Raw genomic sequence first — 112,946 nt, forward strand, 5'->3', positions numbered from 1 at the left:
GCCGTTACCGTCATTGCATCACCGCCGAAGCCGCTATCTTCTCCGAGCATCGCGCTCGCATATCCCGTCATGGTTCTGGAGAAGTCACCTCGCTTGCAATCAATCAGGGCGAGAGACCCTTGACTCTTCGCACGCGCGATGGAACTCGCCATGACCTCCATGCCGCCGGGGCCGAGACGCTCGAAGAAGCCGCACTGTGGTTTCACGACCGAGATGCGATCACTCGCTGCATCGAACACCGTTTCGCAGAACCAGCGCATTCCCTCCACCGTGTCGTTGAGCCCCCAGTGCCGGATGAGGTCCTCGGAAGGATCGAGTCCGAGAGAAAGGGGGGAGCGCTCCTGGGACAGTTCAACAAATCGTTCCGCAAAGCTTCGTGGAGATGGCCGCTGTCCTGTTTCCGAACCTCCTTGGAATATTGCTGACGGTCTCACTCGGTCCTCACTAGAACAGGAGATTTGGAAGGAATGTCGACAACCATGGGACATAGCTGACTAGCACAAGCACCAGCAGGTTGACGGCGATGAACGGCATGATTCCTGCAACGACCTGTTCGACCGGACGTCCGAGGGTCGCTGAGGTTACAGCCAGGTCCAGTCCAACCGGCGGCGTTATCATCCCGGTGCAGACATTCAGCGTTACGATCATACCAAAATGGATCGGGTCGATTCCAAGAGCGGTTGAAACGGGAAACAGCGTCGGCAGGAAGATGACCATGATCGAGTTCGGATCGAGAAACATGCCGCAGACCAGAAACAGGATGTTCACGCAAAGCATGAACACCACCCAGTTGACGTCGTTGTCCTGGATCAGCGCGAGCAATGTGCGGTCGAACCCTGCAAGTGTGATGAAATAGGCGAGAAGCGCACCCATCGCGAGCAGGATGAAGATCACGCCGGTCGAGACAGCGCTGTCACGCGCGATCGAGAAGACCTTGCGCAGGGACAGCGAGCGGAAGATGAAGACTTCCACAATAACCGCGTAGACTGCTGAAACAGCCGCAGCCTCGGTCGCGGTGAAGATGCCGCTGAAGATTCCGACGAGGATGATGGCTTGCATCAGAAGTGCCCACAACGCGTCGACGAAGGCAGACCACTTGCCGCGCCAGCCAACGCGCTCGACGCCGGGGATACCCTTGCGCCAGGCGGTATACGCGACCAGCGCCATGAAGCCGAGGCCGAGAACGACGCCGATCATCATGCCGGCCGCGAACAGCGAGGCAATGGAGGTGCCGGTCAGCCAGCTGTAGACGACGAAGGTGATGGAGGGCGGGATAAGCAGCGCACATTCGGCGCTGGATGCGATGAGCCCCAGGCTGAAGCGCTCGCTGAAGCCGGAACGCCTCAGTTCGGGGTAGGCGACGCGCCCCATCGCCGCCACGGTGGCGGGAGCCGAGCCGGCTGCGGCGCCGAATACCATGCAGGTAACGACCGTGGAATGGCCGAGCCCGCCCTGGCGATGGCCGACGAGGGCCCGGAACAGGCCGGCAAGCTGCCCTGCCATGCGGCCTCGCGCCATCAAGTCGGCGGCGAAGATGAAGAAGGGAATCGCCAGGAGCGTGACGACCTCAACGCCGCCAACCAGCCGCTGCCCGATAATGAGATCGGGCATCATCGGGTACATCAGGAACTTTGTCAGGACCGCCGGAATACCGAGAACCAGGAAGATCTCGGCGGCTAGCGCGAGAAGGATCGCCGCAAGAAAAAAAAGCAAGACAACCATGGAATCGCTACAGGTGATGCATGGGATCGATCTCGCGCGCGAAGCGGTCCGACCATCCGAACAGTTCGACCAGATATTGCGCCGCCATCAGCAGGAACCCGACGGGCATAACCCAGTAAAGCCAAGCTACCGAGAAGCCGAGGGTCGGGCTTGCCTGACCACTACGCGCTACGAAGAGCGTGATCTCCCAGCCCACCTTGACCATGTAAATGCTGAAGACCAGGCCGAGCAGGTTGATGAGTGTCTTGACACCACGCTGGGCGGGAGGCGGCATCCGGTCGAGGAGCATGCGCATGCCGATGTGGCGGCCGCCCTCGAGCGCCAAGCCGATCGCCAGGAAGACGATCCAGACCAGCCCGAACAAGGAGATCTCGTCAATCCACGCCAGCCGCGGCGCGAGTGAAGGCATGATCTCGCGCACCAAGACGTTGCCCGCGTAGCCGAAGGTCGTGGCCAACATAAGCAGGCCGAGCAGGACACCCTGCACGGCCTGCACGCGCCTGAGGGCGGCGACAACGCGCGCGCCCATCATCCAGCGAACTTCTTGTACTCGGCGTCGTAAATCTTGAGGACTTCCTCGCCTTCCGCACCGGCGAGCGCAATATAGGCATCGCGGGCCTTCGGCGCGGCTGCATCGCGTAGCTTGTCACGCTCGGCCTCGTTGGCGACGCGCACATTGACACCAGCCGCCTTGATGGCCTCAAGCGCGGTGCTGGCCGACTCTTCCTTCATCTTCTCGACCTCGGGACGAACCTCGTTGAAAGCCTTGGCGATGACGTCCTTATGGCCATCCGGTAGCGCCTGCCACCAGGTCGGGTTGAACAGCACGAAATCTTCCATCGCACCATGCTCGGTGACCACGAGGTTCTTCTGGACCTCATGGAACTTCATGGTGGTGATGGTATCGAGCGGGTTTTCCTGGCCGTCCACCAAACCGGTCTGTAGCGAGGTGTAGAGCTCGCCGAAATTGATGGCGACGGCGGTGGCGCCCAAGGCGGCGAACTGATCGATAAGGATCTTGGAGTCCATGACCCGGAACTTCTGGCCCGCCAGTTCGACCAGATTGTCGAGTGACTTGTTCGATGTCAGGCTCTTGCGGCCGTTGGGCCATTGGGTGAGCGCGTGCAGTCCGCGCTTCTCGAAGCTCTTGAGCAGCGCCTGGCCGAACGGGCCTTCGCGCAGTTTCTGCGACATTTCGCGATCGGTTGGCAGGAGGTAGGGAACGTCGAGGACCGACACGACCGGATTGAAACCGCCGAGGAAGGCGGCCGGCTGGACGGTGCATTCGATGGCGCCGAACTGTGTGCCCTCAATCATCTGGCGCGCATTGCCGAGCTGAGACTGCGGGTAGAGTGTGAACTCGACCTCGCCACCTGTGCGCTCCTTCACCAGCGCCCCGACTTTCTCCAGACCCTTGTGGCGCGGTTGCGCCGGCGATTCGAGATGCGCGACCTTGACCGGATACCTCGCAGTCTGGCCGAAGGCGACCTTCGGCATGATAGCCACAGCGGCCGCCAGCGTCCCCGACTGCAGGATTGTCCTTCTAGATACCATTGTGTTCACCCTCTTTATGATTGTCTAATTTTTGAGAAATGATCCATATATTGAGGACCCTGTCAACGCCCGTTCGGAAGGTAGCTGACGATCCGATCAGTCGGCCGGCACGAGTTCCGCGAGCCCGATTCTGTTCATCAGTTCCAATAGCTCTCCAGCTTCGCCGGGCTTGAGTTGGGTGGCTTCGCGAACGTAGCCGGTGAGACTGTACACAGCCTGGTTTGCGGTGGACAAATCCAGCGGTTCTCCATCGTACAGGTCGGCGAAGCGGCCGGCCAGGTCAGCCAACAGTCTCAGAAGACCTGCATGCTGGCCATCCTGGGATCGAAGCGCGAGAGATCTATGCTGGAACTCGTAGAAGGTGGCAACGCCGCCTTTCTGCATCTCCAACCATTGCAACAGATCCGAAAATTTCTGCTGCGACCGGATTTCGCATTCAACGTCCGCGGCTCGTTCGGTGTTCATTTTGCAATCCCTTCCAGTTGCGGATCGTCACTCACTGACTTCTCCAATGGACCAGGCCAGCCATTCACCGCCACGAAACTTCGCGACTTCACTCCTACCGACCTGTAGAGAGCGATCGCTGAGGTCGCGCCGTCGGTGCAGCGTGATCGTATCGTGGTTGACCGGCAGGCCGTAAAAGCTTGGCCCGTTGCAGGACGCGAAGGATTCCAGTCTGCAAAGGGAGTCCTCTTCATCGAAGACCTGTGCATAGGTCTGGAGAGCGGTGGGCCCGCAGAAAATGCCGGCCGAACAGCACTCTGCCTGCTTGGCCTCCCGCAGGTGCGGCGCCGAATCCGTGCCAAGGAAGAAGCAAGGTTCGCCGGAAACCGCGGCGCGCCTCAGTGCCTGGCGATGGTGCTCGCGCTTGGCGACTGGCAGGCAGTAAAAATTGGGTCGCAGGCCGCCTTGAAAGAGCGACGTGCGGTTCAGCACCAGGTGGTGGGGCGTTATTGTCGCCGCCATACGGGTCGCATTCTCACGGACAATGGCCACGCCTTCCACCGTCGTGACGTGCTCGAGGACAATCTTGAGACCCTGATGTCGCTTGATGAGTCGCTGCAGGCTGTTCTCGATGAAGAAGCTCTCGCGGTCGAAGATGTCGACCGCCGGGTCTGTCGCCTCGCCATGGATGAGAACGGGCATTCCGATCCTCTCCATCCGCTCCAGCACCGGTCCGATCCGGGCGAGGTCCGTCACCCCATGACTGGAATTCGTGGTTGCGCCAACCGGGTAAAGCTTGCACGCCACCCAGACGCCCTCTTGGAACCCGGTTTCCACCTCGTCGGCGGACGTCTCTTCCGTCAGATAGCAGGTCATCAATGGCGTGAAGTCCGACCCTTCCGGTCGCGCGGCCAGGATGCGGTCACGGTATGCCCGAGCGGCTGCCACGGTCGTGATCGGCGGAGTCAGATTTGGCATGACGACGGCGCGGGCGAACTGCGACGTCGTGAAGGGCAGGACCGCCTTCATCATGTCGCCATCGCGCAGATGGACGTGCCAATCATCCGGACGTCTGATCGTCAGGGTCGTAACGGCGCTGGCTCCAAGCTGACCAAACATCTTTTCAGTGTTCATTGCATCGCCGCCTCTCGGATCGCGGCGTGCATCACATCGATCCCGGCAATCAGGTCGGGCAGGTCCATCGCTTCGCGCGGATTATGAGAGCCGTTCTGGTTGCGCACGAAGATCATGGCGCTTGGAACGCCTGCATTCGCGAATACCGCGGCGTCGTGGCCCGCGCCGCTGGCAATCGCCTCCGAGGGCAAGTGCAGGCTGGCTGCCGACGCTGTCAATCGCTCAACCCACTCCTTATCCATCGCCGCGCCGGCGGCCTCCACCTTTTCGTCGAAACGGAAGGTGACTCCGCGCTCTTTCGAGACGGCGGCACATTCGGACAGGAAGAGTTCGTAGGCCGCATCGAGTGTGGCCTTGCTCTGGCTGCGCACCTCAAAGGCGAAACGGACAAGTTCGGGTATGCGGGCGATGGCATTCACTTTCGCATCCGTCGCGACGATGCCCGACGTGAGGACCAGGTCGTGTCCACGCTCGAGCAGCGTTCGCCAGTGCGCATCGAGATGCGTGATCAGTTCGCACATCCCGAACACCGCGTCGTGGCGCAGCCATCTTGGCACGGCGCCGGAATGACCTGCCTGGCCGATGCATTCGACGGCGCGATGCCTGATGTTCCCACGAATGCCCGTGACGATGCCGATCGGGAGGTTGCGCGCGGCGAGCACCGGCCCCTGCTCGATATGGAGTTCGACCCAGGCAGCGACTGATTTCGGGTCAAGCAAGACTTCGTGCGCCGCAATCCGGTCGACGTCGATCCCGACGCCGCGCATGCAGTCGCGCAACTGACGACCGTCATTCTCGGCCTTGGTGTCCAGGTCGGATGGCGTCAGCTTTCCAAAGAGACAACTTGACCCGAGATAGGGCTTGCCGAACCGGGCGCTCTCCTCGCCCCGTAGCGCATAGAGCTTGATGGTTCGGCGCAATGGCGCGTTCACCGCTTTCAGCCTGCGCATGACGGTGAGCGCCGCGATCACGCCGGCGGCCCCGTCGAAATTGCCGCCCTGCGGCACCGAATCGACATGTGAGCCGCAGGCGATGAAGGGCAGATGGTCTTCCAAACCGGGAAGCGTGGCAACGAGGTTGGCAGCAACGTCGCGCTCGGTGTGAAGACCAATGCGCTGGGCCTCCGCCTCGATCATGTCGAGGGCTTGGGATTCCTTTTCGGTATAGGCGAGACGACTGATACCGACGCCATCGAATGCCGCCCGCCTGAGCGCGTCGAAAAGGCCCGCCACCTCATCGCGCTCGGTTGGCCTGCAGTCGGGATCGCGAACCGCCGCTGCAATCATTGCGCGGGCTCCATCCATGCCATGTCGGGCTCGTCGCTCTCTTCCACAAGCAGAGCTCCGGATAGATCGCTGATCCTCGCTATGTCTCTGTGCATGCAGAATTGCTCGAGTCCCTCGATCACGCGAAGCATCGCGTCCGGCTGGATGAAGGTCGCGGTGCCAATCTGCACGGCACTCGCCCCGGCCAGCATGAATTCCACCGCGTCCTCCGCGTTGGAAATACCGCCGCAGCCGATGATCGGGATGTTTGCCACTCGCGCACACTGGTAGACTTGCCGAAGGATGATCGGCTTCACCGCAGGCCCCGAAAGACCGCCCATGATATTGCCAAGGCATGGCCTGAACGTCTCCAAGTCAACGGCCATAGCGAGGATGGTGTTGGCGACGACGAGGGCATCGGCGCCGGCGTCTTCGGCGGCGCGTGCCACCGAAGCGATGTCTCCGGTGTTGGGGGTGAGTTTCGCCCAAACCGGCAACGTCGTCGCCTGACGCAGGGCCGCAGTCACACGTGCGGCCGAGTCGGGACTCATCGCGAAGGCCTTTCCGTCCTCCTCGATATTGGGACAGGATATGTTGGCCTCAATCGCCGCGACGCCCGGCACCGAAACCGCCTCTGCCAGCGAAGCGAAACCCTCCACCGTCGGTGCCGAGATGCTGACCACGAGAGGCGTCGAATGGCGCGCATAGAGGGGGAGTGTTTGCTCGACGAAGTGATCCAATCCCTTGGATGGGATGCCGATCGAATTGATCATGCCATCCGGCTGCTCGACCACACGCGGCAGCGGGTTGCCGGCGCGGACCTCGCGCGTGATGGTCTTGGTGACCAGCGCCCCCAACCTGTCGAAATCGATCACCCGGTCGAGGCCTTCGGCGAAGGTGCCGGACGCGGGCATGACGGGGTTTCGGAGGCGCAACGAACCAACATTGACGGAAAGGTCGACGCTCATGGCATCGCCTCCGCGAGGTCAAAGACGGGACCATCCCAGCAGACGCGCCGGCTCAGGATCTCGCCCTCGACGTTGAAGTCGCGTACACAGCAATAGCAAAGGCCGATCCCGCAAGCCATTTGCTGCTCCAGTGCAACCTGACCAGGAATCCCGAACTCGGCCGCAAGGCGCTGCTGGACACGCATCAGCCGCGACGAGCCGCAAGTGAAGAAGGCGTCACAGGCTTGTCGGGAGATGAGCCCGCGCAGAATCTTCTCGACATTGGCGGGACCGCTGGTCGCCTCCATGTCCGTAACACCGATGACGTCCGCTCCATAGTTGTGGAACAGATCGACCGAAACCAGGAGATCCGGGCGGCGCGCACTCAGAACTGCCGTCACGTGGATACCCACATCAGCGGCAGCGCGGGCCAGCGGAGCAAGCGTGGCAAGGCCTGCGCCGCGCCCCACGACGACGATGTGGCGCCATTGCGGATCGAGGGTGAAGCCTACGCCGAGAGGGCCGAAGACATCTATCGAATCCCCGACGTCGAGCGTCTCCAGCCCGCGTGTCCCAGCTCCTGCAATCTTGTACAGAAACTCGATCCGACAGGGAGCCGTAGTTGTCGCGTATATGCTCATGGGGCGGCGCAGGAACGGCTTTTCGCCCGGCGGTTGCGGACAGAGCAGTTGGAAGAACTGCCCCGGCTGCGCGCCGGCGGCGAGCGGTCCGCACGACAGGGCGAGGTGCCGATAATCGCCCGCGATCGCCTGGTTTGCGACGACTGTCGCGATCTCAGACGCAGCCTTCGGCTGCCATTGCTTGACAGTTCCCGTTTCGACTTGCTGTCCCGACCTTTGGAGCATCCTGGAGCCACCGCGAAAAAGGCGAAACTGACATAGCCAAATCTCATTTGCAATATGTAGTCTCTTTTTTTAGACAATTTTACGTATCACATCATTTCTGATATCGTTCCTCACAGTGGAGATTTGTCGCAATTCATGAAATCACCGTTGACGGACGGCCGCATCGCAGACAGAAGAGGCCGTTTGCACCCGACAAGCGCCCACCTCTGACAACACCGTGCCGGTGAATGCCGACGCACAGCCGTGGAGAACGACCGATGCCAAGCCTCTACACGCCCGTCGACAAGGAGACGATCGCCAGGGAAGCCGCCAAGATGCTGCTCGAAATCAAGGCGGTCCATTTCTACGACGAGAAGCCGTTTTTCTTCACTTCGGGTTGGGCGAGCCCGGTCTATATCGATTGCCGGAAGATCATTTCGTACCCGCGGTTGAGGTCGTCGCTGATTGACTTCGCCGCGGCAACCATCGTCCGCGACATCGGCTACGAATCAATCGACTGTGTGGCAGGCGGCGAGACCGCTGGCATTCCCTTCGCGGCTTGGATTTCCGATCGTCTGATGCTGCCGATGCAGTATGTGCGAAAGAAGGCCAAGGGTTTCGGCCGCAACGCACAGATCGAGGGCGAGATCGCCTCGGGCGCCCGGACGCTGCTCGTCGAGGATCTGGCCACGGACGGGCGCAGCAAGGTCAACTTCTGCCAAGCGTTGCGTAATGCTGGCGCCCACGTCGACCATTGCTTCGTGCTGTTCTACTACGACATTTTCCCCAAGAGCCGAGAGTTGATGGAGGAACTGGGCGTTCATCTCCACTACCTCACCACCTGGTGGTACGTGCTAGAAGTTGCGAAATCGAGCGGCCATTTCGAACCAAAGGTCTTGGCTGAGGTGGAGCGATTCCTGAACGAGCCGGCGAAATGGTCCGCCGCGCATGGCGGCATCTCGGAATTTGGCAAGGAAGGCTAAAAGCGACGCGTCGCCTATCGCTCACTCGGCAGTCGCGCGTTTCTTGGGTGCGGGCGCTATCGCTGACCGTGCCAGCACTTTATGCAGGAGTTCGGCCGCGTCCTTACCTTTGCGCGCGCGTTGCCAGAGATCGTCGACAAGTGTCTCATACAGGCGCACCGGCTCGACGTCGGCCGTCATCATCGCCACGCCGGAGCGGATATTGGGCAGGTCGCCGCCCAGCCGGAACGGGCTGACGCCGAGATAGGTTTTCTCGGCGGTTCGGAAGAGCTGAAAAGCCGTGTTGGGCAGCACCTCCTCGATAAGGCCGATCTGAATTCCCATCGGCTCACTTTCGATCAGGGTTATCAGGTGCTCGACCTCGTCGCGCGCCGCCTTGCGCCGCTCCGCCAATTCGGCGCCGGACAAATCGAACCGGCCGACGATGCCGAGCTTCAGCCAGCGCTCGATCTCCAGCAGGTTTACAAAGTTGACCACGCTGAGGCGCCGCTGCTGACTCGACTGTTTGCGTTCGTCGAGGATGGAGATGATCGTGTCGATATCGCGCTCGGCGGCCTTGCCGCTGAGATGCGACGGCAGGGATTCAAGCAAGGTGCGTTTCAGGTAACTGGAGAACGCGTCGGATGTGAGCAGGTAGGACAAGGGCGGAAAATGCGCCACAACCTGATCCGCGTCGGCTTCAACCTGGCGCATGCGCTCGAAATAGCTGATCGGATTGGCGTAATACTCAACCCCCGCCCCGAGCAGCGAGGCCACCGTGGTGTTCAGCACGCCGGCCAGCCGCTCCAGCGTTTCAATCTTGACGACCCCTCCGGTCTCGATCCGGTACACGGCCGCGCGCGAAATACCCAAATCGTCAGCGATCGCGTCGGCTGTGAGACCCCTTCCCATCCGGTAGGCCTTCAGCCGTCGGCCGATTTCCTCGAACTGGCTCGCCATCACACCTCCCAAATCGCCATTGTCTCATTATTTAGACGGAGTTAGCGCAAATCGGGGCAGGTTGCAAAGTTTCCTCTCAGCTTCACTCAAGCGCGAGACGTTCACGGGCGGCCGCACTTTCATGCCACCGCAGCATCCTCCTCTCCGCATAGTCGACGGCCAGGAACAGAGCGTAACCCAGCAGCGACAGGAGGATAACGCTGACCAGCACCAAACCGATGTCGGCTGTCTCTTGTCCGAGGCTCAGGAGGTAGCCGAGGCCAGCTCGCGCGCCCATCAGTTCGCCGATCACCGCCGCAGTAACTGCCAAGGTAACCCCGACTTTCATGCCGGTGAACAGCAGTGGCAATGCCTGTGGCAGCTCGATGCGCCACAAGCGACTCCATCCGTTCATGCGCAGGATCTTTGCCAGTGCCAGCAAATTGGGGTCGATCGAACGCAGGGCGCTGATCATATTGGACAGCACGGGAAAGAAGACGACGATTGCGACCAGTACCACCTTCGGCGTCGCCCCCAGCCCGAGCCAGAGCAGGAGAAGTGGGGCGATGGCAATCTTCGGCGCCGTCTGCATGAAGATGATGAGCGGGTCCAGGACTATTTCGAGCAGCGGAAGACGAACGAACAGCACCGCCATGACGATGCCGATCGCGGCTCCGATGACAAAGCCGGCCACGATCTCGATCAGCGTGACTGGTACGTGACCGAACAGCCCGGCTTGTGTAGCCAGGAACCAGAATTTGGAGGCAAGCGCAGGCGGCGACGGCACAAGGTATTCGGGCACACCGAACAGCGCCACGGCAAGCCACCATGCCGCAATAAAGACCAGAAGCGAAACAGCCGTGCGCAAAGTGATCATCTCCGGGCGCTCCGGCCTCTGGCCGGAGCGCCATTGGCTTCAGAGCCCGGACGGCTTCTCGACTACGAGGTCGGCAGCGGGAAACTCTTCGGGGATTGCCTTGTATTCGGCGGCCATGTCGATCGTCTTCTGCCACGCGGCGATATTGCCGTAGCCGAAGCCGCTTTTCTGCGTGTCCTCGCTCTGCCACAGCGTCTTGATGAAGACCTCCTTGATGATCTCAGTCACGACCTTCTCCTGCGGCGCGAAAGTCGGCGCGTAATCGGCGATCGCCATCTGGACGTCCTTCTGGACGTCGCCCTCGACGATATGCTTCAGCGCCTTGTCGAGCGCGGCGATGAAGCCTTTCACCTGCTGCGGATTGGAGGCGAGATAGCTTTCCGACGTGACGAGCACATTGCCGTGGCTCGGCAGGAAATCGTCCGAAGCAATCATGCCGACATCCACGCCTTCGGCCTTCAGCGCGTAGTAGCGCAGCATCGAGAAGACGATGGCGTCGACTTGGTCCGACTTCAACGCGTCCAGAATCGCGCCGGTGCCGACGATCTCGACCTTGACGTCGTCGATGGACTTGCCGGCCTGGCTCAACATGACCTGGAGCTGGATGTAGTTCGGGCTGCCGTAGCTGGTGACAGCCACCGTCTTGCCCACCAGATCGGCGGGCGACTTGATGCCGCCCGAATTCTTGAACAGCACCGCGCCGATGCCGCGCTGATAGGTCGAATGGACGACCTTCACTGGAATGCCGTTGGCACGAGCCGAGATGACTGCGTCGCCATTGGGAAAGCCGAACTGGACATTGCCGGCCGCGACGTTGTTCAGGATGTCCGCTGCGTTTGCGTAGAGAAACTCGACCTCCAGTCCCTGTTCCTTGAAGTAGCCTTCCTTCTGGGCGACGTAGAGCGGCAGGTAGTAAGGCACCGCCGCGCCGTCGATCTGTATGGTCACCTTGTCATCCGCCTTGGCGACGATGGCGCCAGCGACAAGCGCCAGCATCAGGAGCGGAATGGTCAGCGCGGCCTTGAGTCTTGCATGAATTCTCATGGCATTCTCCTCTGTCGATTTGTTTATTGATCGGATGTCTTGACCACGGCCGCAGCGGCTTGCGCGCCGGCGCGTAGGAGGTTGCGTTGCGTTGGTTCGTAGTCTTCGAGCCAGCCGTCGCTTCGCCTGTGAGCGTGAACGGCCAGGATCGCGCCCGCACGCACGCCGCATGCGCATGCCACTGCAAAGATCACCTCGGCCTCCATTTCGACGGCGTCGGCACCTGCTGTCGCGAAGCTGTCGAGCAACGCCGGGTTTCCCCGACCGGATGCGGTTGTCGGGCGGCCCTGCGCGCGATAGTAGCCATCGGCGGTAAGGCATCGGCCGCGGCGGCCCTTCAGCCCGAGAGACCGACATGTGTCCATCAAGCATTCGCTGACGGAGGAATCGGCGTGGACCGGCCGGGTCCTGTCCGGCTCATAGACGGCGGCGACGCCGCTGTTGCGGACTGCCTCATCGGCGATGAGGAAATCCCCGAGCGATAGGTCGTCGGCCAGCGCCCCACAGCCACCAGTTCGGATCAAGATCGTCGCTCCCATGGCGGCGAGTTCGACCGTTGCGATTTCGGCGGAAGCCCCGCCGATACCGGTCGAGCACACTCCGATGAGCACGTCGCCGAAATAGCCGCAGCCCAGCCGAAACTCCCGGTTCTGGCCGACGATGGCGAAGTCGCGGAGCACCGACGCGGCAAAATCGACACGACGGGGATCGCCCGGCAGCAGGAACGCTTTCGGCATCAAGGCTGGGCGCGGCAGGTGGGGCGGGACGCCGCTGCGCCATGGCCACTCCGCAGATCTGTCGGTCATCGCCATGACAGCAGCCATTTCTCCAGGCCGGCCAGAGCCTGGTAGATCAGGATACCCAGCAACGAGGTGATCAGCACCATCGCGAAGAGCATCGGCGTCTTGTATGTGGTGCCGGCGAAGACCATGAGATAGCCGAGTCCCTGGCCACCTGAGAGCCATTCAGCCAGAATGGCGCCGATCGTGGCCTGCACCGCGCCGACCTTGAGGCCAGCGAAGATCTCCGGCACGGCGGAGGGCAGCTCGATGCGCACGAGGCGGTCACGCCTCGTCAGGTGCAGGACTTCCGCCAGGAAGCCGAAATTTGCGGGGACCGAGCGCAGGCCGAGGATGGTGCCGGCCATCACGGGGAAGAAGACCAGGGACACGACCAGCACGATCTGCGACGTTAGTCCGAGCCCGAACCAGAGAATGAACAGAGGCGCCAGCGCGATCTTGGGTGCCGTCTGAAAGAAGAAGAGATAGGGGCCGATGATCCTTTCGACGCGTGGACTCTTGCCCAGCATGAAACCGAGCGCGAAGCCCAGTCCCGATCCGATTGCGAATCCAGCCAGGATGATACCCAGCGTGTGCGCCAGATGCGGCCAGATCGCGCCGTCGCGAAATAGTGCCACGAAGGCCGATCCAACCTCCGCTGGAGGTGGAAGCACGAAACGCGGTATCTTGAAGAGGCGCACATAGGCCCACCACACGGCGACCAGCATGAGCGGCGTCGCAATCATGAAAACCGCGCGGAGGGAACGATTGTTCATTTCAGTTCACGCCGCAGCACGGACAGCCAGCGATGAAAGTCGGGGGAGTCCTTGACGGATTCGTTCCTGGCTCCGCCGAAATCGAGCGTATGCAGCGCACTGATCCGGCCCGGGCGCGGCGACATGACGGCGACGCGGTCCGAAAGATACACGGCCTCGTCGATCGAGTGTGTCACGAAAATGATTGTCGCGGCAGTTTCCGTTTTTATGCGGAGCAGTTCGTCGTTCATCCTATCACGGGTGAGGAGGTCAAGGGCGCCGAATGGCTCATCCATGAGGACGAGCCGCGGATGATAGACCAGAGCGCGCGCGATCGACGCCCTCTGGCGCATGCCGCCCGACAGTTCTTTGGGCAGTGCCTTGCCGAAATCCTTTAACCCGACAAGGGCGAGCATTGAGGCCGCCCGCTCGTTCGCCTCCGACTTGGCGATGCTGAACACGTCGAGAGGGAAACGTACGTTATCTTGAATACTGAGCCACGGCAGCAGCACGGGCTCCTGGAATACAAAGCCGATGTCAGTTCCCCGGGAAGGCGCGCCGTCCCGCCAGCGGATCTGCCCACCAGACGGCTTCTCCAGCCCGGCCAGCAGCCGCAGCAGCGTCGACTTTCCGCAACCCGAGGGGCCGATAAGGCTGATAAGTTCGCCTCGGCGGACGTCCAACGTCACTGGAGAGAGAGCTTCGACCTCAGAGCCCTCTCTCGTTCGGTAGATTTTTGTCAGCGCTTCCACGCCGACGAGGACCGGGGATTCGGACGCCTGTTGCAATTTTTTTGACTACCGAGCTTCTTGTCTCAGGAATGAGACAAGAAGCTCGCAGGGATTTGAGCCAGAGTCAAACAGAAAGCAGCGGGCCCCGGATAGCCCCGGCGGTTGCGGATTCGCTAGTCTCCATCGGCAAGATAGCCGCCCACAAGTGGTCGCGAGCTTGACTGAGCGAAGCCTGTCAATCCTCTGGCGTGTGGGCGGCCTAACGCGAGTCCTCGCCCCGTTGTCCGCACAGGACAAGACGCTGGCGGTTCTGTACAGCGTGCCCGGTCCCTTGGACGTTCGGAGCCTTCTTGCATCCGTCGAGTACAGCAACCCGTCCCGCTATCGATCAACCATCCTCAAGGCCGCTCACCGCGCCCACCTCCTGCACTTAAACACCAAGGCCGACACCGCGCAGTTATCGCCGCCCGGTTCGCGCTACGTTGAGGAAAGGGTGACCCTCGAAGTTTGAACGGGTCCCATCGGCACCCCAAGAGGGAAGGTCAGCCGCGCTCCCTTGCAAGATGACCTCTCAGATTATTGACCCCTGGGAAGCGGCAGTATTGGATGGAAGGAGCAATCATGTCTTGCCTCCACCCCGACGGCTTTGACGGAGACAAGCGTCGCGCCCGAAGATACAGTATCGGCTGAAGCCGCTTCAGGTCTTGTCGTGGAGAAGCACGTGCCGAACGCTGGAACTCTGCCCAATTCCACGAAGCGGAGAGCGGACTTTCCGCGGAACTCCCTGCCTTGCTGTTTTGATCCAATGCAGGCCTCCAAGGCACGATTCTCCGTGAAGGCCGTCATTGGTCCGGCAACGCGCCCTGTCGACCTGATAGTCCCGTAGCCACGCGCGCGATACTATTCTTTGCCTTTTTCCGAGGGCTTCCGGGCGATCCATGAGGACAGCGGTTCCGGCAAACCAGTGCTCTCTTTCGCCGGAGGGCGCGCGAAACTGCCAGCATTCGCGCCCAGCGGGCGAAGCCGATGGAGGGCGAGCGCCTGCAGAGCCGCCGCCTGAATTGGGTCCAGCAACACGGCGGGAACCTCATCCATGATGTCGCTGGCAAGTCCCGCGATCGGGGCGCCAGCAAGGATGACAACATCGGCGCGGGTGGCGGCGCGACGGCATGTTTCTGCCAGCGGTCGCCTCAGATCCTGCGCCACGTCGGAGATGGAGCCGAAATCGGCGTCCGGGGTGAAGGTTCCCGCGAAGCGGCGTTCAATGCCAGTCCGTGTCACCTGTTCCTCATACCAAGGCGCGAGCCGGGGAGAAAACGTGACGAAGGCGAAGCGCTGACCGAGCGCCAGCGCGGCAAGCATTGCGGCCTCCGACATGCCCGTGACCGGCAGGTCGAACAGTTCCCGCGCCGCTCCGAGGCCGGGGTCGCCGAAGGCGCCGATCACGGCCGCGTCGAAACTGCCGATCCGCTCTGCGAGCATCGACAGGACCGCAGCACCGGCGATCTCGGCCTCCGCGCGCGACGAGATATAGGCGAACCCTTCGCGCGCAGTGACGGGCAGCAAGTCCACGTCCGGCGGCAGCACGGACCTGGCCGAGGCGGCAAGCCTGTCGGTCAGCGCCTGCGTCGTGTTCGGGTTGAGAAGCAGGAGCCGCATCAGTAACCGAGCCTTTCCGGCAGCCATGTCACGATTCCCGGGAAAATCATGCACAGCAGCAGCACCGCATACATCGTGGCGATGAAAGGCCAGCTTTCGCGGACAAGCTCGCCCATCCTGACGCCCGTAACACCACAGACGACGAAGAGCACCACGCCCACAGGCGGAGTCAGCATCCCGATCACCAGGTTCAGTACGAAGAGAAAGCCGAAATGCAACGGATCGATCCCGTATTGTAACGCAATCGGGTGAAAGAGCGGCACGAGCATGATGTAGGCGGCGTTCGACTCCAGGAACATGCCGACCACCAGCAACATGAGCGCGATCAGGCAAAGAAACAGGAATGGGCTGTCCGTAATTCCCTGCATCAAGGCTGCAAGTTTCATCGGCAGGAGATCGATGGTGAACAGGAAGGTCACGGTGGAGGCAAACGCGATCATCGCGCCGACGAGCGCAGACGTTTTCGCAGCACTCAGGAGCACTTCAGGAAGGTCTGCGAACTTGAGTTTGCGCGTGACGAAAAACCCGAGGAAGAGGGCGTAGCCGACGCCGACCGCCGCGCCCTCGGTGGGCGTGAACACCCCGGCGATGATACCGCCGATGACGAAGACCGGCATCAGGAAGACGATGAAGCTGCGCTGCGTCTCGCGCAGAATGTTCGACAGCGTGATAGGTTGACCGGCCAGCGGATAGTTCCGTCGCCACGCGATGAGCCAGCACAGAAGCATGAAGGCGGCGAAAAGGACTAACCCCGGAACCACACCGGACATGAACATGCCGCCGACCGAAACGCTTGACCCTGCCATGAAGGCATAAACGATCATCGCCCCGGAAGGCGGGATGATCGGCCCGAGATTTGCCGCTGCCGCGACGATCCCGGTCGAAAAGCCGAGACCGTATTGCTTTTTCAGGGATGGAACGAGGGTGGACGCCAGCGCCGATGCATCCGCCACGGCAGCGCCCGAAACGGAGGCGAGCCCGGCTCCGGAAATGATCGTGACCTGCGCCAGCCCGCCGCGCACCCGTCCGATGAAGGCGTTCGAGAAATCGATGAGCCGGTCCATGATCCCGCCCTTGAGCATCAGTTCACCCGCGATCATGAAGAGTGGGATCGACATGAGCGGGAAGGAATTGACCGCGTTCATCAGCCGGGGCGGCAGTACCAGCAGATCGAAACCCGCCAGCCACAGCCCCGCCAGCGCCGCGACGCCGAGCGAAAAGGCGAGCGGCATGCCGAGGAACGCGAGCAACAGGAAAGTGGCGATGACGAAGAGGCTCATATGCGAGGTTCCGCCGGGAAAAGGGCGAGATGGGCGAGATGCAGCGCCGCATGCAGCGCGCCAAGGATCACGGGAAAGAAAAAGACGCTCGAGGTCATGTCGATTGCGCCGAGCCGCTCTGACCATGTCGCCAGCGCCACGACGATCGACGTCCAGAAAACGACCGCCATCATCACCGCTGCGAGAGCGCACATCAGCCGGGCAACGAAGCGGCGAAGACCATCAGGGAAGCGCGCCACCAACAGTTCGATCCCGACATGCGTGCCGTCGCGGATTCCAAGCGGAATGGCGAGGAAGATGGTCCAGACGAAGGCGATGCGGCTGGCCTCGTCGGCCCAGTCGAAGGAACCGTTGAAGACATAGCGCATGACCACCTGCGCGGAGACCACGACCACCATCGCCGCAGCGCCAAGGATAACGAGGAGACGCGCGCCGGTGTCGGCGCGCGCAAGCAGTCCGGTCAGGGGACGGTAGAGCGCCATCTGATCACATGCCGAGCCGGGCGATCTCATCCTTGAGTAGCTTCACCAACTCCGGGTCGAGACGGGATTTGGTGTCCGCTGCAACATCCGCAGTCTTTTCGCGCAGCGCGGCGGCCAGTTCGGGCGAGACCTCGGTATAGGTCATGCCCTTCCCGGTCAGCTGCGCGAGGCCGGCCGCGTCCTGTTCCGCTGCCAGTTCCCGCTGGTAGGCCACGGCGGTCGCCATCGCTTCCTTCACCATGGCCTGGCTGTTGGCGTCCAGAGCATCGAACCACTTCTTGTTGGCGACGACGGAGATGAAATCGAAGAAATGCCCGGTGTTCGAGACATGCTTCTGAACTTCAGCGTAGCCAGCGACATTGATGATGGCGAAAGGGTTCTCCTGGCCATCGATAACGCCCTGTTCAAGGGCGGAATAGAGCTCCTTGACGTCCATCGCGACCGGGCTGGCACCAAGCGCGCGGAAGGTGGCGAGATGCGTCTCGTTCGGCTGAAGGCGGATCTTGAGACCTTCGATGTCCTCGATCTTCTCGATCGGGCGGACATTGTTGGTGAGCTGGCGGAAGCCGAGCTCCATGTAGCCCATCGGGGTCATTCCTTCATCGGCCATTTTCGCGTCAAGCGCGGCGCCAACCGGCCCGTCGACGATAGCGAAGGCCTGTTCTCTGTTTTCGAACTGAAACGGCAGGCCGACGATTTCCAGCTCGGGCACGGTGCGGGTCAGATAGGCAGTGCCTACCCACATCAGTTCGATCGTGCCGATCTTGACGGCCTGGACATTCTCTGCTGCCCCGCCCAGTTGCTGCGCGGGAAAGATGTTCACGTCGATCTCCCCGTTCGACAGGCGTTCCAGCTCCTCCTCGAATTTCACCATGGCGAGGGAAGATGAATGTTCGGTCGCGAAATTGCCGGCGACGCGGATGGTGTCCTTCGCTTCGGCCATGACGGCCGTAAGGGCAATGGCGGTTGAGGCGACAAGAGGCAGCAGAATTCTCATGGCAGTTTACTCCTAGGTTGCGGCGGCGAGATTCTTGGGCGTCTGCGCGCCCATCCCGAAAGCGCGGGCGGCACGGGATCGGATTACCGAGGCGATCTCGGCCAGTGTGGTGATGTGCTCTTCAAGCGGCGTAGCGGCGAGGCGGCGCTCGAAGGTGGCGAAAAGCGAGCGCAGGTTCTCCACGCGGTGCAGTGCAATAATGAACGGATGGCTGAAGCGGGCCCGGTAGGTAGCGTTCAGACGGGTCAACCGCGAGGCTTCGGCGGCCGACAGAGCCAGCAGGCCAAGGCGTCCCTGTTCGCCGGTCGAAGCCTCAGTCATCCGCCCTTCTGCCGCCTCCTTTCCTGCCAGTTCAGGATGGGCATTGAACAGCGCGACCCGTTGACCGGGTTCGGCGCGGAGGATCGTTTCGACCAGAGCCCTGGCCAGCGCCTCGTCACAGGCAAAAGGGCGCTGATCCACAGTTGCCGCAGCGACCCAGGGCGAACATTCTACCAGTGGCTCGATCATCGCGAGCGCGGCGGTGCGGGGTGCGGTGTTGAGGATGTCGAGCGTGGACGTCATCGGGTAGCTGGCCGTCTCCATCTATGCCTGATTGACGCTAGCCGCATTGCTGCATTGCATTCCATGACATTATCGACAACTGTGCATTCTACTTTTTGGAATGATCGCTCATGTCGCTACATATTGTCCCGCGCGGTTTGCAATATATCGAGGCGGTTGCCGAGCACGGCTCGATCCAGGCCGCTTCGCGCGCTACCGGCATCGCCGCCTCGGCCATCGACCGGCAGATCAAGCTCTTGGAGGACCGGCTGGGTGTGCGGCTCTTCGACCGTATGGCGACCGGCATGTCCCTTTCGCCCGTGGGCGAGATGTTCATCGTGCTGGCGCGCCGCTGGAAAGCGGACGAGAACCGCATCTGGTCGGACGTCAAGCAGATGCAAGGCGTCGATCTTGGCCATGTCCGGCTCGTCACGATGGACAGCCTGGTGAACGGTGTCCTCCCGCGCTTTTTGCACCACATCGCCGAGGTCTATCCGAAAGTCCGCATCGATGTGGAGATCGCCACGCCAGATGACGCGGTTTCCACGCTTGACGCAGGTGATGCGGATGTCGCGCTGACATTCAACCTGCGCGTGCCGCGGGACGTTCACGTCATCTGGAGCGCGGAACTGCCATTGCACTGTGTTGTTGCACCGGGCCACCCGCTGGCGGAGCACCGGCAGATCAGCCTGGCGAAAGTACGCGATCATGCCATCGTGGTGCAGAGCCCGGCGCTTGCGATCCGTCGTATCCTGGAGGCCCGGCACGGCTGGATGTTTTCTGAAAACCGTCCGCCTGTGGTCACCAATTCCCTGCAACTGTTGAAGCAACTCGTGGTGTCGGGCAGCCACGTCGCCCTAACCTCCGAACTCGACACTGCGCAGGAACTGCTCGAAGGCCGGCTCGTAGCCATCCCGGTGACCGGCCAGAACATTCTTCTGCAAAACATCGCTCTTGCCATAGACTCCCGCCGCGCCCTGCCGCGCATCGCGATCACGGTGGCTGAACTGCTGGCCGCCGACACCCAAAAAATGCTGGAAGAAGTCAGAGCGATTTTGCCCGAAGCGCGTTCATGAGAGCACACAGATTCTTGACTTGCCGAGCGGGTTTCGGGTTCTCGGAGAACTATGGACGGCCAGATCTCTGCTGATTGCCCATTTGACTTCACAATATAGGCCTGAGCGTCCAGGGCAGTGGAATCTGGTTTTGCGGAAGGGACTTTGAAGGGGCGCAGAGCGGCTCTGCGTCCCAAAATGCGACGTCCAATCAAAGAGCGGAGCCTCCCTCGAAGCGGACGTCAGCATCCTCCTGCTCGACCCCCGGCTGATTCCCGTGATGTCAGACGACCTGTCGGGGACAGGCATGAGCTTCTCATCGCGTTGAACCAGTCCATCGATCATCGCGTAGGGCTGCAAACACCGGTCTCACAAGCTACCATTGCGCAGGAGCAAACGCGTCCCGAGGATTGGCTCAGATGTCATTCGTCGATTCTCTCGCAGCGAGACTGTTGTCGGCGACATTGATGTTCGATCGGGCGTCGTTGCTGGCGCTCGAGGCTTTGGCTGCCGACTCCGACCGCCGGGTCCTGAGACGCGGCGAAATTCTGGTTCGCGAAGGCGATGCATCGGACAGGTTTTTCATCGTGCTGTCCGGTCGATTCACGGTACACACAGGAGGCTCGACCGGCTCGGTCGCCGAGATCGCACAGGGTGAACTGGTCGGTGAAGTCGGTTTCTTCGCAGGACTGCCCCGCACGGCCACCGTCCTTGCAGCGCGCGATTCAATCGTCCTCGAAATCAGTCGCGATCATTTCGAGAAGGCGGCCGAGACCCTGCCGAGCCTGAGAGCGGCGGTCACGACATTTCTTGCGCGCCGGTTTGCCACCCTTCCGAGTTCGCTGCCCATCAAGAAACCTGCCAGAATCCGAACACTTGCGGTCATTGCAGCCGGTGGGAGTCGCATCTCACCGCTGTTCATCCGGCGCCTGCAGCAAGCATTCGACCTGACCACCTGCGCTCGCTTCGTTTCCCGGCTCGACATCCACGCCCGGTTCGCCGGTCTTCCGTTCGACGACCAGGCGATCCTCAACTGGTTGAACGAACTGGAGGCGGAAGCCGATTTCATCATCTATGTCGCCGATGAAGACCCAAGTGAATGGACCCGAGTCTGCATTCGCCAGGCGGATAGCGTCCTCTTGCTTGCCGACGCGTCCTGCTCGCCCCGCCCGAACCCGTCCGAGGAGCTGGCTGTATCGGTCCATCCACCATCCGCCGGGCGGCTGGTCCTGATTCACGAACATCGCACGGCAGCGGTCTCCGGTACCTCCGCATGGCTCGATGAGCGTCCCCATATTGGCCACCATCATCATGTTGCGCTTGACGACGGGTCTGATTTCCAGCGCCTGGTTCGATTTGTTTCCGGCAAGGCACGGGGCTTCGTCGCGGCCGGGGGTGGGGCCCTCGGCAGCGCCCATCTGGGCGTCTACAAGGCCTTCGTCGAGGCGGGTGCTCGCTTCGAATATCTCGGCGGGACGAGCTCCGGAGCGGCGATGATGGCGGGCTTCGCAAAAGGGCTCGATGCCGAGCAGATTGATCGAGGCACGCACAACATATTCATCAAGAGCCGAGCGTTTCGCCGTCTTACCTTGCCGCATTTCGCGCTTCTGGATCACAAAGCGTTCGATCGGGCCCTTCGCGAAGAATATGGTGAGGTTCTGATCGAGGATCTTTGGCTGCCGTTCTTTGCGCTTTCGACCAATCTGAGCTGCCGTGAGCCCCATATCCACCGTCGTGGAAAGCTCTGGCATGCCGTTCGGGCGTCCGGCTCGATCCCGGGTGTCCTACCCCCGTTCTTCACCGCTGACGGCGATATGCTGGTTGACGGCGCCATCATGAACAATCTGCCGCTGGAGCAGATGAGGGAGCTCAAGACCGGACCCAATGTCATCGCGAACCTGCGGGCGAGTGCACCGCAAAAATACGACATAGACTATGACCGCATCCCCGGAGCTTCCGAACTGGCGGTCGGCTTGCTGAACCCTTTGCGTCGTGCCCGCATGCCTCAAGTCCCCAGCATGCTTCAGGTCATCGCCGCCAGCATGCTGGTACACCGGCCGCACGACATCGCCGTCGGCGAAGAGGATGTCGTGGTCTGTCCGCAACTTTCCAGCACGATCGGCTTCATGGACTGGAGCCGGCATTCCGAGTTGTTTTCGGACAGCTACCACGGCACGGCCCGATGGATCGAGGAACGCCTGCGCCAGAACGACCCACGGCTCCGGGCGGTGCTCGACGCCGGGCGCGCTTAGCGCACTCGCCTTTGGCCGGAAACTCCTTCTATCACCGTGACTGGCATCTGCGTCGGTACGATCCGGGTCAGCCTGGAACCGGTCGATTCACGAAGGCCCCGGAATTCGGCTTTCCCGCGCCGGCGGCCGTCAGTGCAGACACGTTGATATCGTTGGCGGTGGAGTCGCGGCTCTCGTCCGGCTGGTCGATGCGCGGTGGACACCTTCGATGATCGACTGCCTGGCCTCGGCGCCGTCGGACGACGGCAGATCCTCAAAATTGCATCGGCACGGTCGTCGATCCAGTCGTGGATAGCGTGCTTCAGGAGGCAGGCATCCGCGCGGACGGGCACTGCCTATTTCGGCAGGCCGGCCTTGGCAAGGCCCTCGACGAAGTGGTCCCAGTCGGAGGGGTTCTTGTAGGGCAGAACGCGCGCCTTTTGTTCCAGCGAGTATCCAGGGTTGACGGCCAGCACTTCCTCCCACAGCTTTCGGGCCTCCTCGATGCGGCCGAGATGACCATAGGCCGAGGCGAGCAAGGTGCGCGAAAGATCGGTGTTCGGCTGCCTCCGTATGCGCTCACGCAGATAACGCGCCGCCGTCTCGTAGTCGCGCTTCATGAAATAGGCGTGGCCGAGGAAATGCAGCCACATGTCCGGATAGCGCGGATCGAGCCGCACGGCCCTTTCCAGGTTCTCGACGGCGGCGTCGTGATCATGCATGTAGACCAGAATATTGCCGCGCGTAGCCAGCAGTTCCGCGTCGTTGGGCGCCAGCATCGTTGCCCGGTTTATCTCCTTGCAACAGGCCTCCATATCGCGCTTCCAGAGCAGCGCCACCGCAAGCGCCCGGCGGGCGAGCGGATCGTTCGCGTCGAGCTCGACAGCCCGGCGGGCCATCTGGAGGGCGCAGTCGATCGAGGCGTCGGGGCTGTCCGACCAGCCATTGGTGTAGGCCATGATATTGGAGAAGGCGAGACCGACGTGGGCGGAGACGAACCTCGGGTCGATCTCGCGCGCGCGCTCGAACATCGCCATTGCCCTCTCCATGTGCACCCGGTCGAGATTGTTCATGATCGTCTCCCGACCACGCAGCACCAGGTCGTAAGCCTCGACATTGGCGGAGGGCGTGCTGCCAAGCCGGTCCTTTTCCTTGAGGTCGAGACGCACCTTCAGCTCGCCGACGATGCTCATGGTGATCTCGTCCTGTATAGCGAAGATGTCCTCCAGCACGCGATCGTAGCGTTCGGCCCAGACGTGGGCGCCGGTGCGCCCGTCGATGAGCTGGGCGGTGACGCGTACCCTGTTGCCGGCCTTGCGCACGCTTCCTTCCAGCACGTGGCGCACGCCGAGCTCGCGCGCTGCCTGTTTCACGTCGACGGCGCGGCCTTTGTAAGTGAATGAGGAGTTGCGTGCGATCACCATCAGTGAAGAGATCTTTGAAAGATCCGTGATGATGTCCTCGGTGATGCCGTCGGAGAAGTAGTCCTGATCGGCGTCTCCACTCATGTTGTCGAAGGGCAGAACGGCGATCGACGGGGCTTCGGCGATTACCTGCCGTGCCGGCCGGACGGCGACTTCCGCTTCGCCACCGGTGACAGGCTCGCCGAAACGGACGCTGAAGGTTCTCACCGGCTCGGCCAGGTTCTTTACCTCGCGCAGGCCGCCATCCTCGAAGTCGAGGTCGAGCTTGTCTTTCACCTGGTCGTAGACGGTCGCCGAGATGCAGATGCCGCCCGGCTGGGCAATGCCTTCAATGCGCGCCGCGACATTCACCCCGTCGCCGAAGAGGTCGTCGCCCTCGACCACCACGTCGCCGACATTGATGCCTATGCGAAGGTACATACGCTCGCCGTCCGGGCCGCCGCCATTCGCGGCGATCTCGCGCTGTACATCGACGGCGTACTGTACCGCGTCCACGGCCGAGTGGAACTCGGCGAGAAAACCGTCCCCGGTCGACTTCACGAGCCGGCCGCCGAACTCGGGCAGGCGAGGGTTGATGATGTCGCGCTGCAGATGCGTCAGCCGCGCCAAGGTCGCGGCTTCATCAGCGCGCATCATGCGGCTGTAGCCGACAATGTCGGCCATCAGAATGGCCGCTAGCCTCCGCTGCAGGCGAAGCTGGTTCACGCGTTCGGCCCCTTCCTCGTATGATTCCTTTCGATACCTGGCGACCGGCATAGGCGATATCCTCAGGCCGGTCGAATGGTTTCGCCCGGTTCATATGGCGGTGCCACAGCTACGGAACAAGAGCCCCAGGCGCCGAACCGGACCAGTTTTCGCCTGCCACCGGCAGGCGCAGGCGGCAGCATGCTGACCTTCAGCCGGCGTTCCCGATCGGAAAACCTCGGAACGGCTTGACCTCCTTCAGCACGAAGGTCGTCTGCATTTCCTTGATGCGCGGCAGCCGTCGGACGACCTTCATCGCGAAATCCGCATAGGTGTCGAGGTCGCGTGAGACGACCTGCAAGAGGAAGTCGGCGTCGCCCGCGATGCTGTAGCAGGCGACGACTTCGTCGAGACCCATGACATCGCGCGCGAACGCCTCTGCTTCCGTCTCGCTGTGGCTGTCGATCTTCACCCTGATGAAGGCCAGGACGCCGAGGCCGATCTTCCTGCGGTCGAGAACGGCCATGTAACTGTGGATGACACCGCTTTCCTCGAACTGCCGGACGCGCCGCCAGCAAGGGGACGTCGAAAGCCCCACCTCGCCGGCGAGCGCCTGGTTGGTCAGACGGCCGTCCCGTTGAAGCGCGGTCAGAATGCGGATATCGGCGGGCTCCAGCGAAATCGGCATGTTCTACCTCACGATCATTGCTTCTCGGAAACCTCTACCGCGCCAGCCGTCTCATGGGGAGATAAAGGTATGATTGTCCCCATGATCGGATGTAGTTTCCCCGGAAACATTCGGGGTCAGCTGGAACACCATGCTTCAAGACATCCGCCTCGCCGTCGTCGTCAATCCCGACCTTCCGCTTGGTATCCTGTCCAACACGGTAGCGGCGATTTCGGTAGGCATCGGCGCCGCGCTACCGGTGCTCGGAGCTTGCCGGCTGACCGACAAAAGGCAGAACACGATCGACATCAGCTCGAATCGGCCCGTCCCGATCCTCCAGGCCGATCCGGCCACCATCAGGACGCTGATGCTGAAGGCGCTCGCGTGGCCAGAGGAGCGGGCGGTCGTTCCGTTCCCGTCTTTCGCAAGATCGCTCCATGACTACGCCGACTACGAGGCGACCTTTCCTGGACGGAACCTCGAAGAAGAGGCGATCGACGGGCTCGGCATTGCCGGCCCGGCCAAATGGGTGAAATCGCTCACCGGCTCTCTGAAACTGCTGAGATAGCCCCTCGGCTGCCGCGCCGGTCGGACACCGGCGATCCAGCTGGCGAAGGTCACGATCTGTCTCACGAATGAAGGCCCCCCCGGTTTCCCGGCGCCCGGAGCGGGCGGCACCCGATGATCGTCAAGGCGCCGGGCGCACCGGGATTGCTCGCCTGGATCGAACGCGTCGCGGTCGCTTGAGCTCGAGGCCGGACGGCGGCGCACCACTGCGATGTGCCGTCCATCCGTCCCGGCGGCCGCAGCGGTCGGTCCAGCCAGTGCCGCCGTAGCCGCCTGTCTCGCGGGCCGCAACAATGCGACTCAGCATCCCGAGATGCGCCTGTGCACCCCGTCCAGGCTTTCCGCAAATGCATCGAACAGGTTCCGGGCCGTGAGTTCGCGCAGGACCTGCTCGTTGATGCCCCCGCGCGTCGCATATTCTCCCGCCAGGTCCATGAAGCCCGCATGCGGTGTGGTTTCGGGGGCGTGCGCCAAAGCTTTGAAAAGGCTGGCCACATAATCCCGCGCCTTGGAGTCCGCCACGCCGTGGCCCTCCAGCCATCCGTGGATTGTGTCGAGAAATTTGAAGTAGCTGGCAAATGTCGCGGTGGCGACGGCGAGGGCGTCGAACTCGCCCGCGTCCTCGACCTCGATCACCTTACCCAGCCTGCCGAACAGTTTCGCTGCGGCCGGGTCCGGCGGAAAAACGATCGTCGGTCCCTGCCTGTGCGCCACCATGGGCATGGGAAGCGCCTTCGTCACATGCTCCGCGGGAGCGATCAGGGCCGCGACGTCCTCGCGGGAGAGCGTGGCGATCAGGCTGACGACGTGATGGCCGCGACGGAACCGCAACTCCCGGAGCACCGCATGCGCGATCTGGGGCCGGACAGCGAGCATGACGGTATCGCAATCGTCGAGGACCGCCTGGTTGTCGGTTGCGACGCGCACGTCAGGATAGCGGGACGCCAGGCCGGCGGCGATTTCTTCGTTGCGAGGCGACAGGAGAATTGTGACGGAATTGTCCGCGACGGATTTTAGGCCTGCGACGATCGCGGATGTCAGCGCGCCTGTACCGATGAAGCCGAGTTTCATTGGGCGTCCTTTGCCGTTGGTTTCCGCGCGATCGCCTGAACGACCGCGTGGTCGGCGGAAAGGTCAGGCGGTACGGTCAGGCATATTCGCCCGCAGCCATTGAAACCAGCCTTTTCGTCTTCCACACTTTTGCGACGCCAGGCCGAGCGAAATCAGGCCTCCGTTGATGCCGGACCGGCTTGCGTCGGCGAGGCGTGGTTGTTCGCGCTCGCGGCAAGCCGGGTCTCAGCCGATCTCGGAGCGGATGCGATAGGCGCAGCGACGCGCGCCGTGGATGATGTGCTCCGTCCGTTCAATGGCGCAATCGGGCCCCAGCATTTCGCGGAAGATGGCCGACCGGCAGAAACCCCTGGCAGACGCTGGCCGCCGCGCAGATCGGACGGTGATTTTCGATCAGCAGCCAGCCTTCGCCGTCCTCGGCTCGCGATACTCCGCCATATAGCCTTCGCGCGTCCTGATATCGGCGAGCTTCGCGAGCTGTTGCCTGGCATTCTCACCTGCGGTGCCGAGCGCGCTTCGCACTTCAAATGCTGGCCGCCCTCGCCGCCGCGAACAGGCGCTTGCGTCGAAAGCCGATCGGCTCTTCGTCACCCGGATCTCGACGGCCCTCACTGGACGGCCGCCTTCATCAGGGTCTCGAGCCAATCCGCGAAAAGCTGAAGCCGGCGTGAAAGGTGCCGGCGATGGGGGTAGAGGAGTGTCATCGGCATCGACGCCGCGCGCCACGCGGGCATGACCTCGACGAGTTCGCCGGCTTCGAGGTGGCGCCTGACGTCATAGGCGGGAATCTGGATCAGGCCGAGGCCCGCCAGGCAGCAGGCGATATAGGCTTCCGCGCTGTTGACGCTGACGCGGGCGCGCATCGGGACCGAGCGCCGGATGCCGCTCTCGAGCCACTCCCACTGCTCGACACGCCCGCTCGCCGGCGAGGCGTAGTTGACTGCCCAATGAGCGTCCAGATCTGTCGGGCGCTCCGGAACGCCATGACGCTCCAGATAGGCCGCGCTGGCGACATTGATCAGCGGCAGTTCGCCGATGGTGCGCGCGATAAGCCCGGAATCGGCAAGCGGCCCCACACGCAGTACGCAATCCACGCTGCCTTCGACGAGATCGACCGGCCGGTCGCCGAGGCCGAGATCGACATCGATTTCCGGATAGCGGTCGAGAAATTGCGACAGGGCGGGAGCGACGATCAGGCGGCCGACGCGCCCCGGCACATCCACCCGCAGCTTGCCCGATGGCCGCGAAGTCGTCTGCCGGAAGAGGCTCTCGGTCTCCTCGACATCCTCGATCAGTCGCTGGCAGCGCTCATAGAAGGCGGCGCCGTCCTGCGTCGGCGAGACCTTGCGGGTCGTGCGGTGGAGGAGTCGTGTCCCGACCTGGCCTTCGAGGTCCTGCACCGCAGCCGACACTGAGGAACGGGGGAGCCCGAGCGTGTCGGCCGCGCGCGTGAAACTCGAGCATTCGATGACGCGGGTGAAGATGCGAAACCGGTCAATACGGTCCAAGACGACCTCCAATTGTTCGTCCAGACTGACAAGTCCTGTCCGACTGGCCAGCTTTATCGTGAAATCCTAGACGGTATCGTTCCTTTATTGAAGCGGCTGCATGGCGCCGCCGCATCACCCGAAAGGAAGCCGAGGCCATGGCCGACCACAGCATCAGGGGCAAGACAGTCATCATCGCCGGCGGCGCGAAGAATCTCGGCGGGCTTATCGCCCGCGACCTCGCGGCACACGGCGCCAAGGCGATCGCGATCCACTACAACAGCCCCGGCGCGAAAGCCGATGCCGAGGCGACCGTGGCCGCGATCAAATCCGCCGGCGCGGAAGGTGTCGCCTTCCAGGCCGACCTCACCACCGCCGACGCCATGGAGAAGCTGTTTGCGGATGCCGTCGCCGCCGTCGGCCGGCCCGACATCGCCATCAACACGGTCGGCAAGGTCCTGAAGAAGCCGATCGTCGACATATCCGAAGCCGAATATGACGAGATGAGCGCGGTGAACGCCAAGGCTGCGTTCTTCTTCCTCAAGCAGGCAGGCAGGCACGTCAGGGACAACGGCAAGATCTGCACGCTGGTGACGTCGCTGCTCGGCGCATTCACGCCCTTCTATTCGTCCTACGCCGGCACCAAGGCACCGGTCGAGCATTTCACCCGCGCCGCCTCCAAGGAATTCGGCGAGCGCGGCATATCGGTGACCGCGATCGGCCCTGGGCCGATGGACACGCCGTTCTTCTATCCGGCCGAAGGCGCCGACGCCGTGGCCTACCACAAGACGGCCGCCGCGCTGTCGAACTTCTCGAAGACCGGTCTCACGGATATCGAGGACATCGTTCCCTATATCCGCTTCATGGTGTCGGAGGGCTGGTGGATGACCGGCCAGACCATCCTGGTCAACGGCGGCTACACGACGAAGTGATATGCCGCGGGCGGCCGGTGACGGCCGGCCGCCACGCGCCGGGAGATCTTCGATGTATCCCGCGAGAAAGACCCGCTACAGCGCCGAAAAGGTCGCGCGAATTCCCTCCGTCCTCGATTTCCGGGCCGATTCCAAAGGCCGCCAGGAACAATGCTTTCGACGCGCTTTTGCACGATTGCTTCCGCGACCTGCGACATTGAACGCTCTGGTCGGTGCAAGCCTCGCTATCAGCCATGACCAGTGAGGGCGGCCATATTCTGCGGGAACCTTATGCCGCCGTCGCAGGCTCAGAAAGAGCAAGCGCCGCAACGAAACGATCGAGGCTCTCCTCGACGAAGGCGGCAACGTCGACCTTCGGATCGAAGCCCCACCACAAGAGGGCTCCCTGCCATACCGAGGCCATCATGAGGCCGACGTCTGACGGGGCGGAAGGGATATCAGCGAAACAGTCGTCGAGCGCCCCGGTGAGGACCGCCTTCCATGCCGCGCCGCGCGCCCGCAGGACCGGATCGCGCAGGTCCTCGCGAAGCACCAGCAGGCCCTCGGCATAGGCCTCGATGCCGCCATAGTTTCCCGACAGTCCGACCAGCAGCCGGACCGCGCCGGCCGGCGTCTTCGGCAGCGCCGTGGCAAGCCGGGCGGTCTCGCCGTCGAGTTTGTCCCAGGCATGCAACAGCGCTGCGCGCTTCAGATCCTCCTTGCTGCCGAAGCGCTGGACCAGCGTGGCGGCGGAAAGGCCGCAGGCCTTGGCCAGGCTGGCGAAGGTGAGCGCTTCAGGCCCGCCGCCATGAATGATCTTCAGCGCGGCCTCCAGGACGTCTCTGTCGGGAAGTGTCTTCGGACGGGGCATCTTGACATCAATTTATAACCGAATAATCATTTATATATCCGATCTGACTGGCGGACGCCAGCCTGTTTGCGAGCTCAACCAGGAGAATTCCGATGACTCTGCAGGGAAAAATCGCTCTCGTCGCGGGTGCTACCCGCGGCGCCGGACGCGGCATCGCGGTCGAGTTGGGTGCTGCCGGCGCCACCGTCTATGTGACCGGTCGCACGACGCGCCACCGGCAATCCGAATATGCCCGGCCCGAGACGATCGAGGAGACGGCCGAACTCGTCTCGGCGGCCGGCGGCAAGGGCATCGCGATCCGTGTCGACCATCTTGTCGTCGAAGAGGTGCGTGAGCTGGTCGCGCGCATCCGCGCCGAGCAGCACCGGCTCGACATCCTCGTCAACGACATCTGGGGCGGCGAGACGCTGTTCGAATGGAACAAGCCGGTCTGGGAACACAATCTGGAGAACGGACTCAGGATGCTGCGGCTCGGTATCGACACGCATCTGATCACCGCGCATCACGCATTGCCGCTGATGATCGAGCGGCCGGGCGGCCTGCTGGTCGAGGTGACCGACGGCACCGCCGCCTACAATGCAGAGCACTACCGCCTCTCGCCTTTCTACGATCTTGCCAAGGTTGCGGTGAACCGCATGGGCTGGGCGCATGCCAAGGACCTCGCCCCGCATGGCGCGACCTCGGTATCGATCACACCCGGCTGGCTCCGTTCGGAGATGATGCTGGGGTATTACGGCGTCGAAGAGAAGAACTGGCGCGATGCCACCGCCAAGGTTCCGCATTTCGTGGTCTCGGAAACGCCGCGCTTCGTCGGACGCGCGGTCGCAGCACTCGCCGCCGATCCGGATCGGGCGCGGTGGAACGGCCAGTCGCTGTCCAGCGGCGGGCTGGCCCAGGTCTACGGCTTCACGGATCTCGACGGGTCGCGGCCCGACGCCTGGCGCTATGTGGTCGAGGTCCAGGATGCGGGCAAGCCGGCGGACGCGACAGGTTACCGATAGGCCGCCGCACCTGACGACATTCAAGGCGGGTCGGCGCTGAATTCCATCGGGCCGCCATTCATCTTGCCGTCGAACAGGACGAGGAAGCGATAGGCAGGTCCCTCATCCTGCAGCGTCAGCAGAACCTCCGCCTTGTCGTCGGGGCCGAGCCCCGGAAGGGCGCCGAGGGCGGTCGGTGCCTCGCCGGGCTTGCCGGTCCAGAACCAGACCGAAGGCGAGGGCGGATCCTCGCAGGTCGGGTTTCTGTCGTCGTCGCTTCGGCCTGCAAGGACGAGAACGCCACCGGAGACCGCGGCGAGATCGCGAATGCCGACGCAATCGCCGAGCGGCAGCGGATCGACGGTCGCTGGCGGCGGCGTGGTTCCGAACAGGTCCGCGGCCGCCACCCGCATCACGAAAGCCTCGCCGTCGATCGAAGGTCCCCGCAGGCCGAGCAGCATGTCGCCATTCAGGAATGCGATCCCCTCGATCGTAACGCCGTTCTCGTCGAGCGGCTTCTCCGCATGGTCGGCGAATTCAGCCTTCAGGGTCTCCCGCAACAGATCGGTTCGCTGGATTTCGGCGGCCGGCGTGTCGTCGTCGAAATGGAATGTCGGGCGCCCGCTGTGCGGATCGACCGGAAACCGCACCAGGAAGAATGCGGAGAGCCGGAGCGCGCCCTGCCGCCCGAGTCCATGGGATCCCACAACATAGAAATGGCCGTTCGGATCCATTGCCGTTGCCGGCACATAGGCCGCGCCCTCGGCATCCAGCTCCTTCATCTCGACGCCGCCGATTGTGCCGGGAAGCAGCCTGATGACCTCGGTCGGCACGATCGTGTCGTGGCCGAGATCGAAGAATTGCGCGTATTTCTTCTCGTCATTTACGGCGAGACAACGCCCTGCGACGCAGGCAGCGCCGCTGATCGACAGGCGTGCGTCGTCATCCTTGGCGAATTCGGGCACCACGGTCCAGCTTTCGCCCGACGGAACAATGTCCGCGCGGGCCGTTCCCATCGGCAACAGGACGACAAGCGCGACCGCAACAAGACGCATCGCAGCCTCCATGGCCTCGGCCTGGCTATCGGACAGGACCCTGTACCTTGCCTGTCTTCAGCTGGCCCCCAGGTCTGCCAATGGACCCGGATCTGTTGCACAACCTTATCTTAACCATGCTTTGAATCCACTATATTTTTCTCTTGGAGTGTGTTTTTTCACTTCACCTTCGAGTTTCAAATATTCTTTGGGCTCCCGCCGAGCACGGGTACCGATCGAAAACCTTTCGACTTAAAGTAATTCATGTTTCAAGGCCGCGAACGCGGCGACACAGGTTGGATACATTGCTCGATCAAAGTTCGCGATCGCGATTCCCCGGCACCCTTCAGAGACAGGCCGCCGCGGAAGACAAGCCGCAAGTCCAGGACGTCCATGCAACGCATCTCCTCCAGCGACCTTCCTCGGCAAAAGAAGCTCGCTTTCATCCATGAGTTCGTCTCGCAGCGGGTTGCCGGCCGGCGGTTCAAACCGCTCGACGACGACTTCCGGATCGATCTTGCGGCGCTGACGCTGCACGGACAGACGGTCGTCGGGGCGGCCCGCTACACGCCGATCGTCGGCATGCGCTCGCATGACCTGCTCTCGGATGGCCGGGAGGGCTATCTCCTGACGATCCACGACGCCACGCACGAGTTCTCCGCCGCCGGGAAGCCGACCATCAAGCCGGAGCCCGGCGATCTCACCCTGGTGAGCGACGCCATCGACTCGGAATTCCGGCTGCCGGCCACCGAGGTGAAGGTGGTCGCCGTCGCATGGCCGGGCCTCGCCAACCGCATCCCCCGCATCGACATGAGCCCTTTTTATCACATCCCACGAGACGCCCCGGGCATGGCCCTTTTCACCGCATATTCGGACCTCCTGCGGCAATATCCGCCGGAGAACGAAGCCCTCGCCCAGGCCGCCAACAACCATCTCAACGAACTGATCGCGCTGGTGCTCGGCGGCTTCGTCAAAGGCGGCACGGACCGCAACGAGCACAGCATTCGCGCCGCGCGGCTGGAACTGGTCAAGAAGGAGATCGAGGCGCGCCTGCGCGATCCCGACCTCAACATCGGCGCAATTGCGCGAAGCCACGGCGTCACACCCCGCTACATCCAACGGCTGTTCGAGGCCGAGGGCGTGACTTACTCGGAATACCTGCTCGAGCGGCGCCTCGAACTGGCGCTTGACCTGCTGCGTCAGGCCGAACCGCGCGACAGCCGGATGTCGGCAATCGCCTATGAGGCGGGTTTCTGCGACCTCTCTCACTTCAACCGCTGCTTCCGCCGACGCTACGGCACGACGCCGTCGGAGATACGCGCCGACGCCATGCGGCGGCGCGGGCTTTGACCCGGCCCGAGATTCGATCCCAATGGACGCGTGACCTTTACCAACCAGGCCCTCGTGACGATCCGGAGTTCTGGGATTGGCTGACCAAGCGCACTCCGGCCAGGCGCTGGCGCGAGGTCCCCGTCGAGCTTCGCCAACGGCCACACGCTTTATGTCGACGGCGGGATCAGCATCTCGCTGTGAGCCACCGTGGCTTCGCGAAAAAGGCGCTCCTGCCGCGCGGCGGAAGCGCCTGATTTAGCCGGCTTGATACCGATCAGATCAAAGGCGATGCATGGTGCTGACGAGTTTCGAGACCAGATAGGGCTCGATCGCCTCGGCGCCGCCTTCCGAGCCGTAGCCGGAATCCTTTATGCCGCCGAACGGCACTTCAGGCAAAGCGAGGCCGTTGTGGTTGATCGTGGTCATGCCGGCCTCGATGCGGCGGCCGAGCTCTTCCGACACGGCGGCCGAGCCGGCGAAGGCGTAGGAGGCGAGGCCGAACGGCAGGCGGTTGGCCTCCTCGATCGCATCCTCCAGCCCGTCGAAGCGGTTGATGATGGCGAGCGGGCCGAACGGCTCCTCGTTCATGACGCGCGCATCGGTCGGGACATTGGTGAGCACGGTCGGCTCGAAGAAATTGCCCTTGTTGCCGATGCGGCGGCCGCCCGTCACCAGCGTCGCACCGCGGTCGACGGCGTCGCCGATGAGGGCCTCGAGCGCCGGGATGCGGCGCTCGTTGGCGAGCGGCCCCATCTGCACGCCCTCTTCCAGGCCGTTGCCGACCTTGATGGCGCGTGCCGCGGAAGTGAAGCCGGAAACGAAGCCGTCGAACGACCCGTTCTGGACGAGGAAGCGGGTCGGAGAAACGCAGACCTGCCCGGCATTGCGGAATTTCGAGGCCGACAGCACCTTCACCGCGGCGCCGAGATCGGCGTCGTCGAAAACGATCGCCGGGGCATGGCCGCCGAGTTCCATGGTCGCGGGCTTCATGTGCCGGCCGGCCAGCGACGCGAGGTGCTTGCCTACCGGGGTGGAGCCGGTGAAGGAGATTTTGCGGATCACCGGATGCGGGACGAGATATTCCGAAATCTCGGCGGGCACGCCGTAGACGAGGTTGATCACACCGGCCGGCACGCCGGCATCGGCGAAGGCGCGGATCAGCTCGGACGGCGAGGCCGGGGTCTCTTCCGGTGCCTTGACGATGATCGAGCAGCCGGCGGCGAGCGCCGCCGAGAGCTTGCGCACCACCTGGTTGATCGGGAAGTTCCAGGGCGTGAAGGCCGCGACCGGGCCGATCGGGCGCTTCACGGCAAGCTGCGTCACGCCGGCGGCGCGCGCCGGGATGAGGCGGCCATAGGTCCTGCGCGCTTCTTCGGCGAACCAATCGATCGTGTCGGCGCCGCCGAGCGTCTCCATCGTCGCTTCGGCGAGCGGCTTGCCCTGTTCGCGCGTCATGGTCCAGGCGATCCGGTCGCGGCGCTCGCGCAGGAGCTCCGCTGCCTTGCGCATGATCTTGGACCGCTCGAAGGCCGACATGGCGCTCCATGTCCGGAAGCCGCGTTCGGCGGCCGCGAGCGCGGCGTCGAGATCGGGTCCGGTCGCATGCGCGACGGTGCCGATGGTCTCGCCGGTCGCCGGGTCGATGACCGGGATCGTCTTGCCTTCGGCACCGGCGCGCCACACGCCGTCGATCAGCAGCTGGGTATCTGGATAGGAGAAGGAGGTCATGTCGTCTCGTTTCCTTGCTTCGTCGATGGACCGCCCGAAGGTCGGGCGGCGGGCTTGAATGCTGGCGCGCCGAGGACGCGCGGCCTCAGAAGAACGCCTGCAATCCCGTCTGGGCGCGGCCGAGGATGAGGGCGTGCACGTCGTGGGTGCCTTCGTAGATGTTGACCGTCTCCAGGTCCTGCGCGTGCCGCATCACGTGGTAGCCGATCTGGATGCCGTTGCCGCCATGCATATCGCGAGCCTGGCGCGCAATGTCCAGCGCCTTGCCGCAATTGTTGCGCTTCACGATCGAGATCATCTCCGGCGCCATCTTGCCCTCGTCCACCAGCCGGCCAACGCGCAACGAGCCCTGGAAGCGGAGCCGGCCAGTTCTTCGGCTCCCCGACATGTTACGGCGGGAAACCCGCTTGCTTCAAATTGCCTCATCAGGGATGACCGGAGACGGCAAGGCGGTCGCGAGGCGTCCAGAATTGCACCTTATCCGGGGCATATCATACGCCTGCAGCGGCCGCTCCCGCCTGTTGTCAGGCTTACGATGCGCGGTCTTGTCGCCTATGCGGCGCGCCGGAGCGGCGAGACTATCCGCCCGCCGCGCGAGAGAAGCCGCAACCGGGGCGCGACATTCCGTCCGGGGCACCCACTCTTGCCGACCGGAGGCCGGGGACATATAATTTGCATACACTCCGATCAATTTCGCAGAATTGGTGAGTTGTATGGAATCGCCGATCAAGCTGACGCCCCTCGGGCTGCGATCATCGCGCGCAAGCGCGTCGACATTTCGCAACTCGGCGGCCAAGATAGGGCACTGTTCACGGCGCGCTCATCCCCAGCGAACGGGCGGCGCATATTCGGTATCGTTCAACAGACGCGCGACAGACCATCGCGCCTGCGAGAGGGGTCCCCGATGTTCGGCCTGACAGCCCTGGAACTGGCCCGGATCCAGTTCGGCTTCACCATCTCCTTTCACATCATATTCCCCGCCATCACGATCGGACTGGCGAGCTATCTCGCGGTGCTGGAAGGCCTGTGGCTCTGGAAGCGCGACCGCGTCTATCGCGACCTCTACCATTTCTGGTCGAAGATCTTCGCCGTGAACTTCGCCATGGGCGTCGTGTCCGGCCTGGTGATGGCCTATCAGTTCGGCACCAACTGGAGTTACTTCTCGGCCTTCGCCGGCAGCGTGACCGGGCCGCTGCTCGCCTATGAGGTCCTGACCGCTTTTTTCCTGGAGGCGGGCTTCCTGGGCGTCATGCTGTTCGGCTGGAACCGGGTCGGGCCGGGCCTGCATTTCTTCTCCACCGTCATGGTGGCGCTCGGCACGCTGATCTCGGCAACCTGGATCCTTGCCTCCAACAGCTGGATGCAGACCCCGCAGGGCTTCGAGATCGTCGACGGCGTGGTCGTGCCCGTGAACTGGATCGAGGTGATCTTCAACCCCTCCTTCCCCTACCGCCTCGCCCACATGACGATTGCGGCCTATCTTTCTACGGCGCTGTTCGTCGGCGCCGCGGGCGCCTGGCATCTGCTGCGCGGCAACGACAACAGGCGCGTGCGCACCATGCTGTCCATGGCGATGTGGATGGTGCTGGTGTCGGCGCCGGTCCAGATCCTGATCGGCGACCAGCACGGCCTCAACACGCTCAAGCATCAGCCGGCCAAGATCGCAGCCCTCGAGGGCCATTGGGAGAACAAGCCGGGGGAGGCGGTTCCGCTCATCCTTTTCGGATGGCCCGACATGGAGGCCGAGGAGACGCGCTATGCGGTGCAAATCCCGCATCTCGGCAGCCTGATCCTCACCCACCGGTGGAACGGCCAGTTCCCGGGCCTCAAGGAGTTCGCACCCGAAGACAGGCCGAACTCGACCGTCGTGTTCTGGAGCTTCCGCATCATGGTCGGGCTGGGCCTGCTCATGCTGTTGCTTGGCGCGCTCGGCCTGTGGCTTCGCTGGCGGGACCGCCTTTTCGACACCAGGCTTTTCCTGCGCTTCGCGACATGGATGGGACCGGCCGGCCTGATCGCCATCCTCGCGGGATGGTACACGACCGAGATCGGCCGCCAGCCCTGGGTCGTCTATGGCGTGATGCGCACGGCCGACGCGGTGTCGAACCATTCCGCGCTGGCGATGAGCGCAACGCTTGTCACCTTCGTCGTGGTCTATCTCATCGTATTCGGCATCGGCACGCGTTACATGCTGAAGCTGGTCGCCAAGGGACCCGAAGATGAGGGTGAGGAGCATGCCGAAGGCGAAGGCTTCGCCGGACGGCCGGCCCGCCCGTTGTCGGCCGCGCATGGCCGGATGGACCCCCTCGCTCCGGCTCACGAAGACAGGAAAGGGCTCTAGCCATGGGCATCGATCTTCCGGTTGTCTGGGCCGTCATCATCGCCTTCGGCCTGATGATGTATGTGGTGATGGACGGGTTCGATCTCGGCATCGGTATCCTGTTCCCCTTCGTGCGCGACCGCGAGCAACGCGACGTGATGGTCAACACCGTCGCACCCGTGTGGGACGGCAACGAGACCTGGCTGGTGCTGGGCGGGGCCGCGCTGATGGCGGCCTTCCCGCTCGCCTATGCGATCATCCTCAGCGCGCTCTATCTGCCGCTGGTGCTGATGTTGCTGGGGTTGATCTGGCGCGGGGTGGCCTTCGAGTTCCGCTTCAAGGCTGACCCGCACCACAGGGCGTTCTGGGACCGGGCCTTCGCCGGCGGGTCCTATGTCGCGACCTTCTTCCAGGGTGTGTCGCTCGGCGCCTTCCTCAACGGTTTCCCGGTCGAGGACGGCGCCTATGCCGGAAGAGCGCTCGACTGGATCACGCCGTTCAGCCTGTTCACCGGGCTCGGCCTCGTCGTCGCCTATGCCCTGCTCGGCTGCACCTGGCTGATCATCAAGACGGAAGGTCCGCTCCACCAGCGCATGGTCGCGCTGGCACGGCCGGTGACGTTCGCTCTCCTGGCCGTCATCGGCATCGTCAGCCTGTGGACGCCCTTTGCCCATCCCGACATCGCGGAACGCTGGTTCAGCTTCCCCAACATCGTCCTCTTCTCGCCGGTGCCGGTGCTGGTCCTGGCCAGCGGCTGGGCGATGCTGCGCGTGCTCGACGCCAATCCACATGTCGCGCCCTTCGTGCTGGCGCTGTTCCTGCTCTTCCTCGGCTATAGCGGGCTCGGCATCAGCCTCTGGCCCAACATCGTCCCGCCCGACATTTCTCTCCGCGAGGCGGCGGCACCGCCGCAAAGCATGGGCTTCGCGCTGGTCGGCGCGCTGTTCATCATCCCCGTGATCCTCGCCTACACCGCCTGGTCCTATTACGTGTTCCGCGGCAAGGTGAAGCCGGGCGAGGGTTATCACTGATGGCGCCGGCCGAGACCTCCTGGCCGAAGCGGATCGGCTGGCTGATCCTGATCTGGACGGCAAGCGTGCTGGCGCTGGGCGCCGTGGCCCTGGTCTTCCGCCTGCTCATGAACCTCGCCGGCCTCACCGTCTGAGGCCACGGCGGACAGGAGGGGCCCGCCCGGTTCAGACCACCATGGACGACAGGCCGGGCGGCTGCGCCAGGAGGTCGGCGACGGCCCTCAGGCTTGCGGCCAGCGCCTGCTGGTCGGGCGCGGCACCAAGCCCCAGCCTGACGGCTTCCGGCGCCGGGCCCGAGACGCAAAAGGCGTCGCTGGTGACCACGCCGATGCCAGCCGAGCGGAGCCGCGAGGCGAAGTCGCCGCGATTCCAGCGGCCAGGCAGCGTCAGCCAGACATGGAACCCCTCGGGATCGGCGCGGACGAGTTCGGCCGGCAGGATGCCGGAAGCGATCTTCTGCCTCTGCCGGGACTCCTTCCGGATGGCGTCGAGCACCGCCAACGCCGTGCCGTCCTCGATCCACTGCGTGGCGACGGCCGCCGTCAGCGGCGAGGCCATGCCGGCCGTAGCGCGGATCGCACCCGCCAGAGGCGCGGTCTTTCCCGGCTCCGGCAGGACCAGATAGGCGACGCGCAGCGCCGGCGACACGGATTTCGCCAGGCCCGCGACATGATAGGCCAGATCGGGAGCGAGCGCTGCCAGGGGCGGCACCGGATCGGCCGGCAGCGCGCCATAGGCGTCGTCCTCGATAATTGCCACCCGATGGCGGCGCGCGATCGCGACGATGCGCTCGCGCCGGCCCAGCGACAGGGTCGACGTCGTCGGGTTGTGCAGTGTCGGATTGCAATAGAGCACCTTGGGCGCCGCCTGGCGGCAAGCCGTCTCGAAGGCTTCAGGAACGAGGCCTTCGTCATCCATCTCGATACCGACGACGCGAATGCGCAGATAATCCGCCACCGCAAGGAAACCGGGATAGGCGAGACCATCGGCACAGACCGTGTCGCCAGGGCCGGCGAGCGACCCGAGCAAGGCGAGCAGCGCGCCCTGCGCACCGGGACAGACGAGCAGCCGCTCCGGAGCGACGGCGCCCAGGCGCGGCGCCAGCCAGGCCGCCCCGGCGGCCTTGTCGAGAACGGAGCCCCCCGCCTCCTGGTAACGCATCAGGAGGCCGAGCCCGTCGCCCGTCTTGAGATCCGCGATATCATCCCACATGCGGGCCGCCAGCACGGCATCGTCGAAGCGCGGCGGCAGGTTCATGCTCATGTCGATGAGCCCGCTCCCCGCAGACGGCTCAGGCCGGGAGGGCCGGCGGGCGCGCACATAGGTTCCCTGGCCGACGCGTCCTTCGACCAGGCCGCGCTTGCGAGCCTCCGCATAGGCGCGACTCACCGTCGTGAAGTCGATGCCCAGCCGGTCGGCGAGCGTCCGCTGCGGCGGCAGCCTCGTTCCCACGGGCAGTCGGCCGGCCGCGATGTCGACCGACAGCGCATCGGCGATCGCGAGGTAGAGCGGCCCTGCCGCCTTGGAGATCGAAGGAGACCAGTCCGCCGCCATATCCGATACCATGCTTTCCATATATATGCATGATGTATGCCTTGTGTGGCAAGGCAAGTGCAAAGGCGGCGGGTTTCTCGGTATCTTCGGCATGATCGAGCAGCGGTCCAAAAAGCGCCAGTCCTGGCGCTGCACGCCACGACTGGCGCGCAACAAGACCGGCGCCACGAGGGCGCCGGCATGGCATGGATCAGGCTGCTGCGGTCTGCCTACGCGGCCAGATGAGTCATATTGGACAGCGCATAGTTGCGGCCGAAACGGTTGGCCAGGAAAACGTCGAGGGCGATGTCCTCCTGCCGGATGAAGCCGCGCGACGGCAGACGGCCTTCCGCTAAAAGATCGAGCACGGCGCAGATGCCGGAAGCCGTGGTGACCTGGATGGCGCTGCGCAGATGGGCGCCGAACTGCCGGCTGTAGACCTTGTTGGCGTAGGTCTCCTGCAGGAGCCGGCCGTTCCTGTGACCGCTGACCGTCACGAAGATCACCACGACGTCCTGCATGGTCGCCGGGACGGCGTTCTCGAGAATGTCCTTCAGCACTTCGCGGCGGTGGCGCAGGCCGAGGTCGTTGAGCAGGGCCTTCATGATCGCCGCATGGCCGGGATAGCGGATGGTGCGGTAGTTCAGCGTGCGCACCTTGCCCTTGAGCGTGTCGGCGAGCGTGCCGAGGCCGCCCGAGGTGTTGAACGCTTCATAGGTGATGCCGTCGAGCGAGAACTCCTCGCGCTCCTCCATCGGCGGCACTTCGACCAGCTCGCCCTCGACGATCGCCTCGCAGGGTTCGCAATATTCGTTGATGACCCCGTCGGTGCTCCAGGTGAGATTGTAGTTGAGCGCATTGGACGGATATTGCGGCAGCGCGCCGACACGCATGCGCACACTCTCCAGCCTGTCGAAACGCTTGGCGAGGTCGTTCGCCACGATCGAGATGAATCCCGGTGCCAGCCCGCATTGCGGGATGAAGGCCGACTGCGCAGTCGCGGCCAGTTCCTTGGCGCGGCGCGTGCTCGCCACATCCTCGGTCAGGTCGAGATAGTGCACGCCGGACCGGGCGGCCGCCTCGGCGATGCTGGTGGTCAAATGGAAGGGTGCCGCACTCAGCACTGCGAACTTGCCCGACAGCACGCCGTCGAGCGCACCGGGCTCGGAGATCTCCGCCTGGTGTGTCGCGACGCCTTCGCCGACTTCAAGCGCATCGAGCTGTGCCTGTGAATTGTCGACCACGGCGACACGATAGTCGCCGCTGCCGGCCAGCATGTCCGAAACGACCGATCCGATCTTGCCCGCGCCAATAACAACGACGTCCTTCATCCGAACCGCTCCCGGAATTCCTGTTCAATATCTGAAGACTACTCCCGGCCCATGACGGATAGGAGTGGCGGTTTGCGCAAAGAGAAGGTAAATTTTGCGCATTTCGACGATCGGATTCGACAGAATGCTGAGTGATGCCGACCAGGCCCTGATCGCTTTGTTGCGCGAGAACGCGCGGATGCCGGCGACCGAACTCGCCAGGAGACTCGGCGTGTCGCGGGCGACGTTGCAGAGCCGGCTCGAAAGGCTTGAACGGCGCGGCGTCATCACCGGCTACGGCGTGAGGCTCTCTTCAGAGCACGAAGCCAATCTGGTGCGCGCCCATGTGCTGGTGACGGTGCTGCCGAAACTGTCGACCTCGGTCGAGGCGGAACTGCGCCGCATCCGCGACGTTCGCACATTGCATTCGGTGAGCGGCAATTTCGACATGATCGTCATCGTCGAGGCCCAGTCGGTCGCCGACCTCGACAAGCTCATCGACCGGATCGGCGCCCTGGATGGCGTGGAGCGGACCCTGTCGTCGGTCATCCTGTCGACCCGGATCGAGCGCTGAGCCGCGCGCCGGCCAACCGACGCCCATGCCGGTCTGGACGGCCGCGATGACCACGTGGAACACACTTTGGCCGATGAAGTCGCACGCTCTGCCACTGTTCGAAGGCTTGCAAAATGCGAGATGGAGGCGAATTCTCTGCCGCCCGCGAAATGAGCATAGGAGAGAGCTATGGCAGTGGAAAAAGTGGCGGTCGTCACGGCAGGCGGCAGCGGCATGGGCGCCGCAGCGGCGAGACGCCTCGCCGCTGATGGCTTCAGGGTCGCGGTCCTGTCGTCCTCCGGCAAGGGTGAGGCGCTGGCGGCGGAACTCGGCGGCTTGGGCGTGACCGGCTCCAACCAGTCGAACGACGACCTGAAGCGGCTCGTCGATGGCGCTTTGCAGCGCTGGGGTCGCATCGACGTCCTCGTCAACAGCGCCGGTCACGGCCCGCGGGCCCAGATCATCGAGATCAGCGACGAGGACTGGCACAAGGGCATGGACACCTATCTGATGAATGTCGTCCGCCCCACGCGACTGGTCACGCCGATCATGCAGAAGCAGAAGGCGGGCGTCATCATCAACATCTCGACCGCCTGGGCTTTCGAGCCGAGCGCGATGTTCCCGACCTCGGCCGTGTTCCGCGCGGGCCTTGCCGCTTACGCCAAGATCTTCGCCGACGCCTATGCGGCAGACAATGTGCGCATGAACAACGTGCTGCCGGGCTGGATCGACAGCCTTCCGGCAACCGAAGAACGCCGCGACAGCGTGCCGATGAAGCGCTACGGCACCAGCGAGGAGATCGCCGCGACCGTCGCTTTTCTCGCATCGGACGGAGCGGGCTACATCACCGGCCAGAACATCCGCGTCGACGGCGGCCTGACCCGGTCGGTCTGATCCTGCCGGGGGCCGGCCTTGCCCGCCCTGAATTGTGGACGCTGACGCCATGGGTCGGCGGGCTCTGGGTCGCGCCGGATGCGCGTCGGCGCGGCGTCGCATCTGCGCTCGTGGCCTATGCCGCCGAAAAGGCGCGGGAACAGCGCGTCCGCGCGGTCCATGCCCTCACCGCCGGAGCGGAAGTTGTCTTCCGGCGGCTCGGCTGGCAACGGATCGCTTGTCGACTGATCGAAGGGCAAGATTATCGCGTGCTTCGGATGGCGCTTTGACCTTTTTGCCTTGAGTTCGTCACGCTGTTGATGGAAACCGGAGGCGAGAGGGCGAGGACGCCCGGGAGAAAGATGATGTCGCCGCATTCTGAACGGCTCGATATCAGGAGCTACAGCGGTGAAGTGCAATCGCATCGGCACGACTACCATCAGGTGGTGCTGCCGCTGAGCGGCGTCATGGACATGGAGATCGACGGCCGCGGCGGTCTCGTCGCGGCCGGGCGCGGCGCCATCATCGCGACCGATGCAACGCATGCCTTCCAGGCGCCGCCCTCGGGACGTTTTGTGGTGGCGGACCTCCCTGACGATGGAAACTCGGCCCTCTGGACTGAGGCCGAGCTTTTCCGACGTACCGCCTTCTTCACCATCACGCAGCCGCTGCAGAGCCTCATCGACTATCTGGCGGCGACGATCGACATCGTTACCCCGGCCGCGCGAAGCCACTGGTGCGGGCTGCTCGTCGAGACGCTGAACGCATCGCAAGCCGAGCCGGCCACCGCCGCAGACATGATTGTCGAACGGGCGATCCGTTTCATGCGGGCGAAGCTGGAGCAACCGATCACCGTCGCCGACATCGCAGCCGCGGCGGGCGCGGGCGAGACGCGGCTTCACGAGTTGTTCCGCCAGAGAACCGGCGATACGCCGCATGGCCGGCTCGCGGAATTGCGGCTCGATGCGGCCTGCCGCCTCCTGACCACGACGTCGCTGCCGATCGCCGAGATCGCCGTAAGGACCGGTCATGCCGACCAGAGCGCGCTCACCAGGAAGCTGCGCATCTCGCGCGGCGTCACGCCCGCCGTGCTGCGGCGCGGTCGCGGAGCCTCTGGATAGACTTCCGGACTTCTCGACTATCCCGTCCCTGCCCGCCTCGGGCAGAGTGGTCTCCTGTTTTACGGGACATCGGGAAGACAAGGAATGGGCGACGGCAGAGGGCGGGCGACGATCATCGGAGGCATCGCGATCCTGCTTTGGGCAGCGCTCGCTCCGCTCACCGTATTCACGACAGGCATACCGCCTTTCGAATTGCTGGCGCTGAGCTTCGCCGTCGCCTTCCTGAGCGGGATCGTCCTGCTCGGATTTCGTGGAAGCCTCGCCGAGCTGCGCCAGCCTGCCGCCCCCTGGATGACCGCCTTCTTTGGTATCTTCGGCTATCACGCGCTCTATTTCTACGCGCTGAAGGCGGCGCCTGCGGCCGAAGCCAGCCTGATCGCCTATCTGTGGCCGCTGCTGATCGTGCTTTTCGCCGCGCTTCTGCCCGGCGAGCGGCTGGCCGCGCGGCACGTCGCTGGAGCATTGCTCGGCCTCGGCGGTACCGCACTGATCATACTCGGACGCGCGCCGTCCGCCACCGCCGACGCCTCGCTGTCGGGTTATGCGGCGGCCCTGATGTGCGCGCTGCTCTGGTCGGCCTATTCCGTGTTCAACCGACGCTTCGGGGCGACGCCGAGCGGCATGATCGTCGGCGTCTGCGGCGCGGTGGCCGTCGCCGGCGGCGCCTGTCATCTCCTGTTCGAGACGACGGTCGCGCCGACATCTGAACAGTGGCTGGCGATCGTCCTGCTCGGCGTCGGGCCGACGGGCCTGGCCTTCCTCGCCTGGGATCATGCGACCAAGCACGGGCACATTTCCCTGCTCGGCGCCCTGTCCTATCTCGCGCCGCTGCTGTCGACCGCCCTGCTGGTCGCGATGGGCAATGCACCGGCTACCGTCCGGCTTCTGGCAGCGGCCTTGCTCATCATCGGCGGAGCGGTGCTGGCGACAGGCATCGGCGGCGGCCGCAGGCGTGCAGCCGCCACTGCCTCCCGAGCCCGCGCCTAAAGCGCGTCGCGATCTTTCAGGTTCGCTTTACGCGCTTTGGGGATTTGTTCTTACGCATGTCTTTGTCCCGAAACCCGTTCCCACATCAGGGAGACATACTCTACTTCCGCGCCTCGCGTGCCAGGCGCATGAACTCCGCCGCGCGGTCAGGATCGACCGGGTTCCAGGTATTGCCGTCGACCTTGAGCGAGGAACCCACGATGCAGCCGTCGGCGACGGAAAAGACGTCGGCGACCGTTGCATGGCGCACGCCGGTGTTGACCAGCACCGGGGTACTTCCGCTCACCTTCTTGACGGCCTCTACCTCGCTCAGCGGCGCGGCTTCACCCGTAATGTTGCCGGAGACGAGGATGGCATCGGGCAGGCTGGAAAAGATCGCGCTGCGGGCGCGTTCCGGCAGGCTGCGACGGTCGATCGAATAGGCGAACTCGGCCGAGATGTTGTTGAACAGAGCAAGGTCTGGGCGCCCGACATGGTTGCGATACCGCATGGTCTCGCCGGCATTCGGCGTCCAGGGCCCCATGTCCGAGGCATAGTTGCCGGTGAGGATCTCGCGGATGAAGGCGGCGCCGGTCGCCGCGGCGAGCGCGACGGACGCCTTGGGGTCCCAGAGCACGTTGACCCCGAACGGCACCGTCATCTCGCTGCGCAGCCGGCCGATGACGAAACCCATGGCGGCGGTCGAAGCGACGTCGACCTTGAGTTCATAGGGCCGGTCGTTCTCGTTGCCGAACATGAGCGCGTCGACACCGGCCGCCTGCAGCGCAACGAGGTCCTTGCGGGCGCGATCGACGATGCCGTCGATGCCGGACGCAGCGTCGTGGAGCGGCGCCCCCGGCAGCGGGTCGAGATGGACCATGGCAATGACCGGCTTGGTGTCGCCGAAGATGCGTTCGAACTTGGTTTGCGTCACGGCTGGCAATGCCTCCCTGAGCTCGGAAAAAGCCTCTGGCGCGGCTTCAGCGCGCCATCGCGTAATATTCGACGTTCGGTTCCATGGCGACGCCGCTGGCCACGCGGTTGGACATGTTGAAGAAGCCGGCGACGAGCACGACGTCCCAGATGTCGCGGTCGGAGAAGCCCGCCCGGCGCAGAGCCTCGCGGTCCTCGTCGCCGATCTCGGCGGGGCGCTCGGTGATCTTCCAGGCGAAGTCCAGCATGGCGCGCTGCCGATCGGTAAGCGTGGCGGCGCGATAGTTGGCGACCAGCGTCTCGGCGAGATGCGGATCGCCGGAATGATAGCGCACGGCCGCCCCATGCGAGACGAGGCAATAGTGGCAGTGGTTCACCGAGGACACCACGACCGCGATCATCTCGCGTTCCAGCTTGGACAGGCCGGACGGCGCCAGCATCAGGTCGTCCACCATACGGACGAAGGCCTCGAGCTTGGCCATGTCGAAGGAATAGGCCTTCAGCACATTGGGAACGAAGCCGAGCTTCTCGTCGCACTTCCTGTAATACTGCGTCATCGCTTCGGAAAGCGGCGCGGGCTCGACGTCGAGCCCGGTGAGCGGACGCTCCGCGGCGGCGGTTTCGGCTTTGTCCTTCGGCATGGCAGGCACCCTCCCAATGTTGCGGCTTCGGCGGCAGCCGCGTGCGGACGCTGGTACACCGGCGCAGTCCGGAGCGCCAGCATTCGAACGGGGATCGGAGCGCGGGACCTATCGCAACGCCCTCAACGCATTGAGGATGACCGCGACATCGATCGCCTCCTGGGCAAGTGCGCCCGCCACCGGCGGCAGGTAGCCGAAGGCGGCGACGACCATCGCGACAACGGAAAGACCGAGGCCGACGAGCACGCTCTGCATGGCGATCCGCCGCGTGCGGTGCGCGGCCCGGACGGCAGCGGTCAGGGTGTCGAGGCGATCGACCAGGAGAACCACGTCGGCGCTTTCGGAGGACGCGGCCGATCCGCGCGCGCCCATCGCAACCCCGACATCCGCGCTCGCCAGGGCCGGCGCATCGTTCACGCCGTCTCCCACCATCATGACCGGCGCCTGCACCCGCTCCTTCTTCACGATATCGACCTTCGTCTGCGGATCGAGCTCGCCAAAGGCGTCGGCGATGCCGAGTTGCCTGCCGATCGCGGTCACCACATCCTGCCGGTCGCCGGAGGCCAGGACCACCCTGGTGACGCCGCTGTCGCGCAATGCATGTAGCATCGAAGCGGCGTCGGGCCGCACCCGGTCGGCCAGCATGACGATCCCGGCGATCTCGCCATCGATCGCAACGGCGACCACCGCCGTGCCCTCGGGCACGCCCTCGCGCAACGCGTAGGGGTCGCTGCGCCGGCTCCTGTCGCGCACGAAGCGGCTACCGCCGACGACGACCGAGTGTCCGTCGACGGTGCCCGACACCCCGGTGCCCGCCACTTCGCTGACCTCGGTCGGCGGCGAAAGGTGCAGGCCGCGTTGATGGGCGCCGACGACCAGCGCGTCGGCAATGACGTGGTTGGACGCCTGGTCGAGCGAAGCGGCGAGCCGCAACACCTCTTCGCCCGCCCAGCCGTCGGCTGTCCTGATGCCGGTGATCTCGGCCCTGCCGAAGGTCAGGGTGCCGGTCTTGTCCAGGATGGCGGTGCGGACCTTGGCGAGCGCTTCGAGCGCGCCACCGCTCTTCATGAGTACGCCGAGCTTGGCCGCCCGCGACATGCCGGAGATGATCGCCACCGGCAGAGCGAGGATGAGCGGGCAAGGAGTGGCCACCACGAGCACCGCGAGCGCCCGAATCCTATCCCCAGTCGCCCACCATGCCGCTCCAGCAATGAGCAGCGTCAACAGCAGGAACCAGATCGCGTAGCGGTCGGCGATCCGAACGCTCGGCGCCTTGCTTTCCTGAGCCTGTCTGACAAGGCGGACGATGTTGGCATAGGTGCTCTCCCCGGCCGGACGGACCGCGACCAGGTCGAACGCGTCGCCGACATTGGTCGAGCCGCTGAGGATCTCGTCGCTCTGCCGCTTTTCGACGGGAATGCTCTCGCCGGTGAGAGCGGACTGGTCTACCAGCGCCTCGCTCGACGCCACCGTCCCGTCGACCGGCACGACCTCGCCATGGCGAACCAGGATGCGGTCACCCTTGGCCAGCTCCTCGATGGCCACCTCGTCGAGCCGGCTGTCGACATAACGCATTGCCGTCCGGGCGACGCGCCCGAGCAAGGCGGTCATCTCGCGGCGGGCGCGGCGTTCCGCATAACTCTCCAGAAGCTGGCCGCCGGCATACATCAGCGCCACGACGTTTCCGGCCAGCGGTTCCCCGAAAGCGAGCGCAGCCGTCATGGAAAGGGCCGCAACCAGATCGAGGCCGACCTCTCCCCGACGCAGGCTGGTAAGGATCTCCACGACGAGCGCCGCGAGCACCGGTAGCGTGCAAGCGGCCCAGATCCAGCCGGCCCAGTCCCCTCGACCTCCGAACCAGACAGAACCGCCCGCTGCCAGGCCGGCGACCGCAATGACGACCAGCAGGCTTCGGATCCTGAAAAGCGGCAGAGCGATCGGCAATGGATGTCCCGCCTGTGCGTGCGGCGACCGTTCGGTCGGCATGTTCCGGTCGGAAATGAAGCACGGGATATGCGTGGGAGGAAAGGGCTTTGGCCGCCGGGCCGCAATCGCGGCAGCGCCGCGCGGCCAAATGGACGCGCGGTGCTGCCTTTTTTCGGATGTTCGGAACGTCCCGGTGGACCAGAGGAAGCGCTCCGGCAGTCGGATCAGGCGTCGCCCTGCATGCGCCCCTTGAAGAAGTCGAGGTGCTTCTGCTGCGCATCGATCATGCGCTCGCGATACTTGCCGTAGATGACGTCGGTGTCGTGCAGCGTCACGCCGGCGATGGTCGGCGAGGCGAAGGTCGGCAGCTCGACGCCGCGCTCGCCGAGCCTGGCGGCGGTGCGGGCGACCAGCTCATGCATCAGCATCATGGCGAGCACGGTCGAGGAGCCGGCGACCGGACGCGTCCAGCCCTCTACGGGCACGATCGCATCCTCGATCGGCGAACGCGTGTCGATGACGATGTCGGCCGCATCGGCCAGCCGCTTGCCGGAGGAATGGGTGGCCGGCTTGTCGAGATTGTGCGTGCTGGTGATGGCCACGACGAACAGGCCGCGCTTCCTGGCGTAAAGTGCGGTATCGATGCCCGAGGCATTGCGGCCGCTGTGGCCGAAAATGACGATGCTGTCACCGGGATTGAGCGGCTGATGGTCGAGGAACTTCTCGGCATATTTCTCGGTGCGCTCGAGCCAGAGCAGTTCGCGGACGCCGCCGGCGCCGAGCACATTGTGCCACATCACGCGCGGATCAGTCAGGGGGTTGAAGCCGACATAGCTGCCGTAGCGGGGGAATGTCTCCTGGCAGGGCAGCACCGAATGGCCCGATCCGTAGAGATGGACGAGGCCTTCGTTTTGAAGCGTGTCGGCGAGCTTCGCGGCCGTCGTCTCGAGCGCGGATTCGTTCTTCTCCGCCGCTTCCTCGGCGAGCTTGACGAGGCGGCTGATATAGAGGGAGGACATGGGGTTTTTCACTTTCCTTGTTGAAGTCAGGGATGCCTTGTTTGAACCAGAGCTGGCCTTGTTGAAGTCAGAGATGGAGCTTCGAGCGGATTTCGTAGCGGTCGCCACGCATCGTGGAGGCGGTGAATTCGAAGGGGCCGATGGCGTCGGAGGTGATGCGCTCGACCATGAAGACCGGGCTTCCCGGCGCGATCTCGAGCAGTTCGGCCTCTTCCGGCCCCACGGCGCCGACCCGAAACACCTCGCGGGCCTCACGCGGAGTGATACCGAAACGATTGCGCAGCGTGTCGTAGAGCGAAGCGGCCGGATCGGCCTTGTCGAGGAAGCCGGCGACGCGCGAGACCGGCATGTAGACGGTCTGGATGCCGATCGGCGCCTTGTTGCCGAGCCGAAGGCGGCGCAGCCTCACGGTAGGCGCGCCGAGCTTGACCTCCAGCGCCCCGGCGACATCGGGTGCGGCGGGAACCTCAGCGAGTTCGAGCACACGCGAGCCGACGACAAGACCGAGATTCGCCATCTCCTGGGTGAAGCTCGTCAGCCCGCGCACGCCGGCGATCACCGTCGAACTACGCACGAAGGTGCCGCGCCCATGCTCCCGTCTGAGCAGCCCCGATTCCTCGATGTTGCGCAAAGCGTGACGGGTGGTTATGCGGCTGACCCCCAGCATCTGGCTGAGCAGTTCCTCATTGGGGATCTGGGTGCCATCCTTCCAGGTCCCATCGGCGATAAGCGACCGCAGGGCCTGCTCGGCCTGATGCCAGAGCGGTTCCGGCCGGTTGCGGTCGGGCTTCGGAAAAACGCCGATCCCGGTCATCGAACCTCCTCCCAGTTCTGTCCCCTGAACGCGGCGATGCCCGCGCCGGCGAGGCTGGCGCCCGCGCCGAACGCTCCCGATGTCAGCGTGATGCCGCGCAGGTGCGGCGGCAACTGGCGGCGCAGCGCCGACAGCACCGGCGCTTCCAGCACATCCAGGGCTGCCGCGACACCGCCGCTGACCAAAATCTTCTGCGGGTCGAGAAGCGCGACAGCGCCGGCAAGGGCGGTGCCGAGCGCGCCCGCAGCGCGGCCAAGCAAGCGGAGCGCTTCGCCGTCGCCGCTCCGCGCCCGCTCGATCAGCGCCGCGCCGTTCTCCAGCCCCGCCTCCGCCGCGAGCCGGTCGAGCGCGCGGCCGGAGGCGTTGCGCTCCAACCAGCCGTCCCTGTCGTCGCCGGGATCCGAAGGGTCCGCCGAGGCCCAGCCGAAGGATGCAGCCCCGCCCCTTGCGCCGCGCAGGATGCGGCGGCCCGACAGCACCGCCGAGCCGATGCCGGTGCCGATCGCCAGCAGGATCGCGTCGCTCAATCCGCTTGCCGCGCCGGCACTCGCTTCGGCCAGCAGCGCGAACTGCGCATCGTTGCCCAGGGCGATCGAGACGTCGGGAAACGCTTCCGAAAGATCGAGGCCGTCGAGATAAGGAAGATTGGGGATCCACACGCAGCGCGTGCCGAGGGCCAGCCCCGGCACGGCGATGCCGAGCCGCTTGATGGAATAGGCGACAAGCAGCCCCTCGACCAGTTCCTGAAAAGCGGCGCGGCGCGCCGGGGCCGGCCAGGACCCGACCGGCCGGATCTCCGCCGGTCGCGCCGCGTCGGCGAGGCCGGCGCGCATATTGGTGCCGCCGAGGTCGATCGCCAGCGCGCGGCTCATCCCTTCACCCCCGAGCCGACGATGCTGTCGACGAAGAAACGCTGCAGGAAGACGAACATGACGAGCGGCGGCAGCACTGCCAGGGTCGCGCCCGCCATCACCAGATTGGTGTTGAGCGCGCCGCGATTGTAGCTCAGGAGGCGGCTCAGGCTGATGACGATCGGGTAGTCGTCGCTGCTGCCCTGGAGAACGGTGAGCGGCCACAGATAGGTGTTCCAGTGGTAGACGAAGGCGAACAGCGTCAGGGCCGCGATCGCCGGCACGATCGCCGGGGCGACGATCGAGAAGACGATGCGCAGTTCCGAGGCGCCGTCGATGCGGGCGGCGTCGATCAGATCGTCGGGGACGCCCGCGATGAACTGGCGCATCAGGAAAATACCGAAGGCATTGGCGAGATTGGGCACGATGACGCCGATCAGGCTGCCGTTCATGCCCAGATAGGTGACGAGGCGGTAGAGCGGGATCAGCGTCACGATCGGCGGCAGGAACATGGTCGCTATCATCACCGCGAAGAGCACGTTGCGCCCGGCAAAGCGATATTTGGCGAAGGCATAGCCGGCCATCAGGCTGGTCACCACGATGCCTGTCGTGGTGACGGTGGCGATAACAGCCGAATTCAGGAAGGACCGCCCGGCATTGATCACGCCGGCGACCTCGCCATAGGCGCCGAAACCGGGCGAGCGGGGCAGCCAGACCGGCGGCGTCTGCATCGTCTCGGCCGGTGTCTTGAGGCTGGAAAGAACCATCCACAGCAGCGGAAAGGCGGCGATGACCGCCAGGAACACGATGAGCGCGAGCAGCAGCGCGTCGGACGGCCGCCGGCGACGGTTTCCATAGGCCCTCATGCGTCGTCTCCCTCGCGGCGGCGGGCGAAGGCAAAGAGCGCCACGATGATGACGACCAGCGCCAGCATCAAGGTCACGGCCATGGCAGAGCCCAACCCACCCTGCGCGCGTTCTATGCCGACCCGGCGGATGTGGTAGGTGAGCACATTGGTCGAGCCCGCCGGGCCGCCCTGGGTTATGAGCGCGACCGGCTCGAAGACCTGGACGGCATTGATGACGGCGATGACCGCGCTGAACAGCAGAGTGCGCCGCAAGAGCGGCAGGGTGATCCGGAAGAACTCCTGCAGCGGCGGCGCGCCGTCGATCTTGGCGGCCTCGTAGATGGACGGCGAAATCTGGGTGAGGCCCGCCACGACGAGCACGGTGAAATAGCCGACCTGCTGCCACACATTGAGAAACACGATCGAGACCAGCGCCGTGTCGGGCGAGGAGAGCCAAGGCTGGGGGCCGAAGCCGAGCCAGCCCAGGATCTGGTTGATCGGGCCCTCGCTCGGCGAATAGAGCTTCGACCAGACCAGCGCGACCGCGATCATCGGGACCATATAGGTCGAGAACAGGATCGCCCTGAGCGTCTCGCCGCCGGCCACGCGCTTCTGATAGACGAGCAGGCCCAGCACCACCGAGAGCGGCAGGATCATCAGCACGGACAGCACCGTATAGATCGCCGTGTTCACCAGCGCCTGCTTGAAGTCGCGGCCGACCGATATCGGGCCGAAGATGTCCTGGTAGTTGCGCAGGCCCACGAAGCGGGCGGTTTCGAACCCGGTCTGCGTCGACCAGTTGTGGAAGGACAGCCAGATGGTCAGCGCCATCGGGATCAGGATGAACACGCCGATCAGCCCCGCTGCCGGCGTGAGCATCACCCAGATGGATTTTTTGCGGAGCGTGGCCATCAGTCGTTTTCCGGGATCAGCGGATGCGGCCGAAGCCGCATCCGCCTCTTCTGTCCGAACGCGTCACTGGGCGGCGCGCTCGAGGATCGAGGCGGCGTCAGCCTGGGCGTTGGCCTGGGCCTCCGCGGCGGTGACCTTGCCGTATTCGAGCGATTCGACGACCTGCTGCAGCGATTCCGAGAATTCCTGGCCGCCGAGCACCACGGGGAAGGCCTGCGCATTGGCAAGCGTCTCGACATAACCCTTCAGGAACTCGCCGCCGAGCTTGGCCTGGTGCGCCTCGACGTCGGAGCCGCGCGACGGCAGGATGCCCATGGACACCAGGATGTCGGCCATGGCCGAGGCGCCGTTCTGGCCGGAATCCTTGCCGTTGAGCCAGGCGAGGAAGTCCCAGGCGGCCTTCTGCTCAGCCTCGCTGGCGCCGGCATTGACCACCGTCATCCAGGTATAGGAGATCGACTTGGCGCTTTCGCCGCTCGGGCCGACCGGGATCGGCGCGGTCGCGATGTCGGAGAACCTGTCCCCCATGCCGGCCTTGAGCGCGCTCTCCCACCAGTTGGCCATAATGATCATGCCGGTCTTGCCCGAGACGAAATTGTCGAGGAAAGGGCCCGTCGTGTTGGCGTCGGCGGTGCCCATGGCCGGATCGGTGTAGCCCTCTTTCACCATCTCCTCATAGAGCGCGAAGGTCTCACCGGCCGCCTTGCTGTCGAGGGCGGGCTTGCCGTCGGCAACAAGCTGTCCGCCGTTGGAGACCAGCAGCGAGGCGAAGGGGTGCACGACGCCCGCCGCCCAGGAGTTGATCAGCCCGAAGCCCTGCTGCGTGACCTGGGTGCCCTCCTTCTTGGTCAGCTTGGCGGCGGCGTCCTTCAACTCGTCCCAGGTCCGGGGCGGCGCGGCGATGCCGGCCTCGGCGAAGAGTGCCTTGTTGTAGTTCAGCGCATAGACGTTGATCTCGTTGGGGATGCCGTAGACCTTGCCGTCGACCGTCGCGGCGGAGGCGACGCCGGCCGGCCAGGCCGACTTCACTTCAGCCGAAACGGCGTCCGGAGCGGGACCGACCAGCTTGTCGCGCACCAGCTCCGGCAGCCAGAGGTCATAGATACTGGCGATGGTCGGGCCGCCGGCGCCGCCCTGCGAACGGATCGTGGTCAGGAGATCGCCGAAGGGCACGGCGCGAACGGTGATGGTGACATCGGGGTTGCTCGACGAATAGCTGCGCGCAGCCTCTTCCAGCCTGGCCACCGTCTCCGGCGCCCAATGAGTGAGATATGACAGGTTGACCGGCTCGGCCAGGGCGGTGCCGGGCAGCATGACCATGGCGGTGAGCGCATATTTCAGTCGCGAGATCTTGTTCATGATTATCCTCCGGAGGAGCAGCCGGTTCGGCGCTCGACTGGAATGGTTATAACAACATAACGTCCTTGGCAAGGACGCGCGGACACCATGGCGACGGACCGCCGCGACAACGCCGTTCGACCGGGTATCGAAAGAGAATGGTCTCGACCGGAGCGCGCGGGTGGTCTGCCTTCAGAGCAGGTCTTCGAACTTGCGCAGTTCGCTGACGAGCAAAGGCAGGCCCTGCGCCTCGAGCGTAGCGAGGTACTCGCCGCCGCTTCTCGGCGGGCTTTTCAACCGCGCACGGCAATTTCGGGCAGCAAGGACAACTGCCGCCGGATCAAGCCCGAACTGCTGATAGAGAAAATCGTCAGGGTGAAGAATTTCCAGCTCGTAGCGTTTTGCAACCTCGGCAGGAAAATCCTTGAGGTTGACGGTGACGATCGCGTCGCTTCCACTGTGTATCGCCGCGGCAAGCACATGCCGATCGTCAGGATCGGGCAACTCCAACACGGGGATCAGCTCTTCGAACCCCTCGACCAGGCTCCCGAGCACACTGTCGTCCATCAGCCGACGCGTACGCATGAGACGATCGCGGCTGAGATCGGGACGAGCCTTCAACAGGTTGCGGATCCATTCGTCGTGGATGATATCGGACCAACGTGCTCGAAACATGCCGCTTCCGGCAAGTTCTAGCAGGAAATCGCGCAGCGGTGCAGGATACAGCACGCACGCGTCGAGAATGACCGTGTAGCCGGCGATCCTAATAGCCCATCCCCATTTCCTGGGCTTCGGCGGCCAAGGCATCGAGAGCCTGACCTCGCGCGGTTTCCTGCTGCCGCTTGAAGGCTTCAAGATCGCTGAACCTTATGCGCCTGTGCGTTCCAACCTTGTGGTAGGGAATCCTGGATTGCTCCAGCAGCTTGACCACATGGGGCCGCGAAACGTTGAGATATTCAGCCGCCTGGCGTGTCGTGAGTTCCGCATGCACCGGGATCAGAGTAACCGCGTTTCCCTGTGACATTTCGGTGAGCAGATGCGTAAGCAATCTTGCCGCCGCGACGGGAAGGGTAAGTTCCTCACCATCGTCGAGGCGGATGCGCAGGCCGTTCTTGCCGCGACGCGACAGGATCCGGCTCGCCTTAGCCGCCAATTCCGCATCGTCGGCCGTGGGCACGATCGTATCGGGGTGTTCGAGCAACATCGTCGTTCTCCCTGTTCCCCCGGCCCGCAACAGGCGGAACCATCAGGCATATGCTCTATATGGGCAATATCGTCTGCAAACGCAATAAACGAAACGGTAGTTGGAACGGCTTCGACCGCCGCCGGCGCTCGCCGACTGCATACTTGTCATGCACGGCTTCGCGATCGCCCCTGAATTCGATAGCGACCAACGGCCACGAAACGGCGAGCCGGACGATCATGTCGGCGATCCACGCCTCGGCCAGGGAAGCATGGTCCCGCTGTCGTGACGGCGACTACGACGCGCCGGCCTTGAAGAAGGCGGACAGTGCGGCGAGCGTCGCTTCGGGCGCCTCTTCGGGAATGAAATGGCCGGCGTCGACCTGCACCTCCTCGGCCTGCGGCGCGAAGGTGCGTTTCCAGACCTGCGGCGGCGTTTCGGCCTTGGCCGCTTCGCCGCGCGTGAGATAGCTGCTCCACAAAAGCAGGGTCGGGCAGGCGACGCTGCGGCCCGCCGCCAGATCAGCCTCGTCCGCTTCGACGTCGCTCGTCGCGCCGGCGCGATAGTCCTCGCAGAAGGCGTGGATCCGTTCCGGCTGCATGTAGGCCGCGCGGTAGGCCGCATGGGCACGCGGATCGAACGCATCCAGCGAACCGCTGCTCGACCATCGCGCCAGAAGCGCGTCGAAATAGGCGACAGGGTCCTTGCCGATCTCGTCCTCCGTTTGCGGCGAGGGGCCGGCAAGATAGGTCCAGTGCGGCGCGGAGAAACTGCCGCTCCGGATCTGCGTCCAGAAGATGCTGGTCGGAACGATGTCGAGCAGCGCCAGCCGTTCCAGCCGGTCGGGATGGTCGAGCCCCAGCCTGTAGCCGACACGCGCTCCGCGATCGTGTCCCGCCAGCGAGAAACGCTGGTGACCGAGCTCGCTCATGGCCGCCACCACATCCTCGGCCATCCGGCGCTTGGAATAGGTCGAACGGCCGTCGCCGCGCGGCGCGGCCGAGGCGCCGTAACCGCGAAGGTCGAGGCAGACCACGGTGAAGTCCTTCGCCAGGGCCGGCGCGACACGATGCCAGCAGACATGCGTCTGGGGAAAGCCGTGAAGGAGCACGAGCGGCGGCCCGTCTCCGCCGACACGGGCGAAGAGCGGCCCGCCGGGACCTTTCAACCTGTCGCTCCGGAAACCGGGGAAGAGGTCGTCACCCATGCATTCCTCCATGCGATGCGTCCCGGCCTCCCGGGAGGCGCGGCCCTGTCCGTCAAACGTCAGATCATCGACAGTTAGCACGCATTCGGCGAACTCGAACAATCCGATCGGGTTGGCCTGACGAATTGCCTCAAGCTTCGACGATGCCCGCGAGGAGGGCCGCAACCTCACGGACAAGGAACTCGTTTCTACGCCTTCTTGCTCGAAACCGCGCCATAACCGCCGCCGCCTGGAGTGTTCATCACGAAGACATCGCCGGGCGCCATGAGCGCCTCGTCGTTGCCCTTCAGGCGCACGATGGTCCCGTTCTTGCGCTCGACATGGTTTTCGCCGGTTCGGCCGGGCTGGCCTCCCGCGGCACCATGGGGCGACACGTCTCTGTGTGAGGAGAGGACCGTCGCTGTCATCTCTTCGAGGAAGCGTAGCCGCCGGGTGATGCCATCACCGCCGTGCCATTGGCCGGCGCCGCCGGATCCGCGCCGGATGGAAAATTCCTCGACCCGGACGGGGAAGCGGGTTTCCAGCACCTCGGGGTCGGTCATGCGGGTGTTGGTCATGTGGCTGTGGACGGCGCTGGCGCCATTGAAGCCCTTGCCAGCGCCGGTGCCGCCGCAGATCGTCTCGTAGTTCTGGATGCGCGCGTTGCCGTAGACGAAGTTGTTCATCGTCCCCTGTGACCCCGCGACCACACCGAGCGCACCATAGAGCGTGTCGGCGATGGCCTGACTGACCTCGGTGTTGCCCGAGATAACGGCGGCCGGATATTCCGGGTTGATCATCGAACCCCTCGGTGCCTGGATCTCGATTGGCTTCAGGCAACCTTCGTTCATCGGGATATCGGCGCCGACGAGGGTGCGGAACACGTAAAGAACCACCGCGCGGCAGATCGAGAACGGAGCGTTGTAGTTGAACCGATCCTGTTCGGACGTGCCTGCAAAATCCACCAGCGCCGTGCGCGCCGAGTGATCGACGGAGATCTCCACCTTGATCTCAGCCCCGCTGTCGAGCGGATAGGTGAAAGAGCAATCCTTCAGCACATCGAGCACCCGGCGTACGCTTTCCTCGGCATTGTCCTGCACATGCCCCATATAGGCCCGCACCACGTCCAGCCCGAACTGGCCGACGATGCGCGTCAACTCCTGCGCGCCGGTCGCGTTCGCCGCGATCTGGGCGGCGAGGTCGGCCATGTTCTCGTCGATGTTTCGGCAGGGATAGCGACCCGACGCCAGGAGATTCCGCGTCTCGGCCTCGCGCAGGATGCCCTGATCCACCAGCAGGAAGTTGTCGATCAATACGCCTTCTTCGTCGATATGGCGGCTATCGGGCGGGGCGGATCCGGGAGTCTTGCCGCCGATATCGGCATGGTGCCCGCGCGAGGCGGTGAGGAAGATGACGTCCTTTCCGTCCGTGTCGAAGACCGGGGTGATGACCGTCACGTCAGGCAGGTGGGTGCCCCCATTGTAGGGATTGTTCATCATGAAGACGTCGCCGGGGCGGATCTTGCCGGCGTTCTCGCGCAGGATCGTGCGCACGCTGTCGCTCATCGAGCCCAGATGAACGGGCACATGCGGGGCGTTGGCGACAAGATCGCCGCTCGCATCGAAGACCGCACAGGAGAAATCGTAGCGTTCCTTGATATTCACCGAATAGGCGGTGTTGGCGAGCGTGGCGCCCATCTGGTCAGCGATCGACATGAACAGGTTGTTGAACACTTCGAGCATCACCGGGTCGACGCTGGTGCCGATGGCCTCCTTGCGCTGACGCGGTTTGACGCGGCGAAGGACGAGCCCGCCACCCGCCAACCCTTCGGCCCGCCAGCCGGGTTCGACCACGTTGGTGCCGATCGGCTCCACGACGATCGCAGGTCCGTCCACCTTCGTTCCGGCGCGCAGCGCCTCGCGCCGCACCAGCGGCACGTCGCGCCACCCGCCTTCGGTGAACATCCGCGCGATCCGCTCCCCGCTTTCCTCGGCCGCGTTCGGTTCGAAGGAAACACCCTCGCCCGTCGATCCGACCGCCTCGGCGGTCAGGAGGTCGATGATGAGATCGTCATAATCCGGGACGAAACCGAAACATTGTTTGTGCGCCGCATCGAATCCGGCCCGCATCTCGGATTCCGACGCAAAGGGCACCGGCAGGGTCTGGTGCGATCCGGGCGTGCGGATATGGGCCGTCAGGATCACGCCGATCTGCGTCTCGGCGATCCCCTGCCCTGAGACGTCCTCGCGCGCCTGTGCGCCGATGCGCTCCAGCACCTCCCGCGCCCTCGCGACCTCGCAGAGAGAGGCCGCGAATTGATGCTCGCGGATGGCGCGAATGTCGGCCAGTCCCATGCCGAAGGCCGAAAGCACCCCGGCGAAGGGATGGATATAGATGCTTCCCATCCCCAGAACGTCCGCCACCTGGCAGGCGTGCTGACCGCCCGCACCACCGAAGCAGTTCATGGTGTATTTGGTCACGTCATAGCCGCGCTGGACGCTGATCTTCTTGATCGCATTGGCCATGTTCTCGACTGCAATGCGCAGGAAGCCTTCGGCGAGCGTCTCGACGCCGATCTCGGCCTCACCGGTCTCGGCGGCGATTTCCGCGGCCAGGGACCGGAACTTTTGGCGCGCGGCCTCCACATCGAGGGGCATGTCTCCGCCTGGTCCGAAGACGGCAGGGAACTCCTCGGGTTGCAGCTTGCCCAGCACCACGTTGCAATCAGTCACCGCGAGCGGCCCATCCCGGCGATAACTCGCGGGGCCGGGATTCGCGCCAGCGCTTTCCGGGCCGACCTGCATCCGCCCTTGGCGGTAGGACAGGATCGAGCCGCCACCGGCCGCGACAGTGTGGATGCTCATCATCGGCGCGCGCATCCGCACACCAGCCACTTCGGTCTCGAAAGAGCGCTCATACTCTCCGGCGAAGTGGCAAACGTCGGTCGAGGTACCGCCCATGTCGAACCCGATCAGCTTGCCGAACCCGGCCTCTTGAGCCGTGCGCACCATGCCGACGACCCCGCCCGCCGGCCCCGAAAGAATCGCATCCTTGCCCTGGAACAGAGCGGCATCCGTCATACCGCCATTCGACTGCATGAACATGAGCGTCTTGCAGCCGCCGTGATCGGCGCCAAGCGCATCGCCGACCTGGCCGACATATCGCCGCAGGATGGGTGAGAGATAGGCATCCACCACCGTCGTATCGCCTCGCGAGACCAGCTTGATGAGCGGGCTGACCTCGTGGCTGAGCGAGATCTGCTCAAAGCCCTGCTGACGGGCCATCTCGCCGATTCTCCGTTCGTGGTCGGGGAAACGATATCCGTGCATCAGGGCCACCGCGACGGAGCGGAAGCCCTTCGCATAGGCGGCGCCTAGCGCGTCGCGCACCTGGCTCAGCTTCATCGGAGTCACGATCTTGCCTTCGGCGTCGAGGCGTTCTTCCACCTCGATGACCTTCTCATAAAGGAGTTCGGGCAGCACAATCTCCAGATCGAAGAGCCTCGGACGGTTCTGATAGCCTATCCTCAACAGGTCCCGCATCCCCCGGGTGATCAGCAGAACTGTCCGGTCGCCCTTTCGTTCCAGAAGCGCGTTGGTGGCAACTGTCGTGCCCATCTTCACCGCGTCGATCGCGCCTTCCGGAATCGGATCGTCTGCCCCGAGCCCAAGAAGCTCCCGGATCCCCTGAACGGCTGCGTCCCTGTATCGCTCGGGGTTTTCCGAGAGCAGCTTGTGAGACTGAAGGGAACCGTCCGGCCGACGCGCAACGATGTCGGTGAAGGTGCCGCCCCGATCAATCCAGAAGTCCCATTTGGCATGAGGCATGAGAAAACTCCCGATTCCATTTTTTTGTTGATTTAACTACAAAACGATGACATTTTGTCAACGTGTCTTTTCGGCCTTCATTGCGTCACGAGAACGCGGGAAAGATTCGACGAGTGGGAAGCTCACAGGGAGAACAAAATGACCTTCATTTCGCGTTCCATACTGGCCGCGGCCTTTGTCGCTGCGGTAGCGGCCAGCAGTGTCGCACGGGCGGACAACTGGGACATGCCGACCCCATATCCGGATGCGACCTTTCACACCGCAAACATCCGGACCTTCGCCCAGGAAGTAGCCGACAAGACCGACGGCGCGGTTACGATCACCGTCCATTCGGCGGGGTCGCTGATCAAGCACGGCGATATCAAGAATGCGGTCCGCAGCAGCCAGGTTCCGATCGGCGAGTTCTTCCTGTCCACCCTCGCGAACGAGGACGCCGCCTTCGGCGTGGACTCAGAACCCTTCGTGGCCACCAGCTATGAAGACGCCAAGAAAATGTCGGATGCCCAGAAACCGGTCATCACAAAGCTGCTCGAGAAGCAGCGCCTGATGCCGCTCTTCTCGGTTCCCTGGCCGCCCCAGGGCCTCTACACGAACAAGGAGATCAAGACGGTCGACGATCTCAAGGGTCTGAAGTTCCGCGCCTACAACGCCGCGCTGGAGAAATTCGCCGCCGCGGCGGGTGCCGCCCCGGTGCAGGTCGAGGTTCCGGATATCCCGCAGGCGTTTTCGACCGGCCAGGTCGAAGCGATGATCACCTCGCCTTCGACCGGCGCGAACGGAAAAGCGTGGGACTACGTATCCTACTACACTCCGATCAATGCCTGGGTGCCGAAGAACGTCGTGGTGGTGAACAAGGCCGCATTCGACGCGCTGGACGAAGCGACCCGAAAGGCTATTCTCGACGCTGCCGCTGACGCCGAAAAGCGCGGCTGGGAGATGAGCATGAAGGAAACCGACGCAAAGACCGAGGAACTCAAGGCCAACGGGATGAAGGTTGTCGAGCCGAGCGCGGAACTCCTGGAAGGGCTCAAGGCGATCGGCGCCAAGATGCAGGAGGAATGGGCCGCGGGCGCATCCGAGGACGCCAAGGCCATCATGGCCGAGTATAACAAATAAGCGTCGAGGGGCCGGCTGGAAGAGCCGGCCCGCTCATCTCAGGGGCCGGAAACATGCGACGGACACTCGACGCGTTGTATTCGATCAGCGGCGGTCTGGCCGCGATGTTTATCTGCATGATTTGCCTGCTCGTCTGTACGCAGGTCGTCCTTAACGTCATTGCAAAGATCGGGATATTCGGGCTGTCCCCCACCATCCCGTCCTATGCCGATTTTGCAGGTTATTTTCTTGCGGCTTCGTCTTTTCTGGCGCTGTCGTATACGCTGCAAAAGGGTGGGCATATCCGTGTCACCTTACTGACCGGGGTCACCGGAGACCGCGTCCGGTTCGGGCTGGAGATCTTCGTTCTCGCGATATGCGCGGCCACAGCCATCTTTGCCGCGCGCTATATGGCTAAGCTGACCATGGATTCGTGGGAATTCGGGGACGTATCTTCGGGTATCGTCGCGATACCGCTGTTTGTCCCGCAGGCGGTCATGCTGCTCGGTCTTGTGATCTTTGCCGTGGCACTGGTCGACCTTCTCGTCCAGACGATCCGGGCTCGGCGCCCGGTGATCGAAAACGCGTCGACGGAGTGACGGCCATGTCCGATTTCGCCGCCATTTCCGTTCTCTTCATCGTACTCATCGCTCTGCTTGGCGCAGGAACCTGGGTCGCCTTCTCGCTCATCATCGTCGGAGGCCTCGGAATGTCGATGATGTCTTCGGCTCCGATCGGACCGATCCTGGCCACGACCCTTTGGGGAAACAGCACGGCCTGGGCGCTGGCCGCCTTGCCCATGTTCATTCTGATGGGGGAGATCCTGCTTCGCTCGCGCCTGTCCGAAGATATGTTCTCCGGCCTTGCGCCCTGGTTGCATAGCCTCCCCGGCCGCCTGCTTCATGTGAATGTCTTCGGCTGCGCGATCTTTGCCGCCGTTTCCGGATCATCGGCCGCCACAGCCGCAACCATCGGCAAATTGTCCGTGCCGGAGTTGACCAGGCGCGGCTATCCCGAGGGCCTCGTCATCGGTTCGCTTGCCGGCTCCGCAACGCTCGGCCTGCTCATCCCGCCATCGATCATCCTGATCGTCTATGGGGTTGCGACGGAGCAGTCGATTGCCCGGCTGTTTATCGCCGGGGTGCTTCCCGGCATGATGCTGGTGGGGTTGTTCATTGCCTATGTCACCGCCTATGCGCTGCTTCGGCCCAACGCCATTCCGGCCGATCGCGAAAAGGTGAGCCTCGTCGAGAAGCTGAAAGCCTCACGCCGCCTGATCCCTGTCATGCTGCTCATCGCAGGCGTGATCGGATCCATCTACATTGGCATCGCCTCGCCGACGGATGCCGCTGCTGTCGGTGTCGTATTGTCGCTTGTTCTGTCAGCCTTCAACGGATCGCTGTCGTGGAACATGTTCCGTGAAAGCCTGATGGGTGCAACCGTCACATCCTGCATGATCGCGTTCATTCTGGTCGGCGCGGCATTTCTTTCCGTGTCGATGGGCTTCACCGGTATCCCGCGTCAGCTTGCCGAGTGGATCGGTTCGCTCGGGCTTTCGCCCTACGCGTTGCTTGCCGCACTGACGGTGTTCTTCGTGGTGCTCGGCTGCTTTCTCGACGGCATCTCGGTCGTCGTCCTCACCACCTCGATCATCATGCCGATGGTGCAGGCGGCGGGCATAGATCCACTCTGGTTCGGGATCTATCTGGTCATCGTCGTCGAGATGTCGCAGATTACGCCACCTGTCGGCTTCAACCTGTTCGTGATCCAGGGCCTCACGGGATATGACATCCTGCGCATCGCGCGATCTGCGTTCCCGTTCTTCCTCCTGTTGCTGGTAGCCGTCGTCCTGATCACGCTGTTTCCCGGCGTTGTCACCTACCTGCCGGGACTGATGGGCAACTGAACCAGTACCAAAGGCCTCAACCACCGGCGCAGGCCTTCCGTGCCGCCGGCTTTCGCCAACGGGCGCGGGCCACGCGGTCGCGCTTCAACGATCGATTTCATCGACCGTCTGGATAGGGCGGTGATGGCAGCCGGCGCCCCTCAAATGGAGCTGGCAGCTCTCGATGCCTGGTCATAGATTCCCGACATCATTCTCAAGATTGCCGCGGTTTCACTCAGCGTCTGGGGATCGTTGTCCAGATGTTTGATGCTGTCGATCAGGCATTCTTCGCGGATTTCCCGATATTTTTCGCAAAGCGATTCGCCCACCGGCGTAACGCGGTAAAAGATCTCCTTGCCCACCTTCTCCCCCGCGATCAGACCAGCTTTCTGCAATTTCTTCAGCGCATAATTGACAGTGTGAGTATCCTCGATGTTCAGAAGAAAGCAGATGTCGTTCAGCCTCTTCTGGCGCGCCCGGTGGTTGACATGATGCAGGATCAGTATCTCGAGAACGGTGAGGCTCTGTTCGCCGGCAGTTGCCATGCAACGGCTGACCCAGCGGGCGAATCCGTTGTAGGCGATGATCAGGCCGTACTCGAATTCAGAAGCTTGCCAGCCATCTTCCGATGCCAGATGTCTGGATGACACGATCATGTTTCGGGGGCGTTCACTGTTTGTCATGTCGAACTCCGCTCTCCTTGACATCGCCCGTTCATCGCAAAAGCGACGATTGATTGCAACATTTCGCTGGCGATTTATCGGCGTAGCGTCAGAACGGACGTTTTACGTCTGCGGGCGGCAGAGGCCCTGCGGATGCGGATCGAGCGATTCTGCTGCGCCAAGCCCCAAGCGCGACGAGATCGACGCGCTGCTTACGGTCAACCGGGCGCCATCCTGAAGTGGACGGAGGGCAAGCTGTTGGCAAAGTTGCAGAAACAAGCACTCCCCAAGCGAGGCGAGCGGGCGTGCCCGTATCGCTGGTTGCAGGGATGCGCTACCGCTTTTTGCCGACCCATCCGGCTTTCCGATGACGTACCGTCCCGCGGCCCGATGCGGTAGCATGCGGGTTTCCTTGGCTCGCGGAGGCTCCGATGCCGTCAAGCTTCAACGTCCAGAACGCAGCCGGCTACGAGCAGCTCATGGGCCGCTGGAGCCGGACGCTCGCGCCGCTGCTGATCGACTTCGCGGGTCTGGCGGACGGCGAGCGCGTCATCGACGTCGGCTGCGGCACGGGCAGCCTCACCTTCGCCCTGCCGAAGGCGGCCGACCTCGCCGAGATCGTCGCGATCGACTATTCGCCCGTATTCGTCGCGGCGGCCAGGAAGCGCAACAAGAACCGGCGCATCACCATCCAGGAGGCGGATGCCTGCGCACTGCCGTTCGACGACGGCCGTTTCGACCGCGCCATGTCGTTGCTCGTCCTGCATTTCGTGCCCGAAGCCGGGAAGGCCATCGGTGAAATGCGGCGGGTCGTGCGACCCGGCGGCGTGGTGGCCGCCGCGGTCTGGGACCATATCGGCGGCATGCCCGTCATGCGCATGGCGCTCGATACGATGGCGGTGCTCGACGAGAACGCCCGCGAGTTGCGCAGCCGCTATTGCTTCCAGCCGATGATGCAGCCGGGCGAGATGAAGAAGAGCTTCGTGAAGAACGGCCTGACCGAGGTGGAAGAGGCCTCGCTGCTGATCCGCATGGACTACAAATCCTTCGACGACTTCTGGGAACCCATCGCCGCAGGCGAAGGGCCGCTCGGCAAATATGTCGCCACGCTCAATCCGGCGCAGAAGGCCGAAACCGATGCCGCGGTGAGGGCTGCCTACGAGGCCGGCAGGCCGGATGGCCCGCGCTCCTTCGCATCGGTGGCCTGGGCATGCCGGGGCGTGGTGCCCTGAGCAGGTTTGCTTGGCTTCGCCCACGCTTCACCCGCCTGGCCTCCTCTCTTGCCGCAGGTTTTTGTCGGAAACCGCGGGACCTTTCCGAAACCTGCTCAGAGCCTCGCCCGCGTGCTGCGCGGGGTGGCCAGCAGAAGATTGGTCTCGCTGCCGGTGATGCCCGGGATGAGCCGGATCCGGCGAAGGACGGAATCGAAATCGGTCAGCGTCGAAGTGCCGAGTTCGACCACGATGTCCCAGCGGCCGTTGGTGGTGTGGATCTCGGCCACCTCCGAGAAGCCGCCGAGAGCGCGGATCACGCGGTCGGCGGCATGGCCCTCGATCTCGATGAGCATGATGCCGCGAACCGCCTGGTCGAGCGCGTCGGCACGCAGCACCACGGTGTAGCCGACGATGTCGCCGGATTTCTCCAGCCGCTCCATGCGCGCCCGCACCGTGGCGCGCGATACGCCGAGATCCGCCGCGAGGTCGGAGATGCTGCGCCGGCCCTGGTGGCGCAGCAAGGTGACAAGACGTTTGTCCAGTTCGTCCATCGGAGTTTCCAATCCGCTCGATCTTGCTGCCGTTTCGCGCAAATGTCATGCCAAATCTATCATTTCAGGCTCTTCAATTCGCCGGCCAAGCCTCGTTCAATGTCGTCGACCCTTTGACGAGAGCGACAGATGCACTGCAGGATTTTGGGAGCGCCGGTCCAGGACGGAGCCGGCCGCATGGGATGCGAAATGGGGCCGAGCGCGCTGAGAACCGCCGGGCTTGTCGCAACGCTGCGGGAGCTTGGCCATGAAGTCGAGGATCTGGGCACCGTCCACCCGGAGCCGGCCCAGCCGCTTCCCCATGCCAACGAGGCGTTGAAGGCGCTGCCGGAGATCGCGGCCTGGACGACGGCGATCGCCAAAGCCGCCTACCGCGCCAGCGCCGGCGCCATGCCGATCTTCCTCGGCGGCGACCATTCGATCTCGGCCGGAACGCTGTCGGGCGTCGCCCGCCGGGCCGGGGAGCAGAGCCGGCCGCTCTTCGTGCTCTGGCTCGACGCCCATCCCGATTTCCACACGCTCGACACGACGGCGAGCGGCAATCTCCACGGCGTGCCGCTCGCCTATGCCAGCGGCCGGCCGGGCTTCGCCGGCTATTTCCCGGAACTGCCGGCGCCGGTGGACCCCACGCGTATCTGCACGCTCGGGCTGCGCAGTGTCGACCCGGCGGAGCGCCTTGCCCTGACCGAGGCCGGCGTGACGGTGCACGACATGCGCGCGATAGACGAACATGGCATCGCCCCGTTGCTGCGCGCCTTCCTTGAGCGCGTGGCTGCGGCCAAGGGCATGCTGCATGTCAGCCTCGACGTCGACTTCCTCGACCCGTCGATCGCGCCGGCGGTCGGCACCACGGTGCCTGGCGGCGCGACCTTCCGGGAAGCGCATCTGACGATGGAGATGCTCCACGATTCCGGCCTCGTCACCAGCCTCGACCTGGTCGAGCTCAACCCCTTCCTGGACGAACGCGGCCGGACCGCTACCCTCATGGTCGACCTGACGGCGAGCCTGATGGGCCGCCGCATCATGGACCGCCCGACCCGGAGTTACTGAAATGACCGCCAAGCTCAACATCGTGCCCTTCATCAGCGTCGACAGCATGATGAAGCTCGTGCTCGCCATCGGCGTCGAGCGTTTCCTGGTCGAGCTCGCGACCTATGTCGAAGAGGATTTCCGGCGCTGGGAGCTGTTCGACAAGACGCCGCGCGTCGCCTCGCACAGCCAGGAAGGGGTGATCGAGCTGATGCCGACCAGCGACGGCCGGCTCTATGGCTTCAAATATGTCAACGGCCATCCCAAGAACACACGCGAAGGCCTGCAGACGGTGACTGCGTTCGGCGTGCTGTCCGATGTCGGCTCGGGCTATCCGATGCTGCTCACCGAGATGACGATCCTGACGGCGCTGCGCACCGCCGCGACCTCGGCGATGGCGGCGCGGGTGCTCGCGCCCGACGGCGCCGACACGATGGCGCTGATCGGCAACGGCGCGCAGTCGGAGTTCCAGGCTATCGCCTTCAAGGCCATCGTCGGGACGAACAGGCTGCGCCTCTACGACATCGACCCGGCGGCCTCGCGCCGCTGTGCGAAGAACCTCGAAGGCATGGGCTTCGACATCACCATCTGCGGCACCGGCCAGGAGGCCGTCGAGGGCGCCGAGATCATCACCACGGTCACCGCCGACAAGCAATATGCCACGATCCTGACCGACAACATGGTCGGCACGGGCGTGCACATCAATGCGGTGGGCGGCGACTGCCCGGGCAAGACGGAACTGCATCGCGACATCCTTCTGCGCTCCGGCATCTTCGTGGAATATACGCCCCAGACGCGGATCGAAGGCGAGATCCAGCAGCTCGACCCGGATCATCCGGTGACGGAGCTGTGGCAGGTGCTGGCGGGCGCGGCACCCGGCCGCACGGACCCGCGCCAGATCACGCTGTTCGATTCCGTCGGCTTCGCCATCGAGGATTTCTCGGCGCTGCGCTATGTGCGCGACCAGCTGAAGGCGTTTCCCTTCTACGAGGAGCTCGACCTGCTCGCCGATCCCGACGAGCCGCGCGATCTCTTCGGCATGCTTTTGCGGGAAGCGGCGAAGCAAGAGGCCGCCATGGCGATCGGCTGAAGTGCCCGGAACGCGATCACGATCTAGCTCGGCCTGGCGCCCGACCCGATGAGCAGCTCGAGCTCGGTCGCGAAGCTGCCACCGGCTTCAAACTGCTTCAGGCATTCATAGACCTCGCTCCACGCCTTGGATCTGTCTGCATCGTCGAGGTCAGCCACCACCGCCCGGTAGGCGCCGGCGGCTTCCTGCAGAAACTGCAAGGCATCGGACGCGCTCGGCACGACAAGCGATGCCCGGACGACCTCCATTGTCACATCCCCAAAGCCATTTTCAGTCATCAAGCGCTCCAAGACGCCCTCGCCTCCCAACGCGAATAATCCGGGCTGCCCGGGCGCGGGAGGCGACTTGCCAGCATGGCGCAGCAGGATCGCCATCGGCTGCGCCATGACGGGATTGCCGGCCGGCGTCGTGAACACCAGCGCCGAAAAACGCGCGCCCGGCTTCAAAACACGCCGGACAGCTTCCAGTGCCTTGCGCGGCGATGGGAAGAGCATCAGTCCCAACCGGCAGATCGACGCGTCGAAGGACGCCTCCGGCTTTGCCAGGTCCTCCGCCGCAGATTCCAGCGTTTCAATATTCTGCAGGCCTGCGAGAGCAGCGTTTCGGCGCACATGGTCCAGCATGGCGGCCGATATGTCACTGGCCACGACCCTGCCGTCCGGGCCCACGCGCTTCGCCGCCTGGATACTCTGGCTGCCGGCGCCGCAGGCAAGATCAAGAACCCGCATGCCCGGCCGGACACCGGCCCTTTCGATCAGCACCTCAGTGGCGTTGGAGAGACCCGTTGCTAATACGTGCTCCCATTTCGCCCAACCGGACGCTGCTGCTTCCCATGTCTCGCGTAGCTCGGACATCGTCATCGTCCGCCGTCGGCAGACCTCACCAGGCTGTCTATCATTTTAGCATATCAGAAAGTCGATGTCGGCGGGATGCCGATTCTTGACCGTATCGGACGGTGCATCGAGTTCGCGCGTCGATCGGCCTTGCGGAAAAACAGGAAGGCTTCGAACTAGGCGAGGGACGGCAGGCCGCCGGTGACGACGATCGGCGTGCCGTCGGGCACACGCTCATAGAGGTCGATGATATCTTGGTTGATGAAGCGGACACAGCCCGATGACACCGATTTGCCGATCGACTGCCATTCCGGCGAGCCGTGGAGCCGATAGAGCGTGTCCTTGCCATCCTGGAAGATATAGAGCGCACGGGCGCCGAGCGGGTTCATGATGCCGGGCTCCATGCCGCCTTCCCATTCGTTCTTGCCGGGAATCTGGCGTGCGCGGTATTTCGCCAGTTCGGGCTGGCGCGCGATCATGTCGTCGGGCGGGAACCAGCGCGGCCATTTCTGCTTCCATTCGATGACGCCGCGGCCGGACCATTCGAAGCCCTGCCGGCCGAGGCCGACGCCGTAGCGGATCGCCTCGCCGAGATTGCCGACCAGATAGAGAAAATGGGCGCTCGTATCGATGACGACGGTTCCCGGCTGCTCGCCGGTGGGGTCGGGCACCACCTGCCTGTAGAACTGCGGATCGACGTTCTGATACGGGATGGCCGGGATGTTGTAGCCCTCGTCGACCACCGCCGAATAGATCAGCGCGGGGTCGCCGAAGGCAGGCATGGCCGGCGCGAGCGGAGGCAGAGGCTCCGGCATCTGCGCATAGGCCCGGGGCCGAACGCTCGAGCAGGCGGTAAGCGCCGCCGAAGCAGCGCCGGCCGCAGCGATCGTCAGAAGCCTGCGGCGGTTGAATTCCCTCATCTGACCCTCTGCCAGTGTTACGACTCCAAGCAACGCGCCGAGCGTCGGCAGGTTCCTCGAACCTCCCGCCGATCGGGAATCGCGCCGCGGCACAGACTATTGCCGTCGAGACGCCTTGTCGCCATGTTCCGGTGAAATCCGGACACGGCCGCGTCCTGTTAAATACTGGATTCTAACAGGACCAAGGCGAATCCACGACGTCAACGCACAGGCAAGAAAAAACCCGCACCGACGGGACGGGCGGGCACGATTCGGCAACCTGACGTTGGCAGTCGGAAAATCCGATCTTCCGTCCCCGGAGTCAATGCCCGTCACGGGCGGGTCAGCAAGAAGTGATCGCACGTGGCAATGCCGGCGCGTATCAGCGCGTTCCCATGGCGAGCCGTCCCGCCGCGAGGACAAGCAGGGCTCCGGCCGTGCCCTCGACGACGCGGCGGCGGCGATCGCCGAAGCCGCCGCGTTGCCGCAGGGCTCCGAGCATGAAGCTGAGCACGGCGTAGACGAGGCCGCACAGGGCGACGAAAATCGCCGACAGCACCAGCGCCTGCGGACCAACCGGGGCGGCGTGGTCGATGAACTGCGGCAGGATGGCGAAATAGATCATCATGCCCTTCGGATTGAGGAAGGCGGTCAGGAAGCCGCGGCCGAGCTGACCACCGGTATCGGCGCGCGGCAGGTCGAGCCCGCCCGGGCGCAGCGCGGCGCGGATGAGCTGCAGGGCAAGCCAGGCGAGATAGGCGACGCCGAACCAGCGCAGCGCCTCGAAGAGGACGGGCGAGGCGGAGATGATCGCGGCCACGCCTGCCGCGACGAGCAGCGAATGGACGACGTAGCCCAGGCAGACGCCTCCCGTGGCGCGCAGCCCGGCCGCCGCCCCGCCGGACAAGGCTTGCGAGGCGATGAACAGCATGTCGGGCCCCGGCGTGCAGATCAGCGGCAGCACGGTTGCGACGAAGAGGAGCGCGTGCGAGATCTCCATTTTCCGAGGCTAGGCCCGGCGACGCGCAATGTTGTTGCGAAGATGCCAGCCAACACCCAATATCCAGCACAACGTGCCGTGATCAGGCAATTCGTGGAATATTCTGCCAATGATGCTCGACGACATCGACAAGCGCATCCTGCGCGCGCTGCAGCGGAACGGGCGCATTTCCAATATCGACCTCGCCAGGGAGGTGGGCCTGTCACCGTCGCCCTGCCTGCGCCGCGTGAAACTGCTGGAGGAGGCCGGCGTCATCGACCGCTATGTCGCGGTGCTCAATCAGCAAAGGGTCGGACTGGGACTCACCATGTTCGCCCGCGTCTGGCTGACGGCGCAGGACGCCGAGACGATCGATCGCTTCATCGCCGCCATGCGCAAGCTCGAGCAGGTGGTGGAATGCTACATCATGCTCGGCGAGAGCGATGCGCTGCTGCGCGTGGTCGTGGCCGACCTGGAGGACTATCGCCGTTTTCAGGCCGCTCATCTCACCAGGGTCAACGGCATCCAGAACGTCAAGACCGACGTGCCGAGCGAAACCGTCAAGCAGAGCCACGCCCTGCCGCTGCGGTGAGGCCAAGGGCATCAATCATACGTGCCCATGCCTCACGCAGCATTTAACTGAACGCACCCGGGACACCCCTTCAAGCCAATGAGAGCGGTCGCAGATCTCATCGAGTGCCGATGGCTGCCACTGCGCATTCGACACCGCGCAATTCGGCCAGGCCCTTCAGCCGGCCGATGGCAGGATAGCCGGGCTGCGCCCCGCGTTTCAGGTCGTCGAGTATATCCTGACCGTGATCGGGCCGCATCGGTATCTCCCAGTCGGCACGGCCGTGCGCGCGGCGGCGTGCCTCTTCGTTCAACAGCGCGGCAACAAGCGCCACCATATCGGCATCGCCGGAAAGATGCTCGGCCTCGTGGAAGGAACAGGGCCAGTCCGGCGTCTCGCGCGTCACGTTTCGCAAATGCACAAAGTGAAGGCGCGAGCCAAATCGCTCGATCATGCCGGGAAGGTCGTTGTCGGGGCGCGCGCCAAGCGAGCCGCTGCACAAGGTGACGCCGTTGGCCGGACTGTCCACCTCCCTCAGCACGTGGGTGTAGTCCGCCTCCGTCGACATGATCCGCGGCAGGCCGAGCAGTGGGAAGGGCGGGTCGTCGGGGTGGCAGCAGAGCCGAAGGCCGAGCCGCTCGGCGACCGGGACGACCTCGGCCAGAAAATCGATGAGATGCCGGCGAAGCCTGGCCGCGTCTATCCCCCTGTAGAGATCAAGCCGCCGAATGAGCCCGTCCAACGAATTGTCCTCGGCCGATCCCGGCAAGCCCGCGTTGACGCTGGCGGCCAGCCTGGCTCGCCGGCTGTCGTCCATGGCGGCGAAGCGGGCGTCCGCGGCTTCGACCATGTCGGCGCGGTAGTGCCCGGCTGCGCCAGTGCGCTTCAGGATGTGCAGGTCGAACGCTGCAAAGTCGACCAAGTCGAAACGCATGGTGGTCCCGCCATGCGGCACGCGCCATGCGAGGTCGGTGCGCGTCCAGTCGAGCACGGGCATGAAGTTGTAGCAGATAGTCGACAGGCCGGCCCGGGCAAGGTTTTCGAGCGAGATGCGGTAGTTGGCAACGTGTTCGCGCCAGTTGCGGGCCTGTGTCTTGATCGCTTCCGAGACCGGCAAGCTCTCGACCACTTCCCATCGGAGGCCGCTTGGCACCCCCTCGGGAAGCATCGCGACCTCGCGCTGCCGCTTCTCGATCTCCGCTGGCTGCCACACCGCGCCCGGCGGCACATGATGCAGCGCTGAGACGATGCCCACCGCACCAGCCTGACGGGCGTCGGACAAGGTCACCTTGTCCACCGGCCCGAACCATCGCCAGCAATGACGCATTGTGCTTCTCCGAATCCCGCTCGCCGTATCGTCAGCCAAACGCCAGATCTGGGAGCCACAGAACCAGGCCCGGCAGGAAAAGCAGCGCGAAGATGAGGCCCACCACCGCGGCGACGAAGGGCACCGCCTCCCGGGTGTAGTCCTCGATCCTGACATCCATGAGCGAGCAGACGGCGAACATGGCCACGCCGACCGGGGGCGTCATGCCGCCGAGCGTTACGATGCTCATCATGAGGATGCCGAAATGCACGGGATCCACGCCTGCCTGCGCGACGATGGGAACGAAGATCGGCGTCAGGAGCAGAACAAGGACGGTGCTTTCCACGAAGCAGCCGGCGACGAGCAGGAAAAGCAGAATGGCCGCGACGATCATCTGCGGATTGCTGATGCGGTTGAGCATCCAATGCGAGATGCCTTGAGGCACTTGCATATAGATGATGGCAAACCCCACCATGCCCGACATCAGGATGATGATCGTGATGAGCCCGATGTCGGAGATCGCATGTTCGAAGGCACGGCACATCTTCGACCAGTCCAGTTCACGATGTGCGAGAAAGCCGACCGCCACGGCGTAGACGACAGCCAGTGAGCCGACCTCCGACGGCGTGAACACGCCTCCTCTAATGGCAAAGACAAGCGCGACCGGGAAAAGCAGAGCCCATTTCGCGCCCCACACCGCCGAAACGAGAGCCTTCGTCGTTGGTCGTTCGGTGTTGGCGACCACATAGTTGCGGCGCCTGGCGATCACATAGGTCGTGGCCATGAGCACGCACATCATCAGGAGCCCCGGAACGATACCGGCAAGGAAAAGCCGCCCGATCGAGACATTGCCGACATAGCCGTAGAGGATCAGGCCGATCGACGGAGGGATGGTGGCCGTAATGAGCGATCCGACGGCGATGGCCGCAGCCGAGAACCCCCTCGCATAACCATGCGATATCATGGAGGGACCGAGAATGCGGGCCTCCATCGCCGCGTCGGCGACGGCCGAACCGGAGACGCCCCCCATCACGGTCGACAGAACGATCGCGACCTGGGCCAGCCCACCCGACATCCAGCCGACGGCTACCGACGAAAAACGGAACAGCCTCGCGGTGATGCCGCTCTCGTTCATCAGGTGGCCGGCAAACACGAAGAACGGAACCGCCAGGAGTGGAAAGCTCTGGCTCATCGTCGCTATCTTCTGGACGCCGATCGACATTGGCATGGTCGAATCGGTCACGAAGAAGATGAATCCCGAGATACCGATGGCGAAAGCCACGGGCATTCCCAGGAACATAAGGACGAAGAAGACCAGCGTGATGAGAACCATGGCTCAGAGTTCCGACGCCGGAGCGGCTTCGCCGCCGGTGCGCGAATAGACCAGCGCACCCTGCGCGCGAGAGCGCCATGCCTTCACCATGTTCGAGGCCAGCGCGATGCCGAGCATGACGGAGCCGACGGGGACGGCCGCGGTGACCCAGGCATAGGAGAGCCCGCTGTCACCGAACAGGCGCTGCCGGTTGAACAAGGTGAGCCTGCATCCTTCGACGGCGAGGAAGGCAAGGAAGACGAGAATGACGACGGAAAGCAGCATCTCCAGCGCGAAGCGTCGGCGGTGGCCGAGATGGCGTGTGAACAGTTCGATGCCGATGTGACCTTTCTCCCGCATCGCCCGCGTCGCGCCCACGAAACACAGCCAGATGAAAAGCAGTTGCGCGACATCGACCGACCAGATCAGAGGCCGGTCGAAGAAGCGCATGATCACGGCGACGAACACGAGAACAACGATCGCCGTCAGCAGGCAGGCCCCGACAACGAATTCCAGTCAGGCGAGACGATTGAGCATTTCGGCCATTCTCGGCACGGACGTTTCAACCAGGTCGCATGGATCCCGATGATTATTGCCCGACGATCTTCTGCAGTTCCGCGCGAAGCTCACCGTACCCCAACTTGTCGTAAACTCCGGCGGTAGCCTCCTCGAAGGGCCGCACATCGATTTCGTTCACGGTCATGCCTTCATTCCTGAGCTGCTGCTCGATCTTCGCGAGGGAATCGCCGGTCCCGCGCGAGGCGACGTCACCTGCCTTCAGGCCCTCCTCACGCAACATCGCCTGCATGTCCGTCGGCAGGGCGTCGAACCAGGCGCCGCTGGTGACAAGCCCGGTTATGAGATTGATATGATGCGTCTTGGTCACGAACTTGGTGACCTCGAAGAGCTTTGACCCCTGTCCGGCGGGCAATTGCGCTTCCACCGCGTCGATTACATTCTGCTGCAGGCCCGAGTAGACTTCGGCATAGGGCATCGGAGTCGGGGTCGCGCCCATGGCCCCGATTGTCTCGAGCCAGACCGGAGAACCGATCGTGCGCATGCGCACGCCCTTCAAGTCGGCCGGCGAATTGACCGGGGTCTTGGTCCATAATTGCCGCTCGCCCTGCCACCAGTTGAAGGAGAGCACCTGCAGGCCGGAACCGTCATGAAGTTTCTTGACCCACTCCTCGAACAGCGGCGAGGTAACGACCTTGCGGACCCCGTCGTAGCCCGAGGCGAGATAAGGCGCGCCGAGCACGCCGAACTCCTTCTGGAAGACTGCAAGCCGGCCACCATCCACAACCACGGCGACCGGCGCGCCGGCCCTGGCTTGCTCCAGCACGTCCTCGTCCGGGCCGAGCTGCGAATTGGGGAACAGCTTGACCTCGATCGCCCCTTTGGATCGTTCAGCGACGGCGTCGCGGAAGCTCTCGAGCCCTTTGTAGAGCGGGTCGTCGGTGGTAAGGGCGGTGTTGATGCTCAGAGTGTGGTCGGCACCCAGCGCCGGCCACGTCAGGGCCAGCAATGCCACAGGCACCAATGCCTTCAGCGAGACGTGTTGCATGTGTTCCTCCCAGACCAATGCATCTTTCATGTAGGCTAGTATGGTAGTATAGAATTGTCAACATGACCGTCGATTTCTCACTTTCCGCACTGGAACAGGATGGCCGGCGCCTTCGGCAGCAGACGATGGGAGGCCGCGTCTTCGAGAGCGTGCGAGCGGCGATCATCCAGCTCCAGTTTCGCCCCGGAAACCCCTTGTCCGAGGCGGAGATCGCCCGGCAGCTCGGCGTATCCCGGCAGCCGGTTCGTGAAGCCTTCATCAAGCTCGCGGAAACGGGGCTGGTGGAGATCCGGCCACAGCGCGGCACCTTCGTCCGGATGATCTCCATGCGCGAAGTGGGCAACGCCCGATTCCTGCGCGAGGCAATCGAGGTCGCCATCGCCAGGAAGGCGGCAGTGGAAGCTACCGATGCGGACATTGCCGCGCTGGAGGCGTTGATCGCCGAGCAACGCGCAGTAGCCGTCAATGGCGACAACGCCGCGTTCCTGCGGCTGGACGAGAAATTTCACCAGGCAATCGCCCGCAGTGCCGATTGCGAGGATGCCTGGCGGGTGCTCGAAGGGCTGAAGGCGCAGATGGATCGGGTACGCTATCTGTCGCTGCCGGAGGCAACGCCCCTGGAGACCATCATCGAGCAGCATCGGAACATCGTCGCCGCCCTGGCCAGTCGCTCGCCGCAGGAGGCGGAAACGACGATGCGACAGCACCTGTCCGAAATCCTGCTGTCGCTGCCCAAGCTGGCGGCGCGACATCCCGCCTATTTCGCTGACTGAGAGCCACGCAGAACCTGCCGGCGGCACGATGCCGGCCTTCTCGGAATTCGCGAGAGAAGGCCCGGAGGGACTTCAGCGAAGCGTGGATCTCGACATCGGCGGCGTTCGCCGGTTCGCCGCCAATCTCGTGCCAGAGGACCGTGTTGATCGCGACGCCCGTTCCGGAATCTCTCGGGGGCGATGGCATCTCCGGGCGCTGCGGCGATGACGATATCGCAGGCAAAGGCGAGGCTCGCGCCCGCGCCGGCCGCAACGCCGTTGACGGCGGCGACGACGGGAAGGCGCGAATTGCGAATGAAGCTGATCCGCGGATTGTAGCTCCCGCAAATTCTCCGACAGGTCAGGCTCGACGCCGTCGACGAAGACGCGCTCCGTCAGGTCCTGCCCGGCACAGAAGGCCCGCCCAGCGCCCGTCAGAAGGACGGCGCGACAGGCGTTGTCGGCCTCCGCCGCCTGCCTGCAACGCGGCGGGCAACTCGCCATGCAGCGCCCTGGTGAAGGCGTTGAGCTTGTCCGGACGGTTCAGCGCGATCGTGCGATAGGCGCCATGACTGGTGACAAGGACGCTCGACTGTCCCGACATGCGATTGTCTCCCGGCCTCAGCCTGCACCTTCGGCCGGCGTCGCCAGCGCGCGATGGCGTCCGCGCAACCGCGAAATCGCGGTCCAGAGGACAATCGCGGCGATGCAGGCGAGGAAAGCGGCGCTCAGGGGACGCGTGAAGAAGCTGGAGAAGTCGCCGCCGGCGATCACCATGGCGCGGCGGATATTTTCCTCCAGCATCGGCCCGAGGACGAGCCCCAGAAGGAGCGGCGCGACCTGGAAGCGCAGCAGCTTCAGGATGTAACCGAGCAGGCCGAAGGCGATGAGCACATAGAGGTCCACCACCTGGTTGGCGACGCTGTAAACCCCGATGCAGACCAGCGCGATGATAACAGGAAAGAGGACGCGGTAGGGGATGAGCAGGATGCGCACCCAAAGACCGATCATCGGCACGTTGAGGATGACGAGCATGATGTTGCCGATCAGGAAGCTCATCACCAGGCTCCAGAAGAGCTCCGGCTGGCCTGCGATGAAGTTCGGTCCGGGAAGGATGTTGTGCACCATCATCACGCCGAGCATCAGCGCCATGACCGGATCGCCCGGAATGCCGAGGCTGAGCGTTGGGATGAACGAGGTCTGAACTGCGGAATTGTTTGCCGCTTCCGGCGAGGCCACGCCCTCGATCGCGCCCCTGCCGAAGCGCGACGGGTCCTTGGCCACGCGCTTTTCGACCGCGTAGGACATGAAGGATGCGGTCACGCCGCCGGTTCCGGGCAATGCGCCGAAGAAGGAGCCGATCGCCGAGCCGCGCACGATCGGCATGAGCGATTGTTTCCAGTCGGCGCGCGTCGGCGCGAGCGACTTCAGCGTGATCCTGCCCGGCGCCGGACGTGCCCGATCCTTCGAGCCGGCGGTCGCCATGACTTCGGGCAGACCGAAGAGGCCGACCGCGATCGCGACAAGGGACAGGCCGTCATAAAGCGCGGGAACGCCAAAGGTGAAGCGTGCCGTGCCGCTGTTCAGATCGATGCCGACGAGGCCGAGGACGAGGCCGAAGACGACCATCGTCAGGGCGCGGAAAGGCGACTCGCTGGCGAGCAGCGCGGCGGCCACGAGGCCGAGGAGCATCAGCGAGAAATATTCCTGCGCGCTGAACCGGATCGCCAGTTCGGCAAGCGGCTGCGAAAAGGCGGCGAGCAGGATCAGGCCGAAAATGCCGCCGACGAAGGAAGCGATCGCGGTGATGAACAGCGCAACGCCGGCCCGTCCCTGCCGCGCCATAGGGTAGCCGTCGATGAGGGTGACGGCGCTCGAGGCCTCGCCCGCCAGATTAAGCAGGATCGAGGTGATGCGCCCGCCATAGGCAGCCCCATAATAAATGCCGGCGAGCAGGATGAGCGCGAAAGCGGGACTGACGTGATAGGTCAGCGGCAGGAGCATAGCGATGGACGCCATCGGCCCCAGCCCCGGCAGGACGCCGACCAGCGTGCCCAGCGATACGCCGACGAAGCAGTAGAACAGGCCCTGCGTCGAGAATGCGACGCCCATGCCGAGCGCCATGTTCGAGAAGAGATCCATCACTACCACCGGATCGCGGGAATCTGGACGCCGAGGCCGTAGACGAAAGCGGCGAGCGAGAAGGCCGTCACCAGGACCGCAAGCATTGCGGCGAGGAGCAGCGACGGCGACCGGTCGGCGAGCGATGCCAGGAAGACGGCAACGAAGGTTGCCGGCCCGAGCCCGAAAGGCCCGACCAGCGCGGCAAAGGCCGCGATGCTGCCGAGGACCAGCAGAAGCTGGCGCGGATGGATGTAATCGTGGTCTTCCTCGACGGGCGTGCGACCTTCGACGACGACGATGCCGAGACCGAGAAGCGCGAGGACCACGCCGGCGATGGTCGGGAAGTAGCCGGGTCCCATGTCGCGGGCGGTGCCCAGTGGATACTCCCAGGCGAAATAGACGGTCAACAGGCCGACGAGGCTCGTGGCGCCACCGGCCACGATGTCGGTCATGCTGCGATCAAACACTCGCATTCGAACTTCCTCCCGAGAAGTTGTATCGACCGGCGCTGCAATCCTCCCGCAGCGGCAGGTCCTGAAACCGGACCCGCACTGGACGGGCGGCCGTAGACGGCCTGGCAATGCCGGGCCGGGGCGTCGAGGGACAGATACCCCATGACTGACCGGTCGGTCAACACGATCGGGCTTTCCTGTCCAAGGCGGCGCACGCCTCGCGCATGGCCGGGAAACCGACCGCGCAGGCATGGACCGCGATATGGGCGGTCAGTTGCAGCACCTGCTCGATCTCGGCTTGCGTCGCGTCCAGCGCCAGCGCCTGCCGGATCGCGGCGCGCAGGCTTTCCCGGTCCAGCGCGACGAAACAGGCCGCGAGCGCGATACGGATGAGCACCTGATCCCGAGGCGAGAGCCCCTCGCCGTCGTCGCGGACCGCCATCATGTCGAGCATCAGTGCGAAGAAGGCGGCATCGCGGCGCAACAGATAGTCGCAATGTCCGGGCCAGTCGCCACGGATCGCGATGTAGCGGCCTCGAAGCTCCGCCTGTTCCAGCGACAGCGGCCCGGCACTCGATGCCGCGCCGCGGCGGCCGAGTTCCCCGGACAGGATGTCCATCCCCGCAAGGCAGCCGTCGAGCCCCCGCGCGGTCGCAAGCTTGAGGACGTCGCAGATGTCGCGCCGGCTGGCGCCGGCTTCCAGCGCGAGGCGGATGTGGAGGGCGGCGCCCGGCGCGAACATGTGCGCGGCCGAGCAGTCGAGCGCGACATAGACGAGTTCGACCATCCGGCGCGAAAGCGGACCATGCGCAGCGGGATAGCCGGCATAGCGGCCATAGGCCTCGAGGAAAGCGGGGTCGATGACGAGAAGATCATGCGTCCATGGCCGCCAGTAGCCGCGCGCGGCGATGAAGGCCTCCTTGCGGCGCAACTGGTCGGGTGTCAGGCCATCATCATCGGACATCGACCTCACCTCCGACTTCGACGACGCTGCCAGTGCAATAGGAGGCCTGCGGGCCGGCGAGGAAATGCAGCGTCTGGCATGCCCCCTCGCCCGGCGCGCCGGCGACGGCATTGGCGCGCACGCCCTTCGCCGCCCATTCGCAGGCGAGCGTCTTGACGAGCATGCCCGCCGCATCGCGATAGGCGGCCGCCTCGGCGGCGCCCGCCAGGGTCGCACCGTCGATGAAGGACACGAACGCACCGTAGCGCTGCCCGCAAAGCACATGTCCCGCCGCGCGCGCGACCTCGAAACGCCTCGTCAGCGCCGGCAGCAGGCCTGCCTCGCCGGCAGGCGCACCGGACGCATCGACGATGGCGGCAATCCCGCCATGCCTGCGAAGCTGTTCGTCGAGAGCCGATCGCAAGACGAGGCCGTCGGTGGCGACGTCGGAGGGAAGCCAGACGACACGCGCATCGTCATTCCAGAACGTGCCGGCGCAGGTCTCGCCGAAGCCGTCGCCGATGACGATCGTCGTCGCCGCCTCGGCCGGCGCGACCGCCGCAACCTCGACGGCTGCCGGAGGACGACTGCCGCCGAAGGCCTGCGATCCGCCGTCGGCGGCAAGGATTGCGCCGCTGACACGTGACGCAGCCGGCCCGGCGAGGAAAGCGATGACCTCGGCGATTTCCTCCGGCCGGCCGATGCGTCCGAGCGGGATTTTGGCAGCCGCTTCGGCCGGGTCGAGCCGTCCGGCCGCAATGAGGGCACCGACGAGATCGGTGTGGACGAAGCCCGGCGCGACGGCATTGACCCTGACACCATGCGCCCGCGCCTCGTCGGCCAGGGCACGCGTCAGGCCGAGGACGCCGGCCTTCGACGTGCTGTAGCTGCCGCGCAGAGGCAGGGCGCGAAAGGCCGCGCCGGACGCGACGTTCACGATGGCGCCCCCCTCGCCTGCGCCCTCCTCACCTGCCATGTGCGCGAGCGCCATCCGCCCCGCCATGGCCGCGCCGGAGAGATTGACCGACAAAACGGCCTCGAAAGATGACCGGTCGTGGTCGAGCAGCGGCAGTCCGCGCTGGTCCGTCCGCCCGGCATTGTTGACGAGCACGTCGATGCGGCCGAACGCTTCGCGGCAGGCGGCGAACATCGCCGCGAGGCTGCTTTTGCTGGCGACGTCGACGGCGACGGCGATATGGCGGGGGCCGAGTTCCGCCGCCGCCTCGGCCGCGCGATCCCCGTCGAGATCGGCAAGCACGACATGCGCGCCGCATGCCGCCAGGAGACGGGCGGTCGCCCGGCCGATGCCCGCCGCAGCGCCCGTCACGATGACCGCCTTGCCCGACATCCGCGCCCGCGACATCACGGCCCTCAAAGGTTGGAGAAGGTCACGCCGCCATCGACGGCGAGCGTCTGGCCGGTGATGAAATCGCTTTCGTCGCTGGCGAGGTAGCAGATGGCGCGCGCGATGTCGTCGACCGTGCCGAGCCGGCCGAGCGGCGTCGCGGCGATGCGCTTTGCGTCGCGCTCGGCCGAGCGATGCCTGGCGGTGCCTTCGGTCGGGATGGCCGAGGGGGCGACGGCGTTGACCCGGATGCGCTGCGCGCCGAGTTCGGCGGCGGCGGCCCGCGTGATGCCCATTACGCCGGACTTGATGCCGCTGTAGACGACGGAATTTGCCGCCGAGCGCAGACCGGCCGTGGAGGCGACGTTGACGATCGAGCCGCCCTTGCCGTCCATCGCCTCGACAGCCGCCTGGATGCCCCAGATCACGCTCTTGAAGCCGATGTCTAGCATCCGGTCGACCGTCTCCGGCGCGATGTCGGCGACGGCCTGATACCGGACCCATGCGGCATTGTTGACGAGGATGTCGAAACGTCCGCCGGTCTCGCGCGTGCGGGCGACGGCCTCGCGCATGCCCTCGCGCGTCGCGACATTGACGGCGACCGGGACGGCGCGCCCGCCGAGCCCCTTGATATCCGCGACGCAGTCGGCGACGAATTCTTCCTTGAGGTCGTTGATCGCGACGATCGCGCCGCGCGCGGCCATCAGTCTGGCGCTCGCGCGGCCGATCCCGTGACCGGCGCCGGTGACGAGCGCGACCTTTCCTTGCAGCGAGCGGGTCATCTTGTCTCCTCCTCAGGCAGCTTCGAGAGCCGGCGCGATGCCTGCAACGTAAGCCTCGGCCAGCCGATCGAGATTTCCGGCCGCATCGCCCTGCGCTTCAAGGCTGCGGATATGGCGCAGGTAAAAATGCAGCGGCACCTCCCAGGTGAAGCCCATTCCCCCATGGACCTGGATCGCGCCCTCGGCGACCGCGACGCCGCCCGTCACGGCGGCCAGGAACGCGATGCGGGCGGCATGCGGCGAACCCTGTCCGGCAGCGGCATGGCCAAGCGCGACCCGGGCGCTTTCCAGCGCGAGCTTCTGGCGGGCAAGACCGTGGCGGATCGCCTGGTTACCGATCAGCACCTTGCCGAACTGCTTGCGGTCGGTCGCATGCCGCGTGGCCGCGGCGAGGCAGAACTCCGCCGAGCCGACGGTAGCGGCCGCCTGCAGCAGGAGCGCGTCGCGCTCGATGCGGTCCATCGTTTCAGCAGACACCAGATCGGCCTGCCCGATTTCGACCTTGTCCAGCACGATCGTGAATTCGGGATGGACGACGTCGAGCGAATTCCGGTGGGCCCTCACGCTGGCGCCGGCGACGCGAAGATCGACAAGGACGCCGCATCCGTCGTCTGTCCTCAGAAGAGCGAAGTCGGCTCCGTCGGCAAAGGGCGCGCTGCCGACGCTGCCTGACAAGGAGATACGGTCCCCGGCCGGCGACCGCGCGACGCGGCCTTTCCACGCGACGGTGGCGACCGCCCCGCCCGCAGCTACGCGTGCCGCCGGCTCAAGGGCTTCGGCGAGGCTGCTGGCGACGAGCAGCGTCTCGATCATGGGGAAGCGCAAAAGCGCGCGGCCGCCGGCCTCAGCGACCGGAAGCGCGAAGCCGATTGGAAGTCCCATGCCGCCGGCCGCCTCCGGCACGCAGATGGAGAGGAGCCCATCGGCCGCGAGAAGCGCCGCCTGCCTGGCAAGCGACTTGCCCTCGCAGGCCGCCACCGCGCGGCGCGCGGTATCCTCGAAATCCGCAGGCGTCATTCCGTTGAATTGAAGGGCCATGGTCATTTCACCCGGGGCAGTTCGAGAATGCGGTCGGCGATGATGCCGAGCTGGATTTCGGTCGTTCCGGCGTAGATCGTCTCGGCCCGGCCAGCGAGATAGACGCCGTTGAAGCGCGTGATCGCGTTCTCGACGGCCGGTCCCGCATCGACGGACGCCTGCACCAGGAGTTCGCGGGCGAGGACGGAGAAGCGCTGATGCGCCTCGCTCCAGTAGAGCTTGTAGAGCGAGCCGCGCGCGCCGATCGGCTCGCCACGGCAGATCGCGGCGACGACGCTTTCGACATAGGCCTTGAGGACTTCGATGTCGGCGACGGTCGCGGCGATCCGTCGGCGGTAATGGCTCCCGGCCAGAAGGTCCGACAGCACCGGATCGGCGCGACAGACGGCGATCAGATGGTTGAGCTCGTTCTCGAAGCGCCAGGAACGGTGCATGCGGTTGGTCGCGCGCTCGATCGAGAGGACACGGACGGCAGCCGCCCAGCCCTCGTCCGGCACGCCGAGCGCATCGACCTGCGGCACGCGCACGTCATCGAAGAAAACCTCGCAGAAGCTCTCCTTGTCGTCGATCGATCTGATCCTGTTCACCCGGATGCCCGGCGACTTCATGTCGACCGCAAACAGCGCGAGGCCGCGATGGCGATCCTCTACCGTGCCGGTGCGCGCCAGAAGCAGGCAGCGCTGCGAGCGATAGGCGCCGCTCGTCCAAATCTTCTGGCCGTTGATGACCCATTCGTCGCCTTCGCGCACGGCCCTGGTGCGCAGGCCCGCGAGGTCGGAACCGGCCCCCGGCTCCGAAAACCCCTGGCACCACGTGTCGCGCATTTCCAGGATCGCGGGCAGGAAGCGCAGCTTCTGCTCCTCCGTCGCGACCGCCTGGATGATCGGCCCCGCCAGCTCCTTGCCGATCGAGTTCACGCTTTCGGGCATGGCGACGGCGCCGATTTCCTGGCTGACCACCAGATGCTCGCGAAGCGTCAGCCCCTGCCCGCCATAGGCCCTGGGCCATGCCACACCGGCAAGGCCGGCCTTGTGCATTGCCGCCTCGAACGCCTGCTGCTCCTTGAGCGTCGGCGCGCGATAGGCGGTGGAATCGTTGCGGAAATGCGCCGGCAAGTTGGCCTTGAGCCACGAACGGATCGAATGACGGTAGTCGTCCTCCCGGGGAGGACAGCAGTCGTCCTCCCGGGAAGAGGGGGAGAGTGGCGGCACGGCAAGGCCGGCAAGCGCGTTCATGTGGTTTCCTTTCCGTGCGAAGTCACGCCGACGATCAGCGCATCCAGCGCGACGGCCCCCTGGGCTTCGGGCAACACGACGAGCGGATTGACGTCGATCTCGCCAATGACGTCGCGGTGGTGGCCGGCAAAGCGCGACAGGGCGACGATAGCGTCGGCGGCGGCCGCGATATCGGCCTTCGGACGGCCCCGCGCGCCGTCGAGCATCTTGTAGACGCGCAGCGAACGAAGCATTTCAAGCGCGGTCGCGCGGTCGACGGGCGCGGTCCTGAGCGCCACGTCCTGCATGATCTCGGCATAGATGCCGCCCATGCCGGCCACGACAACGGGACCGAAGATCGGGTCGTTCTTCGTACCGAGGATGAGTTCAACCCCGCCCGAGACCATCGGCGCGACGAGCACGCCTTCAAGGCGCGCACCGGGCGCCCTGGCGCGGACGGACGCCATCATCGAAGCATAGGCTTCGCGCATTTCCGGCTCGCCGGCGATGCCGACGACGACGCCGCCGACTTCGGTCTTGTGCGGCAGGTCGGGCGAGACGATCTTGATGACGACCGGGTAGCCGACGTCATTGGCGGCCGCGACCGCCGCGTCGACATCGGCGACCATGTGCTCGCGCAGCACCGGGAGACCGGCCTCGGCGAGCGCGGCCTTCGCGCCGTGCTCATGCGCCAACGCCTCGGGGCGCAATTGCGGGAGGTCGATCGGGTCCGGTTCGGACGGCAAGGGAGCGGTCGACGCCTGCCCCATGGCCGCCAGCGAGGCGAGCGTCGCGCAGGCCGCGTCGATGCCGTCGACGGTCGGGTAGCCCATGGCGTTGAGTTCCTCGACGGCGTCCGCCGGCCCCTTGACCACCAGCATCAGGAGCCGGTCGGGCAGCGCGGCGCGAAGCCTGCGCAGCGCTTCCATATAGACCGTGCGCAGGCGCGGAAGATGCAGCGAGGACGACAGCAGCAGCATGGCGGCATCGCAGGTCTCGTCGGCGAGGACAGCCCGCAGAACCTCTTCCATGATCTCCGGGCGGCTCGACACCTGTGCGGTCGTGTCGACCGGATTGCGCGCCGATGCGTAGGGCACGACCGACAGGACGCTCTGTTGCGCCGCCTCGGAAAGCCGGGGAACCGCAAGGCCCGCGGCGCTCGCGGCATCCGCCATCATGACGCCGAAGCCGCCGGACGCGGTGATCAGCGCAACGCGCTTGCCCTTCGGCAGGCCGCCGGGCAGGAGCACCGTCGCGGCGTGGCCGACATTCATCAACTGCTCGATGCTGCGCACGCGGATCGCGCCATGGCGCTCGAAGACCGCATCGAACACGGCGTCGGAGCCCGCCAGCGCGCCGGTATGCGAGGCGGCGGCCGCCTGGCCGACATCGGAGGAGCCGATCTTCAGGACGACGACGGGCTTGCCCGCCTTGCGCGCGGCGTCGAGGGCGGCGACGAGCTTTGCGGAATCGCGGCACGTCTCCATGCAGCACAGGATGACGCGCGTCGCCGGATCGCCGGCGAGCCAGGCGAGGCCGTCGGCGATGTCGAGGTCGCATTCGTTGCCTGTCGTCATGAACCGGCTGACGCCGATGCCGCGCTCCATGGCAAGGCGCATGGTGAAGCTGCCGAGATTGCCGCTTTGCGAGACGATCGCCAGCGGGCCGGGGGACGGCATTTCGCTTTCGAGCACGATCGAGAATGTGGCAATCGCCCGGTCCGCCACGCCAACCGTGCCGAGGCAGTTCGGGCCGACGAGGCGGATGCCGGTGCGGGCGGCGATGTCGCCGAGCCGGCGCTGGAGGTCCGCGCCCTTCTGCCCGAGTTCGGAAAAGCCGGACGACAGCACGACGGCCGCGCGCACGCCCCTGTTCGCGCAATCCTGAACCGCCTGGGGCGCGGCCTCGGCCGGCACCGCGATGACGGCGAGGTCCGCGGCCTGCGGCAGGTCCGCGACCGAGGCGAAGGCGGGAAGGCCCTGCACCTCGGCGGCGCGCGGATTCACCGGAAAGATCGGCCCGGCATAGCCGTGCTTCCGCAGAAGCTGGACCGGTCGGCCGCCGATCTTGGTCGGGTCCTGCGAAGCGCCGACGATGGCGATCGACCGCGGCTCGAAAACGGCGTCCAGCCCTTCACCCAAACGCATCTCAGCGCCCCTTGAAGACCGGCTTGCGCTTTTCGATGAAGGCCATGCGCGCCTCGCGCGCGTCCTCGGTCTTCGACAACGCCATGGTGAAATTCTGCTCGAAACGGTAGGCGTCGCGCTGCGGCATGAGATCGACCATGTTGGCCGCCTGCTTGGCGTAGGCGATCGCGATCGGGCTCTTGGAGGCGATTTCGGCGGCGATTTCCATCGCCATCGGCAGCAACTCCTCGCGCGAGGTCACCGCTTCGATGATCCGGCGGTCGTAGAGTTCCTGGGCGCTGACGCGCATTCCGGTGAAGAACATGCGGCGCGTGTTCGACCGGCCGAAAATGGTGCGCAGCATCGAGATGCCCCCGGCCAGCCCGACATTGATCTCGGGCATGCCGAAGGTCGCGTTCTCGGAAGCGATGAAGATGTCGCACGCCGCCATCAGGCCGAAGCCGGCGCCGAGCGCCGGACCGTTGACGGCGGCGATGACGGGTTTGGAGCATTCCCTGATCGAATTGCCGGTCTCGCGCGTGATGCGATTGTGGCTGAGGAAGTCGCCCATCTTGTCCGGGTCGGGACGGTCCTTGAGGTCGGCGCCCGCGCAGAACGTGTTGCCCGCGCCGGTCAGGACGACGGCGCGGACATCGTCGCGCTCGGACAGCGCATCGAAAGTCTCGACGAGCGCGGCGCGCGCGGCGCGGTCGAGCGCATTGACCGGCGGACGGTCGAGCGTCACCAGCGCTATGTGATCGGCGACTTCAAGCCTTAGCGGCCCCGCACTCATGGCCTCCTCCTGATTCTCCTCCATCGATACTGACCGATCGGTCAGCGTGACGTTGCTATCATTTGCGAACCAAGGATTCAACACACCGATCGCAAAAACTACGAATTGACCGATTGGTCAGCATGACTGTTTCGAGGCGCCGCCTTTCAGTTGAAGCCGTCACCTCCCCGACGCAGGCCACCGTCGATCGCGGCAGGCAGCATCCGGGCCGTCGCGCGGCCGATGCCGTCACGCGCGCCTCTTAGGGCCGGGCCGTGAAGCGTTCATCGTTCCCCCATCGTCCCGACGGTAACTGCTGACCGATCGATCGGTATTCGGACGCACCGTTCGCACTCCACAGCCCTTGCGCGGAGCGCCGATGTGCGGACGCTATTGACTGATCGGTCAGTCTTCGTCAATTTATTGTCATCTGCACAACGCAAGGGAGGAGTTTGCATGAAGGCCTTCAACCGACGCGGCGCCCTGGGCTTGATGGCCGCCGCCGCACTTTGCACATTGCCGACGATGTCCGGCACGGCGCAGGCCCAGTCCGACCAACCGATCACGATCGTGGTGCCTTATGGCGGCGGCGGATCTGTCGACGGTATCGTGCGCATGGTCGCCGAGTACATGTCGCAGGATCTCGGGCGGCCGGTGCTGGTCGAGAACAAGCCCGGCGGCAACGGCATCGTCGGCGCCCAGTACGTGGCCCGCGCCAAACCCGACGGGCTGACGCTTCTGGCGGGAGGCACCGGTCCGATCTCGCTCAACGTGCTCCTGCGCAAGGACCTGCCCTATGCGCTCGCGGATTTCGAATCCGTCGGCATGCTGTTCGACGGGCCGCTGTCGCTGACCATCAACGCGCAGGTGCCCGCCAAAACCGTCGCCGAATTCATCGCCTGGGCGAAGGAGCAGAAACGGCCGATGCGCTACGGAACGCTCGGCCCCGGCAGCGTGACGCACCTCTTCGGGCTGATCCTCGGCAAGGAGTTCGACATTCCGGTCGTCGACGTCGCCTATCGCAACAATCCGGCATCGATCGTGGACCTGCTCGGCATGCAAGCCGAACTGAGCTTTGCAACGCCGATCGCCGTACTCGAACACATCCGTGCCGGCCAGTTGCGGATGCTGGCCCTGACGACAGACGAGCGGCTGCCGCAATTCAAGGACACGCCGACCCTGAAGGAACTCGGCTATCCGAAGCTGACAGCGTCGTTCTGGACCGCGCTTCACGCGCCCAAGGGCACGCCGCCGGAGATGATCGAGATGGTCAATGCCTCCGCGAACAAGGCGCTGGCGGACAAGACGATACGCGAACGCCTCGAGGCGCAGGGCCTGCGCCCCCGCGAAGGCGGACCGGCAGTGCTGGACAAGCAATTGCAGGACGACGCGGCGCTGTGGGGCGAGATCGTCGCCTCCGAGAACCTCGCGCTGAAATAGCCGCCCAGAACGGGATCGGGCGGTCCATGCGGCCAGCCGATCCCGCTGTGGTCCTCAGGCTCTTTTCTCGAGCCCGTGCAGGATGAAGTCGAAGAACATGTCGGCGATTTCCTGCGGCGTGGCGGGCTTGGAGGGATCGTACCAGCGATGCATCCAGTTCAGCGACGACAGGATCAGGCGTCCCGCCATCGCCTCGTCGACATTGCGGATTTTCCCCGCTTCGATCGCCTCGCGGATCAGCGCGCGCAGATGCTCTTCATAGCGCTTTCGCCGCATCATGCGCTCCTTCTGCCGATGACGCTTCGGATCGCTCCAGAACGCATTGGTCGACGCGATCCATGCCCAGCGGTAGCGATGGAAATATTCCGCCGTCGCTATCATGAACGCCCGGATCTTCGCGATCGGGTCGGTTTCGCCGGCGACGCGACCCTCGACGAAACTGTAGAGTTCCTGCGTCGCCGTCTGCGCGACGCGCGTGTAGAGCTCGTCCTTGCTCTGAAAATGATGATAGAGAAGCGACTTCGATATTCCGCACGATTCGGAAATATCGCGCATTGACGTTCCATCGTAACCTTTGCTGGCAAATATTCGTGCGGACGCCTCCAATATCTGCGCAACGCGTTCTTTGGGCTCGATTTCCGCGGCCACAGTCTTCATCTTTTCTCTTTCATGCTCCCGCTCCTGCCATCGCGCGTCGCGGCGACATGGATCGACCCTATGTTTCGCTGACCGACCGGTCAAGGCATTTGCAGGACGGCGATTGGGCGTGAGGAAGATCGCGATCAGGCGCATCGGCAACACGCGCGACAGGCTGGGCGAATGCCCCGTCTGGAACGGCGCCTGCGGACATCTCTACTGGGCGGACTGCCGCGCCGGCATCGTGCGCCGGCTGTGCGTGACGAGCGGAAGCCGCGACGACTTCGAGGTGCCTGCGCCGCTCGGGTCGTTCGCGCTTTCGGACGACGGACGCGCGATCCTGGCGCTGAAGGACGGCTTTGCCGTCTACGACTTCACGGACCGGTCGATGCATGCGCTGGCGCCGCTCGGGATCGACCATCCCGACGTTCGCATCAATGACGGGATCGCGGATGCGGCGGGCGGTTTCGTCTGCGGCACGATGCATGTCGGACGCGCCGGGGGCGACCCGCCCCTTGGCGGCCTCTACCGCGTGACCGGCGACGGAACGGTCACAGAGCTAGATGCCGGGATCGGCGTTGCGAACGGTCCATGCTTTTCGCCGGACGGCCGCTTCTTCTATCTGGCCGACAGCGCCGCGCGGATCATCTGGCGCTATTGCCGCGACGATGGCGGCAATCTCTCGGACCGCGCGCCCTTCATCGATCTCGCCGATGTGGGCTCGGCCCCGGACGGCGCGACGATCGACAGCGAAGGATTTCTCTGGAGCGCGCTCGTCCATCGCGCCGCCATCGCGCGTTTTGCACCGGACGGCACGCTCGACCGCCTCATCGACGTGCCGCCGAAGCACCCGACCAGCCTCGCCTTCGGCGACCCGAAGCTGGATACGCTCTATCTGACGTCGCTCAGCGACAGCGGCCGGCTCCTCGACGGGGACGAAAGCGCCGGCGGGCTCTATGCGATCGAGGGCCTCGGGGTTGCAGGCCTCGCCGGGCACCGCGTCACCCTGCCCTGATCATGCCGACAGCACGGCGTTGCGCCGCGCGATCATCGGCTTCAGTTCCGCGACAAGGAAATCGAGGAAGACCCTGATCTTTTCGGCGACATGCGCGACCTCCAGATAGGTCGCGTACATGCCTTCGTCGAAGGTCGTGTTGGTCACGCGATAGCGCTCGAGCACGCGCACCAGCGCGCCGCGCTCCAGCTCCTCCGTCACCGTATAGTCGTCGAGAAGCGCGATGCCGTGACCGGAAAGGGCAAGGTCGCGCAGGATCATGCCGTTGTTGACCGAGAAGCTCGACGGCACCGGCATTTCCTCCAGCTTTCCATCCCTGAGGAAGCGCCAGACCGGCTCGTCATGCCCGATCAGATAGCTGAGGCAGGCGTGATGGGCCAGATCGGACGGCGTCTCGATCGCGGCGTGGCGGCCGAGATAGGACGGCGAAGCGAGAAGGACGCGCTGGCTCGAAAAGAGCTTGCGCTGCATCAGCCCCGCATCGCGCGGCGGCGCGATGCGGAAATCGATGTCGCAATCCTCCTCGCGCAACTGAATCGGGCGCTCGGACAGGCGCAGCTCGACCTTGATGTCGGGATAACGCTCGCGAAAGGCGGGGATGAGACGCGAGAGGACAAGCAGGCCGAACAAGGTACGCGAATGGATGCGCAGCGTGCCGCGCGGCGTCTCCTGCAGCGCCGCGGCCGCGCTTTCGGCTTCGAGGATGCTGTCGAGCACCTTCTCGATATGCTGGAAATAGACGCGGCCGGCTTCCGTCAGCGCGATCTGCCGCGTCGTGCGGCTGAAGAGCTGGACGCCGAGCCCCTGTTCGAGCTCGGAGATGCGCCGCGACACCGAGCCCGGCGTCAGGCCGGCATTGCGCGCAGCCTGCGAGAAGCTGCCGAGCCGCACCGTATCCGCGAACAGCCGCATTGCCTGAAGCCGCGCCATGGCTCTCCTTTGCACAGACTGCACAAGTCTTGTTCAGATATCTCCGATTGTTGCCAATTCCGCAATATCCTAGCCTTTCCCCCGAGATGAGCAACTTGGAGGATAGCTCGATGGAATTTGGCGTATTCATCCTCGCCCAGCAGCGCGGCTATCATCAGTCGTCGCGCGAGGTGATCAGGAACTCGGTCGAGCAGACCGTCGCCGCGGAAGCCGCCGGCTTCGACAATGCCTGGTACGCCGAGCATCACTTCAACAACTATTCGCTGTCTCCCTCCCCGCTGATGACCGTGGCCCACTGTGCCGGCCGTACCAGCCGTATCCGGCTTGGTACGGCCGTGTGCATCCTGCCGCTCTATCAGCCGCTGCGCCTTCTGGCCGAAGTCGGCTTCGCCGACACCGTTTCGGATGGACGCCTCGATCTCGGCGTCGGCTCGGGCTATCAGGATTTCGAGTTCCAGCGCTTCGGCACCAGCCTCGAAGACGCCCACGAGCTCTATGCCGAGATGATGGACGTGCTGCAGCTCGGCCTGACGGAGAAGCTCTTCTCCTATGACGGGAAGCATCTGAAGATCCCGCCGACCTCGATCGCGGTGCGCACCGTGCAGGAGCCGCTGCCGCCGATCTGGGTGACGTCGGGCAATCCGAACACGCTCGGCAAGGCGATGCGCGAAGGCCATAACCTCTTCGTCACCGCGCTGCTCAAGGGCCTCGACGGCGTCCGCGACCTGCGCACCCGCCTCGAAGGCATCGCCGAGAAGGAAGGCCGCAAGCTCGAGGACACGAAGTTCGGCTTCCTGCGCTGCGCCTTTGCCAGCGACAATCCCGCCGAGGTCGATTCCTATCTCGACAATGCGCGCTTCCAGCGCCGCCTCTCAGAGAGCCTCAAGTTCCGCCGCGCGCAGAGCGAGGACGGCTACCTGATCAAGGAGGAGCCGAGCCCGACCGACGTGACCTTCGACGAGCTGCGCAGCAACCTGCCGGTCGGCAGCGTCAATCAGGTCATCGACCGGATGCTGGAGGAGATTTCGATCCTCAAGCCGGACCACATCGCGATCCAGACCCAGCTCGGCGACTTCGACCAGAAGACGATGCTGGAGCAGATCGAGCTGTGGGGCGAGCGCATCATCCCCGCGATCCGCAAGGAACTGGGCGCCGACACGGCCCAAGCGCGCGACGCAGCCTGAGGAAAAAGGCCATGGAGATCCGTGTCACCGGTGAAGGCGGGCTTTTGCTCGCAGGCGACGACGATTTCACCAGCTTCGCCGTCACCGTCGAGGCGAATGCCCGGTGCCGGGCAGCCGACGCTCTCAGGCCCATCGCCCGGCTCGACGGCGAGAGCAACGCCTGGATCGATCCGGAACAGCTGAGAGGCCTGGCGCCGCGCGCCGGGCACCCCGAATGGGAAAAGGGGTTCAGCGCCATGGTCGCCTATGCCGAACGCAAGGGCTGGGTGGATGCCAACGGCGCCATTCATGCCCACATCGTCGAGCGCGAGCCGGTCGTCGCGCAGATGCCCCCCGTGGCCGTCGACGATTTCAAGCAGGCCATGCGCAACCTGGCCGGGGGCGTCGCCATCGTCGCGACCGGCGCGGACTCCGGGCGGCGCGGGATGACCGTCACCGCAGTCACGTCCGTCTCGGCCGAACCGCCCTGCCTGCTCGTCTGCGTCAACCGCAGCGCCGAGGCGCATGACGTGATTGTCGCGAACGGCCGCTTCTCGGTCAATCTGCTCGACGTCGATCACAAGGAGCTCGCGCTTCGCTTTGCCGGGCAGGACGGTACGAAAGGCGCGTCACGCTTCGACGAGGGGCGCTGGGGCACCGGGGCGCTCGACCTTCCCGTCCTCGAGGATGCGCTCTGCGCGATCGAGTGCGAACTGATGGCGAGCCACGTCGTCGGCAGCCACAGCATGTTCGTCGGCAGCATCGTCGGCGTCGATTGCCGCGCCGGCGAGCCGCTGGTCAACTTCCAGGGCCGGTTGCAGACCCTTGAGGCAGCCTGAACAGCCGATGGGCGCGCTCGACGGCATTCGTGTCATCGACGCAAGTCGCGTTCCTGGCGGACCTTACCGTGGGCAGATCCTCGCCGACCATGGCGGCGACGTGATCAAGGTCGAGCCGCCCGAAGGTCACGAGACGGCGGCGCAATCGCGACGCGTTGCGCGCCATCCTCGAACAGGCGCTTGCCAAGCATCAGGCGGGCGAAATCGCCGAAGGGCTGATTACGTCCGGTGTGCCCTGCGCATCCGTGCGCGACATCGATGCCGTCGTCGCCGATCCCCACAGGCCGCGCGCGCAATGATCGTCGAGGTCGATGGCGTTCGCGGCGCGGCAAGTCCGGTCAGGCTGTCAGGCACGCCGGCGACCTATCGCCGGCGCCCGCCCGCCTTTGCCGAACATATCGACGCGATCCTGGGGGAGATCGGCATCGCCGGGGAGGAATTCGAAGGAGCCGTCGCAAGACAGATCCGCAACCCGTAGCGCGGGAGGAGATATGATCCGCGATCAGGCAAAGCTCGATCGGCTGCTGGCCGACGTGCGCGACTGGGTGCGCACCGTTGCGATCCCGAACGAGGAACGGGTCGCAGCCGCCGCCGAGGTGCCGGACGACATCGTCTCGGACATGCGGGCGCGCGGCTATTTCGGCTGGAGCATTCCGGAAGAATATGGCGGCCTCGGCCTGACCGCGGAAGAACTCGTCACGGCGGCGCTCGAACTGTCGCAATGCGCCGTCGCCTTTCGCGCCCGCGTCGGCACCAATACCGGCATCGGCTCCGAAGCGCTGGTTGCCGACGGAACCGCGGACCAGAAGCGGCGCTTCCTGCCCGGACTGGCAAGCGGCTCCCTGACCGGCTGCCTGGCCTTGACGGAGCGCGATGCGGGCTCGGATGCGGCGGCGCTCGCCACCAGCGCGGTCCGCGACGGCGACACTTACGTCCTCAACGGCTCGAAGGCCTTCATCACCAACGCTCCGATCGCCGACCTCTTCACCGTTCTGGCGCGGACCGATCCGGACAATCGGGGCGCGCGCGGCGTCAGCGCCTTCGTCGTCGAGCGCGACACGCCGGGGCTTACCACCGGCGCACCCTACCGCAAGATGGGGCAGGCCGGCTCGCCCGTCTCCGAGGTTCACTTCGCCGATTGCCGCGTGCCGGCCGCCAACCTGATCGGCGGCGCGGAAAACATGGGCTTCCGCACGACGATGAAGGTGCTGAACAAGCAGCGGCTGCATCTCGCTGCATTGTGCATCGGCCCGGCGATCCGAATGCTCGACGAGGCGATCGGCCATGTGACGAGCCGCCGCCAGTTTGGCCGGCCGGTCAGCGACTTCCAGCTCGTCCAGGCCATGATTGCCGACTGCCAGACCGAAATCCACGCGGCCCGCGCGCTCGTTCTCGAAACGGCCCGCAAGCGCGACGCGGGGCGCGACACCAGCCTTGAATCCTCGATCTGCAAGTATTTCGCCTCGGAGATGTGCGGCCGCGTCGCCGACCGCGCCGTCCAGATGTTCGGCGGTTCGGGTTATGTCGCCGACTACAGCGCCATCGAGCGCTTCTACCGCGATGTCCGGCTGTTCCGTCTCTATGAGGGCACGAGCCAGATCCACCAACTCACCATCGCCAAGCTGACATTGAAGGGCGCCCAATGACGACCAGCACCTCCTTCGAGACGCTCTTCCGGCCGCGGTCCATCGCCATCGTCGGCGCAAGTTCCAACCCGCTCGCCATCGGCGGCCAGCCGATCAGATATCTGCGCGAGAAGGGCTTCGACGGCGACGTCTTCCCGATCAATCCGCGCCATGCCGAGATCGGCGGGCTGAAGAGCTATCCGAGCCTCGCCGCCCTGCCCTCGGCGCCGGACCTCGTCGTGGTTGCGGTGGCGGCCGCAATGGTTCCCGACATCATCCTGGAGGCGGGTCGGCTCGGCGTGCGCTTTGCCATCGTTTTCTCCTCCGGCTTCGCGGAAACGGGCCCCGACGGCGAGGCCCTGCAGGCGACGCTGGAGCGCGCGGCCGAGGAAGGCGGCATCCGCATCGTCGGCCCGAACTGCCAGGGCATGATGAACATTGCCGACGGCGTGCGGCTCGGCTTCGGCGTGCCGTACGGCCTCGACTACGAGGTCGGCGGAACCAGCCTGACGTCGCAATCCGGCGCCTTCGGCAATTCGATCGTGATGGGGCTCAATGGCGAGGGCGTCGGCCTTCGCCACTACGTCTCGACCGGCAATGAAGCCGATGTAAGCACGCTCGACCTGATCGACGCATATCTCGACGATGACGGCACGACCTCGGTAGGCGCCTATGTCGAGGGCCTGCGCGATGGCGTCCGCCTGCGCCAGATCGCGCTGAAGGCGTTGCGCCTGCGCAAGCCGCTCGTGGTCTGGAAGGTCGGCAATACCGACAGCGGCGCCAGGGCGGCGGCCTCGCACACGGCCAATCTCGCTGGTCATGCCGGGCTCTACTTCAGCGCCTTCCGCCAGTTCGGCATCATCGACGTCGACGACATCGCCGACATGGCCGACTGCCTGAAGGCGTTCGCGGCGCCCGAACTGCCTGCCTCAAACCGGGTGCTGATGGTCACGCTGTCGGGCGGCGCCGGCATCGCCATGACCGACCGAACGGCGAGATACGACCTCGCGACGCCGCCCCTCGGAGACGGACTCTTCGGCGACCTGCGCAAGATCCTGCCCGCCTTCGCGAGCGTATCGAACCCGCTCGACGTGACCGCGGAGGCGATCAGCGGCGGAGAGGCGTTCGGCGAGGCCATCCGGCTCGCCGGGCAATCCGGCGCGTTCGACATGGTGGCGATCGGGCTTGCCGCGATCGGCGGCGTTGCGGCGACCCGCGCCGTGACGGCGATCGCGGACATGGCGCGCAGCACCGGCTTGCCGGTGACGGTGTCCTGGACGCCGATCGACGAGGCGGCGTGCAAGGGCGTCGACCTGCTGCGCGACGCGGGCATCGCGGTCTACCCGACGCCGGCGCGCTGCATCCGCGGTCTTGGCGCCCTGTGGCGATTTGCCGAAGCACGGAAGCGCCTGGTGCAGATGTCGGCTGTGTCGTCGCCTGCTTTGACGCAGGGCGGCAGCACCGACCTGACCACGCTCAACGAAGCGGAGTCCAAGGCGATCCTCCGCGCAGCGGGCATTGAGGTGCCGAGCGAGAAGCTCGTTCGAAGCGCTGATGATGCGGTCGCCGCTGCCGGGACGATCGGCTATCCCGTCGTCCTCAAGATCGTCTCCCGGAATCTGCCGCACAAGTCGGATATCGGCGGCGTTCGGATCGGGCTCGGCGATGCCGCGGCCGTTCGCGCCGCCTATGAGGACATTGTCGCGATCCCCGCCCGTCTCGACCGTTCGGTCGAATTCGAAGGCGTGCTCGTCGCGCCGATGCTGCCGGGCGGCGTCGAGGTCATCGTGGGCGGCATGTGCGACCCCGCGCTCGGACCGGCGGTCATGTTCGGCGCGGGCGGCGTCCATGCCGAGGCGTTCGGCGACGTGGCGTTCCGCCTTGCGCCCCTGACCCGGGGCGACGCCCTTGCCATGATCGCCGAGACGAAGGTTGCGGACCTGCTTGCAGGCTTTCGTGGAGCGCCTCCGGCCGATGTCGAGGCGCTCGTCGACCTGCTGCTGAAGGTCAGCACCATGTTGATCGATCAACGGAATTCCGTGTGCGAGGTCGACATGAACCCGGTATTCGTCCGCGTTCAAGGCGAAGGCGCAGACATTGCCGACGCAGTCGTTTCAGTAACCTCGGCAGGTCCAGACAAGGGCGAGCTGCAGCTTCTGCGCCCAGAACCCGCGCGCGAAGAATGACGTCGACCGTCACTCGCGAAGCAGCCGGGGAAGCGGATGACGAACCGGCCGGGATCGAAATCCCCGAACGGATCTTCGGAACAGGATCCATGACGGGCCGGGCCGGGTGACGCGATCCCTGCCCGCGCGCTGAAAACCGGCGCCGGGCGCGACGTCCGTGGCGGCCACCGTGGCTGCCACCGTGCCGACCCCCGGCGCGACGTCATAGGTGATAGCGGCACGACCCAAGGCTTCGATCTCCCCAGCGTTGCCGGCCATCATCTCGTCGCAGTGCCGCAGCCGCACGACGCGGCGGCCATCTCTGGCGAGGCTCACCATCATGTCGGCGATCTCGCGTGGGCTGGATTCCGGCCCTCCCCGCCGGCTTACCGGAATGCGTCCAGCCTCGCGGCGCGCCAGCTCCAGCACGTCGTCCGGAACGTGGTGGTCGAAGAGGACGACATCGGCCGCCTGCAGGGCCCGCACACTCTTCAAGGTCAGCAATTCGGCATCGCCCGGAACCACAAGGAAGGTGACGTGACCGGTCCGGCCAACAGCCGATCCGACGGCAATCGCTTCGTGAAGCTCGGTTTCTGCATCGGCGGTGGGAGCCGGCCCGAAAGCGCGATCGACGAGCCTTTCCCAGAAGGCGCGGCGGCAGGGGCCCGGAGCAAGCCGTTCCGTCACGCGGTCGCGCAGCCGGCGCGCCAGGGCCGCCCATTCGGCGAGCGCGGGCGGCAGCGAGGCCTCGATCCTGCGGCGGATCGCCTGGCCCAGGATCGGCGCGGCGCCCGAGGTGGAGATGCCGACCACGACGGGCGAGCGATTGACGATCGAGCCGAACTGGAAATGGCACAAGGCAGGCTTGTCGATGACGTTGCAGGCGGCACCCGCCGCTCGCGCGGCCGCCTCGAAACGAGCCGCCTCGTCATCGCCCTCGGCGTCCGCCAACGCCACGGCAGCACCTTCCAGGCTTGCCGCGTCCCAGACCCGCTGATGGTGAATGATTGCCGGTTCGCGATCGATGACGCGGCGCATTTCGGAAGAAACGTCGCCGGCCGGCGCATAGACGTGGACATGCGCTCCGGCCGCCGCGAGCAATTCGGCCTTCCATGCCGCTCCGTCGGTGCCTCCCGCGACCACCGCGCGTTTGCCCTGGAGGTCGAGAAAGACCGGCAGGACACTGAGGGGCCGAATACGGGCCGGCGCCGGATCACTCGGCTGCCTGGATATGAGCTGCATCGATGATGGTCCTGATCTCGGAACGGCAGGAGCCGCAATTCGTGCCGGCATTGAGGGTTTTGCCGATGGCTTCCAGATCGCGGCAACCCACGGCGACGGCGTCGGCAAGCTGGTTGACGCCGACATTGAAACAGGAACACACGATGCGCCCTGCGGATGGAACGGCCACGGGCGCGCGGCCGGACAACAGTGCCTGGCGCTCGGCCAGTGTCAGCGGAGCGCGTGAGCCGAGCTGCGAAACCAGCCAATCCCGCGCCGGGAGCTGACCCGGAGCTGCTACCAGCAGCGCCTCGACCATCGCCCCGGCTTCGTCGACGACGGCCGCGCGGTAGGCGAGTCCACGCCGATCACGGTACTCCAGCATCCGGCCCGGATCGAATGCTTCGAAAAATTTCCGGCAGAGCAGTATGCCTTGATCGGGCGTTTCGGTTCCTCCGAACTCGTAGACCCAGCCTCCTTCCACCTTCTGCCGGCTCCAATACACGAAGCCGGTCGGCCGCAAGTCGCGCCGGCTCATCAGAACGCCGGTCCATGCCGTCTCCTCGCGCCTTATGCGGAAGGGCACATGCTTGAGCTCGGGCTGACCGGAGAAGGGGTCCGATATCGGCGAGGAAAGCGAGCCCGCGCCCGCATTGGCGGCGAAGTGGCCGCTCCAATGCATCGGCAGGAACGCCTGGCCCGGCCGCTGCGCATCGGTGACGCGCACCTTGGCGCGGGCGAAACCGTAGCGCGTCGAGAGATGCGCGAGATCGCCATCCTTCACCCCATTCGCGGCCGCATCCCGAGGATGAAGATCGACGACAGGCTCGGGCGCATTCGCCATCAGGCGCGGCACGCGGCCGGTGCGCGTCATGGTGTGCCACTGGTCGCGCAGGCGGCCTGTATTGAGGGCTAGCGGGAAGGCGGTATCGACTGCGCCGGCGACACCTTCCTGCCTCACCGGCACAAAACGCGCGCGACCATCCGAGGTCGGAAAGCGCCCTCGCCCGAGAAGGCGATCCGAAGTCTCGCCTCCGGCGCGCGCCGGCCAGTGACGCGGCTCGAAGGTTTCGTAGCTCTCGTTGTCGAGAGTTGTCAGGGCGCCGATATCGAACAGCCTTTCCCCATCATTCTCGAAGGCGGAAAGTGCGGCATGTTCGCGGAAGATCGCCGCGGGACCGGCATAGTCGAACGAGCCGCCAAAACCCATGCGCTGTGCCACGTCGCAGATGATGCGCCAGTCGGCTCGCGCCTCACCCGGCGCCTGCATGAACGGTCTTTGACGCGACAGTCGACGCTCCGAATTGGTGACCATGCCGTCCTTCTCGCCCCAGGCGGCGGCCGGCAGGAAGACATCGGCATATCGGGTCGTGTCGGTTCGCGTGACATCGGACACGACCACGAAATCGCAGGCCTTCAGTGCGGCGCGTACGCGGCCCGCATCCGGCATCGACACGGCCGGATTGGTGCCCATGATCCACAGCGCCTTGATCCGGCCGTCGCCGGCGGCCTGGAAAAGGTCGACCGCCTTCAGGCCGGCCTTGCGCGCCATGTCCGGCGCACCCCAGAAGCGGGCAACGCGATCGACATCCGCCGCCTGCTCGAAGCTCATATGGGCGGCAAGCTGGTTGGCGAGGCCGCCCACCTCGCGGCCGCCCATCGCATTGGGCTGGCCCGTGACCGAGAACGGCCCCATGCCCGGCATGCCGATGCGGCCCGTGGCGAGATGGCAGTTGACGATGGCGTTGACCTTGTCGGTGCCATGGGCGGATTGGTTCACGCCCTGGCTGTAGACGGTGACCGTCCGTTCCGTCGCGGCGAAGAGTTCGAAGAACAGGCGCACATCGGCCGCGGCGAGGCCGCAGCCTTCGGCGACCCGCTCGACCGACGGCGCATCGGCCAGGGCTAGCGATACGGCGCTGTCGAAGCCAGACGTGCTGGCCGCACAATAGTTCTCATCGACCTTGCCGGCCCGCGCCAGATGCGCCAGCAGGCCGTTGAACAACAGCACGTCGGAACCCGGGTCGAGCGCAAGGTGAAGGTCGCCCTCCTGCGCCGTCGCGGTGCGGCGCGGATCGATCACGACGAGCCTCGATCCGCGCTCTTTCCGCGCCGCCAGCATGCGCTGGTAGAGGATCGGATGGCACCAGGCCGTATTGGACCCCACGAGCACGATCAGATCGGCTTGCTCGAAATCGTCATAGACGCCCGGAACGATATCCTCGCCGAAGGCCCGGCGGTGACCCGCGACCGACGACGCCATGCAAAGCCGCGAATTGGTGTCGATATTGCCGGAGCCGATGAAACCCTTCATCAGCTTGTTCGCGACGTAATAGTCCTCCGTCAGCAACTGGCCGGAGATGTAGAAGGCGACCGAGTCGGGACCGTGCGCCGCGACAGTCTCGGAAAACCTGCGAGCGACGAGGTCGAGAGCGGCATCCCAATCGACCCGTTTTCCTGCGATCTCGGGATGGAGCACGCGCCCGTCGAGGCCCATGGTTTCGGCCAGCGCCGACCCTTTCGAGCACAGCCTGCCGCGATTGGCGGGATGATCGGGGTCGCCGCGGACGGACACCTTGCCGCTCGCGGCGACCCTGGCCAGCACGCCGCAACCGACCCCGCAATAGGGACAGGTCGTCCTCACTTCGGGTGCCTGGCCTGCATCGCTCATACCGCCGTCACTCCGCCGCCAACAGCGCCTCGCCGAGCGCGATCGAGATGCGTCCGTCCTCGACCCTGACCGGGATCGTCCTGACCGAGCCCTCGTCGGCTCCTGTCGCCTTCCCGGTTTCCAGCGAAATCACCCAGTTGTGCAGCGGGCAGGTGACCGCCGCGCCGTGGACGATGCCCTGGCTGAGCGGACCGCGCTTGTGCGGGCAATGATCCTCGATGGCGAAGATGCGATCGTCATGCGTGCGGAAGACGCCGATCCTGCCTTGCGGCGTCGTCACGCAACGCGCTCCGCGCTGCGGAATGTCGTCCATCGTGCCGATGTCGAACCAGGTCATGTGAAGCTGCCCTCTGTGGTCGGAGCGATCGCGGAACTTCACTCCGCCGCCTCCTTGAAGTCCGCCACGGCCATCGGCCGGAACTCGTGCTTGTCCTTGCCGGAGACGCGCTCCGACCACGGATCGACCTGCGCGAATTTCTGGCTGAAGACGAAGCGATCGAAATAGGTCTTGCGCCTGTCGGGATCTTCCATGATCTGCCGGCGGATCTCCTCGATGCCGACACGCTTGGCCCATTTGTAGATGCGCTCGAGATAACGGGCCTGCTCGCGATACATCTGGACGAGCGCCACGATCGCCTCCAGGGCCTCGTCCTCCGTCCTGACCAGGCCCAGCACTTCCGTGCCCTTGATGTCGAGCCCGGCCGCGCCGGCGAAATGGATCTCGTAGCCCGAATCCACGCACACCACGCCGACGTCCTTGCAGGTCGCCTCGGCGCAATTGCGCGGACAGCCCGACACCGCCATCTTCACCTTGGCCGGCGTCCACGAGCCCCACATGAACTTCTCGATGCGGATGCCGAGGCCGGTCGAGTCCTGCGTTCCGAAACGGCACCAGTCCGTTCCGACGCAGGTCTTCACCGTACGCAGGCCTTTTGCGTAGGCATGGCCGGAAACGAAGCCGGCCTGGCCGAGATCAGCCCAGACCGCAGGCAGGTCTTCCTTCTTTATGCCCAGCATGTCGATGCGCTGCCCGCCGGTGACCTTGACCGTCGGAATGGCGAATTTGTCGACCACGTCGGCGATAGCGCGCAATTCCTTCGCTGACGTGACGCCGCCCCACATGCGAGGCACCACGGAATAGGTGCCGTCCTTCTGGATGTTGGCGTGAACACGCTCGTTGATGAAACGGGATTGATAGTCGTCGGCATATTCGTCCGGCCAATCCGCGACGAGATAGTAGTTCAGCGCCGGACGGCATTTGGCGCAGCCGCAGGACGTCTTCCATTCCAGCTCCTGCATGACGGCCGGGATCGTCTTCAGCCCCGTGGCCTTGATCAGCCGGCGGACCTCGTCATGGCCGAGCGTGGTGCAGGAACACATCGGCTGAACGGCGGCCGGGTTGTAGCCGTCGCCCAGAGTGAGCGCCATGAGCTTCTCGACCAGACCCGTGCAGGTGCCGCATGACGCGGAGGCCTTCGTGTGGGCGCGCACGTCGTCGAGCGAGGTCAGCCCCTTCGCCGTGATGGTTGAGACGATCTTTCCCTTGCAGACGCCGTTGCAGCCGCAGATCTCGGCGTCATCCGCCAGTGCCGCAACGGCCGCCAGAGGGTCCGCGGAGGCGCCCCCCTGAAAAGCCTGACCGAAGATGAGGGTGTCGCGCATCTCCGAGATATCGACCTCCTTCTTCTTGAGGTCGTTGAACCAGGCGCCGTCGCCGGTTTCGCCGAACAGCACGGTACCGATGATCCTGTTGCCCTGGAGGATCACGCGCTTGTAGATGCCGGCCGACGCATCGCGCAGGATGATCTCTTCGCGATCGTCGCCGTCGGCGAAATCGCCGATCGAATAAAGGTCGATGCCGGTGACCTTGAGCTTGGTCGGCGTATCGGAATGCACGAAGCGCCTGTCCTCGCCGCCGGCGAGCCCGGCGGCCGCGACACGCGCCATCTCGTAGAGCGGCGCGACCAGGCCATAGACATGGCCGCCGACCTCCGCGCATTCGCCGAGCGCCAGGATGTCCGGATCCGAGGTCTGCATCCTGTCGTCGGTGACGATGCCGCGATTGATGGCCAGCCCCGCCTCTTTGGCGAGCCCGGCATTGGGCCTGATGCCGACCGCCATGACCACGAGTGTGGCCGGAATGGTCGTGCCGTCGGCCAGTTCGACACCCTCGACCTTGCCGTTGCCGACGATGGCCTTGGTATTGGCCTTGGTGATCACCTTGATGCCGCGCGCTTCGACGGCCTTCTGCAGGAGATAGCCTGCGGCAGGGTCGAGCTGGCGTTCCATCAGCGTCGGCATGACATGCAGCACCGTGACGTCCATGCCGCGTTCCTTGAGACCCGCCGCCGCCTCGAGGCCCAGCAAACCGCCGCCGATGACGACCGCTTTGGCGCGGGACTGTGCCGCGAGCAGCATGGCATTGACGTCGTCGAGGTCGCGATAGCTCAGCACGCCGGGCAGGTCGTTGCCCGGCACCGGAATGATGAAGGGCACCGACCCGGTCGCGATGACCAGCCTGTCATAGGGTTCGGTCACGCCCTGGTCCGAGGTGACCGTCTTCGCCTCGCGGTCGATCGCGACGATCCTGTGGCCCTTGTAGAGCGTGATGCCGTGCTTGATGTACCAGCCGTCGCCATGGATGACGATCTCCTCATATTGCTTCTCGCCCGAAAGCACGGGCGACAGCATGATGCGGTCGTAGTTCACGCGCGGCTCGGCGTTGAAGATGGTGATCCGGTAACGGTCCGGCGCGGCCTCCAGCAGATGTTCCAGCATCCGGCCGGGCGCCATGCCATTGCCGATGATGACGAGTTTCTCGGTCATGACGTGCATTCCCTGAAGTAATATCCCAGTGGGCCTGGATGCTGGCGCATCCAGGCGGCCTCAGTCGCCGGCGCGGCCCATCCGGGCCGCTTGGCTTTCGCGCCAACGGGCGCGGCGCGCAGTCGCGCGCTCCAACGGTCGATCTCATCGACCGTTGGCACTATTCAGCCGGCGAAACGACGGCCTGTTCGGCCAGCGCCCGCGCCTGTTCCATCCGCAGGATGGTGACGTGCATCCAGCCGAAGCAGACGAGGACGATGGCGAGAAGCGCCATGAAGCAGCTCGACCAGACGCCGGTGAGGTCGTTGAGGGCTCCGAAGGCGATCGGCAGGACGAAGCCGCCGAGGCCTCCGATCATTCCGACGAGGCCGCCCACCGCACCGACATTGTGCGGGTAGTAGGCTGGAATGTGCTTGTAGACCGCCGCCTTGCCGAGGCTCATGAAGAAACCGAGGACGAAGGCAACCGCGACGAAGGCAATCGGCCCGATCTCGAAATGGAAGCTGATCGGTCCGTTTATGCCCCGCACGGTGTAGTCGGCGACCGGCAACGAGAGCACCGCACAGGCCACGGCGGAAACGGCGAAGGTCCAATAGAGCACGGTGCGCGCGCCGATCCTGTCCGACAGGACGCCGCCATAGGCGCGGAAGATCGAGGCCGGGATCGAATAGGCCGCGCCGATCATGCCTGCGGTCGCGATGTCGAAGCCGTAGACGCCGATCAGATAGCGGGGGAGCCAGAGCGCCAGCGCGACGAATGCGCCGAAGACGAAGAAGTAGTAGAGCGCGAAGCGCCAGACACGGATGTCCTTCAGCGGCGCGAACTCGGCGAGGAAACTGCGGGCCTGCCCGGCACCGGAAATGCGGCGTTCGCGGATCACCGGGTCGTCTTCGGTGCCGAGCCAGAAGGCGAGCGCCATCACCACCAGCGCCGCCGCCCAGACCAGCGCGACGCTCTGCCAGCCCCAGGCGAGCAGCACGAAAGGCGCGACGAATTTGGTGACCGCCGCGCCGACATTGCCGACGCCGAAGATGCCCAGCGCCGTGCCTTGCCGAGCTGCCGGATAGAAGCGGGAGACATAGGCGACGCCGACGGCGAACGAGCCGCCGGCGAGGCCGACGCCGAGCGCGGCGATCAGCATCTGGGGGTAGGTCGTGGCGAAGGCGAGCAGGAAGGTCGCCGCTGCCGCCGCAAGCATCGTCGCCGTGTAGACGAGACGTCCGCCGAAGCGATCCGTCCAGATGCCGAGCAGCATCCTCACGAGCGAGCCGGTCAGGATCGGCATGCCGATCAGAAGACCGAACTGCGTGTCCGTGAGCCCAAGCTCGGCTTTGATCCTGACCCCGATGATGGAGAAGATCGTCCACACCGCAAAACAGACGGTGAAGGCGATGGTGGACATGGAAAGCGCGCGGGTCGCCGCATGACCCTGGCTGGTGGCTGCTGGAATAGCTGTACTCACTCTTCGCTCCATACGCAGCGTGGGGGGCGCTGCCCTGTGGCTAAAAACGAAAAAGCTGCCGGCCAGACCTTGCGCATCCGTGGGATCGCGCATCGGCCTGATCGGCAGCTTTGCCCTCGCGCGCCCGTCATTGGACGCAAATCTCGTGACCCTGATCGGGCCTGAAAACCAATAAGCAGGAACCGTGCCAATTTGGCTTCCGTAGAAATTCCTCTTTGGATTCAACGGAGTGGGATCAAGGGGAGCGATTTTGGCCGCGACGGTGCCTGTCAAAGAATCCGGCACGATGCCGCAATGCGATGCACAACTTTTGTGCATCGCATCATTCTGCCTATGTCGGCATCATCATTCGGAGGGTGGGTGGGACTGGCTGCGAAGATAGGCGGCGACATGGTCGGGATCGAAGACCGCGCCGTCGAAGAACCCATCCGGGCCCAGCGTCAGGCTTGCGCCCGCCGAGCCGACCGGCGTTTCGACCTTGAGCGCGCCCTCGACCTTCGAATTGGCGCCGGGCAGGGCCACGCCCAGTTCGCGCAAGGCAGCGCGGTAAAGGTCCGGCCGATATGTGCCGCGCGCGATCGTCTCGTTGCCTTCGTTCGCCGGAACCTGGCCCCATCGCACCATCTGACTGTAGAACCACAATGCATGGCTCTTCCATGGAAAGGTCGCCGCCTTGGCGTGCGGGACGAAGAAATCGGTCACGGCGACAGCCTCGCGCTCGCCGGCATCGATCGCGCCGCTCAACGCCGGGCGCAGCCATTCGGCGGGGCAATCGACATAGGCGGGCGCTGCCAGCAAGCGGGCCAACTCGTCATGATTGGACGGCGCGCCACACCATTCGGACGCTCGATAGAGCGCGCGCAACAAGGCGGACAATATGTCGGGGTCCTTCGCGGCCCAGCTCGCGGCGACACCAAGGACTTTCTCCGGGCTGGATTTCCAGATCGCCGCCTTGGTCGTCACGATGCGCCCGACGCCCAGGGCGACGGCGGCGGTGTTCCAGGGCTCGCCGACACAATAACCGTCGATACGGCCCGCACCTAGCGCATCCGCCATCAGGACCGGCGGCACGATGACGATCTCTATCTCCGTCTCGGGATCGACGCCGCAGGCGGCAAGCCAGTAGCGCAGCTCGTAATTATGTCCCGAATGCGGGTGGACCACGGCGAAACGCAATATTTCCTTGCCGGTGCGACGGCGATCGGAAATGACCGCAGCCAGGGCGCGGCCGGCCGCAAACGGGGCAAAGTCGCCCGACGCGTCATGGCCGAGCATCGCGGACCAGACGTCGAGAGACACGGTCACCGCGTTGCCGCCCAGTCCGAGCGCCAACGGCGCTATCGTTTCGGCCGCCAGCGACGTCAGGCCCAGATTGCAGGCGATCGGCATCGGGGCGAGCATATGCGCGACGTTGAAATGGCCGACCGCAAGCCTGTCGCGGATGCTCGCCCAGGAGTTTTCGCGAACGAGGCTGAGCTCGACCCCTTCGGCCTCCGCGAAACCTTTCTCCCGGGCCGCGACCAGGATCGCGCTGTCCAGCAGCGGCAGGAATCCGGCGGTGACTGAATAGCGCTTCACGAATCCTCTCCCGGCTCCAGCAGACCCGCAGCCATGACCAGGCTTTGAGCGATGTCGCCGATCTTGCGGTTCTGGTTCATGGCCGTCTTGCGCAGCAGCGCGTAGGCCTCGTCCTCGCTCAGTCCGCGCGACTTCATCAATATGCCCTTGGCGCGCTCGACCAGCTTGCGGCCCGCGAGTTCGGAGCGCGCCTCCTCCAGCTCCCGCTCCATGCGCGAGAAGGCATTGAAGCGGCTGATCGCCATGTCGAGGATCGGCTTGACCCGTTCCTTGCGCAGCCCGTCGATGACATAGGCCGAAACGCCCGCGTCCACCGCCGCCTCGATCGAGGCGCTGTCGGACCGGTCGACGAACATGGCGATCGGCCGGCGCACGACGCGCGAAAGCTGGAACATGTTCTCCAGCATGTCGCGGTTCGGATTTTCGAGATCGATCACGATGACGTCGGGCTGGATGTCGGCGACGCGTTTCGCGATCCCGGCCACGTCATGCACGACGGTGACCTTGTCGTGACCGGCATCGCGCAGGCCCGCTTCGATGATCGAAGCGCGGATACGGTTCTCGTCGATCACCAGGATTGTCAGCGCGCGCGAAGGCATGCGCCCATTGTGAACAACGCGCCCGATTGTGCAACGCAAAAAACGCGACGCTCCCCGACCTCTTCGCGCATTGCGGTGAAGAACGCCGCCGCCTCAGTCGCCAACCTTGCCGACCGCGGCATTTGTCCCGCCGTCGGCTTCGGCCCGGACGCCGACCAGTTCGAAGATGTCAAGGCGGGCGGAACGTCCCTTGGCCTGCGTCCTTCCAAGCGGGCGAAAGACGAAGGCATCGCCGCAGCGGGCAACGACGGCACGGCTCACCAGAATGGTCGTGCCGAATCGCTTGTTGATCCCCTCCAGGCGGGAGGCGACATTCACGGTGTCGCCCATGGCCGTATATTGCAGCCGGCTGGCAGCGCCGACATTGCCGACCACGGCCGCGCCGCTGTGGAGCCCGATGCGGGTGACGAAGACCGGCTGGCCCAGCGCCTCCTGGCGCGCATTGAAGCGCTCCACGGTCGCAGCGATGTCGAGGGCGCAGCGACAGGCATGGCCGGCATGGTCGGGGTCGCCGATCGGGGCGTTCCACATGGCGCAGACGGAATCGCCCAGGAACTGGACGATCGAGCCGCCATTGGCTTCCACGCTGGCGTTGATCGCATCGAAATAGGCCGACAGGAGGCCTACCACCTCCTCCGGACTGGTCTTCTCGCAGATGGTCGTGAAGTCGCGGATGTCGGTGAAGAGTACGGAGATTTCCTGACGGACCGCCGTTTCCGATGCGATCGCGCTGTTGGCCACGATCTTGCGGACCAGTTCGCGCGGCACATAAAGCGCGAAGCTGCTGATCGCGTCGCGCGCCACGGCAAGTCCGCTCGCCAGGGAATTGATCTCGGCGATGTTCGAGGAAGGCATGGAGGCCGCGGCAAAATCCAGGTCGCCCAGCCGCGCGGCCTGGCGGGTCAACACCGAAAGCGAGCGTGTGATCAGATTGGCCATGACAACCGTCGCAGCGATGCCAATCGCCAGCACCGCGGCCGAGATGAGCAGTCCCTGGCGCAGCAACCGGTAGCTTTCGGCGGTGAAGTCGGACAGCGGCGCGGCGACCAGCAGCGTGTTGCCTTCCAGAGAAGGCGAGACCCGCATGATGGTAGCGCTGCCGAGATAGGGCTTGCCACCGACCTCGAAACGGAAATGAGCCAGATCCTCCCGCGGCCCCGCGGCCATCGCCGCCCGCGCGGCATCAATGACCGGATCATCGATCGCAAGCGCTGCGCCGGCGGCATCCGGCGGCGCGGCCAGCAGGCGTTCCATCACGGCCGGGTCGGAATGGATGATGGGTTTCCCGAAGCCGTCCAGGACATAGGCAAGGCTGTCGGGCGAGACCTTCTCGGTCGCCAGGAAACTGGCGATCGCAGTCAGCATGATGTCGGCGCCGACTACGATGCGCCCGTCGTCGGCATGGCCGCGCGCGACCGTGAGGGCAGGCGACCTGGTCGTCGCCGTCACATAAGGGCCGATCCCGACCGTGCCCGGCACGGTCGACGCCATCTGGTACCAGGGCCTCGTCCTCGGATCGTAGCGGGCGTCCGCCGGGCCCGACACGGAAAGCTCGCGGCCCGTCCGGGCCAGGAAACGCCATGTCGAAACCATGCGGCCCTCGCCGTCCCGCCAGATGGTGCGCAGGGCAAAGGCCGCTTCGGCGGGCGCATTGAGCACGGACCGCCAGGCCGGGCTGTCCGCAAGGCTGACGGCATGCAGGAAGCTCCCGTCCGGATAGCCTGCGAAGAGACCGTCGATATAGTCGGAATCGCGCAGGGCAGTGAGGAGCGTCTGCTGCTTGCGCTCCAGCGCACCGGGCGGCGGCGTGGCGAAGGCGTCCGACACCGCGGTCATGGTGACGAAAGGTTCGACGCTGTCGAACACGATCCGGTAGCGATCGGCGGTGCGCTCGGTCAGGAGTTGCATGCTCTCGGCGGCCGCGGAAAGGGCGAGGTGGCGGCCGCGGTCGTAGGAGAGCCATACGAGCGGCACGGCCGTTGCGGCGAGCAGCAGGATGATCAGGAGGCTCAGATGGACGTTGAGCGGACCGACCCAATGCTTGCGCAGGGGGCCGGGCATGCCGATCTTTCGATGACGGGGTTTGGGGGCGGCGGAGCCCGGCGCCTGCGTTCCGGCCGGTTCTCTTGCTTCCATCGGCCTCGCGGCGGGGGCTCGTTGGGACGTGCCCACTGGTCTGGTACTCCGGCAATGCAAAACGGCCGAGGATCGAACATCCCCGCGGCGACCCCGGCGCAGGCGCACAACCGACAATGTCGGCTGCCGGTTTGAACGTCAAGCCGGCAAAACAGAAAGCGGGGTTTGGGCAGTATCGGCCGCCGACGACTTCGCTACGCAGCCCTTCCCTTTCCCAGCATCAGGACCATGAAATAGGGCCCGCCGACGAAGGCGGCGAGCAGCCCGGCCGGCACCTGCCAGGGGAAGATGAGCGTGCGGCCGAGCCAGTCGGCGGCAACGAGGGTCAGTCCGCCCAGAGCGGCCGCGGCGGCAAGCTGCGGCAGCGCCCGCCGGAAACCCAGCATTGCGGCCAGATGCGGAGCAACGAGGCCCACGAAGCTCAACGGCCCGATGACGAGCGTGGCCACAGCCGTCGGCAGCGCCGTCAGCAAGAGCAGGGCGCCGCGGACAAAGGCGAGCCCCAGACCGAGCGAACGGGAAGCAGCGTCGCCGAGCGGCAGGATCTCCAGCCAGCGGGCGGTGAGCGGCGCCAGCGCGAGCACGAGAACGGCGGTGGCGCCCGCCGCAAGCGCATCGGCGCCGGTCGACCGCCAGGTCGAACCGGATAGCCAGCCGAGCAGGAAATCAAGCCTCGGATCGCCGCTGGCGAGCGCGACCGCCTGCACCGCCGAACCTGTGGTGGCGAGCGCAACGCCGGCAAGCAGCAGCCTTTCCGGCGCGAAATCGTGGCGGTGGCCCACAGCGGTTATCGCGGCCAGCGTGGCTAGCGCCCCCAGGACGGCGGCCGCAGCCAGACCCGGGCGATCGATGCCGGTGGTGAGGAAGAAAAGTGCCAGGACGCCGAGCGAGGCGCCCGCGGAAACGCCCATCACTTCGGGCGCGGCCATCGGATTGCCGGTCATGCGCTGCATCAGAGTGCCCGCGACCCCGAGCATCACGCCGGCCGACAGCGCGACGGCGACACGCGGCGCGCGCAAGGCGAGGAACTCGGCGAGATCGGCGGGCGGAACCCAGTGCCAACCCGCGGCGCCGCGCCCGAAGAACAGCGCTGCCGCAACAGCGAGCGCGAGGATCACGGCCAACAGGATCAGCGGCGGCCTTGGACCCGTCCGCATCGGGACCGGCATTGTTCCGCCTCGAACTGGTCCGGCACGCAGCCGACCCAGGAGCAACAGCAGAAGCGGGGCGCCGAGCAGGACGCTCGCCGTTCCAGCCGGAATCTCGCTGGGCAGCGGCAGGATCCGAACCAACCGGTCGGTGAACCACAGGAGGGCGGCGCCGAACAGGGCCGCCCAGACCAGGCGGGCCGGCAGCGAGCGCGCTCCCGCGAGCCGCACCAGTGCCGGCGCGGCAAGGCCGACGAAGCTGATGACGCCGACCGCGGCGACCACTGCCGCTGCAAGCGCCACCGCCACCGCCAGCCCGGCAAGCCGGATCATGGCCGGCCTCGTGCCCAGGCTGGCCGCGCCTTCGTCGGACAGGTCGAGCAGGCCGAGGGGCCTGATGAAGGCGGCGGCGGCAACGATGCCCCCCGCGAGCCATAGCACCAATGCGAGCGCCACCCGGTCGCCGTTCTGGACCAGCGAACCGGTCTGCCAGATGAACAGTTCCTCCGAATATTCCCGGTTCATCGCCATCAGCAGGGCGCTCGCCGAGCTGCAGGTGAGGCTGACCACCAGCCCGCCGATGATGATCGTCACGGGGGAGAAGCCTCGACCGATCGCCAGCGCCAGGACCGCAAGGGTCGTGAGGCCGCCGCCGGCCAGTGCCACGGCCTCGCGGCCGTGCACCAGCAGCCACGGCGCATAAAGCGTGGCGACCGTCAGCGCCAGGCTTGCTCCCGCGAAAGTGCCGACCGTCGTGGGCTCGGCGAGCGGGTTGCGCAGCACCTGCTGAAGGAGCGCGCCGGAGAGCCCGAGCGCAGCACCGGCCAGGATCGCAATCGCGAGACGCGGAAGTTCGGCGTACCGGAAAAGCAGCTGACGCGGGTCGGCGATGTCTGTCGCAACCAGCGCCTGCCACCAGAGCGGCGTCGGCAGCAGCTCGGCCATGCCCGAGAGCGTCAGCCAGGCGGCGGCGACGGTCGGCAACGCGATGAGCAGCGCAAGGCCCCAGCCAGACGGACCGGTGCGATGGAGTGCGGGAGCGCGAGTCCTCATGCGGCGCTTCTGGGGCGGCGACGGGCACTGCCGCCTCCGTTGCAGGGGATGGCGGATGAAGGCTGCATCGGACTACACCGCCTCGGCCAGCAGCCCGGCGAAACGGGCGGCGGCGGCGAGGCCGCCGAAAGGCCAGACCGGCGGGATGGTCGTCACCTTGCCTGCCCGCACACAAGGCAGGTTGGCCCAGAGGGAACTCCGGGCGATGCGGATCGCCACGTGCGGCGGGATCGGGTCGAGCGAGATCAGCCGCGCCTCGCCGACAGCCACCAGCTGCTCGATGCCTGTTGTCGAAAAACCCCAACTGTTGGTCTCGCCTGTCCAGGCGTTGGCTACGCCCATCCGGTCGAGCACGTCCTGGAAGAGGCCGCCGCGCCCGTAGATGCGGACGTGCCGATCGTCGAACATGCTGACCACGGCGAGCGGCTCCGCCGCCCGCGCCGCGAGCTTCTCCTTTGCCGCTGCGATCGTGGCGGCGGCCGCAATGGCGAAGCGTTCCCCGATGTCGGTCCGGCCCAGATGCCTCGCGAGCCTCAACGCCTCGCTTTCGGCCTGGGCATAGGGTGTGCCGGTGCCGTCGTAGAAGGGCACGTTCCAGACAGGCGCGAAGCGGGCGAAGGTTGCGGCATCAAGGCCGTAGCCATAGGCGCCCACGATGAGGTCCGGCTTCAATTCGGCAAGCAGCTCGAGGTTCGGCTCGCCGCGCGAGCCGAGATCGATGGTGCCCGCGGGCAGGGGCGGGGCGGCCACCCAGTCGCGATAGCCCTTCGTGTCGGAGACGGCGATCGGTTCGAGGCCGAGCGAGACGACCAGTTCGGCCGACGTCCATTCGAGGCACGCAATGCGCGACGGCGCGGCCGCCCGCGCCGGCATCGCCCCCGCGGCCGCAAGGCCGGCCAGCACCGCACGACGCGAAAGGTTCCGCACGCCGCGCTCCGGCCTACCACCGATACTTCACAGAGCCGGTGACCTTGCGGGTCTCGCCGTAGAAGCAGCCGAACGCCTCGGAGAAGCAGGAGGCGACATATTCCTCGTCGAAGAGGTTGCTCGCCGCGAGCTTGAACTGGAAATCACGCCAGTCGTAGTGGAGGGCCGCGTCGACCAGCGTCACGGCCGGCACCTTGAAGGAATTGGCGTCGTCGCCATAGGTCGAACCGATGTAGCGAACGCCCGCGCCGAAGCCGAGGCCTTCGAACTGGCCGGTGGGGATGGTGTAGTCGGCCCACAGCGATGCCTGGTGTTCCGGCACGCCATAGGGCGTGTTGCCCTCGTTGCCTTCCGAATCGTCGCGGATGCTGACATCGAGATAGGTATAGGCGAGCTTGACATCGAGACCGGAATCGAAGCTTGCCACGCCCTCCACCTCGATGCCGCGCGACCGGATCTTGCCGGTCTGGAATGGATCGTTGCCGAAGTAGCGGACGACGTTCTCCTTGGTGAGATCGAAGGCGGCGAGCGTGATGAAGCTGTTCCAGCCCTGCGGCTGGTACTTGACGCCGACCTCGTATTGCTCGCCGGTCGTGGGATCGAACAGGTTGCCGGAGGCGTCGGTGCCGAGTTCCGGCAGGAAGGACGTCGAGTAGCTGACATAGGGCGCAAGCCCGATGTCGGAGAGATAGACGAGGCCGACACGCCCGGTGAAGGCGTCGTCCGCCTGTTCGCTGGTGTCGCCGCTGAGCTTGTCCAACGTTTCGTTGTTGGTCCAGTCGTAGCGGC

At 65.0% G+C, this 112,946-nt stretch carries 107 protein-coding genes and 3 pseudogenes (2 of these 110 only partly in view); 33 read left to right on the top strand and 77 right to left on the bottom strand.

Annotated elements, in window-relative coordinates; translation table 11 throughout:
• The 9 genes from pyrF to JN302_RS03970 form a co-directional block, all read right to left on the bottom strand.
• Positions 1-488 carry the 5' portion of an orotidine-5'-phosphate decarboxylase gene (gene pyrF / locus JN302_RS03930; protein WP_244846186.1) on the bottom strand. Its footprint begins 469 nt before the window's first position, so 488 of the gene's 957 nt are visible here — the first part of the coding sequence; the start codon lies at positions 486-488; its stop codon lies beyond the left edge, outside the window.
• The gene (locus JN302_RS03935) at positions 445-1,722 is read right to left on the bottom strand and encodes a TRAP transporter large permease (RefSeq protein WP_202331883.1); all 1,278 of its coding nucleotides are present in this window, start codon (positions 1,720-1,722) and stop codon (positions 445-447) included. The genes pyrF and JN302_RS03935 overlap by 44 nt, the downstream gene beginning before the upstream one ends.
• Positions 1,723-1,729: 7 nt before the next feature.
• Positions 1,730-2,254: a TRAP transporter small permease gene (locus tag JN302_RS03940; RefSeq protein WP_202310195.1), complete on the bottom strand. Its 525-nt coding sequence runs from the start codon at positions 2,252-2,254 to the stop codon at positions 1,730-1,732.
• The gene (locus JN302_RS03945; protein ID WP_202310196.1) at positions 2,251-3,276 is read right to left on the bottom strand and encodes a TRAP transporter substrate-binding protein; all 1,026 of its coding nucleotides are present in this window, start codon (positions 3,274-3,276) and stop codon (positions 2,251-2,253) included. The genes JN302_RS03940 and JN302_RS03945 overlap by 4 nt, the downstream gene beginning before the upstream one ends.
• Positions 3,277-3,372: 96 nt before the next feature.
• Complete coding sequence (locus JN302_RS03950) at positions 3,373-3,741, bottom strand: hypothetical protein (protein ID WP_202310197.1); 369 nt, start codon at positions 3,739-3,741, stop codon at positions 3,373-3,375.
• A gap of 27 nt (positions 3,742-3,768) precedes the next feature.
• Positions 3,769-4,854, bottom strand: coding sequence for a dihydroorotase (gene pyrC, locus JN302_RS03955; RefSeq protein ID WP_202331885.1), 1,086 nt, complete (start codon positions 4,852-4,854; stop codon positions 3,769-3,771).
• Positions 4,851-5,990 carry a Zn-dependent hydrolase gene (locus JN302_RS03960; RefSeq protein WP_244846187.1) on the bottom strand — a complete coding sequence of 380 codons (1,140 nt, stop codon included), beginning with the start codon at positions 5,988-5,990 and terminating at the stop codon, positions 4,851-4,853. The genes pyrC and JN302_RS03960 overlap by 4 nt, the downstream gene beginning before the upstream one ends.
• A 146-nt stretch (positions 5,991-6,136) precedes the next feature.
• Positions 6,137-7,087, bottom strand: coding sequence for a dihydroorotate dehydrogenase (locus JN302_RS03965; RefSeq protein WP_202310200.1), 951 nt, complete (start codon positions 7,085-7,087; stop codon positions 6,137-6,139).
• Complete coding sequence (locus tag JN302_RS03970) at positions 7,084-7,932, bottom strand: dihydroorotate dehydrogenase electron transfer subunit (protein WP_202331889.1); 849 nt, start codon at positions 7,930-7,932, stop codon at positions 7,084-7,086. The genes JN302_RS03965 and JN302_RS03970 overlap by 4 nt, the downstream gene beginning before the upstream one ends.
• 257 nt (positions 7,933-8,189) lie before the next feature.
• Here JN302_RS03970 and JN302_RS03975 point away from each other — a divergent pair, with 257 nt between their 5' ends.
• Positions 8,190-8,894, top strand: coding sequence for an orotate phosphoribosyltransferase (locus tag JN302_RS03975; protein WP_202310202.1), 705 nt, complete (start codon positions 8,190-8,192; stop codon positions 8,892-8,894).
• 21 nt (positions 8,895-8,915) lie between these two features.
• Here JN302_RS03975 and JN302_RS03980 read toward each other — a convergent pair whose 3' ends face one another.
• The 11 genes from JN302_RS03980 to uraD form a co-directional block, all read right to left on the bottom strand.
• Positions 8,916-9,833, bottom strand: a complete 918-nt coding sequence (locus JN302_RS03980) for a helix-turn-helix domain-containing protein (RefSeq protein WP_202310203.1) — start codon at positions 9,831-9,833, stop codon at positions 8,916-8,918.
• A gap of 82 nt (positions 9,834-9,915) precedes the next feature.
• On the bottom strand, positions 9,916-10,689 hold the full coding sequence (locus JN302_RS03985; RefSeq protein ID WP_202331891.1) for an ABC transporter permease: 774 nt from the start codon (positions 10,687-10,689) through the stop codon (positions 9,916-9,918).
• A gap of 39 nt (positions 10,690-10,728) precedes the next feature.
• On the bottom strand, positions 10,729-11,733 hold the full coding sequence (locus JN302_RS03990) for an ABC transporter substrate-binding protein (RefSeq protein ID WP_202331893.1): 1,005 nt from the start codon (positions 11,731-11,733) through the stop codon (positions 10,729-10,731).
• Positions 11,734-11,756: 23 nt separating this feature from the next.
• Entirely contained in the window at positions 11,757-12,539 is a 783-nt protein-coding gene (locus JN302_RS03995) for a nucleoside phosphorylase (RefSeq protein WP_210382583.1), read from the bottom strand.
• Complete coding sequence (locus JN302_RS04000) at positions 12,536-13,288, bottom strand: ABC transporter permease (RefSeq protein ID WP_202331897.1); 753 nt, start codon at positions 13,286-13,288, stop codon at positions 12,536-12,538. Before JN302_RS04000 ends, JN302_RS03995 begins: the two co-directional genes overlap by 4 nt.
• Complete coding sequence (locus tag JN302_RS04005; RefSeq protein WP_202331900.1) at positions 13,285-14,055, bottom strand: ABC transporter ATP-binding protein; 771 nt, start codon at positions 14,053-14,055, stop codon at positions 13,285-13,287. The genes JN302_RS04000 and JN302_RS04005 overlap by 4 nt, the downstream gene beginning before the upstream one ends.
• Positions 14,056-14,898: 843 nt before the next feature.
• A complete protein-coding gene (locus JN302_RS04010; RefSeq protein ID WP_342215916.1) occupies positions 14,899-15,684 on the bottom strand; it encodes an aspartate/glutamate racemase family protein in 786 nt (261 codons plus the stop codon).
• A complete protein-coding gene (locus JN302_RS04015; RefSeq protein WP_202331902.1) occupies positions 15,657-16,937 on the bottom strand; it encodes a TRAP transporter large permease in 1,281 nt (426 codons plus the stop codon). The genes JN302_RS04010 and JN302_RS04015 overlap by 28 nt, the downstream gene beginning before the upstream one ends.
• Positions 16,934-17,419, bottom strand: a complete 486-nt coding sequence (locus JN302_RS04020; protein WP_202331904.1) for a TRAP transporter small permease — start codon at positions 17,417-17,419, stop codon at positions 16,934-16,936. Before JN302_RS04020 ends, JN302_RS04015 begins: the two co-directional genes overlap by 4 nt.
• Before the next feature lie 4 nt (positions 17,420-17,423).
• On the bottom strand, positions 17,424-18,416 hold the full coding sequence (locus JN302_RS04025) for a TRAP transporter substrate-binding protein (RefSeq protein ID WP_202331906.1): 993 nt from the start codon (positions 18,414-18,416) through the stop codon (positions 17,424-17,426).
• A gap of 12 nt (positions 18,417-18,428) precedes the next feature.
• Entirely contained in the window at positions 18,429-18,980 is a 552-nt protein-coding gene (gene uraD / locus JN302_RS04030) for a 2-oxo-4-hydroxy-4-carboxy-5-ureidoimidazoline decarboxylase (protein WP_202331908.1), read from the bottom strand.
• 110 nt (positions 18,981-19,090) lie between these two features.
• Here uraD and JN302_RS04035 point away from each other — a divergent pair, with 110 nt between their 5' ends.
• Positions 19,091-20,035, top strand: a complete 945-nt coding sequence (locus JN302_RS04035; RefSeq protein WP_202331909.1) for a LysR family transcriptional regulator — start codon at positions 19,091-19,093, stop codon at positions 20,033-20,035.
• Between the two features lie 446 nt (positions 20,036-20,481).
• Positions 20,482-22,266: a patatin-like phospholipase family protein gene (locus JN302_RS04040; RefSeq protein WP_202331911.1), complete on the top strand. Its 1,785-nt coding sequence runs from the start codon at positions 20,482-20,484 to the stop codon at positions 22,264-22,266.
• Here the strand turns inward: JN302_RS04040 and JN302_RS39875 are convergent.
• From JN302_RS39875 to JN302_RS04055, 3 genes are all read right to left on the bottom strand, one after another.
• Positions 22,263-22,598, bottom strand: a complete 336-nt coding sequence (locus tag JN302_RS39875; protein ID WP_202331913.1) for a methyltransferase — start codon at positions 22,596-22,598, stop codon at positions 22,263-22,265. The genes JN302_RS04040 and JN302_RS39875 overlap by 4 nt on opposite strands.
• A 3-nt stretch (positions 22,599-22,601) precedes the next feature.
• Complete coding sequence (locus JN302_RS04050) at positions 22,602-24,374, bottom strand: adenylate/guanylate cyclase domain-containing protein (RefSeq protein WP_342215917.1); 1,773 nt, start codon at positions 24,372-24,374, stop codon at positions 22,602-22,604.
• A 190-nt stretch (positions 24,375-24,564) separates the two neighbouring features.
• Positions 24,565-25,041: an Lrp/AsnC family transcriptional regulator gene (locus JN302_RS04055; protein WP_202331917.1), complete on the bottom strand. Its 477-nt coding sequence runs from the start codon at positions 25,039-25,041 to the stop codon at positions 24,565-24,567.
• 130 nt (positions 25,042-25,171) lie between these two features.
• On the opposite strand from JN302_RS04055, the gene JN302_RS04060 reads away from it, so the two are divergent.
• Positions 25,172-25,588: a DUF2000 domain-containing protein gene (locus JN302_RS04060; protein WP_202310220.1), complete on the top strand. Its 417-nt coding sequence runs from the start codon at positions 25,172-25,174 to the stop codon at positions 25,586-25,588.
• A 299-nt stretch (positions 25,589-25,887) separates the two neighbouring features.
• On the opposite strand, the gene JN302_RS04065 is transcribed toward JN302_RS04060, so the two are convergent.
• Together JN302_RS04065 and JN302_RS04070 are read right to left on the bottom strand one after the other, a co-directional pair.
• On the bottom strand, positions 25,888-26,658 hold the full coding sequence (locus JN302_RS04065) for a pyrroline-5-carboxylate reductase (protein WP_202331919.1): 771 nt from the start codon (positions 26,656-26,658) through the stop codon (positions 25,888-25,890).
• 608 nt (positions 26,659-27,266) lie between these two features.
• Positions 27,267-28,166, bottom strand: coding sequence for a LysR family transcriptional regulator (locus JN302_RS04070; RefSeq protein WP_202331921.1), 900 nt, complete (start codon positions 28,164-28,166; stop codon positions 27,267-27,269).
• Positions 28,167-28,303: 137 nt separating this feature from the next.
• Between JN302_RS04070 and JN302_RS04075 the strand changes: the two genes are divergently transcribed.
• Positions 28,304-29,077 carry an SDR family oxidoreductase gene (locus JN302_RS04075; protein WP_202331923.1) on the top strand — a complete coding sequence of 258 codons (774 nt, stop codon included), beginning with the start codon at positions 28,304-28,306 and terminating at the stop codon, positions 29,075-29,077.
• 268 nt (positions 29,078-29,345) lie between these two features.
• On the opposite strand, the gene JN302_RS04080 is transcribed toward JN302_RS04075, so the two are convergent.
• Positions 29,346-29,927, bottom strand: a complete 582-nt coding sequence (locus JN302_RS04080; protein WP_202331925.1) for a TetR/AcrR family transcriptional regulator — start codon at positions 29,925-29,927, stop codon at positions 29,346-29,348.
• 92 nt (positions 29,928-30,019) lie between these two features.
• On the opposite strand from JN302_RS04080, the gene JN302_RS04085 reads away from it, so the two are divergent.
• A complete protein-coding gene (locus tag JN302_RS04085) occupies positions 30,020-30,928 on the top strand; it encodes an SDR family oxidoreductase (protein ID WP_202331927.1) in 909 nt (302 codons plus the stop codon).
• A 20-nt stretch (positions 30,929-30,948) separates the two neighbouring features.
• Here the strand turns inward: JN302_RS04085 and JN302_RS04090 are convergent, their stop codons facing one another.
• Entirely contained in the window at positions 30,949-31,962 is a 1,014-nt protein-coding gene (locus JN302_RS04090; RefSeq protein WP_202331929.1) for a DUF3616 domain-containing protein, read from the bottom strand.
• A 372-nt stretch (positions 31,963-32,334) separates the two neighbouring features.
• Here JN302_RS04090 and JN302_RS04095 point away from each other — a divergent pair, with 372 nt between their 5' ends.
• Together JN302_RS04095 and JN302_RS38910 are read left to right on the top strand one after the other, a co-directional pair.
• Complete coding sequence (locus tag JN302_RS04095) at positions 32,335-33,291, top strand: helix-turn-helix transcriptional regulator (RefSeq protein WP_202331931.1); 957 nt, start codon at positions 32,335-32,337, stop codon at positions 33,289-33,291.
• 56 nt (positions 33,292-33,347) lie between these two features.
• Positions 33,348-33,474 (top strand): annotated as a pseudogene (locus JN302_RS38910) (gluconate 5-dehydrogenase); the annotation flags it as partial.
• A gap of 78 nt (positions 33,475-33,552) precedes the next feature.
• Here the strand turns inward: JN302_RS38910 and JN302_RS04100 are convergent.
• A complete protein-coding gene (locus tag JN302_RS04100; protein ID WP_202331933.1) occupies positions 33,553-35,001 on the bottom strand; it encodes an NAD-dependent succinate-semialdehyde dehydrogenase in 1,449 nt (482 codons plus the stop codon).
• A gap of 85 nt (positions 35,002-35,086) precedes the next feature.
• Positions 35,087-35,362 (bottom strand): annotated as a pseudogene (locus JN302_RS04105) (acyl-CoA dehydrogenase family protein); the annotation flags it as partial.
• A 543-nt stretch (positions 35,363-35,905) separates the two neighbouring features.
• On the opposite strand from JN302_RS04105, the gene JN302_RS04110 reads away from it, so the two are divergent.
• The 3 genes from JN302_RS04110 to JN302_RS04120 are packed head-to-tail and all read left to right on the top strand — an operon-like array spanning position 35,906 to position 38,486.
• Positions 35,906-37,342: a cytochrome ubiquinol oxidase subunit I gene (locus JN302_RS04110; RefSeq protein WP_202331935.1), complete on the top strand. Its 1,437-nt coding sequence runs from the start codon at positions 35,906-35,908 to the stop codon at positions 37,340-37,342.
• 2 nt (positions 37,343-37,344) lie between these two features.
• A complete protein-coding gene (gene cydB, locus JN302_RS04115) occupies positions 37,345-38,352 on the top strand; it encodes a cytochrome d ubiquinol oxidase subunit II (protein ID WP_202331937.1) in 1,008 nt (335 codons plus the stop codon).
• Positions 38,352-38,486 carry a DUF2474 domain-containing protein gene (locus JN302_RS04120; protein WP_202310231.1) on the top strand — a complete coding sequence of 45 codons (135 nt, stop codon included), beginning with the start codon at positions 38,352-38,354 and terminating at the stop codon, positions 38,484-38,486. The genes cydB and JN302_RS04120 overlap by 1 nt, the downstream gene beginning before the upstream one ends.
• A gap of 31 nt (positions 38,487-38,517) precedes the next feature.
• Here JN302_RS04120 and JN302_RS04125 read toward each other — a convergent pair whose 3' ends face one another.
• Together JN302_RS04125 and JN302_RS04130 are read right to left on the bottom strand one after the other, a co-directional pair.
• Positions 38,518-39,906, bottom strand: coding sequence for an aminotransferase-like domain-containing protein (locus JN302_RS04125; RefSeq protein WP_446720738.1), 1,389 nt, complete (start codon positions 39,904-39,906; stop codon positions 38,518-38,520).
• Between the two features lie 209 nt (positions 39,907-40,115).
• The gene (locus JN302_RS04130) at positions 40,116-41,216 is read right to left on the bottom strand and encodes a saccharopine dehydrogenase family protein (protein WP_202331941.1); all 1,101 of its coding nucleotides are present in this window, start codon (positions 41,214-41,216) and stop codon (positions 40,116-40,118) included.
• Positions 41,217-41,340: 124 nt separating this feature from the next.
• Here JN302_RS04130 and JN302_RS04135 point away from each other — a divergent pair, with 124 nt between their 5' ends.
• From JN302_RS04135 to yddG, 5 genes are all read left to right on the top strand, one after another.
• Positions 41,341-41,769, top strand: a complete 429-nt coding sequence (locus JN302_RS04135; protein ID WP_202310234.1) for an Lrp/AsnC family transcriptional regulator — start codon at positions 41,341-41,343, stop codon at positions 41,767-41,769.
• A 168-nt stretch (positions 41,770-41,937) separates the two neighbouring features.
• The gene (locus JN302_RS04140; RefSeq protein ID WP_202331943.1) at positions 41,938-42,642 is read left to right on the top strand and encodes an SDR family oxidoreductase; all 705 of its coding nucleotides are present in this window, start codon (positions 41,938-41,940) and stop codon (positions 42,640-42,642) included.
• A gap of 32 nt (positions 42,643-42,674) precedes the next feature.
• A complete protein-coding gene (locus JN302_RS39880; RefSeq protein WP_202331945.1) occupies positions 42,675-42,911 on the top strand; it encodes a GNAT family N-acetyltransferase in 237 nt (78 codons plus the stop codon).
• A gap of 75 nt (positions 42,912-42,986) precedes the next feature.
• Complete coding sequence (locus JN302_RS04150; protein WP_210382584.1) at positions 42,987-43,742, top strand: helix-turn-helix domain-containing protein; 756 nt, start codon at positions 42,987-42,989, stop codon at positions 43,740-43,742.
• Positions 43,743-43,826: 84 nt separating this feature from the next.
• Positions 43,827-44,729, top strand: a complete 903-nt coding sequence (gene yddG / locus JN302_RS04155; protein WP_202331949.1) for an aromatic amino acid exporter YddG — start codon at positions 43,827-43,829, stop codon at positions 44,727-44,729.
• Between the two features lie 100 nt (positions 44,730-44,829).
• Here the strand turns inward: yddG and JN302_RS04160 are convergent, their stop codons facing one another.
• The 13 genes from JN302_RS04160 to JN302_RS04220 form a co-directional block, all read right to left on the bottom strand.
• Positions 44,830-45,642 carry a BtpA/SgcQ family protein gene (locus JN302_RS04160; RefSeq protein ID WP_202331951.1) on the bottom strand — a complete coding sequence of 271 codons (813 nt, stop codon included), beginning with the start codon at positions 45,640-45,642 and terminating at the stop codon, positions 44,830-44,832.
• 46 nt (positions 45,643-45,688) lie between these two features.
• Positions 45,689-46,282, bottom strand: coding sequence for a peroxidase-related enzyme (locus JN302_RS04165; protein ID WP_202331953.1), 594 nt, complete (start codon positions 46,280-46,282; stop codon positions 45,689-45,691).
• A gap of 108 nt (positions 46,283-46,390) precedes the next feature.
• Positions 46,391-48,226, bottom strand: coding sequence for a heavy metal translocating P-type ATPase (locus JN302_RS04170; protein WP_244742934.1), 1,836 nt, complete (start codon positions 48,224-48,226; stop codon positions 46,391-46,393).
• A gap of 206 nt (positions 48,227-48,432) precedes the next feature.
• Positions 48,433-49,227, bottom strand: coding sequence for a sugar isomerase domain-containing protein (locus JN302_RS04175; RefSeq protein WP_202331955.1), 795 nt, complete (start codon positions 49,225-49,227; stop codon positions 48,433-48,435).
• 67 nt (positions 49,228-49,294) lie between these two features.
• Positions 49,295-50,041: a GntR family transcriptional regulator gene (locus JN302_RS04180; protein ID WP_202331957.1), complete on the bottom strand. Its 747-nt coding sequence runs from the start codon at positions 50,039-50,041 to the stop codon at positions 49,295-49,297.
• Positions 50,038-50,913: an ROK family protein gene (locus JN302_RS04185; protein ID WP_202331959.1), complete on the bottom strand. Its 876-nt coding sequence runs from the start codon at positions 50,911-50,913 to the stop codon at positions 50,038-50,040. Before JN302_RS04185 ends, JN302_RS04180 begins: the two co-directional genes overlap by 4 nt.
• Positions 50,910-51,758, bottom strand: a complete 849-nt coding sequence (locus tag JN302_RS04190) for a carbohydrate ABC transporter permease (protein ID WP_202310245.1) — start codon at positions 51,756-51,758, stop codon at positions 50,910-50,912. Before JN302_RS04190 ends, JN302_RS04185 begins: the two co-directional genes overlap by 4 nt.
• Positions 51,755-52,651, bottom strand: coding sequence for a carbohydrate ABC transporter permease (locus tag JN302_RS04195; protein ID WP_202310246.1), 897 nt, complete (start codon positions 52,649-52,651; stop codon positions 51,755-51,757). The genes JN302_RS04190 and JN302_RS04195 overlap by 4 nt, the downstream gene beginning before the upstream one ends.
• Before the next feature lie 63 nt (positions 52,652-52,714).
• Positions 52,715-54,010 (bottom strand): ABC transporter substrate-binding protein, encoded by a 1,296-nt coding sequence (locus JN302_RS04200; protein WP_202331961.1) that lies wholly within the window; start codon positions 54,008-54,010, stop codon positions 52,715-52,717.
• Between the two features lie 171 nt (positions 54,011-54,181).
• On the bottom strand, positions 54,182-54,796 hold the full coding sequence (locus JN302_RS04205) for a PIN domain-containing protein (protein WP_274609255.1): 615 nt from the start codon (positions 54,794-54,796) through the stop codon (positions 54,182-54,184).
• Positions 54,753-55,193, bottom strand: coding sequence for a helix-turn-helix domain-containing protein (locus JN302_RS04210; RefSeq protein ID WP_202310248.1), 441 nt, complete (start codon positions 55,191-55,193; stop codon positions 54,753-54,755). The genes JN302_RS04205 and JN302_RS04210 overlap by 44 nt, the downstream gene beginning before the upstream one ends.
• 274 nt (positions 55,194-55,467) lie before the next feature.
• Positions 55,468-56,379 carry an alpha/beta fold hydrolase gene (locus JN302_RS04215; protein WP_244846188.1) on the bottom strand — a complete coding sequence of 304 codons (912 nt, stop codon included), beginning with the start codon at positions 56,377-56,379 and terminating at the stop codon, positions 55,468-55,470.
• A 188-nt stretch (positions 56,380-56,567) separates the two neighbouring features.
• Positions 56,568-60,185: a hydantoinase B/oxoprolinase family protein gene (locus JN302_RS04220; RefSeq protein ID WP_202331965.1), complete on the bottom strand. Its 3,618-nt coding sequence runs from the start codon at positions 60,183-60,185 to the stop codon at positions 56,568-56,570.
• A gap of 138 nt (positions 60,186-60,323) precedes the next feature.
• On the opposite strand from JN302_RS04220, the gene JN302_RS04225 reads away from it, so the two are divergent.
• Genes JN302_RS04225 through JN302_RS04235 form a run of 3 tightly spaced genes read left to right on the top strand, consistent with a single transcriptional unit; the run spans position 60,324 to position 63,186 of the window.
• The gene (locus JN302_RS04225; RefSeq protein WP_202310250.1) at positions 60,324-61,301 is read left to right on the top strand and encodes a TRAP transporter substrate-binding protein; all 978 of its coding nucleotides are present in this window, start codon (positions 60,324-60,326) and stop codon (positions 61,299-61,301) included.
• 53 nt (positions 61,302-61,354) lie between these two features.
• A complete protein-coding gene (locus JN302_RS04230; RefSeq protein WP_202310251.1) occupies positions 61,355-61,879 on the top strand; it encodes a TRAP transporter small permease in 525 nt (174 codons plus the stop codon).
• 5 nt (positions 61,880-61,884) lie between these two features.
• Positions 61,885-63,186 (top strand): TRAP transporter large permease, encoded by a 1,302-nt coding sequence (locus tag JN302_RS04235; RefSeq protein WP_202310252.1) that lies wholly within the window; start codon positions 61,885-61,887, stop codon positions 63,184-63,186.
• Positions 63,187-63,326: 140 nt separating this feature from the next.
• On the opposite strand, the gene JN302_RS04240 is transcribed toward JN302_RS04235, so the two are convergent.
• Positions 63,327-63,848, bottom strand: a complete 522-nt coding sequence (locus JN302_RS04240) for a winged helix DNA-binding protein (protein ID WP_202310253.1) — start codon at positions 63,846-63,848, stop codon at positions 63,327-63,329.
• Between the two features lie 410 nt (positions 63,849-64,258).
• Between JN302_RS04240 and JN302_RS04245 the strand changes: the two genes are divergently transcribed.
• A complete protein-coding gene (locus JN302_RS04245; protein WP_202331967.1) occupies positions 64,259-65,059 on the top strand; it encodes a class I SAM-dependent methyltransferase in 801 nt (266 codons plus the stop codon).
• A gap of 95 nt (positions 65,060-65,154) precedes the next feature.
• Here the strand turns inward: JN302_RS04245 and JN302_RS04250 are convergent, their stop codons facing one another.
• Positions 65,155-65,592, bottom strand: coding sequence for an Lrp/AsnC family transcriptional regulator (locus tag JN302_RS04250; protein ID WP_202310255.1), 438 nt, complete (start codon positions 65,590-65,592; stop codon positions 65,155-65,157).
• Between the two features lie 129 nt (positions 65,593-65,721).
• On the opposite strand from JN302_RS04250, the gene rocF reads away from it, so the two are divergent.
• Together rocF and JN302_RS04260 are read left to right on the top strand one after the other, a co-directional pair.
• A complete protein-coding gene (rocF, locus tag JN302_RS04255) occupies positions 65,722-66,642 on the top strand; it encodes an arginase (RefSeq protein WP_202331970.1) in 921 nt (306 codons plus the stop codon).
• Position 66,643: 1 nt separating this feature from the next.
• Positions 66,644-67,711, top strand: a complete 1,068-nt coding sequence (locus tag JN302_RS04260; RefSeq protein WP_202331972.1) for an ornithine cyclodeaminase — start codon at positions 66,644-66,646, stop codon at positions 67,709-67,711.
• 23 nt (positions 67,712-67,734) lie between these two features.
• Here JN302_RS04260 and JN302_RS04265 read toward each other — a convergent pair whose 3' ends face one another.
• The 3 genes from JN302_RS04265 to JN302_RS04275 all read right to left on the bottom strand — a co-directional run bounded on the left by JN302_RS04265 (position 67,735) and on the right by JN302_RS04275 (position 70,443).
• Entirely contained in the window at positions 67,735-68,565 is an 831-nt protein-coding gene (locus JN302_RS04265) for a class I SAM-dependent methyltransferase (RefSeq protein ID WP_202331974.1), read from the bottom strand.
• A gap of 155 nt (positions 68,566-68,720) precedes the next feature.
• Positions 68,721-69,464: a L,D-transpeptidase gene (locus tag JN302_RS04270; protein ID WP_202331976.1), complete on the bottom strand. Its 744-nt coding sequence runs from the start codon at positions 69,462-69,464 to the stop codon at positions 68,721-68,723.
• A 361-nt stretch (positions 69,465-69,825) separates the two neighbouring features.
• Positions 69,826-70,443 carry a LysE family translocator gene (locus tag JN302_RS04275; protein WP_202310260.1) on the bottom strand — a complete coding sequence of 206 codons (618 nt, stop codon included), beginning with the start codon at positions 70,441-70,443 and terminating at the stop codon, positions 69,826-69,828.
• A 103-nt stretch (positions 70,444-70,546) separates the two neighbouring features.
• Here JN302_RS04275 and JN302_RS04280 point away from each other — a divergent pair, with 103 nt between their 5' ends.
• A complete protein-coding gene (locus JN302_RS04280) occupies positions 70,547-71,014 on the top strand; it encodes an Lrp/AsnC family transcriptional regulator (protein WP_202314521.1) in 468 nt (155 codons plus the stop codon).
• 97 nt (positions 71,015-71,111) lie between these two features.
• On the opposite strand, the gene uxuA is transcribed toward JN302_RS04280, so the two are convergent.
• The 4 genes from uxuA to JN302_RS04300 all read right to left on the bottom strand — a co-directional run bounded on the left by uxuA (position 71,112) and on the right by JN302_RS04300 (position 75,175).
• Complete coding sequence (uxuA, locus tag JN302_RS04285) at positions 71,112-72,320, bottom strand: mannonate dehydratase (protein ID WP_202310261.1); 1,209 nt, start codon at positions 72,318-72,320, stop codon at positions 71,112-71,114.
• Positions 72,321-72,351: 31 nt separating this feature from the next.
• Positions 72,352-73,632, bottom strand: a complete 1,281-nt coding sequence (locus JN302_RS04290; protein WP_202331978.1) for a TRAP transporter large permease — start codon at positions 73,630-73,632, stop codon at positions 72,352-72,354.
• Positions 73,633-73,635: 3 nt separating this feature from the next.
• Complete coding sequence (locus tag JN302_RS04295; RefSeq protein WP_202331980.1) at positions 73,636-74,079, bottom strand: TRAP transporter small permease; 444 nt, start codon at positions 74,077-74,079, stop codon at positions 73,636-73,638.
• A 121-nt stretch (positions 74,080-74,200) separates the two neighbouring features.
• Entirely contained in the window at positions 74,201-75,175 is a 975-nt protein-coding gene (locus tag JN302_RS04300) for a C4-dicarboxylate TRAP transporter substrate-binding protein (protein WP_202310264.1), read from the bottom strand.
• A 62-nt stretch (positions 75,176-75,237) separates the two neighbouring features.
• Here JN302_RS04300 and JN302_RS04305 point away from each other — a divergent pair, with 62 nt between their 5' ends.
• Positions 75,238-75,948, top strand: coding sequence for a GntR family transcriptional regulator (locus JN302_RS04305; RefSeq protein WP_244742945.1), 711 nt, complete (start codon positions 75,238-75,240; stop codon positions 75,946-75,948).
• Here JN302_RS04305 and JN302_RS39740 read toward each other — a convergent pair.
• From JN302_RS39740 to JN302_RS04355, 11 genes are all read right to left on the bottom strand, one after another.
• Positions 75,933-76,292, bottom strand: coding sequence for an enoyl-CoA hydratase-related protein (locus JN302_RS39740; RefSeq protein ID WP_342215982.1), 360 nt, complete (start codon positions 76,290-76,292; stop codon positions 75,933-75,935). The two genes, JN302_RS04305 and JN302_RS39740, sit on opposite strands and share 16 nt — an antisense overlap.
• Positions 76,289-76,531: a hypothetical protein gene (locus tag JN302_RS39745; protein WP_342215920.1), complete on the bottom strand. Its 243-nt coding sequence runs from the start codon at positions 76,529-76,531 to the stop codon at positions 76,289-76,291. Before JN302_RS39745 ends, JN302_RS39740 begins: the two co-directional genes overlap by 4 nt.
• A 17-nt stretch (positions 76,532-76,548) precedes the next feature.
• Positions 76,549-78,069 (bottom strand): tripartite tricarboxylate transporter permease, encoded by a 1,521-nt coding sequence (locus tag JN302_RS04315; RefSeq protein ID WP_202331982.1) that lies wholly within the window; start codon positions 78,067-78,069, stop codon positions 76,549-76,551.
• Between the two features lie 2 nt (positions 78,070-78,071).
• Entirely contained in the window at positions 78,072-78,524 is a 453-nt protein-coding gene (locus tag JN302_RS04320) for a tripartite tricarboxylate transporter TctB family protein (protein ID WP_202310266.1), read from the bottom strand.
• A 157-nt stretch (positions 78,525-78,681) separates the two neighbouring features.
• Positions 78,682-79,467 carry a carboxymuconolactone decarboxylase family protein gene (locus tag JN302_RS04325; protein WP_202331984.1) on the bottom strand — a complete coding sequence of 262 codons (786 nt, stop codon included), beginning with the start codon at positions 79,465-79,467 and terminating at the stop codon, positions 78,682-78,684.
• Entirely contained in the window at positions 79,457-80,809 is a 1,353-nt protein-coding gene (locus JN302_RS04330) for an SDR family NAD(P)-dependent oxidoreductase (protein WP_210382585.1), read from the bottom strand. The genes JN302_RS04325 and JN302_RS04330 overlap by 11 nt, the downstream gene beginning before the upstream one ends.
• 8 nt (positions 80,810-80,817) lie before the next feature.
• Positions 80,818-81,573, bottom strand: a complete 756-nt coding sequence (locus tag JN302_RS04335) for an SDR family NAD(P)-dependent oxidoreductase (protein WP_202331986.1) — start codon at positions 81,571-81,573, stop codon at positions 80,818-80,820.
• 12 nt (positions 81,574-81,585) lie between these two features.
• Complete coding sequence (locus JN302_RS04340) at positions 81,586-82,611, bottom strand: acyl-CoA dehydrogenase family protein (protein ID WP_202331988.1); 1,026 nt, start codon at positions 82,609-82,611, stop codon at positions 81,586-81,588.
• A 2-nt stretch (positions 82,612-82,613) separates the two neighbouring features.
• Positions 82,614-83,846 (bottom strand): acyl-CoA dehydrogenase family protein, encoded by a 1,233-nt coding sequence (locus JN302_RS04345; protein WP_202331990.1) that lies wholly within the window; start codon positions 83,844-83,846, stop codon positions 82,614-82,616.
• Positions 83,843-85,972 (bottom strand): acetate--CoA ligase family protein, encoded by a 2,130-nt coding sequence (locus JN302_RS04350; protein WP_202331992.1) that lies wholly within the window; start codon positions 85,970-85,972, stop codon positions 83,843-83,845. Before JN302_RS04350 ends, JN302_RS04345 begins: the two co-directional genes overlap by 4 nt.
• Before the next feature lies 1 nt (position 85,973).
• Positions 85,974-86,744: an enoyl-CoA hydratase/isomerase family protein gene (locus tag JN302_RS04355; RefSeq protein WP_202310272.1), complete on the bottom strand. Its 771-nt coding sequence runs from the start codon at positions 86,742-86,744 to the stop codon at positions 85,974-85,976.
• A 435-nt stretch (positions 86,745-87,179) separates the two neighbouring features.
• On the opposite strand from JN302_RS04355, the gene JN302_RS04360 reads away from it, so the two are divergent.
• Entirely contained in the window at positions 87,180-88,163 is a 984-nt protein-coding gene (locus JN302_RS04360; protein ID WP_202331994.1) for a tripartite tricarboxylate transporter substrate binding protein, read from the top strand.
• Between the two features lie 54 nt (positions 88,164-88,217).
• Here JN302_RS04360 and JN302_RS04365 read toward each other — a convergent pair whose 3' ends face one another.
• On the bottom strand, positions 88,218-88,820 hold the full coding sequence (locus tag JN302_RS04365; protein WP_202310274.1) for a TetR/AcrR family transcriptional regulator: 603 nt from the start codon (positions 88,818-88,820) through the stop codon (positions 88,218-88,220).
• Between the two features lie 109 nt (positions 88,821-88,929).
• Here JN302_RS04365 and JN302_RS04370 point away from each other — a divergent pair, with 109 nt between their 5' ends.
• Positions 88,930-89,814, top strand: a complete 885-nt coding sequence (locus JN302_RS04370) for an SMP-30/gluconolactonase/LRE family protein (RefSeq protein ID WP_202331996.1) — start codon at positions 88,930-88,932, stop codon at positions 89,812-89,814.
• Here the strand turns inward: JN302_RS04370 and JN302_RS04375 are convergent, their stop codons facing one another.
• The gene (locus JN302_RS04375) at positions 89,815-90,744 is read right to left on the bottom strand and encodes a LysR family transcriptional regulator (RefSeq protein ID WP_202310275.1); all 930 of its coding nucleotides are present in this window, start codon (positions 90,742-90,744) and stop codon (positions 89,815-89,817) included. It abuts the gene before it with no gap.
• A gap of 110 nt (positions 90,745-90,854) precedes the next feature.
• Between JN302_RS04375 and JN302_RS04380 the strand changes: the two genes are divergently transcribed.
• The 7 genes and pseudogenes from JN302_RS04380 to JN302_RS04400 all read left to right on the top strand — a co-directional run bounded on the left by JN302_RS04380 (position 90,855) and on the right by JN302_RS04400 (position 96,557).
• Positions 90,855-91,928, top strand: coding sequence for an LLM class flavin-dependent oxidoreductase (locus JN302_RS04380; protein WP_202331998.1), 1,074 nt, complete (start codon positions 90,855-90,857; stop codon positions 91,926-91,928).
• A gap of 11 nt (positions 91,929-91,939) precedes the next feature.
• On the top strand, positions 91,940-92,746 hold the full coding sequence (locus tag JN302_RS38920) for a flavin reductase family protein (RefSeq protein ID WP_244846189.1): 807 nt from the start codon (positions 91,940-91,942) through the stop codon (positions 92,744-92,746).
• A 7-nt stretch (positions 92,747-92,753) separates the two neighbouring features.
• A pseudogene (locus tag JN302_RS39885) lies at positions 92,754-92,879 on the top strand (CoA transferase); the annotation flags it as partial.
• A 22-nt stretch (positions 92,880-92,901) separates the two neighbouring features.
• Positions 92,902-93,045 (top strand): CoA transferase, encoded by a 144-nt coding sequence (locus JN302_RS38930; protein WP_244846190.1) that lies wholly within the window; start codon positions 92,902-92,904, stop codon positions 93,043-93,045.
• Positions 93,042-93,224, top strand: a complete 183-nt coding sequence (locus JN302_RS38935) for a hypothetical protein (protein WP_244846800.1) — start codon at positions 93,042-93,044, stop codon at positions 93,222-93,224. The genes JN302_RS38930 and JN302_RS38935 overlap by 4 nt, the downstream gene beginning before the upstream one ends.
• A gap of 13 nt (positions 93,225-93,237) precedes the next feature.
• Complete coding sequence (locus JN302_RS04395; protein WP_202332000.1) at positions 93,238-94,392, top strand: acyl-CoA dehydrogenase family protein; 1,155 nt, start codon at positions 93,238-93,240, stop codon at positions 94,390-94,392.
• Entirely contained in the window at positions 94,389-96,557 is a 2,169-nt protein-coding gene (locus JN302_RS04400) for an acetate--CoA ligase family protein (RefSeq protein ID WP_202332002.1), read from the top strand. Before JN302_RS04395 ends, JN302_RS04400 begins: the two co-directional genes overlap by 4 nt.
• 9 nt (positions 96,558-96,566) lie before the next feature.
• Here JN302_RS04400 and JN302_RS04405 read toward each other — a convergent pair whose 3' ends face one another.
• From JN302_RS04405 to JN302_RS04455, 11 genes are all read right to left on the bottom strand, one after another.
• On the bottom strand, positions 96,567-97,778 hold the full coding sequence (locus JN302_RS04405) for a siroheme synthase family protein (RefSeq protein ID WP_202332004.1): 1,212 nt from the start codon (positions 97,776-97,778) through the stop codon (positions 96,567-96,569).
• A complete protein-coding gene (locus JN302_RS04410) occupies positions 97,750-100,428 on the bottom strand; it encodes a nitrate reductase (protein WP_202332006.1) in 2,679 nt (892 codons plus the stop codon). The genes JN302_RS04405 and JN302_RS04410 overlap by 29 nt, the downstream gene beginning before the upstream one ends.
• Before the next feature lie 7 nt (positions 100,429-100,435).
• Entirely contained in the window at positions 100,436-100,765 is a 330-nt protein-coding gene (gene nirD / locus JN302_RS04415; protein WP_202314529.1) for a nitrite reductase small subunit NirD, read from the bottom strand.
• A gap of 38 nt (positions 100,766-100,803) precedes the next feature.
• On the bottom strand, positions 100,804-103,254 hold the full coding sequence (nirB, locus tag JN302_RS04420) for a nitrite reductase large subunit NirB (protein ID WP_202332008.1): 2,451 nt from the start codon (positions 103,252-103,254) through the stop codon (positions 100,804-100,806).
• 160 nt (positions 103,255-103,414) lie between these two features.
• Entirely contained in the window at positions 103,415-104,656 is a 1,242-nt protein-coding gene (locus JN302_RS04425; protein WP_446720739.1) for an MFS transporter, read from the bottom strand.
• A gap of 405 nt (positions 104,657-105,061) precedes the next feature.
• The gene (locus JN302_RS04430; protein ID WP_202310283.1) at positions 105,062-106,294 is read right to left on the bottom strand and encodes a CmpA/NrtA family ABC transporter substrate-binding protein; all 1,233 of its coding nucleotides are present in this window, start codon (positions 106,292-106,294) and stop codon (positions 105,062-105,064) included.
• Positions 106,291-106,893, bottom strand: a complete 603-nt coding sequence (locus tag JN302_RS04435; protein WP_202332010.1) for an ANTAR domain-containing response regulator — start codon at positions 106,891-106,893, stop codon at positions 106,291-106,293. The genes JN302_RS04430 and JN302_RS04435 overlap by 4 nt, the downstream gene beginning before the upstream one ends.
• A gap of 93 nt (positions 106,894-106,986) precedes the next feature.
• Positions 106,987-108,954 carry an adenylate/guanylate cyclase domain-containing protein gene (locus JN302_RS04440; RefSeq protein WP_202332012.1) on the bottom strand — a complete coding sequence of 656 codons (1,968 nt, stop codon included), beginning with the start codon at positions 108,952-108,954 and terminating at the stop codon, positions 106,987-106,989.
• A 269-nt stretch (positions 108,955-109,223) separates the two neighbouring features.
• Positions 109,224-111,230: a Fe(3+)-hydroxamate ABC transporter permease FhuB gene (fhuB, locus tag JN302_RS04445; protein ID WP_202332014.1), complete on the bottom strand. Its 2,007-nt coding sequence runs from the start codon at positions 111,228-111,230 to the stop codon at positions 109,224-109,226.
• Positions 111,231-111,302: 72 nt separating this feature from the next.
• A complete protein-coding gene (locus JN302_RS04450; RefSeq protein WP_244846191.1) occupies positions 111,303-112,157 on the bottom strand; it encodes an ABC transporter substrate-binding protein in 855 nt (284 codons plus the stop codon).
• Between the two features lie 13 nt (positions 112,158-112,170).
• A protein-coding gene (locus JN302_RS04455; protein WP_202332016.1) for a TonB-dependent siderophore receptor crosses the window boundary here: on the bottom strand, positions 112,171-112,946 show its 3' portion. It continues 1,417 nt past the right edge of the window; 776 of the gene's 2,193 nt are visible here — the last part of the coding sequence; its start codon lies off the right edge, out of view; the stop codon is at positions 112,171-112,173.

The sequence above is a fragment of the Mesorhizobium sp. L-8-3 genome (assembly GCF_016756615.1).
Taxonomy (GTDB): domain Bacteria; phylum Pseudomonadota; class Alphaproteobacteria; order Rhizobiales; family Rhizobiaceae.

What these genes read in the sequence shown, in the direction of transcription:
- JN302_RS03935 (WP_202331883.1), bottom strand. Translation starts at nt 1,722, where the DNA reads ATGGTTGTCTTGCTTTTTTTTCTTGCGGCGATCCTTCTCGCGCTAGCC.
- JN302_RS03940 (WP_202310195.1), bottom strand. Translation starts at nt 2,254, where the DNA reads ATGATGGGCGCGCGCGTTGTCGCCGCCCTCAGGCGCGTGCAGGCCGTG.
- JN302_RS03945 (WP_202310196.1), bottom strand. Translation starts at nt 3,276, where the DNA reads ATGGTATCTAGAAGGACAATCCTGCAGTCGGGGACGCTGGCGGCCGCT.
- JN302_RS03950 (WP_202310197.1), bottom strand. Translation starts at nt 3,741, where the DNA reads ATGAACACCGAACGAGCCGCGGACGTTGAATGCGAAATCCGGTCGCAG.
- pyrC (WP_202331885.1), bottom strand. Translation starts at nt 4,854, where the DNA reads ATGAACACTGAAAAGATGTTTGGTCAGCTTGGAGCCAGCGCCGTTACG.
- JN302_RS03960 (WP_244846187.1), bottom strand. Translation starts at nt 5,990, where the DNA reads ATGATCGAGGCGGAGGCCCAGCGCATTGGTCTTCACACCGAGCGCGAC.
- JN302_RS03965 (WP_202310200.1), bottom strand. Translation starts at nt 7,087, where the DNA reads ATGAGCGTCGACCTTTCCGTCAATGTTGGTTCGTTGCGCCTCCGAAAC.
- JN302_RS03970 (WP_202331889.1), bottom strand. Translation starts at nt 7,932, where the DNA reads ATGCTCCAAAGGTCGGGACAGCAAGTCGAAACGGGAACTGTCAAGCAA.
- JN302_RS03975 (WP_202310202.1), top strand. Translation starts at nt 8,190, where the DNA reads ATGCCAAGCCTCTACACGCCCGTCGACAAGGAGACGATCGCCAGGGAA.
- JN302_RS03980 (WP_202310203.1), bottom strand. Translation starts at nt 9,833, where the DNA reads ATGGCGAGCCAGTTCGAGGAAATCGGCCGACGGCTGAAGGCCTACCGG.
- JN302_RS03985 (WP_202331891.1), bottom strand. Translation starts at nt 10,689, where the DNA reads ATGATCACTTTGCGCACGGCTGTTTCGCTTCTGGTCTTTATTGCGGCA.
- JN302_RS03990 (WP_202331893.1), bottom strand. Translation starts at nt 11,733, where the DNA reads ATGAGAATTCATGCAAGACTCAAGGCCGCGCTGACCATTCCGCTCCTG.
- JN302_RS03995 (WP_210382583.1), bottom strand. Translation starts at nt 12,539, where the DNA reads ATGACCGACAGATCTGCGGAGTGGCCATGGCGCAGCGGCGTCCCGCCC.
- JN302_RS04000 (WP_202331897.1), bottom strand. Translation starts at nt 13,288, where the DNA reads ATGAACAATCGTTCCCTCCGCGCGGTTTTCATGATTGCGACGCCGCTC.
- JN302_RS04010 (WP_342215916.1), bottom strand. Translation starts at nt 15,684, where the DNA reads ATGGCTGCCGGAAAGGCTCGGTTACTGATGCGGCTCCTGCTTCTCAAC.
- JN302_RS04015 (WP_202331902.1), bottom strand. Translation starts at nt 16,937, where the DNA reads ATGAGCCTCTTCGTCATCGCCACTTTCCTGTTGCTCGCGTTCCTCGGC.
- JN302_RS04020 (WP_202331904.1), bottom strand. Translation starts at nt 17,419, where the DNA reads ATGGCGCTCTACCGTCCCCTGACCGGACTGCTTGCGCGCGCCGACACC.
- JN302_RS04025 (WP_202331906.1), bottom strand. Translation starts at nt 18,416, where the DNA reads ATGAGAATTCTGCTGCCTCTTGTCGCCTCAACCGCCATTGCCCTTACG.
- uraD (WP_202331908.1), bottom strand. Translation starts at nt 18,980, where the DNA reads ATGACGTCCACGCTCGACATCCTCAACACCGCACCCCGCACCGCCGCG.
- JN302_RS04035 (WP_202331909.1), top strand. Translation starts at nt 19,091, where the DNA reads ATGTCGCTACATATTGTCCCGCGCGGTTTGCAATATATCGAGGCGGTT.
- JN302_RS04040 (WP_202331911.1), top strand. Translation starts at nt 20,482, where the DNA reads ATGTTCGATCGGGCGTCGTTGCTGGCGCTCGAGGCTTTGGCTGCCGAC.
- JN302_RS04055 (WP_202331917.1), bottom strand. Translation starts at nt 25,041, where the DNA reads ATGCCGATTTCGCTGGAGCCCGCCGATATCCGCATTCTGACCGCGCTT.
- JN302_RS04060 (WP_202310220.1), top strand. Translation starts at nt 25,172, where the DNA reads ATGCTTCAAGACATCCGCCTCGCCGTCGTCGTCAATCCCGACCTTCCG.
- JN302_RS04065 (WP_202331919.1), bottom strand. Translation starts at nt 26,658, where the DNA reads ATGAAACTCGGCTTCATCGGTACAGGCGCGCTGACATCCGCGATCGTC.
- JN302_RS04075 (WP_202331923.1), top strand. Translation starts at nt 28,304, where the DNA reads ATGGCCGACCACAGCATCAGGGGCAAGACAGTCATCATCGCCGGCGGC.
- JN302_RS04080 (WP_202331925.1), bottom strand. Translation starts at nt 29,927, where the DNA reads ATGCCCCGTCCGAAGACACTTCCCGACAGAGACGTCCTGGAGGCCGCG.
- JN302_RS04085 (WP_202331927.1), top strand. Translation starts at nt 30,020, where the DNA reads ATGACTCTGCAGGGAAAAATCGCTCTCGTCGCGGGTGCTACCCGCGGC.
- JN302_RS04090 (WP_202331929.1), bottom strand. Translation starts at nt 31,962, where the DNA reads ATGCGTCTTGTTGCGGTCGCGCTTGTCGTCCTGTTGCCGATGGGAACG.
- JN302_RS04095 (WP_202331931.1), top strand. Translation starts at nt 32,335, where the DNA reads ATGCAACGCATCTCCTCCAGCGACCTTCCTCGGCAAAAGAAGCTCGCT.
- JN302_RS04100 (WP_202331933.1), bottom strand. Translation starts at nt 35,001, where the DNA reads ATGACCTCCTTCTCCTATCCAGATACCCAGCTGCTGATCGACGGCGTG.
- JN302_RS04110 (WP_202331935.1), top strand. Translation starts at nt 35,906, where the DNA reads ATGTTCGGCCTGACAGCCCTGGAACTGGCCCGGATCCAGTTCGGCTTC.
- cydB (WP_202331937.1), top strand. Translation starts at nt 37,345, where the DNA reads ATGGGCATCGATCTTCCGGTTGTCTGGGCCGTCATCATCGCCTTCGGC.
- JN302_RS04120 (WP_202310231.1), top strand. Translation starts at nt 38,352, where the DNA reads ATGGCGCCGGCCGAGACCTCCTGGCCGAAGCGGATCGGCTGGCTGATC.
- JN302_RS04125 (WP_446720738.1), bottom strand. Translation starts at nt 39,906, where the DNA reads ATGGCGGCGGACTGGTCTCCTTCGATCTCCAAGGCGGCAGGGCCGCTC.
- JN302_RS04130 (WP_202331941.1), bottom strand. Translation starts at nt 41,216, where the DNA reads ATGAAGGACGTCGTTGTTATTGGCGCGGGCAAGATCGGATCGGTCGTT.
- JN302_RS04135 (WP_202310234.1), top strand. Translation starts at nt 41,341, where the DNA reads ATGCTGAGTGATGCCGACCAGGCCCTGATCGCTTTGTTGCGCGAGAAC.
- JN302_RS04140 (WP_202331943.1), top strand. Translation starts at nt 41,938, where the DNA reads ATGGCAGTGGAAAAAGTGGCGGTCGTCACGGCAGGCGGCAGCGGCATG.
- JN302_RS04150 (WP_210382584.1), top strand. Translation starts at nt 42,987, where the DNA reads ATGTCGCCGCATTCTGAACGGCTCGATATCAGGAGCTACAGCGGTGAA.
- yddG (WP_202331949.1), top strand. Translation starts at nt 43,827, where the DNA reads ATGGGCGACGGCAGAGGGCGGGCGACGATCATCGGAGGCATCGCGATC.
- JN302_RS04165 (WP_202331953.1), bottom strand. Translation starts at nt 46,282, where the DNA reads ATGCCGAAGGACAAAGCCGAAACCGCCGCCGCGGAGCGTCCGCTCACC.
- JN302_RS04175 (WP_202331955.1), bottom strand. Translation starts at nt 49,227, where the DNA reads ATGTCCTCCCTCTATATCAGCCGCCTCGTCAAGCTCGCCGAGGAAGCG.
- JN302_RS04180 (WP_202331957.1), bottom strand. Translation starts at nt 50,041, where the DNA reads ATGACCGGGATCGGCGTTTTTCCGAAGCCCGACCGCAACCGGCCGGAA.
- JN302_RS04185 (WP_202331959.1), bottom strand. Translation starts at nt 50,913, where the DNA reads ATGAGCCGCGCGCTGGCGATCGACCTCGGCGGCACCAATATGCGCGCC.
- JN302_RS04190 (WP_202310245.1), bottom strand. Translation starts at nt 51,758, where the DNA reads ATGAGGGCCTATGGAAACCGTCGCCGGCGGCCGTCCGACGCGCTGCTG.
- JN302_RS04195 (WP_202310246.1), bottom strand. Translation starts at nt 52,651, where the DNA reads ATGGCCACGCTCCGCAAAAAATCCATCTGGGTGATGCTCACGCCGGCA.
- JN302_RS04200 (WP_202331961.1), bottom strand. Translation starts at nt 54,010, where the DNA reads ATGAACAAGATCTCGCGACTGAAATATGCGCTCACCGCCATGGTCATG.
- JN302_RS04205 (WP_274609255.1), bottom strand. Translation starts at nt 54,796, where the DNA reads ATGCCTTGGCCGCCGAAGCCCAGGAAATGGGGATGGGCTATTAGGATC.
- JN302_RS04210 (WP_202310248.1), bottom strand. Translation starts at nt 55,193, where the DNA reads ATGTTGCTCGAACACCCCGATACGATCGTGCCCACGGCCGACGATGCG.
- JN302_RS04215 (WP_244846188.1), bottom strand. Translation starts at nt 56,379, where the DNA reads ATGGGTGACGACCTCTTCCCCGGTTTCCGGAGCGACAGGTTGAAAGGT.
- JN302_RS04220 (WP_202331965.1), bottom strand. Translation starts at nt 60,185, where the DNA reads ATGCCTCATGCCAAATGGGACTTCTGGATTGATCGGGGCGGCACCTTC.
- JN302_RS04225 (WP_202310250.1), top strand. Translation starts at nt 60,324, where the DNA reads ATGACCTTCATTTCGCGTTCCATACTGGCCGCGGCCTTTGTCGCTGCG.
- JN302_RS04230 (WP_202310251.1), top strand. Translation starts at nt 61,355, where the DNA reads ATGCGACGGACACTCGACGCGTTGTATTCGATCAGCGGCGGTCTGGCC.
- JN302_RS04235 (WP_202310252.1), top strand. Translation starts at nt 61,885, where the DNA reads ATGTCCGATTTCGCCGCCATTTCCGTTCTCTTCATCGTACTCATCGCT.
- JN302_RS04240 (WP_202310253.1), bottom strand. Translation starts at nt 63,848, where the DNA reads ATGACAAACAGTGAACGCCCCCGAAACATGATCGTGTCATCCAGACAT.
- JN302_RS04245 (WP_202331967.1), top strand. Translation starts at nt 64,259, where the DNA reads ATGCCGTCAAGCTTCAACGTCCAGAACGCAGCCGGCTACGAGCAGCTC.
- JN302_RS04250 (WP_202310255.1), bottom strand. Translation starts at nt 65,592, where the DNA reads ATGGACGAACTGGACAAACGTCTTGTCACCTTGCTGCGCCACCAGGGC.
- rocF (WP_202331970.1), top strand. Translation starts at nt 65,722, where the DNA reads ATGCACTGCAGGATTTTGGGAGCGCCGGTCCAGGACGGAGCCGGCCGC.
- JN302_RS04260 (WP_202331972.1), top strand. Translation starts at nt 66,644, where the DNA reads ATGACCGCCAAGCTCAACATCGTGCCCTTCATCAGCGTCGACAGCATG.
- JN302_RS04265 (WP_202331974.1), bottom strand. Translation starts at nt 68,565, where the DNA reads ATGTCCGAGCTACGCGAGACATGGGAAGCAGCAGCGTCCGGTTGGGCG.
- JN302_RS04270 (WP_202331976.1), bottom strand. Translation starts at nt 69,464, where the DNA reads ATGAGGGAATTCAACCGCCGCAGGCTTCTGACGATCGCTGCGGCCGGC.
- JN302_RS04275 (WP_202310260.1), bottom strand. Translation starts at nt 70,443, where the DNA reads ATGGAGATCTCGCACGCGCTCCTCTTCGTCGCAACCGTGCTGCCGCTG.
- uxuA (WP_202310261.1), bottom strand. Translation starts at nt 72,320, where the DNA reads ATGCGTCATTGCTGGCGATGGTTCGGGCCGGTGGACAAGGTGACCTTG.
- JN302_RS04290 (WP_202331978.1), bottom strand. Translation starts at nt 73,632, where the DNA reads ATGGTTCTCATCACGCTGGTCTTCTTCGTCCTTATGTTCCTGGGAATG.
- JN302_RS04300 (WP_202310264.1), bottom strand. Translation starts at nt 75,175, where the DNA reads ATGCAACACGTCTCGCTGAAGGCATTGGTGCCTGTGGCATTGCTGGCC.
- JN302_RS04305 (WP_244742945.1), top strand. Translation starts at nt 75,238, where the DNA reads ATGACCGTCGATTTCTCACTTTCCGCACTGGAACAGGATGGCCGGCGC.
- JN302_RS39745 (WP_342215920.1), bottom strand. Translation starts at nt 76,531, where the DNA reads ATGTCGGGACAGTCGAGCGTCCTTGTCACCAGTCATGGCGCCTATCGC.
- JN302_RS04315 (WP_202331982.1), bottom strand. Translation starts at nt 78,069, where the DNA reads ATGGATCTCTTCTCGAACATGGCGCTCGGCATGGGCGTCGCATTCTCG.
- JN302_RS04320 (WP_202310266.1), bottom strand. Translation starts at nt 78,524, where the DNA reads ATGCGAGTGTTTGATCGCAGCATGACCGACATCGTGGCCGGTGGCGCC.
- JN302_RS04325 (WP_202331984.1), bottom strand. Translation starts at nt 79,467, where the DNA reads ATGTCCGATGATGATGGCCTGACACCCGACCAGTTGCGCCGCAAGGAG.
- JN302_RS04330 (WP_210382585.1), bottom strand. Translation starts at nt 80,809, where the DNA reads ATGTCGCGGGCGCGGATGTCGGGCAAGGCGGTCATCGTGACGGGCGCT.
- JN302_RS04335 (WP_202331986.1), bottom strand. Translation starts at nt 81,573, where the DNA reads ATGACCCGCTCGCTGCAAGGAAAGGTCGCGCTCGTCACCGGCGCCGGT.
- JN302_RS04340 (WP_202331988.1), bottom strand. Translation starts at nt 82,611, where the DNA reads ATGGCCCTTCAATTCAACGGAATGACGCCTGCGGATTTCGAGGATACC.
- JN302_RS04345 (WP_202331990.1), bottom strand. Translation starts at nt 83,846, where the DNA reads ATGAACGCGCTTGCCGGCCTTGCCGTGCCGCCACTCTCCCCCTCTTCC.
- JN302_RS04350 (WP_202331992.1), bottom strand. Translation starts at nt 85,972, where the DNA reads ATGCGTTTGGGTGAAGGGCTGGACGCCGTTTTCGAGCCGCGGTCGATC.
- JN302_RS04355 (WP_202310272.1), bottom strand. Translation starts at nt 86,744, where the DNA reads ATGAGTGCGGGGCCGCTAAGGCTTGAAGTCGCCGATCACATAGCGCTG.
- JN302_RS04360 (WP_202331994.1), top strand. Translation starts at nt 87,180, where the DNA reads ATGAAGGCCTTCAACCGACGCGGCGCCCTGGGCTTGATGGCCGCCGCC.
- JN302_RS04365 (WP_202310274.1), bottom strand. Translation starts at nt 88,820, where the DNA reads ATGAAGACTGTGGCCGCGGAAATCGAGCCCAAAGAACGCGTTGCGCAG.
- JN302_RS04375 (WP_202310275.1), bottom strand. Translation starts at nt 90,744, where the DNA reads ATGGCGCGGCTTCAGGCAATGCGGCTGTTCGCGGATACGGTGCGGCTC.
- JN302_RS04380 (WP_202331998.1), top strand. Translation starts at nt 90,855, where the DNA reads ATGGAATTTGGCGTATTCATCCTCGCCCAGCAGCGCGGCTATCATCAG.
- JN302_RS38920 (WP_244846189.1), top strand. Translation starts at nt 91,940, where the DNA reads ATGGAGATCCGTGTCACCGGTGAAGGCGGGCTTTTGCTCGCAGGCGAC.
- JN302_RS38935 (WP_244846800.1), top strand. Translation starts at nt 93,042, where the DNA reads ATGATCGTCGAGGTCGATGGCGTTCGCGGCGCGGCAAGTCCGGTCAGG.
- JN302_RS04395 (WP_202332000.1), top strand. Translation starts at nt 93,238, where the DNA reads ATGATCCGCGATCAGGCAAAGCTCGATCGGCTGCTGGCCGACGTGCGC.
- JN302_RS04400 (WP_202332002.1), top strand. Translation starts at nt 94,389, where the DNA reads ATGACGACCAGCACCTCCTTCGAGACGCTCTTCCGGCCGCGGTCCATC.
- JN302_RS04405 (WP_202332004.1), bottom strand. Translation starts at nt 97,778, where the DNA reads ATGCAGCTCATATCCAGGCAGCCGAGTGATCCGGCGCCGGCCCGTATT.
- JN302_RS04410 (WP_202332006.1), bottom strand. Translation starts at nt 100,428, where the DNA reads ATGAGCGATGCAGGCCAGGCACCCGAAGTGAGGACGACCTGTCCCTAT.
- nirD (WP_202314529.1), bottom strand. Translation starts at nt 100,765, where the DNA reads ATGACCTGGTTCGACATCGGCACGATGGACGACATTCCGCAGCGCGGA.
- nirB (WP_202332008.1), bottom strand. Translation starts at nt 103,254, where the DNA reads ATGACCGAGAAACTCGTCATCATCGGCAATGGCATGGCGCCCGGCCGG.
- JN302_RS04425 (WP_446720739.1), bottom strand. Translation starts at nt 104,656, where the DNA reads ATGTCCACCATCGCCTTCACCGTCTGTTTTGCGGTGTGGACGATCTTC.
- JN302_RS04435 (WP_202332010.1), bottom strand. Translation starts at nt 106,893, where the DNA reads ATGCCTTCGCGCGCGCTGACAATCCTGGTGATCGACGAGAACCGTATC.
- JN302_RS04440 (WP_202332012.1), bottom strand. Translation starts at nt 108,954, where the DNA reads ATGCCCGGCCCCCTGCGCAAGCATTGGGTCGGTCCGCTCAACGTCCAT.
- fhuB (WP_202332014.1), bottom strand. Translation starts at nt 111,230, where the DNA reads ATGAGGACTCGCGCTCCCGCACTCCATCGCACCGGTCCGTCTGGCTGG.